A 93,828-nucleotide genomic window follows, 5' to 3' on the forward strand; every position below is an offset into this window, starting at 1 on the left:
CCGGTCCGAGCCGCGCCAGAGGTATTGGTCGAGGCTGATCCGGGCCGCCATGCCGCCGCGCAGGTAGTGGCGCAGCACGCTGGCACCGAACGGCGCATCGACGAACCAGGCGCTGCCGCGGCCGCCCTCGCCCACCGGGCGGGCCTTGCTGCCCCAGTGCTGGGGCGAGAACAGGCCAATATCGGCTTGCCGCAGCCGCTCGCGGTCGAACAGAATGGCCCCGATGCCGCGACCCTCGCGGCATGGCGTCAGCGCTTCATTGGCGTCGAATGCGACCATTTCATTGAGTCTAACAACACATGGCATCAGCGTCCTCCTCCTTGTGCCTCCTGCGCCTGTCCGCACTCGGCGACGTCACCCACGTGGTGCCCCTGGTGCGCACCCTGCAGGCTGCGCGCCCGGACACGCCGATCCACTGGATCATCGACAAGGTTGGCCACAAGCTGCTTGACGGCCTGCCCGGCGTCACCTTCCATGCCTACGACAAGAAGAGCGGCATGGCCGGGGTCAAGGAACTGCGCAGGCATCTGCCACCGGGGCGCTTTGAAGCGCTGTTGCAGATGCAGGTCGCGTTCCGCGCCAACCTGCTGTCGGCCTTCATTCCGGCCGAGCGCCGCATCGGATACGACCGCAGCCGCTCCAAGGACCTGCACGGGCTCTTCATCAACGAGCGTATTCCCGATCGCCCCGGCATCCACGTGCTGGATGCCATCGGCAGCTTCTGCGAGCCGCTGGGCCTGCGCCAGACCGAAGTCAGCTGGGATCTGGCCGTGCCGCCCTCCGCCTTCGAGTGGGCCGCCGCGCAGTGGCAGGACGATGGCCGCCCGGTGCTGATGATCTCGCCCTGCTCCAGCCACGTGCGCCGCAACTGGTACGCCGACCGCTACGCCGCGGTGGCCAACCATGCCGTCCAGCGCGGTTGGCGGGTGGTGCTGTGCGGTGGCCGCAGCGAACTGGAGCGCCACATGGCCGATGCGATCCAGGCGCAGCTGCAGACGCCGGCACTGGACCTGGTCGGCAAGGACACGCTCAAGCAGCTGCCCGCCCTGCTGGCCCGCGCCAACCTGGTGATGACCCCGGACTCGGGCCCGATGCACATCGCCAACGCAATGGGCACCAAGGTGCTGGGACTGCATGCGGCCAGCAACCCGAACCGCAGTGGCCCGTACTCGGACCGCCGCTACTGCGTGGACCGCTACGACGACGCAGCGCGCAAGTACCTGGCCAAGCAGGCCACCGATCTGAAGTGGGGCACCAAGATTGAATTCGACGATGTGATGGAACTGATCACCGTGGAAGACGGCATCGCCGCCTTCGAACGCTACGTCGCCGACCACCTGGGGTGAGCGGCGAGCGGCGAGCGGCGTGGGATTACGCGCGCTGCGCGTAATCCTGGTAGGACTTCTCTTCCACGTACGCCGAACCCAGCGCCAGGTTGATCGCCTTCTTGATGCGCGCGCGTTCGTCGTTGCGCAGGTAGACGCTGCGCGCCAGGTCGATGAAGCCCTGGTCGAACGCCTGCGCCTTCTCCTTCAGGCGGATGTCGTCCTCGATGTCCCACAGCTGTTCGTTGACGGCCTTCAACTCGGCACGCAGCTTGGCGATGTCCTTCACCGCCGCCGGGTGTGCCATCCAGGTCTTCTCCAGCGCCGACAGCTCCCTGCGCACATTGGCCAGCTTGCCCTCGTCGCTGATGCGCTCGGACTTGATCTGCAGGATCGAGATCTTGTCCAGCAGCTCGCCGAAGGAAACGGGGACGAGGATTTCAGCGGTCATCGGGAAAAGCTCCAGCAGGTGATGCGTACATGGTAACCCGCAGCGTCCGCACGGATATCCCGGGTAGATCCACGCCATGCGTGGATGAGCCTGCCAGCAGGAACAGCATCCACGCACCGCGCGGATCTCCCGTGATGCATCTGGAGGACCAAGCCCCTCTGTTGAGGGGCTGCCCCGACAGGGGCGGGGAGAGGCAGGCAAAGGGAGGGGCCCACGCGTTGCGCAGCAACGTGTGGGGCGATGCGCAGAGCGCGTCGCGTCCCGTGCCAGATAAAGAAAAAGGGCTGCCTTTCGGCAGCCCTTTTTCTTTATCTGGCGGAGAGGGGGGGATTCGAACCCCCGAGGCGCTATAAACGCCTGCCTGATTTCGAGTCAGGTACATTCAACCACTCTGCCACCTCTCCGGGTGGTCCCCGGCGAACCGGGGACGCGCATCATACGAGGAAGCGAGGCCGGCGACAAGTCATTCCGGTCAACGAAGTGAAAATTTCCTGAGTGCATGCCTTGCCGGATGCCTGCAGCCCCCCGATGATGCCTGTCTCCCCAGCAATACCCCGCCCCCGCACACCATGATCGAATTCGGACACCTCACCCACCCCGGCCTGCGCCGCGAGCTCAACGAAGACACCTACTACGGTGACAGCGAGCTGGCCCTGTGGCTGGTGGCCGATGGCATGGGCGGCCACGCCTGCGGCGAGGTGGCCAGCGCGCTGGCCCGCGAAACCATCGTGCGCGAGATCCGCCGTGGCGCGCCGCTGGTCCACGCCATCCGCACCGCCGACGAAGAGATCATCCGCGCCTCGCGCCGGCGCAACGACACCCTGCCGATGGGCACCACCGTGGTCGCAGCACGCGTGCAGGGCAATCGTTACGAAGTGGCATGGGTCGGCGACAGCCGTGCGTATCTGTGGCGCGATGGTCAGCTGGCGCAGCTCAGCCAGGACCACAGCGTGGTGCAGGAGCTGGTCGCGCAGGGCAACCTGACGGCCGAGCAGGCACGCGCGCATCCGCATCGCAACGTGGTCACCCAGGCGCTGGGCGTGACCGATCCTGCACATCTGAACGTGGCCACCACCAGCGGTGAGCTGCGCCCAGGCATGCAACTGCTGCTGTGCAGTGACGGCCTGACCGAGGAAGTGGACGACCGCAGCATCGCCCGCACCCTCGCCTTCGACGATGCCAGCGCGCAGGAATGCGTGGATACGCTGGTCGCGGCCGCGCTCGACGGCGGTGGCCGCGACAACATCAGCGTCATCCTGGTGCGCTGCCACTGAACCTGGTGCATGAGCCGAGCATGGGCTCGGCTCTACAGTAGATCTACGCCATGCGTGGATGTTTATGCGCTGGCGGGCTCTTCCACCTTCGGGCCATCCCACAGCGCGTGGCCAGCCTTCTTGCGCAGCCGCTCCAGTCGCGCGGCATGCGCTTCCAGCTCCGACGGCGTGGCCACCACGCGCGGGCGCGGCAGCAGCTTGCTGGTGTCGAAGGCCTGCAGCGCGGCACCGGCGCCACCGCCGTCATCGTCGCCCAGGCCGAAGCCGATCTCTTCCTGGCCCGAGGTCAGCGCGATATAGACGTCACCCAGGATCTGCGCGTCGAGCAGGCCACCATGCAGCGCACGGTGCGAATTGTCCACGCCCAGGCGCTTGCACAGCGCATCCAGCGAATTGCGCTGGCCCGGGAAGCGCTCGCGCGCCATCACCAGGGTATCGATCACCGTACAGCGATCGGTGATCTTTCCATACTGCGGGCCCAGCAACGACAGCTCGTTGTCGAGGAAGCCCAGGTCGAACGCCGCGTTGTGGATGATCAGCTCGGCGCCATCGATGAAGGCCAGGAATTCATCGGCGATCTGCGCGAAATCCGGCTTGTCAGCCAGGAACTCCAGGGTCAGGCCGGTGACTTCCTGCGCGCCCTGTTCGAACTCGCAGTCCGGCTTGATGTACTGGTGGTAGTTGTTGCCGGTCGGGCGGCGCTTGAACAGCTCCACGCAGCCGATTTCGACGATGCGGTTGCCCTTCTTCCACTCCAGGCCGGTGGTTTCGGTATCGAGGATGATCTGACGCATGGGCTCAGTTTACCGGGCTGGCGTCGCGGATCTGGATGGCCGCGTTGCGCGCCAGGGTATCCACCCGCTCATTGTCCGGATCGCCGGAGTGGCCCTTCACCCAGCGCCAGTCGATCTGGTGCCGCAGCGTCGCCGCATGTAGGCGCTCCCACAGCTCGCGGTTCTTCACCGGGTCACCGCCGGCGGTCTTCCAGTTCTTGCGGATCCAGCCGGGCATCCATTGGGTCAGGCCCTGCCGTACATACTGCGAATCGGTGTAGAGCACGATGTTGCACGGCTCGGTCAGCGTTTCCAGGCCGGAAATGGCCGCCATCAGCTCCATCCGGTTGTTGGTGGTGTGCGCTTCGCCGCCGCTCAGTTCACGCTCGTGGCCCTTGTAGCGCAGCAGTGCAGCCCAGCCGCCGGGGCCGGGATTGCCAAGGCAGGAACCGTCGGTGTGGATTTCAATGGTTTTCAATACAACTCCAGATCAGGTAGCAACGGTGCCGTGCCAACGCACCGGCAACGGTTTCGGCCCGGGCAGGGCCAGCGTTCGCTTTTCAGCATGGAACAGGCAGGCTGCGCGCAGTGGCGACCAACCGCCCACGCGACGGCTGCCGGCGCCGCGCCAGAGCGGGCCGAGGAAACGCATATCGTCGCACTCCAGCCCGTGGCGGCCGAGCAGCAGGCGGATCCGCTGCGGCGTGCGCACCACCAGCCCATGCTGGCGCCAGTGCGTGCGGTAAGGGCTGAACGGGTTGAGGCTGCTCAGCCACAGATGGCCGCCCGGCATCAGCACGCGCTCGCACTCATCGAGCAACCGATCAGCGTCGGCTGCGGTGACATGCTGCAGCACGACCGCATTGACGCTTTCATTGGCCAGCGGCAGCGGCAACGCACAGCGGGTGTCGCCGGCATAGCCGTGCCCCTGCCGGTACAGGCGCAGGCCGCGCCCGCCAAGCTGCGCATCGTCCAGCCATGCGGCACTCGGCGCGATCCACAGCCAGGGCTGCACCGGCAGCAACGACAGCTGCGGCAGCAGCAGTTGCCGCTCCAGAACGCGCAGGGCTTCCGCCGGTTCGCTGTCGAACCACGGGGTCTGGCTCGCTTGACGGGTGCTCTGCAGCGCGGGCATGGTCCAATTCTATGCGACTGACTGCCCTGCCCGCATTTGCGGACAACTACATCTGGACCTTGATCGACGACGACGGCGCCGCCGTGGTCGTCGATCCCGGCGATGCCGCGCCGGTGCTTGCGCTCGCCGATCAGGGCCTGCGCGTGGACACGATCCTGCTCACCCATCATCACGATGACCACATCGGTGGCGTGCCCGTGCTGCAGGCACGCTTTCCCGGAGTCCGGGTGATCGCACCCGTCGAGGAGCGCATCCCCACGGCAACCGAACGGGTCGGCGAAGGTGAACGCGTTCAGGCACTGGGCCGGGCGTTCCACGTACTATCCGTGCCCGGGCATACCCGCAGCCACATCGCGTTTCACACTGCTGAACATCTTTTCAGCGGAGATTCGTTGTTCAGCCTGGGCTGTGGACGCCTGTTCGAAGGTACGCCGTCCCAGCTGCTGGCATCGATGCGCAAGCTGGGTACCTTGCCCGCGCAACTGCTGCTTTGTTGCGCTCATGAGTACACCGTGTCAAATGCCGTCTTCGCGCGGCATGTCGACCCCGCCAACGCTGCCTTGCGGCAGCGCCAAGAGGAGGCTTTGGCCATGCGCCGCGATGACCGTTCCACCCTGCCGGTAACCCTGGCCAGCGAATTCGACTGCAATCCGTTCCTGCGTGTGCACACTGCGCCGATCCGCGCGTCGGTGTCGGCACACCTGGGCCGTGACGTCGTTGACGACGTCGACGTGATGGCCGGTCTCCGGCACTGGAAAGACGGCTTCCGCGCATGATGCGCCGAAGTCTGCCGCTGGCCCTGGGCCTGGTCCTGGGGCTGGCCGGAACCGCCGGCGCCCAGTCGCTGGGCGCTGGCATCGGCCAGAACCTGACCGCCGCCGCCGCCCTGCCGCTGGATCCGGCCACGTTGCCGGCCGCGTCGGTCCGCAACGGCCAGGAAATCTTCTCCAGCTTCCGCGATGGCCTGGCCGAGCCCACCTGCAATGCCGAGGCCACCAGCCCGCGCTGGCAGAAGCAGTTCGCCCACGCCCCGTCGCGCCTGGCCAACCAGGATGACGATGCACTGGTGCTGTTCGGCTATGTGGTCGAAGAGCTGCGCAAGGCCAACCTGCCCACCGAGTTCGCACTGATTCCCTTCGTGGAAAGCGGCTACCGGCCCAATGCCCGCAACGGCAGCGGCCCAACCGGCCTGTGGCAGTTCATCGCCACCACAGCGCGCAATCACCGCGTGCCCATGACCAACGGCTACGACGGCCGCCTGTCGGCGGTCGATTCCACCCAGGCCGCAGTGCGCTACCTGAAGACCCTGCACGGCATGTTCGGCGGTGACTGGCGCCTGGCCACCATGGCCTACAACGCCGGCGAGTACCGCGTGCTGCAATCCATGCGAAAGGCCGGCATGAACGCGCAGAACGCCAAGCCCTCGGCGCTGCCCGGCCTCTCGCCGGTCACCCATGCCTACGTCGAGAAGCTGCATGCCCTGGCCTGCGTGCTGGAAGACGTGGAAGACCAGCCAGGTGTCATGGCCTCGCTGGACCGCACCGTGCCGGTGCTGAAGGACCACACCCTGCCGGCCGGCACCAGCGTCCAGCAGTGGGCCGCACAGCGCGCCCTGGACCCGGCCCGGATCGCCCGCCTCAACCCCGCCCTGGCGGGCGGTGGACGCGTCTCGTCCGGCACCACCCGCGTGCTGGCGCCGGTCTCGGCCGCCAGCGCGACCGTGGCGGACACCGCCACCGCACTGGTGGCCAGTAGCATACCTGTTGCCGCCGCCTCGCCAGCGCCGCAGGTCGCCAAGACCGTGGCCGCGATCGCCGATCGTCCGCGCAGCCGTCGCCACACCGTGCGTGATGGTGAATCGGCCTGGACCATCGCCCGCCGCTATGGCATGCCGGTCAAGGCGCTTCTTTCGCTGAACGGCCTGAGCGGCAGCAGCGTGCTGAAGCCGGGCGCCGTGCTGCGCGTCGAAGACTGACGCGCAGGCCAGGCCCTCCTGTAGAGCCGAGCCCATGCTCGGCTTTTTTCTTGCCTGCGACTTGTCGGGGTTCATGACCAGCCGAGCACGGGCTCGGCTCTACAATTCAATTTCCAGCAGCGCCCGCACAAAAAAAGGCCCGGCAATGCCGGGCCTTCTTCGATCTGCTCGCCGCGAGGCTTACAGGTTCGCTTCGGTGGTCTGGATCATGAACTTCTTGCGCATCGCCTCGATGTAGGCCTTGGCCGCGGCCATGCCGTCGATCTGGCTCAGCTGTTCCTTCAGCTGCTTCTGCTGCTCTGCAGTAACTTCCTTGATGTCGCCCGGATTGACCTTGTTCACCGCGAACAGCAGCGCGTGGCCGTTGACGTCGACCTTGCCATAGCTCGGCTTGCCTTCGGCCGGCACCGGCGCGCTGAAGATCGCGCGGTTGATTTCCGGGGTCGGCACCGGCTGGCTGCGCGGCAGGCCCGGCATCGGGCTCAGCTGCAGCTTCTCGCTGGCAGCCAGCGACTGCAGGGTGGCGCCCGCCTTCAGCTTGGCCAGGATGGCCTCGGCCGCCTTGTCGCTGGCCTGGCGCTGGCGATCAGCACGGATCGCAGCGATCACCTGTTCGCGGGCCTTGTCCAGCGGCAGGGCCTGTTCCGGGGTGTGTGCAGCCACACGGATGACCACGCTGTGGTTGGTCGCGCCGCCCAGGGCGATCGGGTCACTGGCGGTACCGTCCTGCACCAGCACGTCGGAGAAGGCGGCACGCAGCACGGCCGGGTCAGCGGCGATGCCGCTGGCGGTCGCGCGGGTGATCGGGCCCAGGGTCTGCAGCGGCAGGTTCACTTCCTTGGCCGCAGCGGCCAGGTCGCTCGGGCTCTTGTTGATGGCATCGACCAGGCGACCGGCCAGTTCGTTGAAGCCGCGCTCGCCGTCGGCCTTCAGCTGCTCGGCAGCCAGCGTGTCACGCACTTCCTCGAACGACTTGCCCTGGCCACCGCGCACAGCGGCCACCTTGATGATGTGGTAACCGAACTCAGTCTTCACCGGGCCGATCACGTCACCGGCCTTGGCCGCAAACAGCGCGTCCTCGAACGGCTTGACCATCGCACCGCGCTCGACCCAACCCAGGTCACCGCCCTGGTCCTTGGAGCCCGGATCTTCCGAATTGGCCTTGGCCAGCGCAGCGAAGTCGGCACCGGCCGCCTTGGCTTCGGCAGCGATCTTGTTCGCCTTGGCTTCGGCGCCGTCACCGGTGATCAGGATGTGCGAGGCCTGACGCTGCTCCGGCGAGGTGAACTTTGCCTTTTCCTCTTCATAGCGCTTGCGCAGGGTCGCTTCATCGGCCGGGGTCGGTGCCGGCAGGTTCGCACCGTTGATCTCGACGTACTCCAGCGACACGCTCTCGGCCTGGCGGAAATCCTTGCCGTGGCTGTCGTACCACTTCTTGATCTGATCATCGGTGACCGGCGCGGTATCGGCCGGTACGGGCGGCAACGCGGCCAGCTCGACGTCGCGGGTTTCGCCCAGCAGCTTCAACAGGCGCTCGGTCTCGGCCTGGGTGACGAAGCCGGAGCTCTGCAGGCCCGATGGGATCACCGACTGCTGCAGGCTCTCACGCACCAGTTCCTGGAACTGGGTCGGGGTACGCGGCGGATTGCCACCGGCCAATGCCAGGCGGTAGTTGTTCTCGTTGAACTTGCCGTTCGAATCGAGGAACGCCGGCATGGTCGCGATGTACTCGCGCACCGCGCCGTCGCCGATCACCACGCCCGCCTGTTCACCGACCAGGCGCACGACCTGTTCGTCGATCAGCTGATCGAGCACGGCCATCTTGTTCTCGGTGCTCTCGAACGCGCGCGGGTCGAAGTTGTCGCCCTGCTGCTGGCGCTCACGCTTGCGCTCCTGCTCGAAACGCGTGCGGAAATCCTGCGAGCTGATCTCATGGTGCTGCCACAGCATGCGCACCGGCCACCACGACGGCGCCGAACGCCACCAGGTTGGCGGCGCGGAAACCTTGGCCACGTTCTGTGCGCCAACGCCACCGAGGTAGCTGTTGTCGATCACGAACAGGAACGGAATCATCAGCAGCCCCAGGATCACGGTGACGATCCAGCCTGAGGTCTTGTCGCGGAGTTTCTGCAGCATGGTGAGGAATCACAAGGCCTGATTGGCGAGCCCGGCAGTGTAACCCGCTTCGCCGCAGGGACCAAAAGCAGCACCGACGCGGCCTGCGCCCACTTGCGCAGGCAGGCACCATCAGTGCATCGGCCAACTCCACATCCTGGCGCAAAGAAAAAGCCCCCGGCTTGCGCCGAGGGCTTTTAGAGTTGGCGGAGCGGACGGGACTCGAACCCGCGACCTCCGGCGTGACAGGCCAGCATTCTAACCAGCTGAACTACCGCTCCGCGCTTGAACTTTGCAGGCGCCCAGTATATCCGAAGACTCTCTGGAAACCCAGCCCGATGAACACTTTTTTCAAAGTTTTTTCACAGGGACTTAAGAAGTCTGCAATGGCGGAGCGGACGGGACTCGAACCCGCGACCTCCGGCGTGACAGGCCAGCATTCTAACCAGCTGAACTACCGCTCCGTTCTTGCAAAGACTTTTTCGCCTTCCTCCCGTACCTCTCGGTGAGAAGACAAGGCCCCCAGCCTTGAACCGGGGGCCTGGATGTAATGGCGGAGCGGACGGGACTCGAACCCGCGACCTCCGGCGTGACAGGCCAGCATTCTAACCAGCTGAACTACCGCTCCGCGTTGTTACCTTTTTGCTTTCAGCCGGCCTGGACCGGGGAGAAAACAAAGCCTCCAGCTTTTGGCCGGAGGCCTCGTTGAATGGCGGAGCGGACGGGACTCGAACCCGCGACCTCCGGCGTGACAGGCCAGCATTCTAACCAGCTGAACTACCGCTCCACACTCAAACTTTTACCGCGGTGCTGTGGTGGGTGCTGAGGGTTTCGAACCCCCGACCCTCTCCGTGTAAAGGAGACGCTCTACCGCTGAGCTAAGCACCCCAGCGAGCCGCTTAGTTTACAGCATCCTTCAGGGCCTTGCCAGCCTTGAACGACGGATTCTTCGAAGCAGCGATCTTGATGGTGTCGCCGGTCTTCGGGTTGCGGCCGGTGCGGGCAGCACGGTCGCGGACCTGGAAGGTACCGAAGCCAACCAGGGTGACCGCATCGCCGTCCTTCAGCGCCTTGGTGATGGCAGCAACGACGGCATCGACAGCGCGGCTGGACTCTGCCTTGGTCAGGTCGGCAGCTTCAGCAACGGCATCGATCAATTCGGTCTTGTTCATTCTCTACAACTCCTTTGGCGGTGGGTTCCGCTTATTCGACAGGGAAGCAACCGCACGCCATCTGCACGCGGCCGCCATGTGGAAACGGTTCGCCGAATCCAGCGATCACCAGACTGCGACCACTCATTCGCGAGTGCTGCTTTTATACCAGTGGCCCTACCCCCACGCAAGCTGGAAAGCCAGCAACGACGCGGGTTTCGGGCCATTGGACAGCGCGCGTCAATGCTTGACGCGCGCGTTTCCACTCGGTTTGGCCTTGCTGCGCACCGTGACACGCTGCGCACTCTTGCGCGCCTTCTTCGGTGCCAACGGACGCTCCAGCGCCAGGTCCAGGACTTCTTCGATGTACTTCACCGGCACGATCTTCAGATCGCGGGTGACGTTGGCCGGGATGTCGGCCAGGTCCTTGCGGTTCTCTTCCGGGATGATGACCGTGCGGATGCCGCCACGCAGTGCGGCCAGCAGCTTCTCCTTCAGGCCACCGATGGCAGTGACGCGACCACGCAGGGTGATCTCGCCGGTCATCGCCACGTCGGCGCGCACCGGCACCCTGGTCAGCATCGACACCAGCGAGGTGACCATCGCCGCGCCGGCACTCGGGCCATCCTTCGGCGTGGCGCCATCGGGCACGTGCAGGTGCACGTCGTGCTTCTGCAGGAAGTCGCTGTCGATGCCAAAGCCCACGGCGCGCGAACGCACCACCGACAGCGCGGCCGACGCCGATTCCTTCATCACGTTGCCGAGCTGGCCGGTCAGGATCAGCTGGCCCTTGCCCGGCACCAGGGTCGATTCGATCTGCAGCAGGTCGCCACCGACTTCGGTCCAGGCCAGGCCGGTGACCAGGCCGATTTCATTCTCTTCCTCGGCACGGCCGAAGTCGAAGCGACGCACGCCCAGGTACTTGTCCAGGTTCTTGCTGGACACATTGACCAGCGCCTTGGGCTTCTTCGCACCCTTCTTCGCCTTCACCAGCTGCGGGCCGGCCAGCGCGATCTCCTTCACCACCTTGCGGCAGATCTTGGCGATCTCGCGTTCCAGGTTGCGCACGCCCGATTCGCGCGTGTAGTAGCGCACGATGTCCTGGATGGCGTCACTGCCGATTTCCAGTTCTTCCGGCTGCAGGCCGTTGGCCTTGACCTGCTTCGGCACCAGGTAGCGGGTCGCGATGTTGAGCTTCTCGTCCTCGGTGTAGCCGGGGATGCGGATCACTTCCATGCGGTCCAGCAGCGGGCCGGGAATGTTGAGCGAGTTCGAGGTGGCCACGAACATCACTTCGGACAGGTCCAGGTCCACTTCCAGGTAGTGGTCGTTGAATGCGTTGTTCTGCTCCGGATCCAGCACTTCCAGCAGCGCCGAAGACGGATCGCCACGGAAGTCCATCGACATCTTGTCGATCTCGTCGAGCACGAACAGCGGGTTCTTGCTACCAACCTTGTTGAGGTTCTGCACGATGCGGCCCGGCATGGAACCGACGTAGGTACGGCGGTGGCCACGGATTTCGGCCTCGTCGCGCACGCCGCCCAGCGACATGCGCACGAACTTGCGGTTGGTGGCCTTGGCAATCGACTGGCCCAGCGAGGTCTTGCCCACGCCCGGCGGCCCGACCAGGCACAGGATCGGGCCCTTCATCTGCTTCACGCGCGACTGCACCGCCAGGTATTCAAGAATGCGCTCCTTGACCTTCTCCAGGCCGTAGTGGTCGGCATCGAGCGTATCCTGCGCGACCTTCAGGTCCTTGCGCACCTTGCTGCGCTTCTTCCACGGCACGCCCAGCAGCCACTCCAGGTAGTTGCGCACGACCGCGGCTTCGGCCGACATCGGCGACATCTGCTTGAGCTTGTTCAGTTCGTTGCGTGCCTTGGCTTCAACGGCCTTCGGCATGCCGGCTTCGGCGATCTTGCGGGCCAGCTCTTCCAGCTCGCCCGGCGCGTCGTCCAGGTCACCCAGTTCCTTCTGGATGGCCTTCATCTGTTCGTTGAGGTAGTACTCGCGCTGGCTCTTCTCCATCTGCGACTTCACGCGGCCGCGGATGCGCTTTTCCATCTGCTGCACGTCGATCTCGCCATCGACCAGGCCGACCAGCATCTCCAGGCGATCGCCGACGGCCAGCGTTTCCAGCAGGCGCTGCTTGTCGGCCAGGCGCACGCTGATGTGCGCGGCGATGGTGTCGGCCAGGCGCGCCGGCTCATCGATGCCCGACAGCGTCTGCAGCAGTTCCGGCGGCAGCTTGCGGTTGGTCTTCACGTACTGCTCGAACAGCGACATCAGCGAGCGGGCAATCGCCTCGACCTCGCGCGCTTCGCGCTCGTCGGTGGCGTCGATTTCCACCGCCTGCCCATGCAGCGAGCCGTTGCGCTCGTCGACGTGGGTGACCTGCACGCGCGACAGGCCTTCGACCAGCACCTTGATGGTGCCGTCGGGCAGCTTCAGCAGTTGCAGCACCTGCGCCAGCGTACCGACCTGGTAGAGGTCGGCCGCATGCGGGTCGTCGGTTTCGGCCGACTTCTGCGCCAGCAGCAGGATGCGCTTGTCCGCCTCCATTGCCTGTTCGAGCGCGTGCATGGACTTGTCACGGCCGACGAACAGCGGGATGACCATGTGCGGGAACACCACTACGTCGCGCAGCGGCAGGACCGGCAGGTCGAGGGTTTCACTTGGGGAACGGGCCATGGGGGCTCCAGGGAAGGGGGAAAACCGCCTCCGGGAGGGCATCTTCCGGAGACAAAAAAAGCCGATGGCCCCGTTATGGGGCCATCGGCTTTCAGATGCAAGGCATTCCTTGAAAATCCTTTCCAATCAATAACCTGGAAGGATCACTCGGCGCCTGCGGCCTTCTGTTCAGGGGCCGCCGGGGTCTGGTAGATCAGGTACGGCTCGGACTTGTGCTCGATCACCGATTCGTCCACGACCACCTTGCTGACGTTCTCCTGCGACGGCAGGTCATACATGGTGTCCAGCAGGACCGATTCGACGATGGTGCGCAGGCCACGGGCGCCGGTCTTGCGCTTGAGCGCCTTCCTGGCGATGGCCGACAACGCGTCCGGACGGAACTCCAGTTCCACGTTTTCCATCTCGAACAGCTTCTTGAACTGCTTGGTGATGGCGTTCTTCGGCTCGGTCAGGATCTTGATCAGGGCCGGCTCGTCCAGCTCCTCCAGGGTCGCCACCACCGGCAGGCGGCCGACGAACTCGGGAATCAGGCCGAACTTGATCAGGTCTTCCGGCTCGACTTCCGCCAGCACCTTGCCCACTTCCTGCTTGCGCTCGCTGCTCTTCACCTTGGCACCGAAGCCGATGCTGCCGACGTCGGTGGAACGCGCCTGGATCACCTTGTCCAGCCCGGCGAACGCGCCGCCGCAGATGAACAGGATGTTCTTGGTGTCCACCTGCAGGAATTCCTGCTGCGGGTGCTTGCGGCCGCCCTGCGGCGGAACGCTGGCCACGGTACCTTCGATCAGCTTCAGCAGGGCCTGCTGCACGCCTTCGCCGGACACATCGCGGGTAATCGACGGGTTCTCGCTCTTGCGCGAGATCTTGTCGATTTCATCGATGTAGACGATGCCCTGCTGCGCCTTCTCGACGTCGTAGTCGCACTTCTGCAGCAGCTTCTGGATGATGTTCTCCACGTCCTCGCCCACGTAACCCGCTTCGGTCAGCGTGGTGGCGTCGGCCATGGTGAACGGCACGTTGAGCAGGCGGGCCAGGGTCTCGGCCAGCAGCGTCTTGCCCGAACCGGTCGGGCCGACCAGCAGGATGTTCGATTTCGCCAGTTCGACGTCGTCGTTCTTCTGCCGGCTCTCGATGCGCTTGTAGTGGTTGTACACGGCCACTGCCAGCGTGCGCTTGGCACGGTTCTGGCCGATCACGTACTGGTCGAGAACCTCGAGGATCTCGCGCGGCTTGGGCAGCGAACTGCGCGCCGACTGCGCCTTTTCCTCAAGTTCCTCACGGATGATGTCGTTGCACAGCTCCACGCACTCATCGCAGATGAACACGCTCGGACCCGCAATCAGCTTGCGCACTTCATGCTGGCTCTTGCCGCAGAAAGAGCAGTAGAGGATCTTGCCGGTGTCCGTGGAACGACCTTGGCGGTCTTCGCTCATGCTTCGCTTACCCAGTTACCCCACCCGCTGAACGGGGGTTCGATTCGAGAATAGCACAGGGCCGAGGGGACACCAGTCCCACCCGACCCTGCAGGAACGAGGCCTCCCTGGCCCCGTGAAGGCCGGTCAGCCGGCCTGGATCGACTCATCCGGACGACGCTCCAGGACCTGGTCGACCAGACCGTAGGCCTGCGCCTCGAAGGCGCTCTTGAAGTTGTCGCGCTCGGTGTCACGGGCGATCGTCTCCAGCGACTGGCCGGTGTGCTTGGCCAGCACCTCGTTCAGGCGCGAACGCAGGGTCAGGATCTCGCGCGCGTGGATGTCGATGTCGGTGGCCTGGCCCTGGTAGCCACCCAGCGGCTGATGGATCATCACGCGCGAGTTCGGCAGCGCATAGCGCTTGCCGGCTTCGCCCGCGGCCAGCAGCAGGGCGCCCATCGAGGCGGCCTGGCCGATACAGGTGGTGCTCACATTCGGCTTGATGTACTGCATGGTGTCGTAGATCGCCATGCCGGCGGTGACCACGCCACCCGGCGAGTTGATGTAGATGTTGATGTCCTTTTCCGGGTTTTCCGATTCCAGGAACAGCAACTGCGCCACCACCACGTTGGCCATGTGATCGTCGATCGGGCCCACGAGGAAGATCAGGCGCTCCTTCAACAGGCGCGAATAGATGTCGTAGGCACGCTCGCCGCGGCTGGTCTGCTCGACCACCATCGGAACCAGGTTCAGGGCTTTGGTTCGGTTGTCCATTACGTGAGGTACCTATCTTGGGGGGCAACAACCCCGCGCCGGCAAAGGCGCGGGGCATCCGGTGATCCGCCCGGGCTTACTGGCGGATCGCGTCCTGGAACGACAGCTTCTCTTCGGTGTGCTGGGCACGCTCGGCGATCCAGTCGATCACCTGCTCTTCCATCACACGGTTCTGCAGGCCAGACATCAACTGGGGGTCGTTGCGGTACATCTCAATGACCTGCTCCGGCTCTTCGTAGGTCGAAGCGATCAGACGCATCGTTTCATTCAGGCGCTTGGCTTCCAGGCGCAGGTCGTTGATGCGGGCCACTTCACCGACCAGCAGGCCGACCAGCACGCGCTTGGCGGCAGCGTCCTTGAAGCCTTCGTGGGCATCGGCCGGGATCTCGCCGACGTTCTGGCCGTTGCGGCGCAGCTGCTCGACCTGCTGGGCCAGCATGGCGCGGGCTTCGTTCTCGACCAGGCGCGGCGGCATTTCCACCGACGAGTAGGCCGCGATCAGCTGCTCGCCCACTTCGCGGCGCAGGCGGTTCATCAACGCACCCTTCAGCTCGCGCTCCAGGTTGGCGCGGATGTCGCTGCGGAACTGCTCCACGTCGCCGCCCTTCACGCCGAAGCTCTTGATGAAGGCTTCGTCGACCGCCGGCACGACCGGCTCGGAGACCTCGGTGACCTTGACGGTGACCTGCACGGTCTTGCCGGCCAGCACCGGCACGCGCCAGTCAGCCGGGAACTCGACGTCCAGGGTCTTCTCTTCGCCCTTGGCCAGGCCGACCAGGCCCTTCTCGATGGTCTCGAACATCATGCCCTGGCCGAGCACGATCGAACCCTTCTCGGTGCCCTCGGCCGGCAGGCGCTCTTCGCCGGCCTGCGACCAGGTTTCCACCGCGACCAGGTCACCGTCCTGCGCGCCACGGCTGACCGGGGCCCAGGTACGACGCTGGTTCTGCAGGTTCTCGATCATCTGGTCGATGTCGGCGTCGGTGATCTCGGCGGTATGGCGCACGACGGTCAGCTTGCTGACGTCGATGTCGCCGAAGTCCGGCACCACTTCCACGGTGGCCACGAAGGAGAACTCACCCTCGTCGCCCTTGTCGATGCGCGGGCTGCCGACGATGCGCAGGTCGTGCTCGCGCACGGCCGCATCGAAGGTTTCGCGCAGCAGGCCGTCCAGCGCCTCGCCACGGACCTGCGCGCCGAAGCGCTGCTCGATCACCTTGGCCGGCACCTTGCCCGGGCGGAAGCCCTTGATGCGGGTGGTACGGGCGATTTCGCCGAGGCGGCCGGCGATGTGGCTCTGCAGACGCTCTTCCGGCAGCGAGAAGCTCAGGCGGCGTTCCAGGTTGCCGGTGGATTCGATCGAAGCTTGCATGTTGACTCCTGCCACCGGTGGCCCAGGCCCCCGGCTCGATGATTGGGATGAAACGGTTGTAAGGACGCGACGTCTGGGACGCGCCTGCTTGCCGCAGCCCTTTAGTTTCGCCCAATTCGGCTTGCACTGCCAGCGCGCGCCGGTCAAGGGGGCGCAGATGGCCCGATCAGGGCGGGGACAGGCCGGCACTGGTGCGAAAGGGGGGACTCGAACCCCCACGCCTTGCGGCACTGGAACCTAAATCCAGGGCGTCTACCAATTCCGCCACTTTCGCGTGGCCGGCGCAGGTGTTCATTGTCGCAGGCGATGGCGGGAAGCGGAAGGCCTGCACAAAACTGAACATGACAGCCATGTGCTCATTGCCCGCACCAAAGGCCGTCCCGAAGGCGTGCGACCGTTCGGGACGGCAGCGACTCAGTGCTTCGCCTCGGCAGGGGACGCCGGTGCGTCAGCGCCCTGCCCGGCCGCCACATCCACCTTGCGGATGTCCACGCCACCCTTGTCGGTGCGACGCAACCCCATCGCCTCCGGCGCAGCCTCACCCTCCACCGGCTGCGCCGGCTGCATCTGCATGGCGTCACCGACCGGGCGCGCTGGAACCGCCTCCGTACCTGCATCGCGCTCCACGGTCTGCGCCGGATCACGTTCCGGCGCGCAGGCCGCCAGCGCCAGCAACGCAAATGAAACCCACAGCCTCCGGTGCAGTCGTTTCATATCGGCCATCTGGATCTTCCTTCGTACATGCATGCGCCCTCGGCGCGGAAGATCCATTGGGTGCGATGAAGGGCGCAGCGCGGTGAGAAGCAGCGCACAGCATTGAAAACACTGATGACGCGTATGCCCCTGATTTCAGCATCGCTTCAGTAGATCCACGCCATGCGTGCATGAAACGCCACCCGGCGAACAGGCAAGAAAAAAGCCACTTGGCGAACCAAGTGGCTTTCGTCTGGTGGGCTGTCAAGGATTCGAACCTTGGACCTATTGATTAAGAGTCAACTGCTCTACCAACTGAGCTAACAGCCCGAAATCGGGGCGCGAATTATGACCCGATCCGCTCGGTGGGTGCAAGCACTTTTTTCAACGTGGTTGAAACCAGCACTGCGGTCCCGCTGCTGCTGCAGATCCGCGCCGAACGGGTTTGCAACGCGTGCCCCATCGGGGCGATGGGAGTCACACCTATAAGAAAAAAGCCACCTGGCGTACCAGGTGGCTTCTGTCTTGGTGGGCCGTCAAGGATTCGAACCTTGGACCTATTGATTAAGAGTCAACTGCTCTACCAACTGAGCTAACGGCCCGTGAAACTCAGACGCACATTGTAGCGTGCTTTCTGTTTATTGCAATACCGTTTCGGCTGCGCCGATGCGGTTGAATCAGTGGGGTGGCTGAGGGGATTCGAACCCCCGACCACCGGAATCACAATCCGGTACTCTAACCAACTGAGCTACAGCCACCACTGAAACTTTCGCCCCATCGCCGATACCACTGACGCCGGACCCTTGAACATTGCCTGGGGACTGTCACCAAAGTTTCGGTCCGCCGAAGCGAGTCCGATATTCTGGTGGAGTCCTTGCGCTTTTGCAAGCACTTCTTCACATCCGCCGATGCGATCCCGGTGCTCGCCAATGGCGCGCCCGACAGGAATCGAACCTGTAACCGCCGGCTTAGAAGGCCGGTGCTCTATCCAGTTGAGCTACGGGCGCCCGAACCGGAACGGTGTCCAATCCGACGTGGCGTGGGATTGGTCGGGGTAGAGGGATTCGAACCCCCGACATCCTGCTCCCAAAGCAGGCGCGCTACCAGACTGCGCTATACCCCGGTCTTGCAATCCCCTCGGGTTGGCCCGGGGAGTTGGTCATTGTCGCCAAGCGCGTTGGGAACTGTCAACGAAGGATGCACAGATCCCGGGCCTGCCACAACGCCGAAAGCAGTCATCGGCTATGCTCACGCCCATCGGCCGGATGGCCGTCCCGACCTTCATCCGCACGGAGAACACGCATGCGCAGCGGCAACCCGGCTCTTTCCGAGTCGACTTTCCTCGACCTCGCCAGTGGCTCGGTAGTGACCAGCCCCGACCAGGTCATGACCCTCAATGGCACCGCCAACAAGACCGGCATCCTGCTGCTGTTGACCGTGCTGACCGCGGCGTTCGCCTGGAGCCAGGCGGTCGACGAGTACGGCCAGATTTCCGGCAGCGCGAGCCTGTACGCTATCGGTGGCGCGATTGGCGGCCTGGTGCTGGCATTGATCACCATCTTCAAGAAGGAATGGTCACCGGTCACCGCGCCGATGTACGCGCTGGTCGAAGGCCTGTTCCTGGGCGCCGTGTCGGCCCTGTTCAACATGAAGTATCCGGGCATCGTGTTCCAGGCGGTGCTGCTGACCTTCGGCACCCTGGCCGCCCTGCTGTTCGCATACCGCAGCGGCCTGATCAAGGCCACCGAGAACTTCAAGATGGGCGTGGTCGCCGCCACCGGCGGCATCGCCCTGCTCTACCTGGCCTCGTTCGTACTGGGCTTCTTCAACATCAATGTGCCGGTGATCCACGACTCCAGCTGGCTGGGCATTGCCTTCAGCCTGTTCGTGGTGGTCGTGGCCGCGCTGAACCTGGTGCTGGACTTCGATTTCATCGAGACCGGCGTGGCCCAGCGCGCGCCGAAGTACATGGAGTGGTATGGCGCATTCGGCCTGATGGTGACCCTGGTCTGGCTGTATGTGGAGTTCCTGCGCCTGCTGTCGAAGAACCAGCAGCGCTGAACCGGACAGAGCCATAAACGACAAAGGGCGCCTTCGGGGCGCCCTTTTCTCTTTGTAACGCGTGGCTGCTGCATTTCCCGGCTAGCCAGCCACGCCAGCCTGTGCAGCGTAGTGCGCCGCAAGGTGCTCGACCAGCGCGCGCACCTTGGGCGCGAGCGCACGTGCATGCGGGTACAACGCGAAGTAGCGCCGCTGGCCGGCATGCCAGGCCGGCAGCACGCGGATCAGACGACCGGCGCGCAGGTCCTCCTGCACCGTCAACGCGGTGAACAGGCTGATGCCCATTCCGGCCAGCGCGGCGGCGTACAGCGCAGGCGTGGCATCCACGCGCAGGCGCTGCCCGGCTTCAACGCTCACGCAGGCGCCGCGCGGCCCCTGTAACTGCCAGGGCGGCATTGACGGCGTGGGACTGAAACCCAGCAGCGTGTGCTGCTCCAGATCCGCAGCCTGCCGCGGCAGGCCATGCCGGGCCAGGTAGGCCGGTGCGGCGACCAGGATGCGCGGGCAGCTGGCCAGCTCGCGCGCGACCAGCTGGCTGTCCGGCAATGAAGCTGCAATGCGCAGCGCCAGGTCGAAACCACCGCCCACCACATCGACCAGCTGATCATCCGCCGACAGGTCCAGCGTGACCTGCGGGTAACGCTGCAGGAACGAGGGCAGCCAATGCGGCAGTTCCTGGCTGGCCACTACCTGCGGCACGCTGATCCGCACCCTGCCACTGGGTTGCGCCTGCCCGGCGCGGGCACGATCGTCCGCCTCCTGCAGGCGGTCCAGCAGCGTTGCCGCCTCGCGGTAGTAATCGCGCCCGGCCTCGGTCAACGACAGCCGACGGCTGTTGCGATCGAGCAGGCGTACCTGCAGGTGTTCTTCCAGCTGCCGCAGCTGCCGCGACATCGCCGAGTGGGTGGTCCCCAGGCGCTCGGCGGCCGCAGTGAAACTGCCCGCGTCAACGATGGCGCGCAGCGCACGCAGGGCGGCGAAGTGATCCATCGGCGGGCAGCTCCACGTGGCGGAGCCCGCGGCATGCGGGCCCCGCCAGCTTATCAAGCGCCGTCACCGGCCTTGCGTACCGGCAGCGCCAGGATCGCGCCAGTCGTCATGACATCGCCGAAGGTGTCCTCGATCTGGGCCAGAGAGGCTTCATGCAGCGCGCGATGGCCGATGCGCTGGCCGCCGGCCAGGTCCAGGTCGCGGCTGGCGGTGGCATCGCCGGCCACGATCACCCGGTAGCCGCGTGGCGCCGCGGCGGCATCGCGCGCAGCCCCCACTACACAGGCATGGGTCTGCAGGCCGGTGATGATCAGGGTGTCGATGCCGGCGCTCTTCAGTACCTGGTCGAGCACGGCTGCGGACGCGCCGGCGAACACGCTGACATTGTCCTTCTGCACCACGGTCTCGCCCTGGCGCGGCTGCAGGTCGCGATGGAAGGCGGCATTGACGCTGCCCTGCGCGAACAGGGGTGCGCCGGCCGGCAGCACGTGCTGGACATGGATCACGCGGATGCCGTGGGCATCGGCGAATTCGACTACCCGCTTGGCCTGGCGCAGTGCGGCCACGCCATCGGGAATGACCATGCGGCCACCCGCAAAGCCCGGTACGGCCTTGGCATCGAAGTACTCGTTCTGGAAGTCGATCACCAGCACGGCAGTCTTCGCCGCATCCAGCGAGGTCGCGACCGGCGCACCCGCCATATGGCGGATGGTGGGATGGGCCGGCTCGGCAGCAGCAACCGGGAGGGTGGCGGTCATTCCGATCAGGCTGGCCAGGCCGAAGGCGGTGAGGTTCATGTTCAAGCTCCGGTGCATTGGGAAGTGGGCACAGGATGCGGAGCGGATGGCGCACGAACCAGCCGTGTAACAGCACATGATCTGTGCGATATCAGCACAGAGCGCTTCTGTAGAGTCGAGCCATGCTCGACTCTACAGAGGCGGAAAAACGCAACGGGGCGCCCGAAGGCGCCCCGCTGTGGATCCGACCGAGGTCGGCCGGCCGCTTACAGGCGGCTGGCAATTGCCTTGGCAAAGCTCATGGTGGTGCCGGTGCCACCCAGGTCGCCGGTCAGCGAATCCTTGGCTTCCATGGTCGCCACGATGGCCTTGCGCAGGCGCTCGGCGTTTTCCGGCTGGCCGATGTGGTCCAGCATCTGCGCGGCCGCCAGCAGCAGCGCGCACGGATTGGCCTTGCCCTGGCCGGCGATGTCCGGCGCGGTGCCGTGCACGGCTTCGAAGATCGCCGCATCCTTGCCGATGTTGGCGCCCGGAGCCAGGCCCAGGCCGCCGACCAGGCCGGCGCACAGGTCGGAGATGATGTCGCCGAACAGGTTGGTGGTGACGATCACATCGAACTGTTCCGGGCGCATCACCAGCTGCATGCAGCAGTTGTCGACGATCATTTCCTGGAACTCGATGTCCGGGTACTGCGCGGCGACTTCACGGGCGACATTCAGGAACAGGCCCGAGGTCGACTTGATGATGTTGGCCTTGTGCACGGCGGTGACCTTCTTGCGGCCGGTGCTCTTGGCCAGCTCGAAGGCGTAGCGCACGATGCGCTCGGAGCCCTTGCGGGTGATGCGGGTGCCGGAGAAGGCGGTCTCGCCGTCGGCCGACACTTCCTGGCCTTCGGCCAGGTAGGCACCTTCGGTGTTCTCACGGACGGTGATCAGGTCGACGTTGTCGAAACGCGACTTGGTGTTCGGGAAGGTGTGGGCCGGACGCACGTTGGCGTACAGGTCGAAATGACGTCGCAGGCTGACGTTGATCGAGGTGAAGCCACCACCGACCGGGGTGGTCAGCGGGCTCTTCAGCGCGACCTTGTTGCGCGCGATCGATTCCAGGGTCACCGCCGGCATCAGGTCGCCGTGCTTTTCCAGGGCCACCAGGCCGGCGTCGGCGTCTTCGTACTCCAGGCCAGTCTTGAGCTGGTCGAGCACGAACAGGGTGGCGTCCATGATTTCCGGGCCAATGCCGTCGCCGCGGATGACCGTAATTTTCTGCGTCATTGATCGATGTTCCGAACAGGGGGAAAAACGCCGTCCGGACGTGCCCGGAAACGCCGGCGCAAAGGAAGTTTCACCGGCAATTATGCCTTAGCCGGGCCCGGCTACCCAAGTAGACCATGGTCCTGACCCCGGCAAAGGCATAATTGCCCGTGCATTCCTCCTCTTCCCCCGCCTGTCGGCGCGCCCCTTCAACAAGAAGGGGCTCTTGGGCGGTTGGATCGCGGGAAATGCCCCGGCGCGCGGCCGTGATCCGGTAGCGCCGGGCCATGCCCGGCGGCTTTTCGTTCACGTCTCCGCCGGGCATGGCCCGGTGCTACCTCAGTGCTCGTGCGCGGCTGGCGCGGCGGCGCCGCCTTCGAGCTGGTCGAGGAAGTCGACCGCGCGGCGCAGGTGCGGGATCACGATGGAGCCGCCCACCACCAGGCCGACCGAGAAGGTCTCGAAGAACTCCTCACGGGTCACCCCGGCGTCCTTGCACTGGGCCACGTGGTAGCTGATGCAGTCGTCGCAGCGCAGCACCATCGAGGCCACCAGGCCCAGCAGCTCCTTGGTCTTCACGTCCAGCGCGCCGGCCTGGTAGGTCTGCGTATCCAGCGCGAAGAAGCGGCGCACCACCTGGTTCGGTTCGCCCAGGATGCGCTCGTTCATGCGCTTGCGGAACTCGGTGAACTCGGCGATGCGGTCCTTGCTGCCGTCGTCGGCCGCGCTCATGCCTGGCCCTGCCCGGCCAGCAGCGGCTCGAGCTTGCCTTCACGGTGCAGGGCCATCATGTCGTCGTAGCCGCCGACATGGACGTCGCCGACGAAGATCTGCGGCACGCTGGTGCGGCGGGTCAGCGCCATCATCTTCTCGCGCTCGGCCGGGTCCAGGTCGATGCGGACCTCGGTCCACTGCTGGCCCTTGCTCTTCAGGAAGTTCTTGGCGGCCACGCAGTACGGGCAGACGGCAGTGGAATAGATGGTGATGGCGGGGGCACCGCCGGCGGTCTGGGCTGTCACGGGAAACTCCACGATGGATCGACGGTCTACATATGGTACCGGTGCGCTGGAATTTCCACGCCACGGCCGCAACACTGTGGATTAACGAATGGTTGCCCCCCGCCCTGCCACGCTTGGTGCGCCCCGCCCGAGGACCTTCTGCTTGCGAGCCCTGCTGCTGACTACCGCCGTCACCCTGGCCCTGGCCATGCCGCTGGCCCAGGCCCAGGAGAAGCTGCCCGACATCGGCTCTTCGGCCGGCGAGCTGCTGACCCCGGCCCGCCAGGCCGAGTACGGCGCGATGATGCTGCGCGAGCTGCGCAACTACGGCTACCTGCTGGAAGATCCGCTGGTCAACGACTGGCTGCAGACCATGGGTACCCGGCTCGGCTCCAACAGTGACCAGCCGCGGCAGCCGTACACCTTCTTCGTGATGAACGACCGCCAGATCAACGCGTTCGCCACGCTGGGCGGCTACATCGGGGTCAATGCCGGACTGGTGCTGACCGCCGAGCGCGAGGACGAGGTTGCTGCGGTGCTGTCCCACGAAATCGCCCACGTCACCCAGCAGCACGTGCTGCGCGGTGTCGAGCGCGCCCAGCGCGACCAGATCCCGATCCTGCTGGGCATGCTGGCGGCGGTAGTGGCCGCCCAGGCCAGCAACAGCACGTCGTCCGGCAACGCGACGATGGCGGCGATCAGCTCGGGCATGGGCCTGATGCAGCAGCGGCAGATCAACTACACCCGCTCCAACGAGTCCGAGGCCGACCGCCTCGGCATCCGCACACTGTCGCGCAGCGGCTACGACGTGGATGCCATGGCCGGCTTCTTCGAGCGGATGTCGGCAGCCATGCGCGGCAACGAAGGCGGCTACAGCGTGCCCGAGTTCCTGCGCACCCACCCGGTCAACATCACCCGCATCAGCGAGGCCAAGTCCCGCGCCCAGCAGATGAAGAAGGATACGGTGCTTCTCACCACCAGCACCCCCACCGGCGAGCGCAAGGAGCGGGTGGACCCGGCCGATCCCAGCCTGGGCGAGCCGCTGCTGCGCGGCAACAACCCGCTGCTGCCCGGCAGTGTGCTGCGCCTGCCGATCGGCCAGCTCAACCGTGGCGCCAGCGGTGACTTCGAGTGGGCGCGTGAGCGCCTGCGCGTGCTCAGCGCGGACTCCACCCCCGAGCTGGAGCGTGAGTACGCCGACCTGGCCAAGCGGCAGAAGGACGGCCTCAACGATGCGCAGCGCTACGGCCAGGCGCTGGCGGTGATGCGCGGTGGCCGTGCCGGTGCCGGCCAGGCCCGGCAGACCCTGGCCGGCCTGCTGCAGAGCCACCCCGGCAACCTGTGGCTGGCGCTGGGCCTGGGCGAGGCGGAGTCGCGCGCAGGCCAGGCGGCCCAGGCCAACAGCCGCTTCGAGCAATTGTTGCGCGAACACCCCAACAGCCGCCCGGTGGCACTGACCTATGCCGAGATCCTGAACGAACAAGGCAGCCGCGAAGCCGGCCAGCGTGCGCAGGCGATGCTGCGCCCGCTGCTGTCGCAAAGTGGTAACGATCCGGTCTTCCAGCAGCGTTTCGCCCGCGCCAGCGAGTTGGCTGGCGACAGCGTGCGCGCCAGCGAGGCCTATGCCGAGGCCGCCTTCCTCAGCGGGCGGCCAGAACAGGCGCTGATGCAGCTGCAGGCGCTCAAGCGCAACCCGGCGCTGGATTACATCGGCCGCGCGCGGGTTGACGCGCGCATCGAATCGATCACCCCGACGGTGCTGGAACTGCGCCGGCAGGGCGTGCAGGACCCGGATCTGGACCGTCGCTGAGCACCGCATGACCGGCCGATGGCAATCCAGGCCGGTTCCGGCCAGGTAGTCACAAACATGTCATCAAACCGTAGTCTACTGGCACCACTCCAGTAACCGAGCCCTACGGTGTCCTCGTGCAGAAACGCATCCTGATCGTCGATGACGAGCCCGCGATCCGTGAAATGGTCGCCTTCGCCCTTCGCAAGGGCGATTACGAACCGGTCCACGCCGGCGATGCCCGGGAGGCCCAGACCGCGATCGCCGATCGCGTTCCCGACCTGATCCTGCTGGACTGGATGCTGCCCGGCACCAGCGGCCTGGACCTGGCCCGTCGCTGGCGCAAGGAAACGCTGACCCGCGAAGTGCCGATCATCATGCTGACCGCCCGCGGCGAGGAGAACGATCGCGTCGGGGGCCTCGAGGCCGGTGTCGATGACTATGTGGTCAAGCCGTTCTCGGCACGCGAACTGCTGGCCCGCATCCGCGCAGTCATGCGCCGCGCCCGCGAAGATGACGAGGACGGCAGCGTAGCCGTCGGCCCGATCCGTATCGACGGCGCCGCCCATCGCGTGTTCGCCAACGACCAGCCGGTGCCGATCGGCCCGACCGAATACCGCCTGCTGCATTTCTTCATGACCCACCCGGAGCGCGTCTACACCCGCGCGCAGCTGCTGGACCATGTGTGGGGCGGCAGCGTTTACGTGGAGGAACGCACCATCGACGTGCATATCCGGCGCCTGCGCAAGACGCTGGAGCCGTTCAACGCCGAGAACATGGTGCAGACCGTGCGCGGCGCCGGATACCGCTTCTCCACTGCCACCTGAGTCTCGTCGTGCCGGCACCGCGCACTTACAGGTGCCGGTGCGGGCAACTCTGCTATAACCCTCGGTTCACCCCAGTGAACCGCCGCACCTCAACGACGAGATCGCAATGCCCCGCCACATCCGCTCTGCCTGGTTGAAGACCCTGGCCACCGTTGCCGCGGTGCTGCTGTTCGCCGGACTGGTGGGGTGGTTCACGGGCCATCTGTGGTTGTGCATCGCACTGGGCGCGCTGGCGACCCTGGCCTGGCATTACTGGCGCCTGCGCAGCGTTCTGCGCCGGCTGACCGCTCGCCAGCGCTGGGACACCGCCGAAGAAGGCACCGGCGTCTGGAACGAACTGGACCGCCTGCTGTACCGCAACCAGGTGGAAATGCGCGTGCGCAAGCGCCGCCTGCTGGACATGCTGCGCAGCTACCGCGCCGCCGCCGCCGCGCTGCCCGATGCTGTCGTCGTGCTGGATCGCAACAGCCAGCGCGTGCAGTGGTTCAACGAAGCGGCCACCGCCCTGCTCGGCCTGCACCATCCCGGCGACCTTGGCGAGGCCCTGGTCGAGCGCCTGCAGCCGATGCCGCTGGCGCACTGGCTGGCCGGTGGCCGCAATGCCGAGCCCATCCTGGACGTACCCTCGCCGGTCGATCCGGCGATCCGCCTGAACCTGCGCCTGATTCCCTATTCGTCGGACTACTGGCTGCTGATCGCGCGTGACGTCAGCAAGCTGCTGCGCCTGGAGCAGGTGCGGCGGGATTTCGTCGCCAACGTTTCACACGAGCTGCGCACGCCGCTCACCGTGGTCCACGGCTACCTGGACATGATGGACCCGGAGGATTTCCCGGGAACCGGACCGATGCTGGAAGAAATGCGCAAGCAGAGCCAGCGCATGGCCCAGCTGGTGGAAGACCTGCTGACCCTGTCGCGCCTCGAATCGCAGGAACACAGCGAGGACGAGACCGTGGCCATGCAGCCGATGCTGGCCACCCTGCGCCGCGAAGCCGAAGCGCACAGCCAGGGCCGCCACCAGATCAGCATCGACGACCTGGCCGGCGTTGACCTTCAGGGCTCGACCAAGGAGCTGCACAGCGCCTTCTCCAACCTGGTCACCAATGCGGTGCGCTATACGCCGGCCGGTGGCCGCATCGCGGTGGAGTTCCGCCGCGAGGGCGACGGTGCGGTGCTGGCGGTGCGTGACTCCGGCTACGGCATCCCGGCCACCCACCTGCCGCGCCTGACCGAACGCTTCTACCGTGTCTCCAGCAGCCGCTCGCGCGAAAGCGGTGGTACCGGCCTGGGCCTGTCCATCGTCAAGCACATCCTCGGCCTGCACCACGCACGGCTGGAAATTGAAAGCGAAGTCGGCAAGGGCTCGGTGTTCTCCTGCCATTTCGATGCCGACCACGTGCGCCCGCGCGAGTCCGCCCCCCTGACCTCCATCGAAGAATGACGCCATGAGCAGCCTCGGATCCCTCCCCCTCCCCGTGAGCCCGGACAGCGATCCGTTGCGCGACCCGGCGCTGTACATCAATCGCGAACTGTCACAGCTGGATTTCAACTTCCGCGTACTGGCCCAGGCGATGGACCCGCAGGTGCCGCTGCTGGAGCGCCTGCGCTTCATGTGCATCTCCTGCACCAACCTCGACGAGTTCTTCGAGATCCGTGCCGCCGCCGTGCGCCACGCGCAGGAGTACGGCCTGCCACCCGCACCGGACGGGATGAGCCCGCAGGCCATCCTGAGCGCCATCCATGACCGCGCCGCCGAACTGGTGGACCAGCAGTACCGTTGCTGGAACGAGACGCTGCGGCCGGCGCTGATGGAGGCCGGCATCGGCGTGCTCGGCCGCCACTCCTGGACCGACCGCCAGAAGCGCTGGCTGCGCGCCTACTTCCGCAACGAGATCATGCCGGTGCTGTCGCCACTGGGCCTGGACCCGGTGCACCCGTTCCCGAAGATCCTCAACAAGTCGCTGAACATCGTGGTGGTGCTCAAGGGCACCGATGCGTTCGGCCGCGCCGGCCACCTGGCCATCGTGCGTGCGCCGCGCTCGTTGCCGCGCATCATCCAGCTGCCGGAAAAGCTCGGCGGGCCCCAGAACTTCGTGTTCCTCTCGTCGGTGCTGTCGACCTTCGTCGATGAGCTGTTCCCGGGCATGGAAGTCCAGGGCGCCTACCAGTTCCGCGTCACCCGCAATTCCGAGCTGGTGGTGGACGAGGAGGAAGTGGAGAACCTGGCGCTGGCACTGCGCGACGAACTGGTCGACCGCGGCTACCGGCCAGCGGTGCGGCTGGAGATCGCGCACGACATGCCGCGCGAGATCGTGCGGACCCTGCTGCAGAATTTCGGCCTGACCGAGAACGCGGTGTACCGCATCGATGGCCCGGTCAACCTCAACCGCATCATCCAGCTGTACGACCTGATCGCGCAACCGGACCTGAAGTACCCGCCGATGACACCGCGCACGCTGCGCGACAGCGACGGCATCTTCGAGACCACGGCGCGCCAGGACCTGCTGCTGCACCACCCGTTCGATGCCTTCACCGCGGTGCTGGACCTGATCCGGCAGGCGGCGATAGATCCGAACGTACTGGCGATCAAGCAGACCCTGTACCGCACCGGCAAGGATTCGCTGATCGTCGACGCGCTGATCCAGGCCGCACGCAACGGCAAGGACGTGACCGTGGTGGTCGAACTGCGCGCCCGCTTCGACGAAGAAGCCAACCTCGGCCTGGCCGATCGCCTGCAGGAAGCCGGCGTGCAGGTGGTGTACGGCGTGGTCGGCTACAAGACCCACGCCAAGATGCTGCTGATCGTGCGCCGCGAGGGCCGCAAGCTGCGCCGCTACGTGCACCTGGGTACCGGCAACTACCACAGCGGCACCGCCCGCGCGTATACCGACATCAGCCTGATCACCGCCGATGCGGACATCGGCAATGACGTGCACCTGCTGTTCCAGCAGCTGTCCGGGCTGGCGTCGAAGATGAAGCTCAAGCGCCTGCTGCAGTCGCCCTTCACCCTGCACACCGGCATCCTCGGCCGCATCGAGCGCGAGACGCGCATCGCCGCCGCCGGCCGCCCGGCGCGGATCATCGCCAAGATGAACGCACTGAACGAACCGCAGGTGGTGCGCGCGCTGTACGCCGCGTCGCAGGCCGGCGTGCAGATCGACCTGATCATCCGCGGCGCCTGCACGCTGCGACCGGGCGTGCCGGGCATCTCGGACAACATCCGCGTGCGCTCGATCGTCGGCCGCTTCCTGGAACACAGCCGCGTCTACTGGTTCGGCAACGACGGCGCACCGGAAATGTACTGCGCCAGCGCGGATTGGCTGGAACGCAACCTGCTGCGCCGGGTCGAGACCTGCTTCCCGATCCTCGATCCGGAACTGGCCAAGCGGGTCTACCGCGAAGTCCTGCAGAACTACCTTGACGACAACCTCAACGCCTGGGAGCTGGATGCCGACGGCATCTACCACAAGCGTGCCCCGGCCCACGACGAAGCGCCGCATTCGGCACAGATGGCGTTGATGCAGGGGCTCTGACCCGGTGTGTCGACCAGGGTCGACACCTACCAGGAGCGGGAGGTGCCGCCCCCCTTGCAGTCCCGCCGCGCTCCCCTCTTCCAAAATGTGAAGGCCGCGCGGTGACGAGCACACCGCCCCTTCGGCTAACATTCGTCCATGCCGCACACCACCACGACTCCGCCCGCATTGCAGGATGGCGACCTGCTGGCCGCCATCGACCTTGGCTCCAACAGTTTCCACATGGTCATCGCGCGCTATACGCTCGGCCAGCTGCGGGTGATCGACCGCCTGCGCGAGACGGTGCGCATGGCCGATGGCCTGGATGGCAAGGGTGGTCTCTCTTCCGCTGCACGCCAACGTGCACTGGAATGCCTGGCCCGCTTCGGTCAGCGCATCCGCAATGTGCCGCCGCACCGGGTGCGCGCGCTGGCCACCAACACTGTGCGCCAGCTGCGCTCGCCGCAGTCGTTCCTGGTACCGGCCGAAACCGCACTGGGGCATGCCATCGAAGTGGTCAGCGGGCGCGAAGAAGCGCGCCTGATCTACCTGGGCGTGGCCCACGCGCAACCGCCCAAGCCCGGCCAGCGCCGGCTGGTGATCGACATCGGCGGTGGCTCCACCGAGTTCATCATCGGCATGGGCATGCAGACCCTGGAGCGCGAAAGCCTGCAGGCCGGCTGCATCGCCAGCACCCGGCGCTTTTTCCCCGGCGGCAAGCTGAGCAAGAAGCGCTGGAAGGACGCGCTGGCCGAGATTGGCCGCGAGTTCCAGCCTTTCGCCAGCAAGTACCGCGCGCTGGGCTGGCAGGAAGCGTTGGGCTCTTCGGGCACGCACAAGGCGATCAGCGAGATCTGCGCGACGATGAAGCTGAGCAAGGGCGCCATCACCGCCGAGGCCCTGCCGCAGCTGCGCGATGAACTGCTGAAGGCCAAGAAGATCGACGACATCCAGCTGCCGGGCCTGTCAAGCGACCGCCGCCCGATCATCGCCGGCGGCATCCTGGTGCTGGAAGCGGCCTTCCAGGCGCTGGGCCTGCAGAAGCTGCTGGTCAGCAAGGCGGCGATGCGCGAAGGCATCCTGTATGACATCGTCGGCCGCGCCGGCGAAAACGACCTGCGTGACGAATCGGTGGCTGCGCTCAGCCAGCGCTACGGTATCGATACCGTCCAGGCCGAGCGCGTGCAGGACACCGCACTGTCCCTGCTGGAACAGGTGCAGGAGCGCTGGAGGCTCGATGCCGACGATGCGCGCATGCTCGGCTGGGCCGCGCGCCTGCACGAGCTGGGCCTGATGATCGCGCACAGCGGCTACCACGTGCATGGCAGCTATGTGCTGGAACACTCGGATATCGCCGGCTTCTCGCGCCAGGAGCAGCAGATGCTGGCGGCTCTGGTGCGCAGCCACCGCCGCAGCGTGACCAAGACCGCCTTCGACGCCCTGCCCGAGCGACTGCTGCTGACCGCACGCCGGCTGGCGGCCCTGCTGCGGCTGGCGGTGCTGCTCAACCGCGCCCACGAAGACGATCCGCTGCCGGCACTGGAATTGACCGCCGACGACAACCGGCTGTCGCTGATCGTGCCGCAGGCCTTCATCGATGCCCGCCCGCTGCTGCGCGCGGACCTGATCGGCGAGACCGATGGCATCGCCGGGCTGGGCATCCAGTTCCGTCCGTTCGTGGCCTGAATACGCTGTCCGCTGTTGTCCACAGGACAATTGGGGTGACGCATTTCCCACTCCCACTTTGCGCAGTCTGGCGGTTTTTTGTGCTGCTCCGCAACACAACGGCGGGCTGTGGGCAATCGCTGCCATCACGTAAGCACCTGCTTTTGTTCACGTTTTGTGAAGACTGGCGCGGCCGCGTGACATAAATGGATACGAACTCTTTACAGAGCATTAACTAACGAGACTACTATCGGGTCACCGGCTCGGTCATCGACCCTGCTGGCTCCTTCGACGCCCCCTTTGGCGTCCTGTGCACGACCTGAGAGAGAGAGAGCTCGCCATGACTTCACGCACCACCGCACTGGGGCAGGCCATCCGCTACGCCCTGGCTACCACTGCAGCGCTGGCGGCGCTGCCCGCGTTTGCCCAGGAAGGCAGCAACGCCAACCCGACCAACCTCGACCGCATCGAGATCACCGGCTCGCGCATCCGCCAGGTGGACGTGGAAACCGCACAGCCGGTGTTCGCGATCAGCCGCAACGACATCGAAAAGCAGGGGTTCAGCTCGGTTGCCGACATCCTGCAGAACGTCACCGCGATGGGCAGCCCGACCATCAGCCGCGCCAATGCGCTGACCGCAGGCGAGAACGCGGGCGGCACCTACATCGACATGCGCAACCTGGGCACCCAGCGCACCCTGGTGCTGGTCAACGGCAAGCGCCTGGGCATCAGCACGTCCGGCTACCAGGACATCTCCACGCTGCCGGTGTCCGCCGTGGAACGCATCGAGGTGCTGAAGGACGGCGCCTCTGCGATCTATGGCTCCGACGCCATGGCCGGTGTGGTGAACATCATCACCCGTTCCAATGTCACCGGTGTGACTGCCAACGTCTACCACGGCCAGTACAGCCAGGGCGACGGCGCGCGTGACCGCTTCGACGTGGTCGCCGGCTGGAGCAACGATCGCGTGTCGTTGACCCTGTCCGCCGAGCATGCCGAAGAGAAGGGCGTGTGGGCGCGCGATCGCGGCTTCAGCAAGTACGGCATGACCGATCGCCATCCGTACGACAGCAGCAACTGGACCACGATCAGCCAGTACGGCCAGTTCACCGGTCTGCGAGGCCCGGGCTGTACCGCCACTGCGGGTTGCGGCTATTCCCTCAACCGCGGCGCGGATCCCACCAACCCGGCCAATTACCACCTCACCGATACCACGCCTTTCACCGGTGACGTGAGCAACGCCAACGACCAGATGCATGTGATGTATCCGGTCAAGCGCGACTCGGTCTATTTCGACGGCCGCTTCAAGATCACCGACAACGTCAACTTCCGCACCGAGCTGGGCTACAACAAGCGTGAGTCCACCCGCCAGATCGCGGGCTATCCGCTGCAGTCGAGCACCGCCGGTGTCGGCTCGATGTCGATCAACAGCTACTTCAACCCGTTCGGCCGCCAGCACGGTTACGCCAACCCGACCGCCGTGGCCTGGAACCGCCGCACCTGGGAAGTGCCGCGCGTGACCACCAGCGAGCTGAAGACCTACCGCGCGGTGGCGTCGTTCGACGGTTCGTTCGAGATCGGCAGCCGCTACTTCGACTGGGAAGTGGGCTACCAGTACAACCGCAATGAACTGGAATCGGTGGCCACCGGCAACCTGCACAAGGGTCGCGTCGCCGGCGGCGTCGGCCCGTCGTTCTACAACGCCGCTACCGGCAAGGTGCAGTGCGGTACCGCCGCTGCACCGATCTCCTATGACGTGTGCAAGCCGTGGAACCCGTTGGTTCCGTACGGCACGACGGCTGCCGATGGCCTGTACGGCAACGAAGAGCTGCAGGCGTGGCTGTTCCCGGAAGAGATCACCAAGGGCCGCACCACCTCCAAGAACTTCTTTGCCAACATCGCTGGCAGCATCGTGACCCTGCCGGCTGGCGATCTCGGCTTCGCCTTCGGCGTGGAAAGCCGCAAGGAAGAAGGCAAGTACACCCCGGATGCCCTGGCCCAGACCGGCGCTACCACCAACCTGGCCGCAGGCCCGACCGGCGGTGACTACACCGTCAACGAGGCCTACCTGGAAGTGAACGTTCCGGTGCTGGCCGACCTGCCGGGCGCGAAGGAACTGACCTTCAATGGCGCAACCCGCTTCTCGGACTACAACACCTTCGGCAACACGCTCAACAGCAAGTTCGGCTTCAAGTGGAAGCCGATCGACTCGCTGATGGTGCGTGGCACCTGGGCCGAGGGCTTCCGTGCACCGACCATCAGCGACCTGTTCGGTGGTGGCTCGGAGACCTTCGCGCAGTTCAGCGATCCGTGCGACACCCGTTTCGGTTCCTCGGCCTCCAGCGCCGAAGTCCGTGCACGTTGCGCACGCGACATCGCCAATGCGAATACCTTCCGCCAGCTGCGCCAGGGCGGCACCCCGGTGAACACGTCGACGGACGCGACGCCGGTGCCGTTCACCTCCGGGTCCAACCCGCTGCTGACGCCGGAAACCTCGACCAGCAAGACCCTGGGCCTGGTCTGGAGCCCGAGCTTCATCCAGGGCTTCAACGCCTCGCTGGACTGGTGGAAGATCCGCATCGACAACACGATCATCGCCGACACGCCGACCCAGATCCTGCAGGACTGCTACGAGTCGGGCATCGAAGCGCGCTGCTCGCGCTTCCAGCGTGACCCGGTGACCGGCATCGTGACCAACCTGAAGTTCGGCAACCGCAACGCGGGCTTCATGGAAACCGAAGGCTACGACCTGGACGTGAGCTACCGTCTGGACACCCGGTTCGGCAAGTTCAACGTGAACTCGGCCACCACCTACGTGTCCAGTGCGACCTACCGCACCTCCAACGACAACTCGATCGTTCCGATCGTCACCAACGGCATCGGCAGCGCCTTCCGCGTCCGTTCCAACCTGGTGCTGGGCTACGAGCGGGGCAACTTCGGCGCGAGCTGGACCGCGCGTTACTACTCGGGCGTGAAGGAAACCTGCTCGAACATCGCGCTGTACCCGGACGAATGCTCGGATCCGGGTGTGTATGCACCGTGGTACAAGGGCGCCCGCAACTACAACGAGCGTGGTGCGGTCACCTTCCACGACGTGCAGGTGCGTTACTCGCTGCCGTGGGATGCCACCGTGTCGGTCGGTGCCAACAACGTGTTCGAAAAGACCGGCCCGATCATGTACAGCAAGCCGAACTCGGCCTTCTCGTACTACGGTGGCTACGACATCGGCCGCTTCGTCTACATGAAGTACCAGCAGCGCTTCTGATCCATCGCGCTGTGACATGAAGCACCAGGACCACGGCCCTTCGGGGCCGTGGTTTTTTGTTGGCCGCAGCGCCCCTGCGGTGGCCGGCGCCCCCGTCATCTGACGGTCGCAAAGCGGTCATGTCGGCTACATCGCCAGGCCCGAGCATGCCGGAAACCGGGAGGCCCGCCATGCGCTATGCCATCGTCACCGAGACCTATCCGCCGGAAGTCAACGGCGTCGCCCTCACCGTACAGGGCCTGGAGCAGGGTCTGCGTGCAGCCGGACACGAGATCGACCTCGTCCGCCCCCGCCAGTCCACCGAAGCGCTGGATTCGGCACCCGGCACCTTGCTGGTTCCCGGCGCTGCCCTGCCCCGCTACCCCGGCCTGCGCTTCGGCCTGCCAGCCCCGATCCGGCTGGGCCGCCATTGGCAGAATCAGCGCCCTGATGCGGTCTACATCGCCACAGAAGGTCCACTCGGCTGGTCGGCACTGCGTACCGCACGCCGCCTCGGCATTCCGGTCGCCAGCGGCTTCCACACCCGCTTCGACGAGTACCTGCCCGACTATGGCGTGGCATGGCTGCAGGCCGCGGCCATGCGCTGGATGCGCCGCTTCCACAACCAGGCGGACGCTACCCTGGTGCCGACCCGCGAACTACAGCAGTTCCTCGGCGAACAGGGCTTCGAACGCGTGCGCCTGCTGGCCCGTGCGGTGGACAGCCAGCAGTTCGATCCGGGCCGGCGCGACCCTGCACTACGCGAGGAATGGGGCGTGGATGGCAACGGCCTGGTGGCGATCTATGTCGGCCGCATTGCTGCCGAGAAGAACCTCGGCCTGGCGGTGAAGGCATTCCGCCGCCTGCAGCAGATCCGGCCCAAGGCACGCTTTGTATGGGTGGGTGACGGCCCGGCCCGCGAGAAGCTGGCACATGAAAATCCCGATTTCATCTTCTGTGGCATCCAGCGCGGCGATGCGCTGGCCCGCCACTTCGCCAGCGGCGATCTGTTCCTGTTCCCCAGCCGCAGCGAGACATTCGGCAACGTGACTCTGGAAAGCATGGCCAGCGGTGTGGCCACCGTGGCCTTCGACTACGGCGCCGCGCGTGAGTACCTGCGCAACGGCGAGAACGGCGCAGCGGTGGACAGCGACGAGCAGTTCATCGAGGCCGCCGTGCAACTGGCCGCCGATGACGCGAAACGCCACGAACTGGGCGGCAATGCTGCACGCGCGATGAAGCGATTGCATCCACAGCAGGTGGTGGCCGAGTTCGATGCGTTGCTGGCCGAGCTTGCGCAGTCGCGGAGGAGCGGCCATGCGCACCACGCCGCTTGAACTGCTGGCAGGGCGCGAGGCGCGCTTGTGCCGGCGGGCGAACCATTACTGCCGGCGCCGCCGCGTGCGCCGCCTGTTCTCGGTCATCAGCCGTCTCGGCGATGGCGTGTTCTGGTATGTGCTGATGGCCGCGCTGGTGGTGCTGGATGGCTTCGATGGCCTGCGCGCCTCGGTGCACATGGCCGCCACCGGCCTGGCCGCATTGCTGCTGTACAAGGGCCTCAAGCGCTGGACGCGGCGCCCGCGGCCTTACGCGGCCGACCTGCGCATCCGCGCCTGGGTGGCGCCGCTGGACGAGTTCAGTTTCCCCTCCGGGCACACCCTGCACGCGGTGTCGTTCACCATCGTGGCACTGGCCTACTACCCGTGGCTGGCACCGCTGCTGGTGCCGTTCACCTGTGGCGTTGCGCTGTCGCGGGTGGTCCTGGGCCTGCACTATCCTTCCGATGTGCTCGCTGCCACGGGCATCGCCGTCCTGCTGGCTTCGGCCAGCCTGACCTGGCTGCCGCTGCCGGTGTAGCCCAGGGATCAGATCGCTTTTCCGCCGGAAAGGGATCCGACCCCGCCGCTCCCGCGGCGCTACCATCATCATTGATGGCCTAGAATGCAGGCATGACCACGTTGTTCATTTCCGACCTGCACCTGGACCCCAGCCGTCCGGAGATCACCGACCTGTTCCTGCGCTTCCTGCGCGAGCAGGCGCCCGGCGCCGATGCGCTGTACATTCTCGGCGACCTGTTCGAGGCCTGGATCGGCGACGACACGCCCTCTCCGGCCGCCGATGCGGTGGCCGATGCGTTGAAGGTGCTGTCCGACAGCGGCGTGCCCGTGTACTTCATCCGCGGCAACCGCGATTTCCTGCTTGGCGAGGATTACGCGCGCCGTGCCGGCCTGCGCATCCTGCCCGACCCGTGCGTGATCGAGCTGTACGGCCGCCCGGTGCTGCTGCAGCATGGTGACCTGCTGTGCACCGATGACATCCCCTACCAGCAGTTCCGTGCGCAGACCCGCGACCCGGTGTTCCAGGCGCAGTTCCTGTCGCAGCCGCTGGCCGCACGCATCGCCTTCGCGCAGAAGGCGCGCGAGGCCAGCCAGGCCCGCCAGTCGGAAATGAAGCAGGGCGATCGCGCGCAGTTCGAGACCGTCACCGACGTGGCCCCGTCCGAAGTCGATGCAACCTTCGTCCGCCACGGCGTGGACACCATGATCCACGGTCACACGCACCGCCCGGCGATCCACACGCTGCAGGCCGGCGGGCGCGCCTGCACCCGCATCGTGCTGGGCGACTGGTACGAACAGGGCTCGGTGCTGCGCGTGGATGCCAGTGGCTGGTCGCTGGATACCCTGCCCCGCGGGTAATTCCCGCCGGCAGGAAATCCGCGGCCGCACAAGGCGGCCGCGGACAGTACAGACTCAGCGGAAGGCCGCGATGGTGGCCTTGGTGTTGACCAGCACGCGCTGGTTGTCGGCGGTACTGGCGTTGCCCATCGGGATGCCGTTGTAGCTGATGTTCGGGTTGGACCAATAGTTCAGGCGCGGGCAGCTGCGGGTGCAGTTGTAGGCCATGATCGTGCGCCAGCCGGTGCCGCTGGACGGCTCATAGCGGTAGCCGTGGCCATAGGCGTAGGGCGATGTGCTCGGGTCGGTGGCGATGTCATGCCGCGCGCTCTGCAGGTGGCCGATCTCATGCGCGAATGAGTAGTAGCCGGTCGCGCAATCCCAGTACACCGCCGCGAACGCCGTCGACGCGGTCGAGCCGATCCCCGAGGCCAGGCCGCAGTAGGCACTGTTGTTGATCAGCAGCACGCCGACATCGGCCGCGGTGGTGTTGCGGCTGGTGTGGATGCTGTCCATGTAGCCGTCGCTGGTGCCACGGAAACGCGACAGGTCGGTGGTGAAGTTGCCGGACTCGCTGTAGTTGGTGGTCTCGTAACCGGCCAGTTGCAGCGTCAGGCCGACATTGCTGTTGCCGTAGCCCTGGTTGGACTCGGCTACCGCCAGCTGCACCAGCGACTGCATGTTGCCACCATAGGCGGCGACGGCGGCATTGGTCGCCACCACCAGCACACGGATGGTCGCCGGCGTACCGGACGAAGCCTGCGCGATGCCGATGCGATCGTTGTTGCCCATCGGGATCTTCGGCAGCTGGTTGTAGTCGGCCGGATGGTCGGCCGGCATCCGCGATTCATCCACTTCCACCAGCACGTGGCGGTTGCCCAACGGGCGCAGGCGATACAGCTTTCCCTCCTTGCGGATCGAGCCGGTGATGGTGTCGCCCGAGCGCACCAGGATCAGCGAATTGCCGGGGTCGTCCTGGCCGTTGGAGGTGGCCGCGGTCAGCTTGTCCGAGGGCGAACGGAACTGGCCGTACCAGATGCTGCCCCCATCGGGCAGTGCTTCGACCCTGCTGCGCACCGCCTGCACCCGCTGGCCGAGCAGTTCGAATTCCAGCTGCGGTTGTGCAGTGGCGGCTGCATCGACACGCACTTCCTGTACCGTCGCCGTGGACGGGGTGGCCAGCAGCTTGCCCAGTGCGGGCTCGCTGTTTGCCGATGCGCGGCTGATGACCGTCACCGGCTCGAACAACGGTGCCGCATGCGCGGCCGCTGCCACCGACAAACCCAACACCAGGCCACCTGCCGCTTTGCCAATCGATCTGGACAACATTGCGTCGCTCCTTGAATGATGTGAACAGCGTTGATGCAGCACGACCCGGTTTGCCGGGTCTGGCCATATGGCCTGCGCGGGGCGTGTGAATTCAATAGGCGAGAGAAGTGAAAATCAGGATTTGTGATCGACCGCATCTGGGTTAAGTAAGGTCAAAAGCGTCACTACACGTCGCCAATACACCGCTTTCGCGCTACCGTGACGCAGCCACGACGGGGAATGCACATGGCACCATCGCTGGACACGGACGAAGATGTCGGCTTGCTGCGGATCGGGCTGTTCTTCGATGGCACCCGCAACAACGCACACAACCTGGCCCGTGGCAGGCCCCAGCCGCCGCAGCCGCGCCCGGCGCAGCTGCGTGCGGATGACGATTCGACCTACCAGAGCCGGTTGACCAGCAGCTACGACAATGGCCTGACCAACATCGCCCGCCTGCAGCAGCTGTACCCGGACAGCCGCAGCGGGACATCGGCGCGCCCCTCCCTGTCGATCTACGTGGAAGGTGTCGGTACCCGCGATGACGCCGACGACGACCTGATCGGACTGGCGTTCGGCATTGGCGCCAGCGGTGTGCGCGCCAAAGTGCAGCGGGCGCTGCAGGTGCTGCTGCCGGCGGCACTGAGTGCACTCGCTACGCGCTGGCAGCGACCACTGCGTGGCGTGCAGCTGGATCTGTTCGGCTTTTCACGGGGTGCGGCCGCCGCGCGCGATGTGGCCAACCAGTTGCAGGCCTGGGATCGCACCCGCTGGCGGCAGCTGTTGCAGGCCGCTGGCCTGTCCTGCACAACGGACTTCGCCCCGGCCGATCCGCCGCTGCGCTTCATCGGCCTGTTCGACACGGTGGTTGCGGTCAGCGGTGGCCGTGCCGACGAACAACCTCATCTCGCGCTGCATGCAGGCGTTGCCAGGCAGGTGCTGCAACTGAGCGCGCGTGACGAGCATCGCCAGCACTATCCATTGACCAGCGTGGCGCCAGCGTTCACCGAGATCGCCCTGCCCGGCGTACACGCCAACATCGGCGGCGGCTACAACCAGCTCGAAGAAGGGCCCAAGCTGCTCAGTCGCCCGCGCCGGCAGCTGCTGCGCCGCGCGAGCGTGGCCGAGTACCAGACGCCACCGCTGGCGATCCTGCAGGCGACCACGGCCTACGCCGAGGCACAGGCCGACGCCGAGCGCTGGCGGCAGCAGTTGGGCCTGGACGAAAAGGAAGTCTGGGTGGATGTCTGGCACCAGTGGCAGCAACAGCGTCGCGCCGGCAGCCGCAGCGTACTGCTGTCACCGGTGCTGTACGTGACGGCCGCCGTGGTGTTGCGCCGGCGCATCGACTGGCGCTACCAGCTGATCGCGCTTCAGGTGATGCAGCAGCATGCCATCGATGCCGGCGTGCAATGGACGGCCAATGCCAACGCAGTCCCCGGCTGGGAGCTGCCGTCCGCCCTGCAGCCCATCGCACGACGACTGGTGGCCGGACAGCCACTGACGCAAACCCAGGAGGCGCTGTTGCGGCGGCGTTACCTGATGCAGTCGGCGCACTGGAACTTCGACGCGCTGGGCGACACCGCACTGACCTACGCTGCCGACGCCGGCGTCAGCGAGCTGCCGTATCGGCCCGGCCCCGGCCTGTTCTACATCAACCGGCCCACCGTGGATGGCAAGCGCGTGGTGCTGCCGAACGCATGAAAGAGGGGACGGAGGGATCAAGTCGTTTTGGCACAAACGACTTGATCCCTCCGTCCCCTTTTCTTCAACCGGCCTGTTCGACCAGGTTGGCCAGCTCATCGGCGTCGAAGCCGGCCAGCAGGCGCGCTTCCATGTTGAACGGCCCATGCAGGTAGCCGCCGGCGTACTCCACCAGCAGCTCCTTGAAACGCGCGCGCGGCTCGACACCGGCGCGGTCGCAGTACCAGCGATACCAGCGCGAACCGGCGGCAACATGCGCTACTTCCTCACGCAGGATCACCTCCAGCACATCGGCGGTTTCGCCATCGCCGACATTGCGCAGCTTCTCGATCATGCCCGGGGTGACGTCAAGGCCACGCGCTTCCAGCACGCGCGGCACCAGCGCCATGCGCGCCAGGCCGTCATGCGCGGTCTTTTCGCACATTTCCCACAGACCGTTGTGTGCGGGGAAATCCGCATAGTCGTGGCCATGCACCTGCAGGCGCTCGCGCAGCAGCATGAAATGCCGCGATTCGTCATCGGCACAGCTGACCCAATCAGCATGGAACGCCGACGGCAGGCCCCGGAACCGGTACACCGCGTCCCAGGCCAGGTCGATCGCGTTGAGCTCGATATGGGCAATCGCGTGGATGAAGGCAGCCCGCCCTTCCACGCCGCCCAGTCCACGCCGTGGCACCTCGCGCGGATGCACCAGCACCAGTCGTCCCGGACGACCCGGCATGCAGATCGGATCCGGCGGCGGCGCATCCGCGGCCACCTTCAGGCGACCGGCACGGAACGCGGCCGCATACGCCCGGGTCAATGCGACCTTGCGCAGCGGATCGGCTTCAGCCAGGCACTGCTGCGCAGCGCGCAGCAGGTCGCCACCAACGTCGGGCACATCCACCACGCCTGATCCTCAGGCGCGACGCTTGTGCTTGGCATCGTCCGAACGCAACTGCTGGATGCGCTCGAAGTAGCCCGGCTCGATACCGGTCGGGTAGTGGCCGTTGAAGCAGGACGAATCGAAGCTGCGCAGCGCCGGGTTGCCTTCGCTCACCGCCGCTTCCATGTCTTCCAGGTCCTGGTAGATCAGCCAGTCGCAGCCCAGGTGGGCCTCGATCTCTTCCACCGTGCGGTTGTGCGCGACCAGCTCTTCGGCCGCCGGCATGTCGATGCCGTAGATGTTCGGGTAACGCACCGGCGGCGCGGCGCTGGCCAGGTAGACCTTGCGCGCGCCGGCATCACGGGCCATCTGCACGATCTGCTGGCTGGTGGTGCCACGCACGATCGAATCGTCCACCAGCAGCACCACGCGGTTGCGGAACTCCAGGTGGATCGGGTTGAGCTTGCGGCGCACCGACTTCACGCGTTCACCCTGCCCCGGCATGATGAAGGTGCGGCCGATGTAGCGGTTCTTGATGAAGCCTTCGCGGTACTTCACCCCGAGCACATTGGAGATCTCCAGCGCGGCATCGCGCGAGGTATCCGGGATCGGGATGATGGTGTCGATGTCATGGTCCGGGCGCAGGCGCAGGATCTTCTCGCCCAGCTTGATGCCCATGCGCATGCGTGCCTTGTGCACCGAGACGTTGTCGATCATCGAATCCGGGCGTGCGAAGTACACGTATTCGAAGATGCATGGTGTGTGCTCGGCCGGCTCGGCGCAGATTTCCGAGAACAGCTCGCCGCGCGCGGTGATCACCAGCGCTTCGCCCGGCTGCACGTCACGCACGCGCTGGAAACCCAGCACGTCCAGTGCGGCCGATTCGGACGCCACGATGTACTCGTCGCCTTCTGCGTGGCTGCGCTTGCCCAGCACCAGCGGGCGGATGCCATGCGGGTCGCGGAAGGCCACCAGGCCCAGGCCCAGCACCACGCTGACCACTGCATAGCCGCCCTTGCAGCGGCGATGCACGCCGGCCACCGCGCGGATCGCGGCTTCCGGGCTGAGCTGGCGCTGCTGCTCCAGTTCGTAGGCGAACACGTTCAACAGCACTTCGCTGTCCGAATCGGTGTTGACGTTGCGCCGGTCCTGTTCGAACACCTGCTGGCGCAGCGCCTCGGTGTTGATCAGGTTGCCGTTGTGGGCCAGCGCGATGCCGTAAGGCGAATTCACGTAGAACGGCTGTGCCTCGTCCATGCCTTCCGAACCTGCCGTCGGATAGCGCACGTGCGCGATGCCGACGCTGCCTTCCAGCGTGGACATGGTACGGGCGTCGAACACATCGCGGACCAGGCCGGTGGCCTTCTGCACCCGCAGGCGGCTGCCATTGGCGGTGGCGATACCTGCCGCGTCCTGGCCGCGGTGCTGGAGAACGGTCAAGCCGTCATACAACTGCCCGGCGACGTTCTGGTTGCCGACGATTCCGACGATGCCACACATGGTGCGAGGTCTCCGCTGGGCTGTGCCCAGTTACAAGGAAGGTGGCCGTACCTGGCCGCGGTGGTCGCCGCGCCTGCGGTCGACATTGGCCGGATCGTCCGGCTCGATACTGTCCGGCAGTGCTGGGGCGTCCGGGCGCACTTCGGCCGGATCGTATGCATCGCCCTGTTCCGCTTTCGCAGGCCGCAGCCATCCGCTGCCTGCCACTACCTGGTTGAGGATGCCATTATCGCCTGCCGCGCCCGGCTTTCCCAACCCGGCGCCTGCGTTCTTCCCCAATTCCATCAATGCAGATGGGGACAGCATGTCGGTCGGCAAGGCCTTGGGCAGCATATCGGCGCCCGGTACCTGCCAGCGCGGCAGCTTCCCGTTCATCCAGGTCACGGCCGGATTCAGCACCGGGCGAACCGCCGAGCGCTTCCAGGAGGGCTCGGCGGTCAGCGGGGTGAAGCCGGCCAGCAGCACCAGGATCGCCGCGATCAGGCCACCTCGCACGGCCCCCAGTACACCGCCCAGCAACCGGTCCAGGCTGGTCAGCATGCTGCGGTGGATCATCGCCTTGATGACCATGCCGATCACCGCGACCACGATCATCACGCCGATGCCCACGCCCAGGTAGCCGCCGACGAAATGTTCGCCGCCAGGTGCGGCGGGCGCCGCCCACCAGCGCGCGGCATCGTTGCCGAAGGCGAAGGCCGCCCACGCGGCCAGCAGCCACGACAACGTGCCGATGACGATTCCCACGAAGCCACGCAGCATCCCGAGCAGGGTCGAGGCGGCGATCACGATCAGCAGCACCACGTCGATCATGGCGCCCCGCTCCTTCGGCGGCGCTGGCAACGGGCCTGCGCGTCGGTCATGGGTGCGGTCGGACCATGCCGGCGACGCCAACCTTGGCGGCGACCTGCGCCTTCAGCTGTTCGGCGTCAGCCCGGTTGGCCACCGGTCCGACACGGACGCGATGCAGGGTGCCCTTTTCGGTACGCACCTGCTCGACGAAGGCGCTGAAGCCGGCAGCACGGACCTTGTCACGCAGCGCATTGGCATCGCTGGCCTGACCGAACGCGCCCAGCTGCACGGCGAAGCCGACGCCGCTGGCCGCCGGTGCAGCCGGCGTGGTCGGTGCCGTCGCCGGCTTGCTGGCGGTGGCCTCCGGCTTAGGCTCGGGCTTCGGGGCTTCGGGCTTCGGCGCCGGCTTCGGCGGCTCGGGCTTGGCCGCCGGAGTGGCCGTCGCAGTCGGCGGCAGGCTTTCGCTGCGCACCGGGTTGCTGCTGGCGGACGGCGAGGTGGCTGCGGACGGGGTACTGGCACTTGGCGTAGCCGGTGCCGGTGCCGGTGCCGGGGTAGCTGCCACAGGGGCGCTGCTGCCCGTTGCGGCATCCAGGGTGATCACTTCGGCCTTCACATCGGCGCGGATCTTCACCGCCTGCAGCCGGGCCGCCTCGGCCTGTGCACGGTCGGCATACGGCCCCACGCGCACACGCCATGCCTGACGGCCGTTGATGGTAGTCGCTTCTGCGAAGCCCGGCAGCTGCGAGCGCTGCAGGTAGGCGATCACGGCATCGGCGTCGGCCTTGCTGCCGTATGCGCCGAAAGTGACGGCGTAGTTGCCGGCGGCAACCGCCGGGGACGTGTCCACGGTCGGTGGCGTGGCCGGCGTGGCGGCTTCCTGCAGCGGCTTGGCCTGCCCGGTCTGCAGGCCGGTAGCCCCACCGGCCGGGGCCACCAGCGGCAGTTCACGGGTTTCGAACTGGCCCTCGGCCGGTGCATCCGGCGCGGCGATCGGCACCGAGGCCACGCCGCTGTCCGGTGCAGGCCCCTTGACCAGCATCGGCAGGAAAATCACGGCCAGTGCAACCAGCACGATGGCACCAATCAGACGCTGTTTCAGAGGCGTATCCACGTGAGGCGGCAACTGTCCGGAGGTTGCGGTCGATTATACGGGTGCCGGACCGGACGGCGTCGGGATTGGCTGAACGTGGCTCAGGCGCTGCCCTGCAACCACTGCAATGCGGCGGCAGCGGTATGGAAGGAGCCAAACACCAGTACGCGGTCACCGCGCTCGGCCCGGGCCAGTACCTGCGCCAGCGCCTGTTCGACCGAAGCGGCCAGCTGCGCGCTGCCAGCAGCGGTCTCGGCCAGGCGCGCCTGCAACTGGTCGGCACTCTGGCCACGCGGGCCGTCCACGCCGGCAAGGGTCCACTCGGCAACCACGCCCTGCAATGCCTGCACCACACCCACCGCGTCCTTGTCCTGCAATGCGGCATACACCGCCAAGGTGCGCCCGGCCGACGCCTCGGCCTTCAGCGCGCGCGCCAGCTGGCCCGCCGCCTGCGGGTTATGCCCGACGTCGACGCGGATCTGCACACCGCCACGCTCGAACGCCTGCAGGCGGCCCGGAATGCGCGCCGCCGCGATACCGGCGGCCCACGCCGCGCGCGGCACCGGCTTGTCCAGCGCGCGCAGCGCGGCGATGGCCGCACCGGCATTGGCCAGCTGGATCGGGCCGGCCAGCGCCGGGGTCGGCAGTTCCATGCGCAGGCCGACATCGCGCCAGCGCCAGCGCTGGGCGTCGATCGGCTCGTAGAAGTAATCGCTGCCGCCGCGGATCGCGTTGGCACCGACCAGGTAGGCACGCGCGAGCACGCTCGAGGGCGGGTCGGTCTCGCCCAGGATCACCGGCTTCCAGCCGCGGATGATGCCGGCCTTCTCGGTGCCGATCGCCTCGCGGTCCTCGCCCAGCCATTCGGCGTGGTCGATGTCCACGGTGGTGATCACCGCCACGTCGGCGTCGACGATGTTGACCGCATCCAGGCGGCCGCCCAGGCCCACTTCCAGCACCGCCAGGTCCAGCCCGGCGTCGGCGAACAGCTGCAGCGCAGCCAGCGTGCCGTACTCGAAATAGGTCAGCGTGGTCTCGCCACGCGCGGCCTCGACCGCACTGAACGCAGCGACCAGCGCGGCATCGTCCACGTCCTGGCCGTCGATGCGCACGCGCTCGTTGTAGCGCAGCAGGTGCGGCGAGGTGTACGCGCCGACCTTCCAGCCGGCGGCACGTGCAATGGCTTCGATGAAGGCCACGGTGGAGCCCTTGCCGTTGGTGCCACCGACCACCATGGTGCGCTTGCCCGGCGCCCCCAGGCCCATCGCGGTGGCCACGGCGCGCACGCGCTCCAGGCCCATGTCGATGGTCGCCGGGTGCTGGCGTTCAATGTAGTCCAGCCAGTCGGCCAGGGTGGTCGGGGTGTTCGTCACGGCAGCGGTTCCAGCAGAAGCAGTTGGTGCGAGGGGATCGATCAGAGTGCGCGGTGCTTGGCTTCGCCGAAGAACGGCGTGTGGTGGGCGCAGTCGTTCAGGCGCACCACTTCCAGGCTGTCAAGGTCGGCGCCTTCGAGCAGGTTGAGCGTGGTCGGTGCCTGGCGGAAGGTCCACAGGCGGGAGATCGGCAGGCCCAGCACCTTGCACAGGATCACGCGGTTCACCGCGTCGTGGGCGACCACCAGCAGGGTGTCGTGCTCGCCGAGGCCGTCGGTGGCGCGGGCCAGGCCGCGCCAGCTGCGCTCCAGCACCAGGCGCAGCGATTCGCCGCCGGGCATCAGCACGGTATCCGGCTCCTCGCGCCAGGCCTGCAGGCGCGACGGATCCTTCTCGTGGATCTCGCTGGCCAGCAGCCCTTCCCATTCGCCGTGGGCGATTTCCTGCAGTTCCGGCTCGGTCAGCAGCATGTCGGCACGTGCGGCGCCAAGCGCCAGCTGCGCGGTGCGCTGCGCGCGCGACAGCGGCGAAGCGACGGCACGGGTAATGTCGACCGAGGCCAGGCGGGCACCCAGTGCCTGGGCCTGGGCTTCGCCGATCGGCGACAGCGGGATGTCGATCTGGCCCTGGTAGCGGCCTTCGGCGTTCCACGGCGTTTCGCCGTGGCGGGCAAGCAGGATGCGCATGCGTGCAAGGGGTCCTGGGGGGAGGAGGTTCCCGCGTTTCGTTCACATCCTGTGAAGTGCGCGGAACACGGATGATACCTGTTCGGCGCACCGGGTCGGGGCGGGCATGAAAAAACCCCGCGACGTGGGTCGCGGGGTTTCGAGAACTCCGGCTGTCTGGTCGAGGTTGCCGGCCAGCGGCCGGCACTACCGCAACCGGTTTATTTCGCCAGGTTCAGTTCCTTCAGCAGCTGCGGCGCCGGCGCCACTTCCTGCATGATCCACTGCATGTAGCGGCTGTCGACGGCGATCATGCGGGTCATCACCGGGTCGAACACCCAGTTGGAGCTGACCGATTCCCAGTTGCCGTCGAATGCCAGGCCGACCAGCCTGCCGTTGGCGTCCAGCACCGGCGAACCCGAGTTGCCACCGGTGATGTCCAGGTTGGACAGGAAGTTCACCGGCACCGAACCGATGCGCTTGTCTTCCAGGCCGCCATAACGCTTGGCCTTGACCGCGTCGAGCAGCGCCTTCGGCGAATCGAACGGATCTTCACCGGTTTCCTTCGCCGCCACGCCTTCCAGGGTGGTGAACGGGGTGTACTTCACGCCGTCCTTGCCGTAGCCCATGACGTTGCCGAAGGTGATGCGCAGCGACAGGTTGGCGTCCGGGTAGACGAACTCGCCCTGGCTCTTCTTGTAGTCGGCCACGGCCTGCAGGTACAGCGGACGCGCGGTCAGCGATTCGCCTTCGCGGATCTTCTTCTGCTCTTCCTGCTTCAGCAGTGCCGGCATGACAGCCACGGCGTACTGGATGGCCGGATCGCTGCTGGCTTCAAATGCGGCACGGTCGGCCTTGAACCATTTCAGGCGTGCGTCCAGGCTGCCGAGCTCGGTGCCCGACAGCTTGCCCACCAGCGCCTTGACTGCGTTGGCATCGCTGCCGGCCAGCCACTTGTTCAGCACTTCATTGTCGCGCTGCGCGGCCGGCAGGGCCACGTACTGCTCCAGCCAGTAGGCCTGCAGCTGCTGGTCCATCTTCGCCACGTAGCGGCGGTCCATCTGCTTCAGGCCACCTTCAATGGTGGTCAGGTCGCGCTCCTGGTAACCGGCTTCGCGCTCGGCATCCGGCTTGCTGCGCTCGATCGACAGGCGGTACAGGGTGATCGCCGCGCCAACGGCCGAGGTGTTGTTGAACTGGCCGACGAACAGGTCGCGTTCGCGGGTCGACTTGCTGGTATCCAGATGCTTGAGCAGCTGCGCATGTGCGGCCAGCGCGGGCTTGCCGGCAGCGCCCTGCTTCTTCAGCCACGCCAGCACGGCGGCCTCTTCCGCCTGTTTCTGGCCGGCGGCGTCGATGCGCTTGAAGCCTTCCAGCTGGCCCAGGTAGTTCTTGGCCACGTTGTTCATGCTGGCGGCGGTGGCGGCGTACTTCACCTTGACGTCGGCGTCGGCCTTGCCGGCGTCGGCGATCATCTTCAGCACGGCGTTGTAGTGCTTGGCGATGGTCGGGTAGGTGAAGCTGGCGGTTTCGTTGAACTCACCGGCCAGCGCGTAGCGGTTGGTGCGGCCCGGGTAGCCGGCCACCATCACGAAGTCGTCGGCGCCCAGCGGCTGGTCGGCGAACTTCAGGAAGTGCTTGGGCTGGTACGGCACGTTGTCGGCGGCGAAGGCGGCCGGCTTGCCGTCCTTGCCGACGTAGGCGCGGTAGAACGAGAAATCGCCGGTGTGGCGCGGCCACATCCAGTTGTCGACGTCGCCGCCGAACTTGCCGACGCTGCCCGGGGGCGCGTAGACCAGGCGCACGTCCTTGATTTCCATGTTGCGGAACAGGCGATAGGTGTTGCCGCCGGAGAAGCTGTACAGGCGGCAGCGGAACCCGGCATCGGCTTCACAGGCGGCAACCTGGGCCTTGTCGAAGGCGTCCAGCGCGCGACTGCGGGCCAGCGGGTCGTTGCCGGCGGCGGCGATGGCGGCCTTGGCCTGGGCGGTGACGTCGGTGATCTGGTCGAGCACGAACACGCGGGCGTTCGGGCCGGCGCTCAGTTCGTCCTTCAGGGTCGGCGCGTTGAAGCCGTCCTTGATCAGGTTCTTCTGCGCGGTCGAATTGAGCTGGATGGCGCCATACGCGCAGTGGTGGTTGGTGACCACCAGGCCCTGCGGCGAGACGAAGCTGGCGGTGCAGCCGCCCAGCGCAACCACCGCACCCATCGGGTCACCGGTCAGGTTGGCCAGCTGCTCCGGGGACAGCTTCAGGCCGGCCTTCTGCAGCGGCCCGGCGATTTCCGGCAGCTGCTGCGGCACCCACATGCCTTCTGCGGCGTGGGCGACCTGGACCAGCCCAAGGCTGGCGACGATGGAAAATGCAAGCAGGTTCGAGCGCATGGAGCGGCCCCTGGTAGTGGAACCCTCGATTGTAGCCCGCCGCCCTGCCCCGGCCCGAACCCCGGAAGTCATGCAATCGGATGCTTCCACCGTTCAGCGTCTCCACTGCGATCGGACGGAGGCGGGAGGCCAGGCCGATGCAGGACACGCCGTAAACCCCGCTCCGCGGCCCGGCCCAGCCGCTGGCGGCTGTGCGTTCTGGCGCTTGCGAAGCAGTGCTTCGCAAGCAAAGCGCCCTCACCCATGGGGGCTCGGTCGCGCCATCCATGGCGCTCACGGTCCTGCATCGGCCTGGCCTCTCGCCTCCCCACAGTCCCCTGGCCTCGGACGGTAGCGCCGAGCCATGCCCGGCGAGCGAAGCGGCGCTGCTGTTTGCAGCACGTTCGAAACGCCCGCCGGCGCACGTCTTTCGTTCCGCCACTGCACCCGCAGCGCAACATGGGAAATCCGCGCGGCACCCTATAATCCGCGCTTTCCCCCTGATGAGTTCCACCCCGATGGCGCAGCAAACGATGAAGGCCCTGGTCAAGCGCGAAGCAGCCAAGGGCATCTGGATGGAAGAGGTTCCGGTGCCGACTCCGGGCCCCAACCAGGTGTTGATCAAGCTCGAGAAGACCGCGATCTGCGGTACCGACCTGCACATCTACCTGTGGGACGAGTGGAGCCAGCGCACGATCAAGCCGGGCCTGACCATCGGCCATGAATTCGTCGGCCGCATTGCCGAAATCGGCCCGGGCGTGACCGGCTACGAGATCGGCCAGCGCGTCTCGGCCGAAGGCCACATCGTCTGCGGCCACTGCCGCAACTGCCGTGGCGGCCGCCCGCACCTGTGCCCGAACACCGTCGGCATCGGCGTCAACGTCAATGGTGCCTTTGCCGAATACATGGTGATGCCGGCCAGCAACCTGTGGCCGATCCCGGACCAGATCCCGTCGGAGCTGGCCGCGTTCTTCGACCCGTACGGCAACGCTGCGCACTGCGCACTGGAATTCGACGTGATCGGTGAGGACGTGCTGATCACCGGCGCGGGCCCGATCGGCATCATCGCCGCCGGCATCTGCAAGCACATCGGTGCGCGCAACGTGGTGGTGACCGACGTCAACGACTTCCGCCTGAAGCTGGCCGCCGACATGGGTGCCACCCGCGTGGTCAACGTCGCCAACCAGTCGCTGAAGGACGTGATGAAGGAACTGCACATGGAGGGCTTCGATGTGGGCCTGGAAATGAGCGGCAACCCGCGTGCGTTCAACGACATGCTCGACTGCATGTACCACGGTGGCAAGATCGCCATGCTGGGCATCATGCCCAAGGGTGCCGGCTGCGACTGGGACAAGATCATCTTCAAGGGCCTGACCGTGCAGGGCATCTACGGCCGCAAGATGTATGAGACCTGGTACAAGATGACCCAGCTGGTGCTGTCCGGCTTCCCGCTCGGCAAGGTGATGACCCACCAGCTGCCGATCGACGACTTCCAGAAGGGCTTCGACCTGATGGAAGAAGGCAAGGCCGGCAAGGTCGTGCTCAGCTGGAATTGACCCGAAGGGTCAATTCCCCCGCATGTTTCCTTATCCCCGCGCCTTTGGCGCGCCCCCTTGAACAACAAGGGGGCTCTTCCCCAGATGGGATCAAGAACACCGCGGAACTGAAAAAGGCGCCCGATGGGCGCCTTTTTCGCAATGCGTGCCAGGCAAGCCTGGCACCTGCCGTAACGCCTGCGGCGTTACTTGCCGACGGCCACGGTCAGCAGCACGCGGCTGTGTGCCAGCTTGCCGGAGTTGTCGCGACCGTTGCCGTCGGTGCCGTAGTAGCCGAGGCCGACGTTGAACAGGCCGAACTGGCGTTCGACGCCGACGTTCCAGTCGGTATAGTCCTTGGCGATGCCGTCCTCGAAGGTGCTGCGGCCGACGTTGGCATTCAGGGTGAAGTCCTTCGGCAGGCCCCAGCTGCCGCCCAGGCCGAAGTACCAGCCATCGGTGCTGCTGTTCCAGACATCGTTGGTGTAGGCCACCGTCAGCTTGTAGGTCTCGTCCAGCGTGGTGGTGGTGATCAGCTCGTTGTAGTTCAGCTCGCTGGCACCGAGGTAGGTGTAGCGGTTCAGCAGCGCGTCGAAATTGACGCGGGGCGTGACGTCAACGCCGTAGCCGATCTGGTAGTCCACCTCAGTGCTCGGGTCGCCCGGACCGAAGTCGACGCCCGAACCCCAGACACCGGCATACAGGCCGACCGGCGAGGTGTAGGTGAAACCGGCCTGCAGGGTCGGCTTTTCGTCGGTCTGCGAGACACCACGGAACAGGTAATCGGAAACGGCGGTGACGTTCCAGCTGTACGGCGATTCGTTTTCCTGCGCACTGGCGGTGAACGGGGCGGCCAGGGTCAAGGCAGCGGCAATGGCGAGGCAGGCACGGGCGTGCTTCATGAGCGTCTCCGGTGGGGGCGGTGGCGTGGCGCGGAAGGCGAGAGCGGCCGGAGCGGGACAGCGCCGGTTCACGAATTTTTAACCCGTTTGCTATTGCGATGCAACATGTGTCCGCCGTGGCGATGCCCCGCCCGGGTCGGTTGGCAAGCGGCGATGCCCGGTAGAATCGGCGGTTTCCCGTTCAGAGCCGTGCCCACGCCATGACCGACGCCTCCTCCGCCCTGACCCGCCACTACGCCGAGGAACTGGACGCCATCCGCGCCCAGGGCCTGTTCAAGTCCGAGCGGATCATCACCAGCCCGCAGTCGGCCGAGATCACCCTCGACGACGGCCGCAAGGTGCTGAATTTCTGTGCCAACAACTACCTGGGACTGGCCGACCATCCGGACCTGATCCAGGCCGCCAAGGACGCACTCGATACCCACGGCTTCGGCATGGCCTCGGTGCGCTTCATCTGCGGCACCCAGGACCTGCACAAGCAGCTGGAGAAGCAGATCGCCGACTTCTTCGGCAAGCAGGACACCATCCTGTACGCGGCCTGCTTCGATGCCAACGGCGGCCTGTTCGAGCCGCTGCTTGGCGAGAACGACGCGATCATTTCCGATGCACTGAACCATGCTTCGATCATCGACGGCGTGCGTCTGTGCAAGGCCAAGCGCTTCCGCTACGCCAACTGTGACATGGCCGATCTGGAAGCCCAGCTGCAGGCCGCCGATGCCGCCGGCTGCAAGACCAAGCTGATCACCACCGACGGCGTGTTCTCAATGGACGGCTTCATCGCGCCGTTGGACGAGATCACCGCGCTGGCAAAGAAGTACAACGCCCTGGTACACATCGACGAATGCCATGCCACCGGCTTCCTCGGTGCCACCGGCCGCGGCTCGGCCGAGGTCAAGGGCGTGCTGGAGAAGATCGACATCATCACCGGCACTCTGGGCAAGGCCATGGGTGGCGCACTGGGCGGCTTCACCTGCGCCAGCGCCGAGGTGATCGAACTGCTGCGCCAGCGCTCGCGCCCGTACCTGTTCTCCAACTCGCTGCCGCCGCACGTGGTAGCCGCCGGCATCAAGGCGTTCGAAATGCTGGCGGCCGCTGACGACCTGCGCAGCACCCTGGCCGAGAACACCGCCTACTTCCGCGAAAAGATGACCGCCGCCGGTTTCGACGTGAAGCCGGGCGTGCATCCGATCAGCCCGGTGATGCTGTATGACGCACCGTTGGCGCAGAAGTTCGCCGAGCGCCTGCTGGAAGAAGGCATCTACGCTATCGGTTTCTTCTTCCCGGTGGTGCCCAAGGGCCAGGCCCGCATCCGTACCCAGATCAGCGCTGCGCACAGCCGCGAGCACCTGGACCGGGCAATCGACGCCTTCACCCGCATCGGTGTCGAACTGGGCGTGGTCAAGGGCTGATCACGGCCGTGGTCGGATCCCCAGGGGTAGCGCCGGGCCATGCCCGGCGATTTCCCGAAAGCCGCGCCATGCGCTCGCCGGGCACGGCCCGGCGCTACCGAAATGACGCGCGACGCGCGTCACTTCTTTTTCTTCTTGCCCTTCGGCTCTTCCTTGCTGGCAACCACTACCGGCTTGGCGGCAGCGTCCTGGCCATTGCCCTTGGCAACGCGGATGCCGTTGGCCTTCATCCAGGCATCGAACTCATCGGCGGTCATCTTCTTGTCGCCGTTGCTCATCAGGAAGCGGTAACTGCCGCGACCATCCAGCTCCGGGGTTTTCACTTCCACCACCGGGGTCTCGGCAGGCGTTTCCGCCTTGGCCACCTTCTTGTGGCCGCCGCAGGCGGCCAGCAGCACCATCGGCAGCAGCAGGCCTGCACAGCGCAGGGTTTGATTGAGGGTCGGGTGGTACATGGCAGGCTCCGTTCGGGAAAGTCGACAGCCAGGCGCCCCCTACGCCTGGAACGGCGGCCGGCAACTGCCGGCCACGGGCGATGATCAGCCCGGTGCAGCGGCCCCCAGCCGCTGCTGGTCGCTGACCTGCAGAACCCGCCACTGGCCCTTGCCGAGATCGCCGAGCAGCAGCCCACCGATCGCGACCCGGACCAGGCGCAGCACCTGCAGGTCGAAGGCCGCCAACAGGCGGCGGATATGGCGGTTGCGGCCCTCGTCGAGGACCACCTCCAGCCATGCGGTCTTGTCGCCACTGCGCAGTACGCGCACGGCACGGGCGGCGAGGAAATCCCCCTCATCCTCCACCCCGGTCTGCAGTGCCGCCAGGGTGGCGTCATCGGGCAGACGATCCACCTGCACGTGATAGGTCTTCTGCGGGCCGGTCTCCGGATCGGTCAGGTGCGCCGCCCACTGCGGATCATTGCTGAACAACAGCAAGCCTTCGCTGGCCTTGTCCAGGCGCCCGACCGGCGCGATCCACGGCAGGCCGGCACCATCGAAGCAGCGATACACGGTGTCGCGACCACGCTCGTCCTGCGCCGTGGTGACCACCCCGCGCGGCTTGTTGAGCATCAGGTACAGGCGCTGCGGCGCCCCCATCGGCTGGCCGTCGACCTCGATCGGCGGCACCGGCTGGCCAATCGGAAATTCCGGGTCGCGCACGATGCGGCCGGACACCCGTACGCGGCCTTCGGCAATCCAGCGCGCGGCCTCGCTGCGCGAGCACACACCCGCCTTGGACAGCACGCGCGCCAGGCCATGGCGCACGCCACTGGATACATTCGGAGTCGCACGCCCACGCGGTGCGCGGGAGCGGGCGGCGGGGGCGGCAGGCGGGCGGCGCGTGCGCAAGCCTCTGCTCCCCGCGGCGCTTACTTCTTGTCGACCGGCTTGGTCTCAGCCGGTGCTTCGGCCGGGGCCGGAGTGGCGGCCGGAGCCGGACGCGCCTTGACCACGCGAACGCCGCGCGCCTTCATCCAGGCGTCGAACTCTTCGGCGGTCATGCGCTTGCCGTTCTGGCTCATGTCGAAGCGCCAGGGCGTGTTGTCGAATTCGGTCTGCGGCTTGTAGGCCGCCGGATCGTTCGGCTTCACCGCCGGTGCGCTCGGAATGGCCTTGGCGATGTTCTGGCAGCCGTCGATGCGCAGGCGCTGCAGCACCTGGTCCAGCGACTGCGACGGGTCGTAGTTGCTGCTCAGCACACCGGCCGGCATGCCCAGCTGGTTGCCACGGATGTACAGCTCGTCGGCCACTGGCGCGATGGTCGTGGCCGGCAACGGCAGCGGCGAGGCGCTGGTGTTGACCGAGCAATCGACCGCAGCGTGGGCGGCGGGAACCAGGGCCAGCGCCAGGACGGCGGCCGATGCAGAGCGCAGCATGAGGGGCATCCACGGAAGGAAGTGACGCGGCGAGTTTAGCAATGCCGCGTCAGCTTTCAAGCGCCACTTTCAATGAATACGACAACTTGTTGGTTTTACGGACAAAAGACCGACGAACGGTTGTGTTGCCGCGTCACAGGCGAGCTTCCTGGCCGCAGAAACAACAAGACCCGGCCGAAGCCGGGTCCTGCTGTGTCCTACGGGCAGAGCGTCAGAACTTAGTTCTGGACGTTCAGCTCGGTACGACGGTTCTTGGCGCGACCTTCCGGGTTGTCCGAACCATCCGGGTTGGTGTTCGGAGCAATCGGACGGCTCTCGCCGTAGCCGATCGGGCCGACCAGGCGACCGGCGTCAACGCCGTTCTTGGTCAGGTAGTTGTACACGGCGGTAGCACGACGCTCCGACAGCTTCTGGTTGTAAGCGTCGGTACCCTTCGAGTCGGTGTGACCGGCAACTTCAACGCGCAGATCCGGGTAACGCTTCAGGATCTCGGTGGCTTCGCTCAGGATCGCCACGGCGTCCGGACGCAGGTTCGACTTGTCGAAGTCGAAGTTGACGCCCTTCAGGTCGATGGAGACCGGAACCGGGCAACCGTCCGGACCGATGGTCTGACCCGGCTGCGAGTTCGGGCACTTGTCGTCGCAGTTGTTGACGCCGTCACCGTCGTCGTCCAGGTCGGCGCAGCTCGGGGCAACCGGAGCCGGAGCCGGAGCAGCCGCGACCGGAGCCGGGCCCAGCGGGATCACGACGCCGACCGAAGCCAGCACGTCGCCGAACCAGCTCTCGTCACGTGCGGCGATGCTCTGGTCGTCGAAGTCAGCGCGGTAGGCCACTTCGGCGCGGACAGCAACACGCTTCTCGAAGGTGGTCTGCAGGCCGACGCCCAGCTTGGCGGCCAGGTTGCCGTCCTTACGCTGGCGCGGGCCGTTGTTGTCGAGCGCAGCGTACTCTTCTTCCGACTTCTGGTAGCCCAGGCCACCGACGATGTACGGGTTCCAGCCGCGGCCTTCCTTGATGAAGTGGCGACGCAGGTCCAGCGAGACGCCGTACTGCGACCAGTTCAGGTCCTGGTTGCTGTCGAAGTTCGGGTTCTGGTAGTTCAGCTCACCGTCCAGCGACCAGTTCGGGCTGATGAACTTACCCAGGCCCAGGGTCACGAACGGAGCGTCATTGGTCAGACGGTCGCTGTCCTGGAAGTTGAAGCCGGCCGAACCGGTCAGGTACCAGCGGTCATCGAACTCCTGCGCCGAAGCTGCCTGGGCGAAAGCCAGGCCGCCCAGCAGCGCGGCAGTAAGGATCTTCTTGTTCATTGAGTACAGCTCCTATTTCGGGGGTATGAAACCGGTAGAGGCATGGGCCAGCACTAGTGCGTCGATGTTCGACAGCCGATTCAGCACGCCACCGCCGCGAACATTATGCTCAGGCGGGTGAAGGCCATGTTAACAGTCCCGTAACATGTGAAGTGTTGCGCCCGACCGTCCACCGGTCCGACGTTGAAACCCTATACAGGATGATGAAAATCCGCAAGACCCACACGCTGCAAGGGTTTGACGGGGTTTAGGCGCGAGAAGCGACATATTGCGCAACGTGCTGCATCACACGGTTCAGCGCGTCTGAGGAAACGTGAGGAACCTTATGATGGGATCACGAACCCAGCCGGAGCCGTGATGAAAGCCGTCGCCCTGAGTCGTGAATACGCACCCGCCCTGCGTGATGTCCTGCTGCCGCCGCCGCTGCCTCCTCGCGGCCGCGATCTGCTGGTGCGAATCGAAGCGGTTTCGGTCAACCCCGTCGATGGCAAGCAGCGGGCCGCCACCGATCCGGCCACCCTTGAGGTTCCCCGGGTGCTCGGCTGGGACGCAGCCGGCGTGGTCGAAGCCATCGGTGACGAGGCCAGCCTGTTCGCCTCCGGTGACGAGGTCTACTTCGCCGGTGACGTTACCCGGCCGGGCTGCAACGCCCAGTACCAGTGGGTTGATGAGCGCCTGGTCGCGCGCAAGCCGACCACGCTCGATTTCGCTGAAGCGGCCGCGCTGCCGTTGACCACTCTCACAGCCTGGGAACTGCTGTTCCAGCGCATGCCGCTGCAGCTCGATGGCCGCCGCCACGTGGGCCAGCACCTGCTGGTGATCGGCGGCGCCGGCGGCGTCGGCTCGATGGCGATCCAGCTGGCACGCCATGCCGGTTTCGAGGTGATCGCCACCGCCTCGCGCGAGGCCTCGATCGACTGGTGCCGGCAGATGGGGGCCACGCATGTGATCGACCATCGGCAGCCACTGCAGCCCCAGTTGCGGGCGCTGGGCATCGATGCGGTGCAGGTCGCGCTCAATCTGGCCGACACCGACCACTACTGGGATGAACTGGGCCAGCTGCTGGCACCGCAGGGCCACGTCGGCCTGATCGTCGAGCCGCGGGGTGCGCTGCGCATCGGCGATCCCTACAAGGCCAAATGCATCGGCATCCACTGGGAATTCATGTTCGCGCGTTCGCGCTTTGCCACCGCCGACTGTATCGAACAGCACCGCATCCTCAGCCGTGCGGCCAGCATGATCGATGCCGGCCAGCTGCGTGGCACGCTCAAGGAGACGCTGGGCACGATCAATGCGGCCAACCTGGACATCGCGCATCAGCGCCTGGCCAGCGGGCGCACGGTAGGCAAGCTGGCGCTGGTCGGCTGGGACGACTGACGCGGTGATGTAGAGCCGAGCCCACGTTCGGCTGCTGTGCCTGCCGCCACCCGCAGAGCACGGGCTCGGCCCTGCACAACCGCCCGCATGCAGGATCGACGCTACCTGTAGCAACGGATTGGCCGGCATCTGTATCTATGGATGATGCAGAAACAGCGATACGGTGGAAACAGATCCTCGCCCCCCCGGACCGCCATGCCCACCGCCCTGCCCTTGCGCCTGCTGCAATTGATCACCGGCCTGTTCCTGTACGGCTTCGGCGCCTCGCTGATGATCCGTGCCGCCATCGGCGTGGCACCCTGGGATGTGCTGTCGCAGGGCATCGCTGCGCAGACGCCGCTGTCATTCGGCCTGGCAACCAATGCCATCGGTGCATTGGTGCTGCTGCTGTGGTGGCCGCTGCGGCAGAAGCCGGGCGTCGGCACCGTGCTCAACGTGATGCTGATCGGCCCCTCCGCACAGTTCGGGCTGTGGCTGCTGCCGCCGGCCGTCGGCCTTGGCTGGCAGCTGGCGATGTTCTGTGGCGGCATGCTGCTGGTGGCGCTGGCCACCGGCCTGTACATCGGTGCCCGCCTTGGCCCGGGGCCACGCGATGGTCTGATGACCGGTCTGCATGCTCGTACCGGCTGGCCGATCTGGAAGGTGCGCAGCCTGATCGAAGGCAGCGTACTGCTGCTGGGCTGGTGCCTGGGCGGCAATGTCGGCCTCGGCACCCTCGCCTTCGCCCTGCTGATCGGGCCGCTGTGCGGAATGACGCTGGGCTGGTTCGGGATCGGTCGACCCGCGCCGGTAGTGCCGGCCGCTGGCCGGCAACCGCAATCGCCCTGAGTTGACCGGAATGCCGGCCAGCGGCCAGCACTACCAAACCGTCAGACAGCGGCCAGCCCTTCCAAAGAAGCGGCCCTTGCCCCGGCCGCCGTTTCGCGGCACGCTTCGCGCTTCCGTACGCAAGCGTATCGACCATGTCGCCAGCCAACGAAAGCGCCTATCCCCACCTGTTCGCCCCGCTGGACCTGGGCTTCACCCAGCTGCGCAACCGCGTATTGATGGGTTCGATGCACACCGGCCTGGAAGATCGCGCCCGCGACTTCCCGCGGCTGGCGGCCTACTTCGCCGAGCGCGCCGAGGGCGGCGTCGGCCTGATCGTCACCGGCGGCTTCGCGCCCAATGTGGTCGGTTGGTTGAAGCCATTCGGTGGCAAGCTGTCCTGGCCCTGGGAAGTGCGGCCGCACCGCCAGCTCACCGCCGCCGCGCACCAGCACGGCGCGAAGATCTGCCTGCAGCTGCTGCATGCCGGCCGCTATGCCTACCACCCGTTGTCGGTGGCACCGTCGAAGCTGAAGGCACCGATCAACCCGTTCACCCCGCGCGCATTGTCGGCCAGCGGCGTAGAGCGCCATATCGCCGACTACGCTCGCAGTGCCAAGCTGGCCCGCGAGGCCGGCTACGACGGCGTGGAAGTGATGGGCTCGGAGGGCTACCTCATCAACGAGTTCATCGCCCCGCGCACCAACAAGCGCGCCGATGCCTGGGGCGGCGACGCGCGCCAGCGCATGCGCTTCGCGGTCGAGATCGTGCGCCGCATCCGCGAGGCCTGCGGCCCGGACTTCATCATCATCTACCGCCTGTCACTGGTGGATCTGGTCGACGACGGCAGCGACTGGGACGAGATCGTTCAACAGGCGCAGGCGATCGAGGCGGCTGGCGCAACGATCATCAATTCCGGCATCGGCTGGCACGAAGCGCGCATTCCGACCATCGCCACCTCGGTGCCGCGCGCGGCCTTTGCCGGCGTCACCGCCAAGCTCAAGCCGCATGTGAAGGTACCGCTGGTGGCGACCAACCGCATCAACATGCCCGACGTTGCCGAACGCATCCTGGCCGGTGGCGGCGCCGACATGGTGTCGCTGGCACGCCCGCTGCTGGCCGACCCGCAGTGGCCGAACAAGGCCCGTGCCGGCCGCGCGGAGGCGATCAACACCTGCATCGCCTGCAACCAGGCCTGCCTGGACCACGTGTTCGAGAACAAGCTGGCCAGCTGCCTGGTCAATCCGCGCGCCGCCCACGAGACCGAGCTGGTCTATCGTCCCACGGCTACGCCGAAGAAGGTTGCGGTGGTCGGTGCCGGCCCCGCCGGCCTGGCCTGCGCCACTGTCGCTGCCCAGCGTGGCCACCAGGTCACCCTGTTCGATGCCAATGACGAGATCGGCGGCCAGTTCAACGTGGCCAAGCGCATCCCCGGCAAGGAAGAGTTCCACGAGACCCTGCGCTACTTCCGCCACGCGCTGCAGGAGACCGGCGTACAGCTGCGCCTGGGTACCCGCGTCGACGCTTCCCAACTGGCTGGCTTCGACGAGGTGGTGCTGGCCACCGGCATCACCCCGCGCAAGGTCGATTTCCCCGGTGCCGATCACGACAAGGTGGTGAGCTACCTGGACGTGCTGCTGGGACGGGTCGAAGTGGGCGCCAATGCGGCGATCATCGGCGCCGGCGGCATCGGCTTCGATGTCGGCGAATTCCTCAGCCACGCCGGTGAATCCCCCTCGCTGGATCCGCAGCGCTGGATGGCCGAATGGGGCGTGGATGCCAGCTTCGAGGCACGCGGCTCGCTGGGCCGGCCCCAGGTCGAGCCGTCACCGCGGCGCTTGTGGCTGCTGCAGCGCAGCCCGGGCAAGCCAGGCGCGCGGCTGGGCAAGACCACCGGCTGGATCCATCGCGCCACACTGAAGGCCAAGGGCGTGCGCATGCTCGGTGGCGTCGAGTACCTGGGGGTGGACGACGAGGGCCTGCGCATCCGCGTGGACGGCAGCGAACAGCTGCTGCCGGTCGACCATGTGGTGATCTGCGCCGGGCAGGAACCGAACCGCACGCTGCAGGCCGAACTGCAGGCGGCCGGCATCAACGCGCAGCTGATCGGTGGTGCCGACGTGGCCGCCGAACTCGATGCGAAACGCGCCATCGACCAGGGCAGCCGGGTCGCCGCCGCGCTCTGATGAGCGCCTGAATGGGGGACGGAATGTGATTTCCGTCACCCCGGTTGAACCTGAATGTCAAGCCGAGCGGTTCATGATGCGTTCGGCTATGCCCCCCTACCTTGCGCCATCTTTCCGCTCACCAGCCAGTTTCCGGTGAGCCGGCGCAGTCCCCACGATCGGTACTGATCGTTTCTTTTGGGGCTGCCCACGGGGCGGCCCCGATGGCCGCCTCCCCATGACGCCAAGTCGTCCCCCGCCTCCTGCCGCCCCGCGGCCGGAACCGGAGGGTGCGGCCCATACGGAGCAAGGAGTTAGTTATATGAAACTGGCCTGGATTCTCTGGCTGTCGCAGTTGCTGCCTCAGCCGGCCGCTGATTCACTGTGTTTGAGCACCACCGTCTACCTGGAAGCCCGCGACCAGACCCTGCGCGGCCAGCAGGCCGTTGCCGAGGTTGCCCTGCGCCGTCTCGACAGTGGCCTGTGGGGCGACTCGATGTGCCAAGTGGTCACCGCGCGCAAGCAGTTCGCACCGACCATCGTCTCCCCCGGCACCCAGCTGGGCAATGACGCGGCGTGGAGCGAAGCGATGAACGTGGCCTTCGACGCCGAGCGCAACTGGGCGCTGCCGGCCGGCGAACGCCGCGAGATCGTGCCCGGTGCCAGCCACTTCGCCGCGCTGTCCATCGCCAGCCCGAACTGGCGCAACGCCTACCAGGTGGCGACCATCGGCGATCACACCTTCTACAAGGTGCAGAACCTCAAGCCGCGGCAGTCGTAACGATCCGTGCTGGCGGCAGCGTTGCCGGCCGCCGCCGGGCTCTGGGATAGTGGGCGTTTCCCGCCCGCATCACCTGGAGTTCCCATGAAGCTGTACAGCAAGCCCGGTGCCTGTTCCACCGCCGACCACATCGCCCTGCAGTGGACCGGCCAGCCGTTCGAAGTTGAACTGCTGAACAAGGACACCCTGAAGGGTCCGGAATTCCTCAAGATCAACCCGGCCGGTGCCGTTCCCGCACTGGTCGACGGCGACTTCGTGCTGCTGCAGAACGCCGCGATCATGGGCTACATCGCCGACAGCTTCCCGCAGGCCGGCCTCGGCGGTGATGGCAGTCCGCGCCAGCGCGCCGAAGCCACCCGCTGGCTGGCCTTCGTCAATTCCGACGTGCACCCGGCCTTCTCGCCGCTGTTCGCGCCGGGCAAGTTCATCGCCGACGAGAGCCAGTTCGATGCGATCCGCGCCGCCGCGCACAAGCGCCTGCGTGGCCTGTTCGAGACCGCCGACAGGCAGCTGGCCGACAAGCCCTGGCTGGCCGGCTTCCGCAGCTTCGCCGACCCGTACTTCTACATCACCCTGCGCTGGGCCGCCGGTACCAAGGTTGATCTGTCCGGCCTGGACAACCTGGCCGCCTACAGGGCACGCATGGACGCCGATGCCGGCGTGCAGGCCGCGCTGAAGGCCGAAGGCCTGGCCTGAGGATGACCCGGGGGTCAGGGCCGTTTGCGTGTCGAACGGATCTGACCCCGCTGGTTGCCAAACGCGGGGTCGGATCCGCCTGTACCGCAGGCGGCTCTGACCCCATCCGTTGCATCCTCACACTCAGCCGATCTGGCGGATCACTTCGCCCTTGGCATCGCGCAGATAGGTCGGCACCACGTCGATGCGCAGCGCCTCCGTCAACGGGTAGATGCCACGTTCGGCACGCACGCCGGCCAGGGCCCGCAGCCCCGCCTCGCTCAGCGCCCAGCGCGCGCTGTCCGCCGACAGTTCGCCCACGTCGCCATGCCCGGCTGGAATGAACGCCCATTGCCGCTCGCGACTGACCAGTTCCAGCGACTTTCCGTGGCGCAGGCGCAGCGGCAGCAGTTCGCACACGCTGGCGACCTGGCCCGCGCCGAGCACCAGCGTGGTGACGCCCGCCTCCTGCCGCCAGTCCAACGTCTCGACGAACAGCATGCCGGTGCTGGAGCCCTCGCGCTCGCTGCCGGCCCTCACCCGTTCGGCCAATGCCGGATCTTCCAGCAGGTTGCCGCGATGCAGGTCGCTGATCCACAGCGGCATCGCCGGCTGCAGTGCCTGCAGCACGCCACGCGTCGACCAGCGCTTGACCGCCTCCATCTCCTCATCGGTCAGCCCGACCAGCTGCAGGAACTGCAGGTGGCCATTGGCGGTGTCGCGTGCCGGCAACTGCGGGTCGGCAATGAAGGCCAAGTGGCACAACCGCGTGTCGGTCTCCAGTGCGATCGGGCCGTTCGCATTCAGATGGTGGCCATCCTCGAACACGTTGCCGCTGCCGAACACATAGCGCGCCAGGTTCTGCAGCAGGTTCATCGGCCACACCGGCGGCGTGCTGTCGGCGTTCTCAGCGGCTTCGGCAGCAAGACGGAACGTCAGCTCGAAACCATAGCCGCTGGCGGCAGCATCACTGCTCTCCTTGGCATACAGCTCGGAGAAACCGTAGGTGATGTAGTGCCAATGCGGAACCGGCGCATCCGCCCAGTACACGCTGATGCCATCCAGCGGATCCTGGCCGCCGAGCGTGTAGGGAAGCGCGGTGCCGTAGTGTCGCGGCTCCTGCCCGGCATACAGCGGCGCCAGCGCCGCATTGATCGCGTCCCAGCCGGGGGTGTCGGTGTCATCGTGGTCGTCCTGCACGCGGGACTCCTTGTGGGAAAGTGAACCGATCACTTTACGCGGTGGCTCAGGCCTGCACGACCTCTTTGCCAGCGTTTACTACGGCGGACTGGGTTTCCTGCCACCAGCGCTGGGCCAGCGCCGGGCTGCGCGCCTTGCCCACCGCCGCCAGCAGTTCCGGGCAAAGGCGTTCCAGCGCCAGCGCATCGGTGCAGCGTTCGATCTTCAACTGCATGAAGTAGCCCTTCAGCCCCAGATGGCGCCGCACCGCCTCGCTCATCGCGTCGTACAACTGCTGGTACAGCGCCGGGTCCTGTTCGCGGCCGGTGCTGATGCCACGCGCCGGAGCGGCCTCTACGCTCCCGCCGATCACCTCGATCAGTCCCTGTGCGGCCAGCTGCTCCAGTGCATCCGGAGGTGCGCGCAGGCCATCGAACAGGCCACGCAGTTCGGTGTCATCGCGATGGCCATCAACCATCAGCAGGATTGAACGCAGTGCCGCCGGCAGGCGCCGGCCACGGTCTTCGATTTCCTGACGGCCAGCCGCCGTCTTGGCGTGCAGCAATGCCATTGCCTCCCCCTCCCTCGATGCGCAATGCCGGCGCGCCCTGGCGGGCACGCTCCCCTGCAACCGAGCTTAGCGCACCGGTTGCAGGGAGGAAGCTGCGGTGCAGCAACGGCCTCCCCTGTAGAGCCGAGCCCATGCTCGGCTGCTTTGGCAAGGCATGCGGAGCCGAGTATCGGCTCGGTTCTACAGAAGCAGGTCAGCGGCCCAGCGCGCGGCGGATTTCCTCCAGCGCGCTGGGATCATCCAGCGTCGACAGGTCGCCCGGGTCACGCTGCTCGGCCAACGCCTGCAACGAGCGCCGCAGCAGCTTGCCCGAACGGGTCTTGGGCAGCGCGTTGACCACGTGCACATGCGCCGGGCGCGCGACCGCACCAAGCGAAGTCGTCACTGTCGCCATCATCTCGGCCACCACCGGCGCCGGATCCTCGCCCTCAAGCCCCTGCTTGAGGGTGACGAACACCAGCGGCACCTGCCCCTTCAGCTCGTCCTTGACCCCGATCACGGCAGCCTCGGCCACGCGCGGGTGGCTGGAGATGGCCTCCTCGATCTCGCGCGTACCCAGACGATGCCCGGCCACGTTGATCACATCGTCGGTACGGCCGAGGATGAAGGTATAGCCATCGTCATCGCGGATCGCCCAGTCCAGCGAGCTGTACAGCAGTTCCTTGAAGTGGCTGAAGTAGCTCTGCAGGAAACGGCTGTCGTCGTTCCACACCGTGCTCATGCAACCCGGCGGCAAGGGCGGCGACACCACCAGCACGCCCTTCTGCCCCGGCGCCACTTCCTCGCCGGTGTTCTCGTCGATCACCTTCATCCGATAGCCGAGATTGGGGAAGCCCGGTGAACCGAAGCGGACCGGCTTCATCTCCAGGCCCGGCAGCAGGGTCAGTGCCGGCCAGCCGGTTTCGGTCTGCCAGTAGTTGTCGATGATCGGCTTGCCCAGCGCTTCGCTGATCCAGTGCGCGGTGGGTTCGTCCAGCGGCTCGCCGGCCAGGAACAGGTACTTCAGGGCGCGCAGGTCGTGGCGATGGATGAAGTCCGCGTCGTGCTTCTTCAGCACGCGGATGGCGGTGGGTGAGGAGAACATGGTGCGCACGTTGTACTGTTCGCACAGCGCCCACCAGATACCCGGGTCCGGATTCGTCGGCAGCCCCTCGTACAGCAACGAGGTGCAGCCACCGATCAGCGGGCCGTACACGTTGTACGAGTGGCCCACCGCCCAGCCGACGTCGGAAGTGGAGAACATCACCTGGCCCGGCTTGCAGTCGAACACGGTCTCCATCGACTGCGCCATCGCCACCGCATAACCACCGACATCGCGCTGCACGCCCTTCGGCTTGCCGGTGGTGCCGGAGGTGTACAGCAGGTAGCTCGGCTCGCTCGCTTCCAGCCACTGCACCGGCACGTCGACTTCACCGACCTGAGCACGCAGCGTGGCGTAGTCCACGTCGCGACCCGGCACGCGGGGTTCGGCGGCATCCAGCCCGCGCGAGACGATCAGCACGTGTGGCGGAGGCGACGCCGCTTCGGCGCAGGCCGCGTCAACCATCGGCTTGTATGGAATCAGCTTGCCACCGCGCATGCCGGCATCCGCTGCGATCAGCAACTTCGGCTTCGCATCGTCGATGCGCAGCGCCAGGTTGTGCGCGGCGAAGCCACCGAACACCACCGAGTGCACCGCACCGATGCGCGCGCAGGCCAGCATCGCGAACACGGCTTCGGCCATGTTCGGCATGTAGATCACCACGCGGTCACCGTGGCCGACGCCGAGATGCTTGAGCACGGCGGCGAAGTCGTTCACTTCGCGATACAGCTGGCGATAGGTGATCTCGCGGGTGCTGTTGGTTTCGGTGGAAATCGCAACCAGCGCGAGCTGGTCGGCGCGCGTTGCCAGGTGGCGGTCGACGGCGTTGTAGCAGAGATTGGTTTCACCACCGACGAACCAGCGCCGGAACGGCGGGTTGCTGTAATCGAGCACCTGCTGCGGCGGTTTGTGCCAATGGATGCGCTTGGCTTCCTCGCCCCAGAACGCCTCCGGCTCGTCGATCGAGCGACGGTAGGTTTCCTCGTAGTTCATGACGCAGCCCTCCCAGACAAAGTCATGGGTTCGAGGATAGTCCGGCGCTGGCGCGCGGGCCGCCCTACCTTGGTAGGGGGTGGGGTTTGTTGTGCAGGGCTTGCAGCCCTGCACCTCGGTACGCGCCATCGCATGCGCGCTGCCGCTCCCACGCTTCGCTGCGCGAACCGCGGGCCCCACTTACCAACACCCAAACCCCCGCCGCTTCGCGGCCGCTCCCTGACTCAGGGGGCTCTGCCCCAGACACGATCCGACGCCCGCCATGCCGGATCTGACCCCGGATGTATTTCGATATCTGACAGATTCCATCCACGCATAGCATGTTCCATCCACGCATAGCATGGATCCATCAGATCGCGGGAATCTATCAGAGGCGGGACGGTGTCGGAGTACGGGGTGTCAGCCGCATGGGCCCGAGGCATGCCTCGGGCGGGTTGGGCAGGACGCCCAACCCCGGTCTTGCCGTGTGCGCAGGAAAGCGCACACGAGCAAGCGGCTGCCAAGCCTACACGGACGTACTTGCGGCGTCCCCGCACTCCGACACCGTCCCGCCAACCCACGGATAGCCCGCTTTTGACGTTGACGTTGATTCTGCGGGTGCAGGGCTGCAAGCCCTGCCGGCCCCCTAGAACGGAGTCGCGGACTCGAACGCGAGTGTTTCGCCCGTCACCGGATGGGTGAACCGCAGGCTGCGCGCATGCAGGTGCACGCGTTGCGCCGGTGCCGCGCCATACAGGACATCACCGACGATGGGATGGCCGAGGCTGGCCGTGTGCAGGCGCAGCTGATGGCTGCGGCCGGTGATCGGTTCCAGCTCCACGCGGGTACGCTGCGCTTCCACCTCACGCGCCATTACGCGCCAGCGCGTCAGCGCCGGCTTGCCGCGTTCCTGATCGACCCTCTGCTTCGGCCGGTTCGGCCAGTCCACGATCAACGGCAGGTCCACTTCACCGGAATCACCCTCGAGCAGCCCCTGCACCACCGCTTCATACCGCTTGCCAACCCGGCGCTGCTCGAACTGCATCGACAACGCCGCCTGCATGTCCTTGCCACGCGCATGCAGCAGCAGCCCGGAAGTCACCTGGTCCAGGCGGTGCACGGTCAACGCATCCGGGTACAGCGCCTGCAGGCGCGCGACGACGCAGTCCTGGTTCTCGGCGCTGCGGCCGGGCACGGACAGCAGGCCGGCGGGCTTTTCAGCCACCAGCAGCGCGTCGTCGATGTAGTGCAGGTGGATCATGCGGTTCCAGGAATTCCAAATGAGAACGGGGAAGCCGAAGCCTCCCCGTCTTCTGCGGTGAGCGTACCGACCAACGGTCGGTACCCACCATCGCGGTGGAGGTACCGGCCGTGGCCGGTACCGCCTGCATCAGCCCAGCAGGTGGGCGACGCCGGCGCGCTCTTCTTCCAGCTCGGCCAGGGTCTTGTCGATGTACTTCTGGCTGAAGTCGTCGATCGGCAGATCCTTGACCAGGGTGTACTTGCCGTTCTCGGTGGTCACCGCGAAACCGAAGATCACGCCTTCCGGAATGCCGTAGGAACCGTCGGACGGCACGCCCATGGTGACCCACTTGCCGTTGCTGCCCAGCACCCAGTCACGCACGTGGTCGATGGCGGCATTGGCGGCCGAAGCGGCCGAGGACGAGCCACGGGCTTCGATGATCGCCGCGCCGCGCTTGCCGACGGTCGGGATGAACGTGTTGGCGTTCCACTCCTGGTCGTTGATCGCATCGGCGATCGAGGCGCCGTCGGCGGTGGCGAAACGGTAGTCCGGGTACATGGTCGGGCTGTGGTTGCCCCACACCACCAGCTTCTCCATGCCACCGACCGGCTTGCCCAGCTTGGCCGACAGCTGGCTCAGCGCGCGGTTGTGGTCCAGGCGCAGCATGGCGGTGAAGTTCTCCGGCTTCAGGTCCGGAGCCGACTTCATCGCGATGTAGGCATTGGTGTTGGCCGGGTTGCCGACCACCAGCACCTTCACGTCACGGCTGGCGACCTTGTTCAGCGCGGCGCCCTGGGCGGTGAAGATCTTGGCGTTCTCCAGCAGCAGGTCCTTGCGCTCCATGCCCGGGCCACGCGGACGTGCGCCGACCAGCAGGGCGATGTCGGCGTCCTTGAACGCGACTTCGGCGTCATCGGTGCCAACCATGCCGGCCAGCAGCGGGAACGCGCAGTCTTCCAGCTCCATCATCACGCCCTTCAGGGCGGCCTGGGCCTTGTCGACCGGCAGTTCCAGCAGCTGCAGGATGACCGGCTGGTCCTTGCCCAGCATTTCGCCGGAGGCGATGCGGAACAGCAGGGCATAACCGATCTGGCCGGCGGCGCCGGTCACGGCAACACGAACGGGTGCTTTCATGGGGGTTTCCTCTTGCTTGCAAGCGTTTGATGGGGCGCCGCGGGCATGGCCACGCAGGCCGGGCGGGCGGCGGGGAACAGGGAAACGGCCACCCGTGGGTGGCCGTTTCGAAAGGGGGTCAGGCGGCGAGGTGCTTGTTCCACTCCGCGACGCGGTCGGCCTGGGCGGCCAGCACGGCGTCGACGTCGCCTTCCAGGGTGATCGAATGGATCACGTCGCCCTGCTTGACCGAATCGACGATGGCCTGGCCTTCCAGGACCTTGCCGAAGACGGTGTGGCGGCCGTCCAGCCAATCGGTCTTGATGTGGGTGATGAAGAACTGGCTGCCGTTGGTGTTCGGGCCGGCGTTGGCCATCGACAGCGAGCCGACCTCGTGCTTCACGCCATTCTTCTCGTCTTCGAACTTGTAGCCCGGGCCGCCGGTGCCACGACCCTGCGGGCAGCCGCCCTGGATCATGAAGTCGGCGATCACGCGGTGGAAGATCAGGCCGTCATAGAAGCCGTGCTTGACCAGGTTCACGAAGTTGGCCACGGTCAGCGGCGCCTTGTCGGCGAACAGCTCGACCTTGATCGGGCCCTGGGTGGTGTCGAAAGTGGCGATGAGGGACATGAAGATCCTTGGTGCAAAGGGGAATGCGTCTAGCCACCTAGTTTACACCTGCCTCGTGGCGGCGGTGCCTTCGACCATCGGTGGAGCCCCCGCCTTCAGCCAGGGGAAGGTGAGCCGAGGGGCCGTCCTGGCGACCTCGGCCGAAGCGGTGGACAGCCAGCTGAATGGGCCGTTTGGCCGGCGTGAAATCCATCTTTTCGCGAATCGTCAAGTTCGACGTATAATGTTGGACTTCTTTTTCCAAATCCGGCGCCGACTGGCCCCCTTTCGTATGTCCATCGAAAATCTTCGCAACATCGCCATCGTCGCCCACGTCGACCATGGCAAGACCACCCTGGTCGACCAGCTGCTGAAGCAGTCCGGCACCCTGTCCGAGCGCACCGTCCTCGCCGAGCGCGTGATGGACAGCAACGACCAGGAAAAGGAACGCGGCATCACCATCCTGGCCAAGAACACCGCCATCACCTGGGAAGACAAGAAGACCGGCATCAAGAACCGGATCAACATCGTCGACACCCCCGGCCACGCCGACTTCGGCGGTGAGGTCGAGCGCGTGCTGTCGATGGTCGACACCGTGCTGATCCTGGTCGATGCGATGGACGGCCCGATGCCGCAGACCCGCTTCGTGACCCAGAAGGCCTTCGCGATGGGCTTCAAGCCGATCGTCGTGGTCAACAAGGTCGACCGTCCGGGCGCCCGTCCGGAGTGGGTGATCGACCAGGTCTTCGACCTGTTCGACAAGCTCGGTGCCACCAACGAGCAGCTGGACTTCCCGATCGTCTACGCCTCGGGCCTTAACGGCTACGCGGGCCTGGAAGACACCGTGCGCGACGGCGACATGACCCCGCTGTACGAAGCGATCATGCAGCACGCGCCGAAGCCGGAAGTGGACCCGGAAGGCCCGTTCCAGATGCGCATCAGCCAGCTGGACTACAACAACTTCGTGGGCGTGATCGGCATCGGCCGCATCCAGCGCGGCACCCTGAAGAAGAACATGCAGGTCGCGGTCATCGACCGTGAAGGCAAGAAGCGCAACGGCAAGGTGCTGCAGGTGCTGGGCTTCATGGGCCTGGAGCGCATCGAGCAGGATTCGGCCGAGGCCGGCGACATCGTGGCCATCTCCGGCATCCAGGAGCTGACCATCTCCGACACCATCTGCGCACCGGACTTCCCGGAAGCCCTGCCTGCGCTGACCGTCGACGAGCCGACCATCTCGATGACCTTCCAGGTGAACAATTCGCCGTTCGCCGGCAACAAGGACCTGTCCGGTGGCAAGTTCCTGACCAGCCGCCAGATCAAGGACCGCCTGGACCGTGAAAAGGTCCACAACGTGGCCCTGAAGGTCGAGCAGCTGGAAGACGCCGACAAGTTCCTGGTCTCCGGCCGTGGCGAACTGCACCTGTCGGTGCTGATCGAGAACATGCGCCGCGAAGGCTACGAGCTGGCCGTGTCGCGCCCGGAAGTGATCATCAAGGAAATCGACGGCCAGCTGATGGAGCCGATCGAGCAGCTGGTGGTGGACATCGAGGAAGTGCACCAGGGCGGCGTGATGGAAAAGCTGGGCACCCGCAAGGGCCAGTTGAAGAACATGGAATCGGACGGCAAGGGCCGCGTGCGCCTGGAGTACCAGATCCCGGCCCGTGGCCTGATCGGCTTCCAGAACGAGTTCAAGACCCTGACCCAGGGTTCGGGCCTGCTGTTCCATGTGTTCGACCACTACGGCCCGAAGGAACAGGGCGCCATCGCCAAGCGCATCAACGGCGTGATGATCGCCAATGCGCCGGGCGTCACCCCGGCCTACTCGCTGGGCCCGCTGCAGGAACGCGGCAAGCTCTTCGCTGCCGAAGGCGACAACGTGTATGAAGGTCAGCTGGTCGGCATCCACTCCAAGGACAACGACCTGACCGTCAACGCGATCAAGACCAAGCCGCTGACCAACATGCGCGCTTCCGGCAAGGACGACGCGATCCAGCTGACCCCGGCGATCAAGTACTCGCTGGAACAGGCCTTGGACTTCATCGAAGACGACGAGCTGGTCGAGATCACCCCGAAGGAGATCCGCCTGCGCAAGAAGTTCCTGACTGAGAGCGACCGCAAGAAGGCTTCGCGCGGCGGCTGAGCCAGCACCCCGTGAACCAGAGCGGCTACAACCCGGATCCACACCGGCATCCGGGTCTGCACGTCATCGCCCTGCTCGAAGCGAGCAAGGCGATGCTGGCGCTGTTGGCCGCCACCGGGCTGGAAGTGCTCGGACCGCAGCCGCTTCGGCACGGCATCATGGTCCTGATCCGGCGTTTCAGCCTGGATCCGGACCATGGCACCCTGCCCTCGCTGCTGCATATGATCAACCCCGACGCGGTCCACCTGGCCGCGGCAGGGATGATCGGCTACGGCCTGCTGCACCTGGTCGAAGCCTGGGGCCTGTGGCGGGCCAAGGCCTGGGCCTCCTGGCTGGGCTGCCTGACTGCCTCGCTGTACCTGCCCTTCGACATCTTCGCGATCATCCGCCACCCCGGCTGGCCGTCGTGGACGATCCTGGCGATCAACCTGATCGTGGTCTACGTTCTCGCCCGCGACCTGCGCAAGCGCCACCGCTGACCACCGGCTACACTGGGGATTGGAGCCGACCAAGCCGCCCCATGCGCCCGTCCTTGCCGCCTCTGCTGACCTGCCTGCTCGCCGCGCTGCCTGCGCTGCTTTCGGCTGGCTGCAGCCCGGCCACGCCCAGCGCGCATGCGGCCGAACCTGCGAGCCGCAACGTGCCGTTCCCGTACGCTGAAACCGATGTTGCCGACCTGCAGGCGCGGATGACCGCCGGTGAACTGGACAGCACCACCCTGACCCAGGCCTACCTGCAGCGCATCGCCGCCCTGGATCGGGCCGGGCCCCGCCTGCGCGCGGTGATCGAGCTCAACCCCGATGCCCTGAAGGAAGCCGCGGCGCGCGACCGCGAGCGCCGCGATGGACGCCTGCGGGGCCCGCTGCACGGCATCCCGGTACTGCTGAAGGACAACATCAACGCTGCGCCGATGGCCACCAGTGCCGGCTCTCTGGCCCTGCAGGGGTTCCGCCCTGACGATGCGTATCTGGTGCGGCGCCTGCGCGAGGCCGGGGCCGTGGTGCTGGGCAAGACCAATCTCAGCGAATGGGCCAATTTCCGCGGCAACGATTCGGTGTCCGGCTGGAGCGCGCGCGGTGGCCAGACCCGCAATCCCTATCGCCTCAGCCACTCGCCTTGCGGCTCCAGCAGCGGCAGCGCGGTAGCGGTCGCCGCCAACCTGGCCAGCGTGGCGATCGGCACCGAAACCGACGGCAGCATCGTCTGCCCTGCGGCGATCAATGGCATCGTCGGCCTCAAGCCGACCGTTGGCCTGGTCAGCCGCGATGGGATCATCCCGATTTCCTTCAGCCAGGACACTGCGGGGCCGATGACACGCAGCGTCGCCGACGCTGCCGCCGTACTGACCGCAATTGCCGGCCGCGATGATGCCGACCCGGCCACCGCAACCATGCCCGGCCGTGCGGTGTACGACTACACCGCGCGGCTGGATCCGCAGGGACTGCGTGGCAAGCGCATCGGCCTGCTGCAGACGCCGCTGCTGAAATACCGCGGCATGCCGCCACTGATCGAACACGCCGCCACCGAGCTGCGTCGGGCCGGTGCCGTCCTGGTGCCGGTGGAGCTGCCCAACCAGGGCGCCTGGGCCGACGCCGAACGCAAGGTGCTGCTGTACGAGTTCAAGGCCGGGCTGGAGCGTTACTTCAGCGCCCACCGCGCTCCCCTGCACAGCCTGGCCGAATTGATCGCCTTCAACCAGGCGCACAGCAAGCAGGAACTGGGCCTGTTCGGCCAGGAACTGCTGGTGGAAGCCGACGCTACCGCCGGCCTGGCTGACCCCGCCTATATCCGCGCACGCAGCGATGCGCGCAGGTTGGCGGGCCCGGAAGGCATCGATGCCGCCCTCGCCGCCCACCAGCTCGACGCCCTGGTCGCGCCGACCACCGGCGTTGCGTGGCCGATCCGCAGCGAAGGCGACGACTTCCCCGGCGAGAGCTACAGTGCCGCCGCCGTCGCCGGCTATCCCAGCCTCAGCGTGCCGATGGGCCAGATCGATGGCCTGCCGGTCGGCCTGCTGTTCATGGGCACCGCCTGGAGCGAGCCGAAGCTGATCGAGATGGCCTACGCCTACGAGCAGCGCACGCGCGCACGGCGCCCGCCGCACTTCGATACCGACACGCTGATCGACGCCGGCGAGCCGTGATCGTGTTTCTGTAGAGCCGAGCCCACGCTCGGCTTCAACGGAAAATCGAAAGCAGCCGAGCATGGCTCGGCTCTACAGCGGCTGGTCGGGCTCCGCTGGCACGATTGCCGCCTCACCGTCTTCAGCCCCCGGCGAACGCACATCTGCAGTACGTGCACGTGGACCACGCGGCATGTCCAGCTCGTCAGCATGCTGCAGCCGCGCACGCAGCTGCGGCAGCGACTGCGGATGCTCACGCGCGAGGAAATCGAGCATGCGCTCGCGTACCAGGCAACGCAGGTCGAACGCGTCGCCGGAGCTGCGCGCACTCACCAGCAGCCGCACCTGGATCGCACGCTCGCTGGTTTCGGTCACCTGGGTCACGCAGACCCGGCCATCCCACAATGCCTCGCCCTGGCAGATGCGCTCCAGCTCGGCGCGGATCGCCGCGATCGGGGCACGATAGTCCAGCCACAGAAACGCCGTACCGAGCAGATCGGCGCTGCGCCGGGTCCAGTTCTGGAAGGGGTTCTCGATGAACCAGGTCAGCGGCACCACCATCCTCCGCTCGTCCCAGATACGTACCACCACGTAGCTGCTGCCGATCTCCTCGATGCGTCCCCACTCGCCCTCGACGATCACTACATCGTCCAGTCGGATCGGCTGGGTCACTGCAATCTGCAGGCCGGCGATCAGGTTGCCGAACACCGGCTTTGCGGCGATACCGGCCACCAGGCCGATGAGGCCCGCCGAGGCCAGCAGCGCGGTGCCGATCTTCTGCACCATGGGAAAGGTCAACAGCACCAGCGAAGCACCCAGCACGATGATGCCGCCCATCAGCACACGGCTGAGCACCCGCGTCTGGGTCTGGATGCGGCGCGCTTCCAGATTATCGGAGACATCGATGGGATGGCTGCGCAGGATGGCCCGCTCACCCGCTGCCACTGCGCGTACCAGCAGCCAGATGAAGCAGGCGGTCAGTGCGATATGCAGCACCCGTTGCAGGTTGCCCAGAAGGGGATCCTGCAGCGGCGTGGCCTGCAGTGCAGGGATCAACAGCAGCAGCGGCCATGCGGTGGCCATTGGCAGCCCGAGCACACGCCCGATGCGCGCGCGCCGCCGATCACGCCCTTTCAGCCGGTGGTAGATCCACAGGATCAGCCACGCGCCGATGCCACCCACTACTGCTGCCAATCCCAACGGCCATGCGTAGGCCTGTGCGCTTTGCCAGTGCACCGTTGCCACCTCCACTCGAACAGCCAAGCAGACAGCCTCGCGCATGGGGCATGAGCGTCACGTCAGCCGTTCGTAAGCAGGGTGTTGGTGGGCAGGGCTTGCAGCCCTGCACCTGCCCAGAAGCCGAAGCGACAGCAACGGCAACAGCAACAGCCGAAGCAGAAGCGGGTTTCCTGTGGGATGGCGGGGTGGGTCCGGTTGCGGGGGGCGCTGCAAGTACCCCTCCGGGGCCCGGCCCAGCCGTTGGCGGCTGCGCGTTCGGGCGCTTGCGAAGCAGTGCTTCGCAAGCGAAGCGCCCTCACCCATGTAAGCTCGGTCGCCGCATCCATGCGGCTCACGCCCCCGCAACCGGACCCACCCCGCCTTCGACAGTTCCCGCGGCTGTTGGTGGGTGCCGACCGTTGGTCGGCACGGGGTCAGATCCCGTTGCTGCGCAACGGGCTCCTACCCCATTTTCAATATTGATATCTGACAGAAAAATCGTGTCGACCCAAGTCGACACCTACCAACAGCCGCCATTACCAGTGGATCCACGCCATGCGTGGATGATTCATTCGATATCTGACAGATGTGCCGACCAACGGTCGGCACCCACCAACAGCGCACGACATCTGTCAGAGGCGGGGCGGTGTGGGTGGGCAGGACCGTTGGCGCCATGGATGGGTTTACGGCGTGTCCTGACCACCCACGCCACCCCGCCACCCCACGGAATGCCGCTTCGGCTTTTGCCGTTGCCGTTGCCGTTGATTGCAGCAGGTGCAGGGCTGCAAGCCCTGCCGAAAACCCCTTACCGCACTTGCTCCTGCTTGCGCACGATCGCCATCGCGATCTCCAGCGACTGCTCGTAGTTCAACCGCGGGTCCACCGTTGAACGATACGCGCGCTCCAGGTCGCGCTCGGTCAGTTCGCGCGCGCCGCCGATGCACTCGGTCACGTCCTCGCCGGTCAGTTCCAGATGCACACCGCCCAGGCGCGTACCGGCGGCCGCATGCAGATCGAATGACATCTCCACCTCGCCACGCACGTTGTCGAAGCGGCGTGTCTTGAAACCGTTGGCGGTGCTTTCGGTATTGCCATGCATCGCATCGCACACCCACAGCACGCGGCGACCATCACGCTTGACCGCGTCCAGCAGCGGCGGCAGTTTCTCTGCGATCTGCGTTGCGCCCATCCGGTGGATGAAGCTCAGGCGGCCCGGCTCGTCATGTGGGTTGAGCACATCGATCAGGCGCAGCAGCTGGTCCGGCGTCACCGACGGGCCCACCTTGATCGCAATCGGATTGCGCACGCCACGCAGGTACTCCACGTGCGCGCCATCGAGCGCGGCCGTGCGCATGCCGATCCACGGGTAATGCGTGCTCAGGTTCAACCAGCCCTGCTGGCGCGGCACCTGGCGGGTCAACGCCTGCTCGTAGGGCAGCAGCAGCGCTTCGTGCGACGTGTAGAAGTCGATGCGGTTGAGGTTGTGCACGCGGGCCCCGGCCAGGGTCTCCATGAAGTGCACCGCATCGCCGATCGAGGCCACCATCTTCTGGTACTCGGCCGCCAGCGGCGAGTGGCTTACCCACTCCAGGTTCCAGTATTCGGGGTGGTGCAGGTCGGCGAAACCGCCGTCGATCAGCGCACGCACGAAGTTCATCGTCATCGCCGAATGCGCGTGGGCCTGCAGCATCCGCTTCGGGTCCGGCAGGCGCGCCGCTTCGGTGAACGCCGGTGCGTTGATCACATCACCGCGGTAGCTGGGCAGGGTCACGCCGTCGCGGGTCTCGGTGTCGGCCGAGCGCGGCTTGGCGTACTGGCCAGCGAAGCGGCCCACGCGGATCACCGGCTGGCGCAGGCCGTGCACCAGCACCAGGCTCATCTGCAGCAGTACCTTCAGGCGGTTGGAGATGGTGCCCGATTCGCAGTCGCTGAAGTTCTCGGCGCAGTCGCCGCCCTGCAGCAGGAAGCGCTTGCCTTCCTGGGCCTCGGCCAGCTGCTGCTTCAACGCCAGGATCTCCCACGAGGTGACCAGCGGCGGCAGCCGCTTCAGCTCGTGCAGAGCGGCGTCCAATGCCACCGGGTCCGGATAGGTCGGCATCTGCAGCGCGGTCTTGCCACGCCAGCTCTCCGGCGACCAGGCAGCGCCAGCGGTGGTCGCGGCGGGATCGGAGACGGGCGGAACGGCGGACAGGCTCATTGCAGACTTCCGGGGTGGGGGGCGGTCATGGTCGCAGAGCCAGCCGCCGACGCAAAGGCCCATCCCCGCCGCCCCGGCCACCTGAACGGCAGGGAAAGGCCAACGCCAGCAGCCAGATCCAGCATGGCCAGCCGCACGGGACAGGCGCATGATCTGTTACGGAGTAACACTTCCACGTCATGGACCGGCCCCTTCCACACCCAGCCGCCCCCTCTCTCACCATGAAGCCCTCACCCCTCGCTACCGGCATTGCCTTCGCCCTGGCCTTGGCCAGCCTGCCCGCCTTCGCCGCAACGACCGACGACACCTCTTCCTCCGTCAAGGATCTGGACGCAGTCACCGTCCACGCCCAGCTCGACCAGGCCCGCAACGCGCTGTCGCCGGACATCGGCAGCAGCCAGTACCAGATCACCGCCGAGGACATCCAGAAGCAGCCGCTGGGTGCCTCCGCGCCGCTCAGCCAGGTACTGCTGCAGGCCCCGGGCGTGGTCCAGGATTCCTATGGCGGCGTGCACGTGCGCGGCGACCACGCCAATCTGCAGTACCGCATCAATGGCGTGCTGCTGCCCGAATCGATCTCCGGCTTCGGCCAGACACTGGATGCACGCACCATCAAGAGCATCCGCCTGATGGATGGCGCGCTGCCGGCGCAGTTCGGCGAGCGCACCGCTGCAGTGGTCGACATCAGCACCCGCAATGGCGCCGAGCTCGGCAATGGCGGCAGCGCCGGTCTGACCGCAGGCTCGTTCGGCAAGATCAATCCGAATGCCTCGTGGTGGGGCAACCAGGGGCGATGGAGCTGGTTCCTGACCGGCAACTACGACCAGAACGAGGTTGGCCTGGAGAACCCGACCCGCTCGCGCAAGCCGCTGCACGACGACACCCACCAGGGCAAAGCGTTCGCTGACCTCACCTACCTGGTCAACGAGAACACGCGCCTGAGCGTGTTCGCCGGCTTCGCCAACAATCGCTTCCAGATCCCGGTCAACCCCGGGCAGACCCCGCAGTTCGGTTACCTGGACACCACCACCTTCGACTCCAGCCAGCTGGATGAAACCCAGCGCGAGACCACCCGCTTCGGCATGCTGGTGCTGCAGGGCGCGCTGGGCAGCACCGCCTACCAACTGTCTGCCGGGCAGCGCTACAGCGATGTGGCGTTCAACCCGGATGTCATCGGCGACCTGGTATTCAGTGGCGTCGCCTCGCAGGTGCAGCGCAGCAACCGCGCCAACACGCTGCAGGCCGATTTCTCCACCCCACTGGGCAGCGACCACACGCTGCGCTATGGCCTGTATGGCAACTACGAGAACGCGCGGGCCAGCAACAGCAGCTGGGTGTTCCCGGTCGATGACGCCGGCCAGCAGTCCAGCACCACGCCGCTGCTGATACCTGACCACAGTGCCTTCCATGCCAGCACGCAGGCGTTGTACGTGCAGGATGAATGGAAGATCGGCGACGACTGGACCGTCAACTACGGCCTGCGCGGAGATCGCTACAAGGCCATTGGCCACACCGAGGGCCAGCTCAGCCCCCGCGTGGGCGTGGCCTGGAATGCCAGCGACAGCACCACCGTGCATGCCGGCTATTCGCGCTACTTCACGCCACCGGCCAGTGAGCTGATCGCCAGCAGCGATATCGCGCTGTACGACGGCACCACCAACCAGCAGCCGAGCGGCGGCAACAACACGCCACTGGCCGAGCGCAGCGACTACTACGACATCGGCGTGTCGCAGCAGGTGGGCGAACACCTGACCCTGGGCCTGGATGCCTATGACCGACGCGTCGCACGCCTGCAGGACGAAGGCCAGTTCGGTGCCGCCTACATCTATTCGACGTTCAACTACCGCCGCGGCCATATCCATGGCCTGGAGTTCAGTGCCGACTACAGCGACGGTCCGTTCAGCGCCTACGTCAACGCGGCGTTCAACAAGGCCATCGGTACCCAGGTCATCACCGGCCAGTACAACCTCGATCCGGACGCGCTGGCCTATGTGGCCAACCATTGGATCCACCTCGACCACGACCAGAAGCTGACCTCATCGGGCGGCTTCAGCTACGCCTTCGCCGGCCACAACCGGGTCGGCGCCAACTACGTGTTCGGTAGCGGCCTGCGTTCGGACATCGAGGGCGTGCCCAACGGCGGCGAGCTGCCGTCCTACCTGCAGGTGAACCTCAGCGCCGGGCATGACTTCAATGCCGACAGCGGCCATCCGCTGCATGTGCAGCTGGCGGTCATCAATGCATTGGACCGCAGCTACCAACTGCGCGATGGCGGTGGCGTCGGCGTGTTCGCCCCGCAGTGGGGACCGCGCCGTGGCGCCTACCTGAGCCTGCAGCAGGATTTCTGAGGACGCCAGGGTGCCTGGGGTCGGACCCCCTTTCCGCAGGAGAGGGCTCCGACCCCGCCTTAGTTCAGCGCTTGACCTTGCGCAGCGACACCACCAGCGCCCACAGCGCCAGCAGCACGAACCACACGCCCGACCACATCGGCATGGTCAGGCCCAGGAACGTCCAGTCGATATTGCCGCAGTTGCCGGTACCGGTCAGCACCGTGCGGAACACTTCCAGCGGCCCCATGGTCTCGCGCAGGAAGCTCAGCGGCGGGCCGCAGGTCGCCCCCATCTCCGGTGGCAGCATCTGCACGTAGACGTGGCGCGCAGCGATGCCTACGCCGACCGCGGCGGCAATGAAGGCGAGCACGCCGTAGGTTGCCCGGCCAGGACGGTTGCAGGGCCCGTGCAGTGCACCGATCAGGAACAGCAGGCCCAGCGCGGCGAACGCCAGCCGCTGGAAGATGCACAGCGGACACGGCTCCAGGCCCATCTTCAGCTGCAGGAAGATCGCGTAGCCCAGCAGGCCCGCGCAGATCAGGAAGCCCAGAAGGAACTGGGCGCGGAAGGGCCAGCGCAGTGGATTCATCGTCAACGCTCGAATGGATCAAGGCGCCAAGCGTAACCGAGAGTGCGCGCCATTCGAACCGCCACAGGTGACGCCTGTCGGAACGGTGCGGGTCAGATCCCGCAGAAACGCAAAAGCCCGGCAGAGGCCGGGCTTTCGCTGTGTCGCGTTGGAGCGGTCCGATTACTCGGCCACTTCCTCGGCCACGACCGGACGGTCAACCAGCTCGACGTAGGCCATCGGCGCGTTGTCGCCAGCGCGGAAGCCGCACTTCAGCAGGCGCAGGTAGCCGCCCGGACGGTTCGCGTAGCGCGGGCCCAGGATGGTGAACAGGTTGCCCACGGCTTCGTTGTCGCGCAGGCGGGCGAAGGCCAGACGGCGGTTGGCGACGGAGTCGACCTTGGCCAGGGTGATCAGCGGCTCGGCAACGCGGCGCAGTTCCTTGGCCTTCGGCAGGGTGGTCTTGATCAGCTCGTGCTTGAACAGCGAGGCGGCCATGTTCTTGAACATCGCTTCGCGGTGGGCGCTGGTGCGGCTGAACTTACGGCCAGACTTCTGGTGACGCATGGTGATATTCCTTGGTTAATGATGAGGCTGTGCGGATCGTTGTCGCCATCCTGGCGTTGCTGCGCGGACTGCGGATGGTCCTGGCCGCCCGTCCTGGACGACCTGCCCGCGAACCTGGGGTTCGTCGTGGCATGTTGTGTTGCGTTGAAGGCCCCACCGCGAACGGTGGAGCCTTCAGGCATTGCCGATATCAGCCCAGCATGCCGTGGCTGGCGACGCCGGCCGGCGGCCAGTTCTCCAGCTTCATGCCGAGCGACAGGCCGCGCTGAGCCAGCACTTCCTTGATCTCGGTGAGCGACTTCTTGCCCAGGTTCGGGGTCTTCAGCAGCTCCACTTCGGTCTTCTGGATCAGATCGCCGATGTAGTAGATGCTTTCAGCCTTCAGGCAGTTGGCCGAACGCACGGTCAGCTCCAGATCGTCGATCGGGCGCAGCAGCACCGGATCCACGCCGTTGTTGGCCGGCTTGGCCGCACCGCGGTCGCGGTGGGTGAAGTCACCGAACACCGACAGCTGGTCGCTGAGGATGTCGGCGGCGGTGCGCACGGCTTCCTCGGCGTCGATGGTGCCGTTGGTCTCGATATCGATGACCAGCTTGTCCAGGTCGGTGCGCTGTTCGACACGCGCCGCTTCCACGGCATAGGCGACACGGCGGACCGGCGAGAACGAGGCATCCAGGACCAGGCGGCCGATGGCACGGGTTTCTTCGTCCGGACGACGACGCGCGGCAGCCGGCTGGTAGCCGAAACCACGTTCGATCTTCAGACGCATGTTGATTGCCGTGTCCTTGGTCAGGTGGCAGATCACATGGTCGCCGTTCAGGATCTCCACATTGTGGTCGACCTTGATGTCGGCAGCGGTGACAACGCCCGGGCCCTGCTTGGACAGGGACAGGGTGGCGCTGTCGCCGGAGTGCATACGGATGGCCACGTCCTTCAGGTTGAGCAGGACTTCGAGCACGTCCTCCTGCAGACCTTCGACCGTGGTGTACTCATGCAACACGCCGTCGATTTCGACTTCCGTGATGGCGAAGCCCGGGATGGACGACAGCAGCACGCGACGCAGGGCGTTGCCCAGCGTATGCCCGTAACCCCGCTCCAAAGGTTCGATAACGACCTTTGCACGGGTGTCGGTAAGGCGTTCGATCTGCGGACCGCGAGGACGCAGAACCTGGTTGGCGGTAACCGTCATGTTGCGGGTTCTCCTAGTGAACCCCCGGCCGTCGCCGGGGGCTCTCCAATGTGAATTACTTCGAATACAGCTCGACGATCAGCGCTTCGTTGATGTCCGCAGGCAGATCCGAACGATCCGGAACAGCCTTGAAGATGCCGGTGAACTTGCCGGAATCCACTTCAACCCACGACGGGCTCAGGTCATGCTGGGCGGCGACGGTCAGGGCTTCCTGGACGCGCAGCTGCTTGGCAGCCTTTTCGGACAGAGCGATGGCGTCGCCAGCCTTGACCTGGTACGAAGCCAGGTTGACCGACTTGCCATTCACGGTGACGCCGCGGTGCGACACCAGCTGACGGGCAGCCGGACGGGTCACGGCGAAGCCCATGCGGTAGACGACGTTGTCCAGGCGGGTTTCCAGCAGCTGCAGCAGGTTCTCGCCGGTGTTGCCCTTCTTGGTCGAGGCCTTCTTGTAGTAGTTGCGGAACTGACGCTCCAGCAGGCCGTAGATACGCTTGACCTTCTGCTTTTCACGCAGCTGGGTGGCGTAGTCGGACAGCTTGCCCTTGCGGGCAGTGGCGCCGTGCTGGCCGGGCTTCTGCTCCAGCTTGCACTTGGAGTCCAGCGCACGCGCCGGGCTCTTCAGGGACAGGTCGGCGCCTTCGCGGCGGGCGAGCTTACAGGTAGGACCGATATAACGAGCCATTTCTTATCGCTCCCTTTAGACGCGACGCTTCTTCGGCGGACGGCACCCGTTGTGCGGGATGGGCGTCACGTCGATGATGTTGGTGATCTTGTAGCCGACGTTGTTCAGCGAACGCACGGCCGACTCACGGCCCGGACCCGGGCCCTTGATGCGGACTTCCAGCGACTTCACGCCGTAGTCCAGCGCAGCACGACCGGCCTTTTCAGCAGCCACCTGGGCAGCGAACGGGGTCGACTTGCGCGAACCGCGGAAGCCAGCGCCACCGGAGGTCGCCCACGACAGAGCATTGCCCTGGCGATCGGTGATGGTGACGATGGTGTTGTTGAACGAAGCGTGGACGTGGGCAACGCCGTCGGTGACGACGCGCTTGATCTTCTTCTTGGTCTTAGCAGCGGGCTTAGCCATTTCTCAGTCCCTTACTTCTTGATCGCCTTGCGCGGACCCTTGCGGGTGCGGGCGTTGGTACGGGTGCGCTGGCCACGCAGCGGGAGGCCACGACGGTGACGCAGGCCGCGGTAGCAGCCCAGGTCCATCAGGCGCTTGATCGCGATGCCGATCTCACGGCGCAGATCGCCTTCCACGATGTACTTGCCGACTTCGGCGCGCAGGCGCTCGATTTCCGGCTCCGACAGATCGCGGATCTTGGTGGTCGAAGCAACGCCTGCGACTTCGCAGACCTTCTTCGAACGGGTACGGCCGATGCCGTAAATGCTTTGCAACCCGACCCAGACGTGCTTCTGGGCTGGCAGGTTGACGCCTGCAATACGCGCCATGACGCGGTTCTCCAGCTGAGTGATGGCCGACAGCGCGCCTCGGGCACGCCAATCCGGCAGGATGGATCAAAAAAGTGAACTAGCGATACTAACAAGGTTCCGGTTTACATGGAAGCCCGTGAAACCATTGGTTTCATGAACCCGGCCTGGGGAGTGTGCCCAGGCTCCGGCGCCGGATGGGGTTGGACCTGGGGTTTCCCCCGGGGCCGCCCGCGCTACTCCAGCGCGGGACCACCTCATCACACCCCCACCCGGAACCGCTGCGGGGGCCGCCCTTCGTTTGTGTGGCCGGAGTCCGCGAAGCGGAGGGACCATCACGTCAGGAAGACGAAAGTATAACAGGCCTGTCAGCCGCGGGCAAAACCGCCGCGGTTGCCGCCCTTCAGGTTGGCCTTCTTCAGCAGGCTCTCGTACTGGTGGGACATCAGGTGTGCCTGCACCTGGGCGATGAAGTCCATCACCACCACCACCACGATCAGCAGCGACGTGCCACCGAAGTAGAACGAGGCATTCAGCTGCGTGCGCATCAGTTCGGGCAGCAGGCAGACGATCACCAGGTAGGCCGAGCCGGCCGCGGTCAGGCGGGTCAGCACGCCGTCGATGTAGTCGGCGGTGGCCTTGCCCGGACGGATGCCCGGAATCAAAGCGCCCGACTTCTTCAGGTTGTCGGCGGTTTCCTGCGAATTGAACACCAGCGCGGTATAGAAGAACGCGAAACCGGTGATCAGCGCAGCGAACACGATCATGTGCAGCGGTTCGCCCGGGCCCAGGGCATTGGCGACCTTCTGCAGGACCTGGCCGAAGCTGCTCTGGTTGGCAGCTTGGCCGGACCACATGGCCAGGGTGGCCGGGAAGGCCAGCAGGCTCGAGGCGAAGATCGCCGGGATGACGCCGGCCATGTTGAGCTTCAGCGGCAGGAACGAGGTCTGGTTCATGTACGCGTTGCGACCGCCCTGGCGGCGCGCGTAATTGACCGTGATCCGGCGCTGGCCGCGCTCCACGAACACCACGAAGAAGGTGAAGGCGAGCACGACGACGGCGATCAGCAGGAGCTGGATGAACTGGATGTTACCGTCGCGGTAGGCGTCGAAGGTGTGGATGACCGCACCCGGCAGGCCGGCGACGATACCGGCGAAGATGATCAGCGACACGCCGTTGCCGATACCGCGTTCGGTGACCTGCTCACCGACCCACATCAGGAACATGGTGCCGGCAGTCAGTGCGACCACCGCGGTGAGCACGAAGCCCATGCCGGGGGCGTACACGACCGGAGCGCCCGACGGCGAAACCTGCCCCTGCAGGGCCAGCGCGATCGAACCGCCCTGAACCACTGCCAGCAGCACGGCGCCGATGCGCGAATACTGGGTGATCTTGCGGCGGCCGGACTCGCCCTCCTTCTGCATCGCCTTCAGGGCGGGGAAGATGTGCACGGCCAGCTGCATCACGATCGATGCCGAGATGTACGGCATCACGTTCAGCGCAAAGATGCTGAAACGGTGCAGGGCGCCGCCCGAGAACATGTTGAACATGTCCACGATGCCGCCGCCCTGCTGTTGCATCATGGCAAGCATGGCATCGGGATTGACGCCCGGCACCGGCACGTAGCAGCCGATGCGATAGACGATCAAAGCCCCGACGACGAACAGCAAACGTTGGCGAAGTTCAGTGAACTTGCCCATTCCGCCCGCGAGGTTACCGATGCCAGCTTGCGCCATGATTTTCTTACTCCGTTACGCTGCCGCCGGCAGCTTCGATCGCAGCCTTGGCACCAGCCGTGGCAGCAATACCCTTCAGGGTGAACGCCTTGGTCACTTCGCCCTTGACGACGACCTTGGCCTTCTTGGCAGTGCTCGGGACCAGCTTGGCAGCACGCAGGGCGGCGAAGTCGATCTCACCGGCCGGCAGCTTGTCCAGCGCGTACAGCAGCACTTCAGCGGTGTCCTTGGCGATCGGCGAACGGAAGCCGATCTTCGGCAGACGACGCTGCATGGGGGTCTGGCCGCCTTCGAAGCCAGCCTTGATCTTGCCGCCACCCTTGCGGGCGAACGAACCCTTGTGGCCGCGGCCGGCAGTCTTGCCCAGGCCCGAGCCGATACCGCGGCCGACGCGGGTGCGCTCGGTGCGGGCGCCCGGTGCCGGGCTCAGTTCATTGAGACGCAGAGTCATGGTCGATTACTCCTCAACCTGGACGAGGTACTGAACCTTGTTGATCAGGCCGCGCACCTGCGGGCTGTCCTTCAGTTCACGCACATCGTTGAGCTTGTTCAGGCCCAGGGCACGCACCGACAGGCGGTGACGCGACTGGGTGCCACGCAGGCCACGCACCAGGCGGACCTTCACAGTCTTGTTGGACTCATTAGCCATGGTTGAGTTCCTCCACCTTCTTGCCGCGCTTGGCCGCGATGCGGGCCGGCGACTGCGCAGCAGTCAGGCCCTTCACGGTGGCGCGCACCAGATTGATCGGGTTGCGCGAACCGGTGGCCTTGGCCAGCACGTTCTTCACGCCAACGGCTTCCAGCACGGCGCGCATGGCACCACCGGCGATGACGCCAGTACCTTCCGAAGCCGGCTGCATGAACACGCGGGCTGCGCCGTGACCATCCTTGATGGTGTGCCACAGGGTGCCGTTGTTCAGGTCAACGCTGACCAGGTTCTTGCGGGCCTGTTCCATCGACTTCTGGATGGCGACCGGCACTTCGCGGGCCTTGCCATAACCGAAACCGACCTTGCCTTCGCCGTCGCCGACAACGGTCAGGGCGGTGAAGGTGAACTGGCGGCCACCCTTGACGGTCTTGCTGACGCGGTTGACCGCGACCAGCTTTTCGATCATGCCGTCGTCGATCTTTTCTTCGCGGTTACGGTCGCGATCGCGACCCCGCTGCTGACGCTCTTCTGCCATGTTGATTCCTTGGTTGTTTGGGTATGTACGGCTCGGGGCCGCTTATGGTTGTGGAGTGACGCATTGTTCCGGTGGGCCGCTGCAGAAGAGCGGCGCCGTCCAGCCTCGCTCAGGCTGGCGAGCAGGTGGGCAGGAGGCCATCGGCCCCCTGCCCTGATCCCTTAGAACTGCAGGCCGGCTTCGCGGGCGGCTTCTGCCAGGGCCTTGATGCGGCCGTGGTAGCGGTAGCCCGAACGATCGAAGGCAACCTTCTCGATGCCGGCGGCCTTGGCGCGCTCGGCAACGATGCGGCCGACCTTGGCAGCGGCATCGGCGTTCTTGCCGTTCTTCAGGCCTTCCTTGACGTCGGTCTGGGTGGTGTTGGCGGCAGCCAGCACCTTCGAACCGTCAGCGGTGAAGACCTGGGCGTACAGGTGCTGGCCGGTGCGCAGCACCGACAGGCGGGCGACGCCGAGCTCACGGATGTGGGCGCGGGTCGACTTGGCGCGACGCAGGCGGGCGATGTTCTTGTTCATGATGTTTTTTCCTTGAAAGCGGAAGCGCCTAATTAGGCCTTCTTGGCTTCCTTACGGATGATGACTTCGTCGGAGTACTTCACGCCCTTGCCCTTGTACGGCTCCGGCTTGCGGAACGCACGGATCTTGGCGGCGACTTCACCGACGACCTGCTTGTCAGCGCCCTGGACCAGGATCTCGGTCTGGGTCGGGGTGGAAATGGTGATGCCTTCCGGCGCGACGAACACGACCGGATGCGAGAAACCGAGCGACAGGCTCAGATCCTTGCCCTGCATGGCAGCACGGTAACCCACGCCGACCAGCTCCAGCTTGCGCTCGAAGCCTTCGGACACGCCCTTGACCATGTTGGCCAGGATCGCGCGCACGGTACCGGTCAGCGCGACCAGGTCGGCGCTCTCGGTGCTCAGGGTGGCAACGCCGCTGTCGACGTTGATGGCAATACCGGCCGGCTTGACCAGCGACAGGGTGCCCTTCGGGCCCTTGACGGTGATGCTTTCCGACTGGACGTTCAGTTCGACCTTACCCAGGGTGACGGGCTTCTTGGCTACGCGGGACATAGTTCTACTCCTTTCGCCTTAGGCCACGAAGCACAGGACTTCGCCGCCGACGCCCAGCTGGCGCGCCTGCGCATCAGTCATGATGCCCTTGGAGGTGGAAATGATGGAGATGCCCAGGCCATTCATGACCTTCGGCAGCTCACTCTTGCCGCGGTACTGACGCAGGCCCGAACGCGAGAAGCGCTTCAGGGTCGCGATGACCGGCTTGCCTTCGAAATACTTCAGCACGATTTCCAGCTCGGACTTGTTGTTTTCCAGCTGGGTCACGCGCAGGTCGGTGATGTAACCCTCGTCCTTCAGGACCTGGGCGATCGCAACCTTGATCTTGGACGACGGGGCTTTCACCGTCTGCTTGCCAACCGCAGCCGCATTCTTGATGCGGACCAGCAGGTCGGCGATGGGATCAGTCATGCTCATATGAGTACCTTTGAGTGCACCGATATCCGCTTTCGCGAAAATCTGTTGTCTCCTGGAAACGGGCCAGGTCCCTTGATGCAGCGGGCCGGGGCCCACTCCTACAACCCCGTTTGCGCAGGGCAAGACGCGGGAGTATACGCCAAAAGAGCCCGACTTGCGCCGGGCTCTTCGGGTTTTTTCGCAGAAAGGAAGCTGAACGCCTCCCTCCCCCGGTTCAGAAGCCCCCGAGGGGGCTCCTGATCGCAGGGCCGGCTGGGATTACCAGCTGGCCTTGCGCAGGCCCGGGACGTCGCCACGCATGGTGGCTTCGCGCAGCTTGTTGCGGCCGAGGCCGAACTTGCTGTACACGCCACGCGGACGACCCGACAGCTCGCAACGGTTGCGCTGGCGGCTCGGCGACGAATCGCGCGGCAGCTTGGCCAGCTTGGTTGCGGCGTCGATCTTCTCTTCGTAGGTCGCGTCCACGGAGGACACGATCTTCTTCAGAGCCGCACGCTTCTCAGCGTACTTCTTGGCCAGCTTTTCCCGCTTGATGTCGCGGTTGACCATGGAGGTCTTTGCCATTTCGGTTTCCTCGACAGATCAGTTACGGAACGGGAACTTGAACGCTGCCAGCAGCGCCTTCGCTTCCGCGTCGGTCTTCGCAGTGGTGGTGATGGCGATATCCATACCGCGGATCGCGTCGACGGCGTCGAAGTCGATTTCCGGGAAGATGATCTGTTCCTTCACACCCATGTTGAAGTTGCCGCGGCCGTCGAAGGAACGACCGGAAACACCACGGAAGTCGCGCACGCGCGGCAGCGAGATGTTGATCAGGCGGTCCAGGAACTCGTACATCTTGTGGCGACGCAGCGTGGTCTTGCAGCCGATCGGCCAACCATCACGGATCTTGAACGACGCAACCGAGATACGCGACTTGGTGACAACCGGCTTCTGGCCGGAAATCTTGGTCATGTCCGCGACGGCGTTTTCCAGGATCTTCTTGTTGGTGGCAGCCTCGCCGACACCCATGTTCAGGGTGACCTTGACGAGCTTCGGTACTTCCATCGGATTGGTGTAGCCGAACTGCTTCATCAGCGCCGGCACCACTTCTTCCTTGTAGATCTTTTCGAGACGGGAAGTCATCTTCACATTCCTCAGGCGTCGAGCGCCTCACCGCTGGAGCGGAACACACGCAGTTTGCGTCCATCCTCCAGCACCTTGAAGCCAACGCGTTCGCCCTTGCCCGAAGCCGGGTTCAGCACGTTCACGTTGGAGATATGGATCGAAGCTTCGCGCTCGACCACGCCGCCGGCAACACCTGCCTGCGGGTTCGGCTTGGTGTGGCGCTTGACGATGTTCACGTTGGCGACGACCACGCGGTCGCCGTCGACGCGGACGACTTCGCCCTGCTTGCCCTTGTCCTTGCCAGCGTTGACGACAACCTGGTCGCCCTTCTTGATACGGTTAGCCATGATTATCTCCTGTCGCTCACAGCACTTCGGGAGCGAGCGAGACGATCTTCATGAACTTCTCCGAACGAAGTTCACGGGTCACCGGCCCGAAGATACGGGTACCGATCGGCTCCTGCTTGTTGTTCAGCAGGACGGCAGCGTTGCCGTCGAAGCGGATCAGCGAACCGTCGGCGCGACGCACACCCTTGCGGGTACGCACCACGACGGCGTCATACACTTCACCCTTCTTGACCTTGCCGCGCGGAATCGCATCCTTCACGGTGACCTTGATGATGTCGCCGATACCGGCGTAACGGCGCTTGGAACCACCCAGCACCTTGAAGCACATCACCTGCTTGGCACCCGAATTGTCCGCGACGTCAAGGTAGCTCTGCATCTGGATCATGATTCAGACTCCTTATTCAGCCGCACGCGTGATGACTTCCACCACGCGCCAGTTCTTGGTCTTGGACATCGGAGCAATCTCGGTCACGCGGACGACGTCGCCTTCCTTGCAGGCGTTGTCGGCATCGTGGGCGTGCAGCTTGGTCGAGCGCTTGATGTACTTGCCGTACAGCGCGTGCTTGACCTGACGCTCAACCAGGACGGTAACCGTCTTGTCCATCTTGTTGCTGACGACACGGCCTTCGACCGTGCGCAGCGTCTTCTTTTCAGTATTGTCGCTCATAGCGGCCATCCTTACTTCGTGCTGCCGAGCAGGGTCTTGACGCGAGCAATCTCGCGACGGACCCGGCGAATGTCGTGGGTCTTCGGCAGCTGCCCGGTGACCTGCTGCATACGGACAGAGAACTGTTCCTTACGCAGGTCGATCAGGTGGGCCTTGAGTTCGTCAGCCGACTTTTCACGGAGAGTTTTGATATCCATCAGCGCACCGTACGGGTCACGAAAGTGGTGGTGACCGAGAGCTTGGCGGCGGCCAGGCGGAACGCCTCGCGAGCCACTTCCTCGGAAACACCCTCGATTTCATAGATCATGCGGCCGGGCTGGATCTGGGCCACCCAGTATTCCACGTTACCCTTACCCGAACCCATTCGGACTTCGATGGGCTTCTTGGTGATGGGCTTGTCGGGGAACACGCGGATCCACATCTTGCCGCCGCGCTTGACGTAGCGGCTGATCGAGCGGCGGGCCGCTTCGATCTGACGCGCGGTCAGCTGACCGTGTGCGGTTGCCTTCAGGCCGTATTCGCCGAAGCTGACAGCGTTGGCGCTCCAGCTCAGGCCATCGTTACGGCCCTTGTGTACCTTGCGGTACTTGGTTCGCTTGGGTTGCAACATTGTCGTTACCTCGCTTCACGGGCCGGGCGCTGACGGTCACCACGGTCGCCGCGATCGTGACGATCGTTGCGCGACGGGGTGTCGTCCTGCTTTTCCTGGCCAACCTGGGAGAAATCGAAGACCTCGCCCTTGTAGATCCAGACCTTGATGCCGATGATGCCGTAGGTCGTCTTGGCTTCAGCGAAGCCATAGTCGATGTCGGCACGCAGGGTGTGCAGCGGCACGCGGCCTTCGCGGTACCACTCCGAACGGGCGATTTCTGCACCGTTGAGGCGGCCACCAACGTTGACCTTGATGCCCAGGGCACCCAGGCGCATCGCGTTGCCGACCGAGCGCTTCATTGCACGGCGGAACATGATGCGACGCTCCAGCTGCTGGGCGATCGACTCGGCAACGAGCTGCGCGTCCAGTTCCGGCTTGCGCACTTCGGTGACGTTGATGTGCGCCGGGACGCCCATCATCTCGCTCACTTCCTTGCGCAGCTTCTCGATGTCCTCACCGCGCTTGCCGATCACCACGCCCGGACGGGCGGTGTGGATCGTCACGCGAGCGGTCTTGGCCGGACGCTCGATCAGGATCTTGCTGATGCCGGCCTGAGCCAGCTTCTTGCGCAGCATGTCGCGCACTTTCAGGTCGGCTGCCAGGTAACCAGCGAACTCGGCCTTGTTGGCGTACCACTTGGAGTTCCAGTCCTTGGAAATGCCGAGGCGGATACCAATCGGATGAACTTTATGACCCATGGTCTTTTCCTTATCCGCTTACTTGGCGGCGCCCACAACCACAGTGATGTGGCTGGTGCGCTTGAGGATGCGGGTACCGCGGCCTTTCGCCCGCGCCATGAAACGCTTCAGGGTCGGACCTTCATCAACCATGATGGTCTGAACCTTCAGCTCGTCGACGTCGGCGCCCTGGTTGTTCTCGGCGTTGGCAATTGCCGACTCCACCACCTTCTTGATCAGGTGGGCAGCCTTCTTGTCCGAGAACTTCAGCAGGTTGACCGCACGTTCGGCCGGCAGACCGCGCACCTGGTCAGCGACCAGACGAGCCTTCTGCGGGGAGATGCGCGCAGTGCGCAGGATGGCTTTCGCTTCCATTGTCATCTCTCCTTACTTGCCCGACTTCTTGTCACCACCGTGACCCTTGAAGGTCCGGGTGATGGCAAATTCGCCGAGCTTGTGGCCGACCATGTTCTCGTTGACGAGAACCGGGATGTGGTTCTTGCCGTTATGCACGGCAATGGTGATGCCTACCATGTCAGGCAGGATCATCGAACGGCGCGACCAGGTCTTGATCGGCTTCTTGCTGCCCGCAGCGGCCTCCACCTTCTTGACGAGGTGGTGATCGACGAACGGGCCCTTCTTGAGTGAACGTGCCATGGTCGATTAGCCCCTACGATCGCGGACGATGAACTGCTGAGTGCGCTTGTTATGGCGCGTCTTGTAACCCTTGGTCGGGACACCCCACGGGGTGACCGGATGCGGGTTACCCTGGCCGGCCTTGGCCTCACCACCACCGTGCGGGTGGTCAACCGGGTTCATGGCAGCACCACGAACGGTCGGGCGGACGCCGCGCCAACGCTTGGCACCGGCCTTGCCCAGCTTTTCCAGGCTGTGCTCGTCGTTGCCGACTTCGCCGATGGTGGCGCAGCACTCGACCGGAACCTTGCGCATTTCACCCGAGCGCAGGCGCAGGGTGGCGTAGATGCCTTCACGAGCCACCAGCTGCACGGCCGCACCAGCGGCGCGAGCGATCTGAGCGCCCTTGCCCGGCTTCAGTTCGATGCAGTGGATGGTGGTGCCGACCGGGATGTTGCGCAGCGGCAGGGTGTTGCCGGCCTTGATCGGGGCGTCCGAACCAGCGATCACCTGATCACCAGCCTTCAGGCCCTTCGGGGCGATGATGTAGCGACGCTCACCGTCGACGTAGCACAGCAGAGCGATGTGGGCGGTGCGGTTCGGATCGTATTCGATGCGTTCCACGCGCGCCGGGATGCCCAGCTTGTTGCGCTTGAAGTCGATGATGCGGTAGTGCTGCTTGGCACCACCACCGACGTGACGCACGGTGATGCGACCGTGGTGGTTACGACCACCCGAGCGGCTCTGCGACTCGACCAGCGCGGCGTGCGGAGCACCCTTGTGCAGGTCGGGGGTGACCACGCGCACGGCCGAACGGCGGCCGGGGGAGGTGGGCTTGAATTTCATCAATGGCATGGGATGTACCTCAGGCCTTGGCCGTTACATCGATCGACTGGCCGTCGGCCAGGCGAACGTACGCCTTGCGCCAATCGCCGCGGCGGCCAGCACGGTTACGGAAGGACTTGTTCTTGCCCTTGACGTTGACCACGTTGACGGCTTCGACCTTGACGTCGAACAGCTGCTCAACCGCGGCCTTTACATCGGCCTTGGTGGCTTCGTTCGAAACTTCGAAGACATACTGATTGGAGAGTTCCTGCAGGCGCGCGGTCTTTTCCGAGACACGCGGGGCACGCAGCACGCTGAAGATTTTTTCGTTGCTGTTCATGCCAGCCACTCCTCGACCTTCTTGACCGCGTCAGCGGTGATGACGACCGTGTCGGCACCCACCAGCGAGACCGGGTCCAGACCCTGCACGTCACGCACCTGCACGTACGGCAGATTGCGGGCGGACAGGTACAGGTGCTCGGACGCTTCCTCGGTGACGATCAGCGGGCGCTTGCCCACTTCCAGGCCGGCCAGCTTGGCGATCAGACCCTTCGTGCTGGTGGCTTCGACGTCGAAGGCCTCCACGATGGTCAGACGGCCCTGACGGTTCAGCTCGGACAGGATCGCGCACATGGCGGCACGGTACTGCTTGCGATTGACCTTCTGCTCGAAGCTGCGCGGCTTGGCCGCGAAGGTGACACCGCCGCCGACGAAGATCGGAGCCGTCAGTGCGCCATGACGCGCGCCGCCGCCCTTCTGCTTCTTCGACTTCTTGGTGGTACCAGCCACTTCGGAGCGAGTCTTCTGTGCCTTGGTGCCGGCGCGACCGGCGTTGCGGTAAGCAACGACGACCTGGTGGACCAGATCTTCGCTGAAATCGCGACCGAACACGGCTTCGGAGACCGAGACCTTGTTGTTGCTACCCGTGATAACGAGTTCCATCGTCATCTCTCCTTATGCCTTGCTCGCCGGACGGACGATCACATCGCCACCCGCCGCGCCCGGAACGGCGCCGCGAACCGCGATCAGACCGCGCTCGACGTCGACCTTGACCACTTCCAGGTTCTGGGTGCTCTGCTGCACCGCGCCCATGTGGCCCGACATCTTCTTGCCCGGGAAAACGCGACCCGGGGTCTGGCGCTGACCCAGCGAACCCGGCGCGCGATGCGACAGCGAGTTACCGTGGGTTGCATCGCCCATACGGAAGTTGTGGCGCTTGATGGTGCCCTGGAAGCCCTTACCCTTGGTGACACCCTGGACGTCGACGATCTGGCCGACTTCGAAGATGTCCGCCTTGACTTCGCCGCCAACGGCGAAATCGCCGAGCTGCGCGTCTTCAACGCGGAATTCCCACAGGCCACGACCCGCTTCCACCTTCGCCTTGGCGAAGTGGCCGGCTTCCGGCTTGTTGACCAGGGCAGCGCGACGCGCGCCGACGGTCACCTGCACGGCGCTGTAGCCGTCGGTTTCGACGGTCTTGATCTGCGCGATGCGGTTCGGGGTTGCTTCGATCAGGGTCACCGGGATGGAGCGGCCATCTTCAGTGAACACGCGGCTCATGCCGGCCTTGCGGCCCACGAAGCCCAACGAATACTTCTTCGTCATGGTCGTAGTCCTCAGGTCAGCTTGATCTGAACGTCGACGCCGGCAGCCAGTTCGAGCTTCATCAGCGCGTCCACGGTCTTGTCATTCGGGTCAACGATATCGAGCACGCGCTTGTGCGTGCGGGTCTCGTACTGGTCACGCGCGTCCTTGTCGACGTGCGGGGAAACGAGAACGGTGTAACGCTCGATCTTGGTCGGCAGCGGGATCGGGCCACGCACTTGCGCGCCGGTCCGCTTTGCCGTTTCAACGATCTCGCTGGCCGAACGGTCGATCAGACGATGATCGAACGCTTTCAGCCGGATCCGGATCTTTTGGTCCGCCATGGCGGTAGGTTCCTTCGTTAAAAGAGCGACAGACAAAGCCTCTGGGTTGCTTTGCCCCATGAAATTCCTGAATACGGACGGCCCGCAGTCCTGCATGCCGCCAAGGTCAATCCATGGACCTCAAAAACGTAGGCAGACCAGTTACCCGGCCTGCCCAGACGTAGAAGCATAATGGCACGCAAGGCAGCTGTCAACAGTCGCCTGTTGACGCCGCCTGAATGGCATTGACCCTTCCTGGTCCGGGGAACACAAGGCACATCCTGTGCCTGCTTTCCCATTTGATACGCCCCGATGCCCTACCCAGGCAACATCGGGGCGCAGATACTACCAGATTACTCGATGATCTTCGAGACCACGCCGGCGCCGACGGTACGACCGCCTTCGCGGATGGCGAAGCGCAGGCCTTCGTCCATGGCCACCGGGTTGATCAGGGTGACTTCCATCTTGACGTTGTCACCCGGCATCACCATTTCGACGCCTTCCGGCAGCTTGGCGGCGCCGGTGATGTCGGTGGTGCGGAAGTAGAACTGCGGACGGTAGCCGTTGAAGAACGGGGTGTGGCGGCCGCCCTCATCCTTCGACAGGACGTACACTTCGCCTTCGAACTTGGTGTGCGGCTTGATCGTGCCCGGCTTGGCCAGCACCTGGCCACGCTCGACGTCG

Annotated in this window: 93 protein-coding genes and 12 tRNA genes (1 of these 105 only partly in view); 26 read left to right on the forward strand and 79 right to left on the reverse strand. The window is 65.7% G+C overall.

All coding sequences use genetic code 11. From position 1 onward, the window contains the following. Window positions 1-279, reverse strand: the 5' end (the start) of a protein-coding gene (locus AC2A1N_RS17485; protein WP_061479959.1) for a 3-deoxy-D-manno-octulosonic acid kinase. 471 nt of this gene lie to the left of the window's left edge; the window shows 279 of its 750 coding nt (coding positions 1-279); it begins with the start codon at window positions 277-279; its stop codon lies off the left edge, out of view. 20 nt (window positions 280-299) lie between these two features. On the opposite strand from AC2A1N_RS17485, the gene AC2A1N_RS17490 reads away from it, so the two are divergent. Then, entirely contained in the window at window positions 300-1,346 is a 1,047-nt protein-coding gene (locus tag AC2A1N_RS17490; RefSeq protein WP_484373018.1) for a glycosyltransferase family 9 protein, read from the forward strand. A gap of 25 nt (window positions 1,347-1,371) precedes the next feature. Here the strand turns inward: AC2A1N_RS17490 and AC2A1N_RS17495 are convergent, their stop codons facing one another. Together AC2A1N_RS17495 and AC2A1N_RS17500 are read right to left on the reverse strand one after the other, a co-directional pair. Continuing rightward, window positions 1,372-1,776, reverse strand: a complete 405-nt coding sequence (locus tag AC2A1N_RS17495) for a DUF6165 family protein (protein ID WP_049466382.1) — start codon at window positions 1,774-1,776, stop codon at window positions 1,372-1,374. Window positions 1,777-2,089: 313 nt separating this feature from the next. Then, window positions 2,090-2,180 (reverse strand) — tRNA-Ser (locus AC2A1N_RS17500). A gap of 165 nt (window positions 2,181-2,345) precedes the next feature. On the opposite strand from AC2A1N_RS17500, the gene AC2A1N_RS17505 reads away from it, so the two are divergent. After that, on the forward strand, window positions 2,346-3,050 hold the full coding sequence (locus AC2A1N_RS17505; protein ID WP_061479956.1) for a PP2C family protein-serine/threonine phosphatase: 705 nt from the start codon (window positions 2,346-2,348) through the stop codon (window positions 3,048-3,050). A gap of 62 nt (window positions 3,051-3,112) precedes the next feature. Here the strand turns inward: AC2A1N_RS17505 and dnaQ are convergent, their stop codons facing one another. Genes dnaQ through AC2A1N_RS17520 form a run of 3 tightly spaced genes read right to left on the reverse strand, consistent with a single transcriptional unit; the run spans window position 3,113 to window position 4,958 of the window. Next, window positions 3,113-3,844 carry a DNA polymerase III subunit epsilon gene (dnaQ, locus tag AC2A1N_RS17510; protein WP_014036152.1) on the reverse strand — a complete coding sequence of 244 codons (732 nt, stop codon included), beginning with the start codon at window positions 3,842-3,844 and terminating at the stop codon, window positions 3,113-3,115. 4 nt (window positions 3,845-3,848) lie between these two features. Next, on the reverse strand, window positions 3,849-4,301 hold the full coding sequence (gene rnhA, locus AC2A1N_RS17515; RefSeq protein ID WP_005408275.1) for a ribonuclease HI: 453 nt from the start codon (window positions 4,299-4,301) through the stop codon (window positions 3,849-3,851). A 12-nt stretch (window positions 4,302-4,313) separates the two neighbouring features. Beyond that, window positions 4,314-4,958, reverse strand: a complete 645-nt coding sequence (locus AC2A1N_RS17520) for a methyltransferase domain-containing protein (RefSeq protein WP_484373021.1) — start codon at window positions 4,956-4,958, stop codon at window positions 4,314-4,316. A gap of 11 nt (window positions 4,959-4,969) precedes the next feature. On the opposite strand from AC2A1N_RS17520, the gene gloB reads away from it, so the two are divergent. Together gloB and AC2A1N_RS17530 are read left to right on the forward strand one after the other, a co-directional pair. After that, window positions 4,970-5,734 (forward strand): hydroxyacylglutathione hydrolase, encoded by a 765-nt coding sequence (gene gloB, locus AC2A1N_RS17525; RefSeq protein ID WP_134969285.1) that lies wholly within the window; start codon window positions 4,970-4,972, stop codon window positions 5,732-5,734. Next, window positions 5,731-6,933 carry a lytic transglycosylase domain-containing protein gene (locus tag AC2A1N_RS17530; RefSeq protein ID WP_484373023.1) on the forward strand — a complete coding sequence of 401 codons (1,203 nt, stop codon included), beginning with the start codon at window positions 5,731-5,733 and terminating at the stop codon, window positions 6,931-6,933. The genes gloB and AC2A1N_RS17530 overlap by 4 nt, the downstream gene beginning before the upstream one ends. 180 nt (window positions 6,934-7,113) lie before the next feature. On the opposite strand, the gene AC2A1N_RS17535 is transcribed toward AC2A1N_RS17530, so the two are convergent. From AC2A1N_RS17535 to AC2A1N_RS17620, 18 genes are all read right to left on the reverse strand, one after another. Further along, window positions 7,114-9,069, reverse strand: coding sequence for a peptidyl-prolyl cis-trans isomerase (locus tag AC2A1N_RS17535; RefSeq protein ID WP_484373025.1), 1,956 nt, complete (start codon window positions 9,067-9,069; stop codon window positions 7,114-7,116). A 183-nt stretch (window positions 9,070-9,252) separates the two neighbouring features. Continuing rightward, a tRNA-Asp gene (locus tag AC2A1N_RS17540) sits at window positions 9,253-9,329 on the reverse strand. A 106-nt stretch (window positions 9,330-9,435) separates the two neighbouring features. Continuing rightward, a tRNA-Asp gene (locus AC2A1N_RS17545) sits at window positions 9,436-9,512 on the reverse strand. Between the two features lie 87 nt (window positions 9,513-9,599). After that, window positions 9,600-9,676: transfer RNA gene (locus AC2A1N_RS17550), tRNA-Asp, on the reverse strand. A gap of 82 nt (window positions 9,677-9,758) precedes the next feature. Continuing rightward, window positions 9,759-9,835 (reverse strand) — tRNA-Asp (locus tag AC2A1N_RS17555). Between the two features lie 26 nt (window positions 9,836-9,861). Continuing rightward, window positions 9,862-9,936 (reverse strand) — tRNA-Val (locus AC2A1N_RS17560). Window positions 9,937-9,947: 11 nt separating this feature from the next. Then, window positions 9,948-10,220: an HU family DNA-binding protein gene (locus AC2A1N_RS17565; RefSeq protein WP_005408270.1), complete on the reverse strand. Its 273-nt coding sequence runs from the start codon at window positions 10,218-10,220 to the stop codon at window positions 9,948-9,950. A 219-nt stretch (window positions 10,221-10,439) separates the two neighbouring features. After that, window positions 10,440-12,890 (reverse strand): endopeptidase La, encoded by a 2,451-nt coding sequence (gene lon / locus AC2A1N_RS17570; RefSeq protein ID WP_484373027.1) that lies wholly within the window; start codon window positions 12,888-12,890, stop codon window positions 10,440-10,442. Window positions 12,891-13,033: 143 nt separating this feature from the next. After that, a complete protein-coding gene (gene clpX, locus AC2A1N_RS17575) occupies window positions 13,034-14,323 on the reverse strand; it encodes an ATP-dependent Clp protease ATP-binding subunit ClpX (RefSeq protein WP_004154600.1) in 1,290 nt (429 codons plus the stop codon). A gap of 126 nt (window positions 14,324-14,449) precedes the next feature. Continuing rightward, window positions 14,450-15,076: an ATP-dependent Clp endopeptidase proteolytic subunit ClpP gene (clpP, locus tag AC2A1N_RS17580; RefSeq protein ID WP_004146318.1), complete on the reverse strand. Its 627-nt coding sequence runs from the start codon at window positions 15,074-15,076 to the stop codon at window positions 14,450-14,452. A gap of 76 nt (window positions 15,077-15,152) precedes the next feature. Next, entirely contained in the window at window positions 15,153-16,448 is a 1,296-nt protein-coding gene (gene tig / locus AC2A1N_RS17585) for a trigger factor (RefSeq protein ID WP_134968738.1), read from the reverse strand. 189 nt (window positions 16,449-16,637) lie between these two features. Further along, a tRNA-Leu gene (locus tag AC2A1N_RS17590) sits at window positions 16,638-16,722 on the reverse strand. A 140-nt stretch (window positions 16,723-16,862) separates the two neighbouring features. Next, window positions 16,863-17,171, reverse strand: coding sequence for a hypothetical protein (locus AC2A1N_RS17595; protein WP_061479949.1), 309 nt, complete (start codon window positions 17,169-17,171; stop codon window positions 16,863-16,865). 224 nt (window positions 17,172-17,395) lie between these two features. After that, window positions 17,396-17,471: transfer RNA gene (locus tag AC2A1N_RS17600), tRNA-Lys, on the reverse strand. A 196-nt stretch (window positions 17,472-17,667) separates the two neighbouring features. After that, window positions 17,668-17,743: transfer RNA gene (locus AC2A1N_RS17605), tRNA-Lys, on the reverse strand. Window positions 17,744-17,822: 79 nt separating this feature from the next. Continuing rightward, a tRNA-His gene (locus tag AC2A1N_RS17610) sits at window positions 17,823-17,899 on the reverse strand. A 172-nt stretch (window positions 17,900-18,071) separates the two neighbouring features. Continuing rightward, window positions 18,072-18,148, reverse strand: a tRNA-Arg gene (locus AC2A1N_RS17615). A gap of 39 nt (window positions 18,149-18,187) precedes the next feature. Continuing rightward, a tRNA-Pro gene (locus tag AC2A1N_RS17620) sits at window positions 18,188-18,264 on the reverse strand. Between the two features lie 179 nt (window positions 18,265-18,443). Between AC2A1N_RS17620 and AC2A1N_RS17625 the strand changes: the two genes are divergently transcribed. Continuing rightward, on the forward strand, window positions 18,444-19,202 hold the full coding sequence (locus tag AC2A1N_RS17625; protein WP_484373030.1) for a Bax inhibitor-1/YccA family protein: 759 nt from the start codon (window positions 18,444-18,446) through the stop codon (window positions 19,200-19,202). An 81-nt stretch (window positions 19,203-19,283) separates the two neighbouring features. On the opposite strand, the gene AC2A1N_RS17630 is transcribed toward AC2A1N_RS17625, so the two are convergent. The 5 genes from AC2A1N_RS17630 to grxC form a co-directional block, all read right to left on the reverse strand. Next, the gene (locus AC2A1N_RS17630) at window positions 19,284-20,192 is read right to left on the reverse strand and encodes a LysR family transcriptional regulator (RefSeq protein ID WP_061479947.1); all 909 of its coding nucleotides are present in this window, start codon (window positions 20,190-20,192) and stop codon (window positions 19,284-19,286) included. 53 nt (window positions 20,193-20,245) lie between these two features. Then, on the reverse strand, window positions 20,246-20,989 hold the full coding sequence (locus AC2A1N_RS17635) for a cysteine hydrolase family protein (protein ID WP_134968740.1): 744 nt from the start codon (window positions 20,987-20,989) through the stop codon (window positions 20,246-20,248). Window positions 20,990-21,195: 206 nt separating this feature from the next. Next, window positions 21,196-22,200 carry an isocitrate dehydrogenase gene (locus tag AC2A1N_RS17640; protein WP_012479261.1) on the reverse strand — a complete coding sequence of 335 codons (1,005 nt, stop codon included), beginning with the start codon at window positions 22,198-22,200 and terminating at the stop codon, window positions 21,196-21,198. A 318-nt stretch (window positions 22,201-22,518) separates the two neighbouring features. Further along, window positions 22,519-22,911: a carboxymuconolactone decarboxylase family protein gene (locus tag AC2A1N_RS17645; protein WP_004154542.1), complete on the reverse strand. Its 393-nt coding sequence runs from the start codon at window positions 22,909-22,911 to the stop codon at window positions 22,519-22,521. Beyond that, entirely contained in the window at window positions 22,908-23,198 is a 291-nt protein-coding gene (gene grxC / locus AC2A1N_RS17650; protein ID WP_004154541.1) for a glutaredoxin 3, read from the reverse strand. The genes AC2A1N_RS17645 and grxC overlap by 4 nt, the downstream gene beginning before the upstream one ends. Before the next feature lie 142 nt (window positions 23,199-23,340). On the opposite strand from grxC, the gene AC2A1N_RS17655 reads away from it, so the two are divergent. From AC2A1N_RS17655 to lpxH, 9 genes are all read left to right on the forward strand, one after another. Then, window positions 23,341-24,987 (forward strand): M48 family metalloprotease, encoded by a 1,647-nt coding sequence (locus AC2A1N_RS17655; RefSeq protein WP_456043960.1) that lies wholly within the window; start codon window positions 23,341-23,343, stop codon window positions 24,985-24,987. A 116-nt stretch (window positions 24,988-25,103) separates the two neighbouring features. Further along, the gene (gene phoB, locus AC2A1N_RS17660; RefSeq protein ID WP_005408258.1) at window positions 25,104-25,793 is read left to right on the forward strand and encodes a phosphate regulon transcriptional regulator PhoB; all 690 of its coding nucleotides are present in this window, start codon (window positions 25,104-25,106) and stop codon (window positions 25,791-25,793) included. Window positions 25,794-25,899: 106 nt separating this feature from the next. Next, window positions 25,900-27,231, forward strand: a complete 1,332-nt coding sequence (gene phoR / locus AC2A1N_RS17665) for a phosphate regulon sensor histidine kinase PhoR (protein WP_061479944.1) — start codon at window positions 25,900-25,902, stop codon at window positions 27,229-27,231. A gap of 4 nt (window positions 27,232-27,235) precedes the next feature. Beyond that, on the forward strand, window positions 27,236-29,323 hold the full coding sequence (gene ppk1, locus AC2A1N_RS17670; protein WP_484373033.1) for a polyphosphate kinase 1: 2,088 nt from the start codon (window positions 27,236-27,238) through the stop codon (window positions 29,321-29,323). Between the two features lie 138 nt (window positions 29,324-29,461). After that, window positions 29,462-30,988, forward strand: coding sequence for an exopolyphosphatase (ppx, locus tag AC2A1N_RS17675; RefSeq protein ID WP_005415458.1), 1,527 nt, complete (start codon window positions 29,462-29,464; stop codon window positions 30,986-30,988). Window positions 30,989-31,307: 319 nt separating this feature from the next. Continuing rightward, complete coding sequence (locus AC2A1N_RS17680) at window positions 31,308-34,232, forward strand: TonB-dependent receptor domain-containing protein (RefSeq protein WP_061479942.1); 2,925 nt, start codon at window positions 31,308-31,310, stop codon at window positions 34,230-34,232. Window positions 34,233-34,402: 170 nt separating this feature from the next. Beyond that, complete coding sequence (locus tag AC2A1N_RS17685) at window positions 34,403-35,548, forward strand: glycosyltransferase family 4 protein (protein WP_053500127.1); 1,146 nt, start codon at window positions 34,403-34,405, stop codon at window positions 35,546-35,548. Next, a complete protein-coding gene (locus AC2A1N_RS17690) occupies window positions 35,529-36,068 on the forward strand; it encodes a phosphatase PAP2 family protein (RefSeq protein WP_061479941.1) in 540 nt (179 codons plus the stop codon). Before AC2A1N_RS17685 ends, AC2A1N_RS17690 begins: the two co-directional genes overlap by 20 nt. Before the next feature lie 92 nt (window positions 36,069-36,160). Beyond that, window positions 36,161-36,907, forward strand: coding sequence for a UDP-2,3-diacylglucosamine diphosphatase (gene lpxH, locus AC2A1N_RS17695; protein ID WP_061479940.1), 747 nt, complete (start codon window positions 36,161-36,163; stop codon window positions 36,905-36,907). 54 nt (window positions 36,908-36,961) lie between these two features. On the opposite strand, the gene AC2A1N_RS17700 is transcribed toward lpxH, so the two are convergent. Then, entirely contained in the window at window positions 36,962-38,215 is a 1,254-nt protein-coding gene (locus AC2A1N_RS17700) for a M12 family metallo-peptidase (protein ID WP_061479939.1), read from the reverse strand. Between the two features lie 225 nt (window positions 38,216-38,440). On the opposite strand from AC2A1N_RS17700, the gene AC2A1N_RS17705 reads away from it, so the two are divergent. Beyond that, window positions 38,441-39,898: a DUF2235 domain-containing protein gene (locus AC2A1N_RS17705; protein ID WP_061479938.1), complete on the forward strand. Its 1,458-nt coding sequence runs from the start codon at window positions 38,441-38,443 to the stop codon at window positions 39,896-39,898. A 64-nt stretch (window positions 39,899-39,962) separates the two neighbouring features. Here AC2A1N_RS17705 and AC2A1N_RS17710 read toward each other — a convergent pair whose 3' ends face one another. The 7 genes from AC2A1N_RS17710 to AC2A1N_RS17740 all read right to left on the reverse strand — a co-directional run bounded on the left by AC2A1N_RS17710 (window position 39,963) and on the right by AC2A1N_RS17740 (window position 48,567). After that, entirely contained in the window at window positions 39,963-40,787 is an 825-nt protein-coding gene (locus AC2A1N_RS17710) for a ferritin-like domain-containing protein (RefSeq protein WP_061479937.1), read from the reverse strand. Window positions 40,788-40,796: 9 nt separating this feature from the next. After that, entirely contained in the window at window positions 40,797-42,263 is a 1,467-nt protein-coding gene (gene purF / locus AC2A1N_RS17715; RefSeq protein WP_049414284.1) for an amidophosphoribosyltransferase, read from the reverse strand. 30 nt (window positions 42,264-42,293) lie between these two features. Next, the gene (locus AC2A1N_RS17720) at window positions 42,294-43,073 is read right to left on the reverse strand and encodes a CvpA family protein (protein WP_061479936.1); all 780 of its coding nucleotides are present in this window, start codon (window positions 43,071-43,073) and stop codon (window positions 42,294-42,296) included. Between the two features lie 46 nt (window positions 43,074-43,119). After that, window positions 43,120-44,166, reverse strand: a complete 1,047-nt coding sequence (locus tag AC2A1N_RS17725; protein WP_061479935.1) for an SPOR domain-containing protein — start codon at window positions 44,164-44,166, stop codon at window positions 43,120-43,122. A gap of 80 nt (window positions 44,167-44,246) precedes the next feature. Then, window positions 44,247-45,518, reverse strand: coding sequence for a bifunctional tetrahydrofolate synthase/dihydrofolate synthase (gene folC / locus AC2A1N_RS17730; protein ID WP_484373038.1), 1,272 nt, complete (start codon window positions 45,516-45,518; stop codon window positions 44,247-44,249). A gap of 41 nt (window positions 45,519-45,559) precedes the next feature. Continuing rightward, on the reverse strand, window positions 45,560-46,204 hold the full coding sequence (locus tag AC2A1N_RS17735) for a histidine phosphatase family protein (RefSeq protein ID WP_005415444.1): 645 nt from the start codon (window positions 46,202-46,204) through the stop codon (window positions 45,560-45,562). A 200-nt stretch (window positions 46,205-46,404) separates the two neighbouring features. After that, window positions 46,405-48,567, reverse strand: coding sequence for a S46 family peptidase (locus AC2A1N_RS17740; protein ID WP_061480604.1), 2,163 nt, complete (start codon window positions 48,565-48,567; stop codon window positions 46,405-46,407). A 512-nt stretch (window positions 48,568-49,079) separates the two neighbouring features. On the opposite strand from AC2A1N_RS17740, the gene tdh reads away from it, so the two are divergent. Further along, window positions 49,080-50,102 carry an L-threonine 3-dehydrogenase gene (gene tdh, locus AC2A1N_RS17745; protein WP_005415442.1) on the forward strand — a complete coding sequence of 341 codons (1,023 nt, stop codon included), beginning with the start codon at window positions 49,080-49,082 and terminating at the stop codon, window positions 50,100-50,102. 185 nt (window positions 50,103-50,287) lie between these two features. Here tdh and AC2A1N_RS17750 read toward each other — a convergent pair whose 3' ends face one another. Next, complete coding sequence (locus AC2A1N_RS17750; protein ID WP_061480603.1) at window positions 50,288-50,983, reverse strand: TorF family putative porin; 696 nt, start codon at window positions 50,981-50,983, stop codon at window positions 50,288-50,290. Window positions 50,984-51,183: 200 nt separating this feature from the next. Here AC2A1N_RS17750 and kbl point away from each other — a divergent pair, with 200 nt between their 5' ends. After that, window positions 51,184-52,392: a glycine C-acetyltransferase gene (kbl, locus tag AC2A1N_RS17755; RefSeq protein ID WP_005415440.1), complete on the forward strand. Its 1,209-nt coding sequence runs from the start codon at window positions 51,184-51,186 to the stop codon at window positions 52,390-52,392. Between the two features lie 119 nt (window positions 52,393-52,511). Here kbl and AC2A1N_RS17760 read toward each other — a convergent pair whose 3' ends face one another. The 4 genes from AC2A1N_RS17760 to AC2A1N_RS17775 all read right to left on the reverse strand — a co-directional run bounded on the left by AC2A1N_RS17760 (window position 52,512) and on the right by AC2A1N_RS17775 (window position 55,575). Further along, window positions 52,512-52,847, reverse strand: coding sequence for a hypothetical protein (locus AC2A1N_RS17760; protein ID WP_005415439.1), 336 nt, complete (start codon window positions 52,845-52,847; stop codon window positions 52,512-52,514). Between the two features lie 84 nt (window positions 52,848-52,931). After that, entirely contained in the window at window positions 52,932-53,738 is an 807-nt protein-coding gene (locus AC2A1N_RS17765; RefSeq protein WP_061480602.1) for a pseudouridine synthase, read from the reverse strand. A gap of 20 nt (window positions 53,739-53,758) precedes the next feature. Further along, window positions 53,759-54,265: a hypothetical protein gene (locus AC2A1N_RS17770; RefSeq protein WP_005408235.1), complete on the reverse strand. Its 507-nt coding sequence runs from the start codon at window positions 54,263-54,265 to the stop codon at window positions 53,759-53,761. Window positions 54,266-54,483: 218 nt separating this feature from the next. Next, window positions 54,484-55,575: an OmpA family protein gene (locus AC2A1N_RS17775; protein WP_061480601.1), complete on the reverse strand. Its 1,092-nt coding sequence runs from the start codon at window positions 55,573-55,575 to the stop codon at window positions 54,484-54,486. Window positions 55,576-55,932: 357 nt separating this feature from the next. Here AC2A1N_RS17775 and AC2A1N_RS17780 point away from each other — a divergent pair, with 357 nt between their 5' ends. From AC2A1N_RS17780 to AC2A1N_RS17800, 5 genes are all read left to right on the forward strand, one after another. Beyond that, entirely contained in the window at window positions 55,933-56,952 is a 1,020-nt protein-coding gene (locus AC2A1N_RS17780) for a zinc-binding alcohol dehydrogenase family protein (protein WP_061480600.1), read from the forward strand. Window positions 56,953-57,147: 195 nt separating this feature from the next. Beyond that, entirely contained in the window at window positions 57,148-57,780 is a 633-nt protein-coding gene (gene yczE, locus AC2A1N_RS17785; RefSeq protein WP_061480599.1) for a membrane protein YczE, read from the forward strand. Window positions 57,781-57,914: 134 nt separating this feature from the next. Continuing rightward, window positions 57,915-59,945 carry an NADPH-dependent 2,4-dienoyl-CoA reductase gene (locus AC2A1N_RS17790; RefSeq protein ID WP_061480598.1) on the forward strand — a complete coding sequence of 677 codons (2,031 nt, stop codon included), beginning with the start codon at window positions 57,915-57,917 and terminating at the stop codon, window positions 59,943-59,945. A gap of 301 nt (window positions 59,946-60,246) precedes the next feature. Then, complete coding sequence (locus AC2A1N_RS17795) at window positions 60,247-60,705, forward strand: cell wall hydrolase (RefSeq protein WP_004154513.1); 459 nt, start codon at window positions 60,247-60,249, stop codon at window positions 60,703-60,705. A gap of 84 nt (window positions 60,706-60,789) precedes the next feature. Next, the gene (locus AC2A1N_RS17800; RefSeq protein ID WP_061480597.1) at window positions 60,790-61,401 is read left to right on the forward strand and encodes a glutathione S-transferase N-terminal domain-containing protein; all 612 of its coding nucleotides are present in this window, start codon (window positions 60,790-60,792) and stop codon (window positions 61,399-61,401) included. 123 nt (window positions 61,402-61,524) lie between these two features. Here the strand turns inward: AC2A1N_RS17800 and AC2A1N_RS17805 are convergent, their stop codons facing one another. The 6 genes from AC2A1N_RS17805 to AC2A1N_RS17830 form a co-directional block, all read right to left on the reverse strand. Beyond that, window positions 61,525-62,580, reverse strand: coding sequence for a suppressor of fused domain protein (locus AC2A1N_RS17805; RefSeq protein WP_061480596.1), 1,056 nt, complete (start codon window positions 62,578-62,580; stop codon window positions 61,525-61,527). Window positions 62,581-62,626: 46 nt separating this feature from the next. Continuing rightward, on the reverse strand, window positions 62,627-63,130 hold the full coding sequence (locus tag AC2A1N_RS17810) for a hypothetical protein (RefSeq protein ID WP_005415431.1): 504 nt from the start codon (window positions 63,128-63,130) through the stop codon (window positions 62,627-62,629). A gap of 193 nt (window positions 63,131-63,323) precedes the next feature. Next, on the reverse strand, window positions 63,324-65,204 hold the full coding sequence (gene prpE / locus AC2A1N_RS17815; RefSeq protein WP_061480595.1) for a propionate--CoA ligase: 1,881 nt from the start codon (window positions 65,202-65,204) through the stop codon (window positions 63,324-63,326). Window positions 65,205-65,829: 625 nt separating this feature from the next. Beyond that, a complete protein-coding gene (locus AC2A1N_RS17820) occupies window positions 65,830-66,444 on the reverse strand; it encodes an RluA family pseudouridine synthase (protein ID WP_061480551.1) in 615 nt (204 codons plus the stop codon). Window positions 66,445-66,573: 129 nt separating this feature from the next. Further along, window positions 66,574-67,560: a malate dehydrogenase gene (locus tag AC2A1N_RS17825; protein WP_005415428.1), complete on the reverse strand. Its 987-nt coding sequence runs from the start codon at window positions 67,558-67,560 to the stop codon at window positions 66,574-66,576. Window positions 67,561-67,678: 118 nt separating this feature from the next. Further along, on the reverse strand, window positions 67,679-68,170 hold the full coding sequence (locus AC2A1N_RS17830) for a peptidylprolyl isomerase (protein WP_005408225.1): 492 nt from the start codon (window positions 68,168-68,170) through the stop codon (window positions 67,679-67,681). Between the two features lie 271 nt (window positions 68,171-68,441). Between AC2A1N_RS17830 and typA the strand changes: the two genes are divergently transcribed. From typA to AC2A1N_RS17845, 3 genes are read left to right on the forward strand one after another with little or no spacing between them, the layout of a single operon-like run. Next, on the forward strand, window positions 68,442-70,289 hold the full coding sequence (gene typA, locus AC2A1N_RS17835) for a translational GTPase TypA (RefSeq protein ID WP_061480552.1): 1,848 nt from the start codon (window positions 68,442-68,444) through the stop codon (window positions 70,287-70,289). Between the two features lie 11 nt (window positions 70,290-70,300). Beyond that, entirely contained in the window at window positions 70,301-70,768 is a 468-nt protein-coding gene (locus tag AC2A1N_RS17840; protein WP_061480553.1) for a DUF2127 domain-containing protein, read from the forward strand. A gap of 41 nt (window positions 70,769-70,809) precedes the next feature. Beyond that, complete coding sequence (locus tag AC2A1N_RS17845) at window positions 70,810-72,432, forward strand: amidase (protein WP_061480554.1); 1,623 nt, start codon at window positions 70,810-70,812, stop codon at window positions 72,430-72,432. A gap of 72 nt (window positions 72,433-72,504) precedes the next feature. Here the strand turns inward: AC2A1N_RS17845 and AC2A1N_RS17850 are convergent, their stop codons facing one another. Together AC2A1N_RS17850 and AC2A1N_RS17855 are read right to left on the reverse strand one after the other, a co-directional pair. Next, window positions 72,505-73,692 carry a mechanosensitive ion channel family protein gene (locus AC2A1N_RS17850; RefSeq protein ID WP_342668052.1) on the reverse strand — a complete coding sequence of 396 codons (1,188 nt, stop codon included), beginning with the start codon at window positions 73,690-73,692 and terminating at the stop codon, window positions 72,505-72,507. 742 nt (window positions 73,693-74,434) lie between these two features. Beyond that, on the reverse strand, window positions 74,435-75,826 hold the full coding sequence (locus AC2A1N_RS17855; protein ID WP_061480555.1) for a class II 3-deoxy-7-phosphoheptulonate synthase: 1,392 nt from the start codon (window positions 75,824-75,826) through the stop codon (window positions 74,435-74,437). A 221-nt stretch (window positions 75,827-76,047) separates the two neighbouring features. Here AC2A1N_RS17855 and AC2A1N_RS17860 point away from each other — a divergent pair, with 221 nt between their 5' ends. After that, the gene (locus AC2A1N_RS17860; RefSeq protein ID WP_484373046.1) at window positions 76,048-78,174 is read left to right on the forward strand and encodes a TonB-dependent receptor; all 2,127 of its coding nucleotides are present in this window, start codon (window positions 76,048-76,050) and stop codon (window positions 78,172-78,174) included. A gap of 64 nt (window positions 78,175-78,238) precedes the next feature. On the opposite strand, the gene AC2A1N_RS17865 is transcribed toward AC2A1N_RS17860, so the two are convergent. The 29 genes from AC2A1N_RS17865 to AC2A1N_RS18005 all read right to left on the reverse strand — a co-directional run. Then, window positions 78,239-78,745, reverse strand: coding sequence for a disulfide bond formation protein B (locus tag AC2A1N_RS17865; RefSeq protein WP_061480557.1), 507 nt, complete (start codon window positions 78,743-78,745; stop codon window positions 78,239-78,241). A gap of 162 nt (window positions 78,746-78,907) precedes the next feature. Then, window positions 78,908-79,291, reverse strand: a complete 384-nt coding sequence (gene rplQ / locus AC2A1N_RS17870) for a 50S ribosomal protein L17 (protein WP_005408217.1) — start codon at window positions 79,289-79,291, stop codon at window positions 78,908-78,910. 190 nt (window positions 79,292-79,481) lie between these two features. After that, window positions 79,482-80,480, reverse strand: coding sequence for a DNA-directed RNA polymerase subunit alpha (locus tag AC2A1N_RS17875; RefSeq protein ID WP_005408216.1), 999 nt, complete (start codon window positions 80,478-80,480; stop codon window positions 79,482-79,484). A 55-nt stretch (window positions 80,481-80,535) separates the two neighbouring features. Beyond that, entirely contained in the window at window positions 80,536-81,165 is a 630-nt protein-coding gene (gene rpsD / locus AC2A1N_RS17880) for a 30S ribosomal protein S4 (RefSeq protein WP_004145446.1), read from the reverse strand. A 15-nt stretch (window positions 81,166-81,180) separates the two neighbouring features. Then, complete coding sequence (rpsK, locus tag AC2A1N_RS17885) at window positions 81,181-81,570, reverse strand: 30S ribosomal protein S11 (protein WP_004145443.1); 390 nt, start codon at window positions 81,568-81,570, stop codon at window positions 81,181-81,183. Window positions 81,571-81,581: 11 nt separating this feature from the next. Next, a complete protein-coding gene (rpsM, locus tag AC2A1N_RS17890; RefSeq protein WP_004154500.1) occupies window positions 81,582-81,938 on the reverse strand; it encodes a 30S ribosomal protein S13 in 357 nt (118 codons plus the stop codon). A 347-nt stretch (window positions 81,939-82,285) separates the two neighbouring features. After that, entirely contained in the window at window positions 82,286-83,653 is a 1,368-nt protein-coding gene (gene secY / locus AC2A1N_RS17895; RefSeq protein WP_061480558.1) for a preprotein translocase subunit SecY, read from the reverse strand. 7 nt (window positions 83,654-83,660) lie between these two features. Beyond that, a complete protein-coding gene (gene rplO / locus AC2A1N_RS17900; protein ID WP_004154498.1) occupies window positions 83,661-84,104 on the reverse strand; it encodes a 50S ribosomal protein L15 in 444 nt (147 codons plus the stop codon). Between the two features lie 6 nt (window positions 84,105-84,110). After that, the gene (gene rpmD, locus AC2A1N_RS17905) at window positions 84,111-84,302 is read right to left on the reverse strand and encodes a 50S ribosomal protein L30 (RefSeq protein ID WP_005408214.1); all 192 of its coding nucleotides are present in this window, start codon (window positions 84,300-84,302) and stop codon (window positions 84,111-84,113) included. Next, complete coding sequence (gene rpsE / locus AC2A1N_RS17910) at window positions 84,295-84,837, reverse strand: 30S ribosomal protein S5 (RefSeq protein ID WP_005415419.1); 543 nt, start codon at window positions 84,835-84,837, stop codon at window positions 84,295-84,297. Before rpsE ends, rpmD begins: the two co-directional genes overlap by 8 nt. A gap of 161 nt (window positions 84,838-84,998) precedes the next feature. Beyond that, window positions 84,999-85,352 (reverse strand): 50S ribosomal protein L18, encoded by a 354-nt coding sequence (rplR, locus tag AC2A1N_RS17915; RefSeq protein ID WP_004154495.1) that lies wholly within the window; start codon window positions 85,350-85,352, stop codon window positions 84,999-85,001. Between the two features lie 32 nt (window positions 85,353-85,384). Then, entirely contained in the window at window positions 85,385-85,909 is a 525-nt protein-coding gene (gene rplF, locus AC2A1N_RS17920; RefSeq protein ID WP_049416175.1) for a 50S ribosomal protein L6, read from the reverse strand. Between the two features lie 18 nt (window positions 85,910-85,927). Continuing rightward, the gene (gene rpsH, locus AC2A1N_RS17925) at window positions 85,928-86,326 is read right to left on the reverse strand and encodes a 30S ribosomal protein S8 (protein WP_005408210.1); all 399 of its coding nucleotides are present in this window, start codon (window positions 86,324-86,326) and stop codon (window positions 85,928-85,930) included. A 258-nt stretch (window positions 86,327-86,584) separates the two neighbouring features. Beyond that, the gene (gene rpsN, locus AC2A1N_RS17930) at window positions 86,585-86,890 is read right to left on the reverse strand and encodes a 30S ribosomal protein S14 (protein WP_005408209.1); all 306 of its coding nucleotides are present in this window, start codon (window positions 86,888-86,890) and stop codon (window positions 86,585-86,587) included. 18 nt (window positions 86,891-86,908) lie between these two features. After that, entirely contained in the window at window positions 86,909-87,451 is a 543-nt protein-coding gene (gene rplE / locus AC2A1N_RS17935; RefSeq protein WP_005415416.1) for a 50S ribosomal protein L5, read from the reverse strand. A gap of 11 nt (window positions 87,452-87,462) precedes the next feature. Then, window positions 87,463-87,780: a 50S ribosomal protein L24 gene (rplX, locus tag AC2A1N_RS17940; protein WP_004154490.1), complete on the reverse strand. Its 318-nt coding sequence runs from the start codon at window positions 87,778-87,780 to the stop codon at window positions 87,463-87,465. A 16-nt stretch (window positions 87,781-87,796) separates the two neighbouring features. Beyond that, window positions 87,797-88,165 carry a 50S ribosomal protein L14 gene (gene rplN / locus AC2A1N_RS17945; RefSeq protein WP_010483978.1) on the reverse strand — a complete coding sequence of 123 codons (369 nt, stop codon included), beginning with the start codon at window positions 88,163-88,165 and terminating at the stop codon, window positions 87,797-87,799. Window positions 88,166-88,177: 12 nt separating this feature from the next. Further along, complete coding sequence (gene rpsQ, locus AC2A1N_RS17950; RefSeq protein WP_004154489.1) at window positions 88,178-88,447, reverse strand: 30S ribosomal protein S17; 270 nt, start codon at window positions 88,445-88,447, stop codon at window positions 88,178-88,180. Between the two features lie 11 nt (window positions 88,448-88,458). Continuing rightward, window positions 88,459-88,644, reverse strand: a complete 186-nt coding sequence (rpmC, locus tag AC2A1N_RS17955; protein WP_004154487.1) for a 50S ribosomal protein L29 — start codon at window positions 88,642-88,644, stop codon at window positions 88,459-88,461. Next, entirely contained in the window at window positions 88,644-89,057 is a 414-nt protein-coding gene (gene rplP, locus AC2A1N_RS17960; RefSeq protein WP_004154486.1) for a 50S ribosomal protein L16, read from the reverse strand. Before rplP ends, rpmC begins: the two co-directional genes overlap by 1 nt. 5 nt (window positions 89,058-89,062) lie before the next feature. Next, entirely contained in the window at window positions 89,063-89,797 is a 735-nt protein-coding gene (gene rpsC, locus AC2A1N_RS17965) for a 30S ribosomal protein S3 (protein ID WP_005415414.1), read from the reverse strand. 18 nt (window positions 89,798-89,815) lie between these two features. Next, window positions 89,816-90,151: a 50S ribosomal protein L22 gene (rplV, locus tag AC2A1N_RS17970; protein WP_004145348.1), complete on the reverse strand. Its 336-nt coding sequence runs from the start codon at window positions 90,149-90,151 to the stop codon at window positions 89,816-89,818. A gap of 12 nt (window positions 90,152-90,163) precedes the next feature. Beyond that, window positions 90,164-90,433 carry a 30S ribosomal protein S19 gene (gene rpsS / locus AC2A1N_RS17975; protein ID WP_005415413.1) on the reverse strand — a complete coding sequence of 90 codons (270 nt, stop codon included), beginning with the start codon at window positions 90,431-90,433 and terminating at the stop codon, window positions 90,164-90,166. Window positions 90,434-90,439: 6 nt separating this feature from the next. Next, the gene (rplB, locus tag AC2A1N_RS17980; protein WP_004145339.1) at window positions 90,440-91,267 is read right to left on the reverse strand and encodes a 50S ribosomal protein L2; all 828 of its coding nucleotides are present in this window, start codon (window positions 91,265-91,267) and stop codon (window positions 90,440-90,442) included. A gap of 10 nt (window positions 91,268-91,277) precedes the next feature. After that, window positions 91,278-91,577, reverse strand: coding sequence for a 50S ribosomal protein L23 (gene rplW, locus AC2A1N_RS17985; RefSeq protein WP_004145338.1), 300 nt, complete (start codon window positions 91,575-91,577; stop codon window positions 91,278-91,280). Further along, complete coding sequence (gene rplD / locus AC2A1N_RS17990; RefSeq protein WP_005415412.1) at window positions 91,574-92,179, reverse strand: 50S ribosomal protein L4; 606 nt, start codon at window positions 92,177-92,179, stop codon at window positions 91,574-91,576. The genes rplW and rplD overlap by 4 nt, the downstream gene beginning before the upstream one ends. Window positions 92,180-92,191: 12 nt before the next feature. Further along, entirely contained in the window at window positions 92,192-92,842 is a 651-nt protein-coding gene (gene rplC, locus AC2A1N_RS17995) for a 50S ribosomal protein L3 (protein ID WP_004145336.1), read from the reverse strand. 11 nt (window positions 92,843-92,853) lie between these two features. Beyond that, window positions 92,854-93,165 (reverse strand): 30S ribosomal protein S10, encoded by a 312-nt coding sequence (gene rpsJ / locus AC2A1N_RS18000; RefSeq protein WP_005408208.1) that lies wholly within the window; start codon window positions 93,163-93,165, stop codon window positions 92,854-92,856. Window positions 93,166-93,497: 332 nt separating this feature from the next. Continuing rightward, window positions 93,498-93,828, reverse strand: a 331-nt coding sequence (locus AC2A1N_RS18005) for an EF-Tu C-terminal domain-related protein (RefSeq protein WP_484372598.1), incomplete at its 5' end; no start/stop codon positions are given.

This window comes from Stenotrophomonas maltophilia group sp. SKK55 (assembly GCF_057179845.1).

Coding starts and splice junctions, on each gene's coding strand:
- AC2A1N_RS17490 (WP_484373018.1), top strand. CDS start 300: ATGGCATCAGCGTCCTCCTCCTTGTGCCTCCTGCGCCTGTCCGCACTC.
- AC2A1N_RS17495 (WP_049466382.1), bottom strand. CDS start 1,776: ATGACCGCTGAAATCCTCGTCCCCGTTTCCTTCGGCGAGCTGCTGGAC.
- AC2A1N_RS17505 (WP_061479956.1), top strand. CDS start 2,346: ATGATCGAATTCGGACACCTCACCCACCCCGGCCTGCGCCGCGAGCTC.
- dnaQ (WP_014036152.1), bottom strand. CDS start 3,844: ATGCGTCAGATCATCCTCGATACCGAAACCACCGGCCTGGAGTGGAAG.
- AC2A1N_RS17520 (WP_484373021.1), bottom strand. CDS start 4,958: ATGCCCGCGCTGCAGAGCACCCGTCAAGCGAGCCAGACCCCGTGGTTC.
- gloB (WP_134969285.1), top strand. CDS start 4,970: ATGCGACTGACTGCCCTGCCCGCATTTGCGGACAACTACATCTGGACC.
- AC2A1N_RS17530 (WP_484373023.1), top strand. CDS start 5,731: ATGATGCGCCGAAGTCTGCCGCTGGCCCTGGGCCTGGTCCTGGGGCTG.
- AC2A1N_RS17535 (WP_484373025.1), bottom strand. CDS start 9,069: ATGCTGCAGAAACTCCGCGACAAGACCTCAGGCTGGATCGTCACCGTG.
- AC2A1N_RS17565 (WP_005408270.1), bottom strand. CDS start 10,220: ATGAACAAGACCGAATTGATCGATGCCGTTGCTGAAGCTGCCGACCTG.
- lon (WP_484373027.1), bottom strand. CDS start 12,890: ATGGCCCGTTCCCCAAGTGAAACCCTCGACCTGCCGGTCCTGCCGCTG.
- clpX (WP_004154600.1), bottom strand. CDS start 14,323: ATGAGCGAAGACCGCCAAGGTCGTTCCACGGACACCGGCAAGATCCTC.
- clpP (WP_004146318.1), bottom strand. CDS start 15,076: ATGGACAACCGAACCAAAGCCCTGAACCTGGTTCCGATGGTGGTCGAG.
- tig (WP_134968738.1), bottom strand. CDS start 16,448: ATGCAAGCTTCGATCGAATCCACCGGCAACCTGGAACGCCGCCTGAGC.
- AC2A1N_RS17595 (WP_061479949.1), bottom strand. CDS start 17,171: ATGGCCGATATGAAACGACTGCACCGGAGGCTGTGGGTTTCATTTGCG.
- AC2A1N_RS17625 (WP_484373030.1), top strand. CDS start 18,444: ATGCGCAGCGGCAACCCGGCTCTTTCCGAGTCGACTTTCCTCGACCTC.
- AC2A1N_RS17630 (WP_061479947.1), bottom strand. CDS start 20,192: ATGGATCACTTCGCCGCCCTGCGTGCGCTGCGCGCCATCGTTGACGCG.
- AC2A1N_RS17635 (WP_134968740.1), bottom strand. CDS start 20,989: ATGAACCTCACCGCCTTCGGCCTGGCCAGCCTGATCGGAATGACCGCC.
- AC2A1N_RS17640 (WP_012479261.1), bottom strand. CDS start 22,200: ATGACGCAGAAAATTACGGTCATCCGCGGCGACGGCATTGGCCCGGAA.
- AC2A1N_RS17645 (WP_004154542.1), bottom strand. CDS start 22,911: ATGAGCGCGGCCGACGACGGCAGCAAGGACCGCATCGCCGAGTTCACC.
- phoR (WP_061479944.1), top strand. CDS start 25,900: ATGCCCCGCCACATCCGCTCTGCCTGGTTGAAGACCCTGGCCACCGTT.
- ppk1 (WP_484373033.1), top strand. CDS start 27,236: ATGAGCAGCCTCGGATCCCTCCCCCTCCCCGTGAGCCCGGACAGCGAT.
- ppx (WP_005415458.1), top strand. CDS start 29,462: ATGCCGCACACCACCACGACTCCGCCCGCATTGCAGGATGGCGACCTG.
- AC2A1N_RS17680 (WP_061479942.1), top strand. CDS start 31,308: ATGACTTCACGCACCACCGCACTGGGGCAGGCCATCCGCTACGCCCTG.
- AC2A1N_RS17685 (WP_053500127.1), top strand. CDS start 34,403: ATGCGCTATGCCATCGTCACCGAGACCTATCCGCCGGAAGTCAACGGC.
- AC2A1N_RS17690 (WP_061479941.1), top strand. CDS start 35,529: ATGCGCACCACGCCGCTTGAACTGCTGGCAGGGCGCGAGGCGCGCTTG.
- lpxH (WP_061479940.1), top strand. CDS start 36,161: ATGACCACGTTGTTCATTTCCGACCTGCACCTGGACCCCAGCCGTCCG.
- AC2A1N_RS17700 (WP_061479939.1), bottom strand. CDS start 38,215: ATGTTGTCCAGATCGATTGGCAAAGCGGCAGGTGGCCTGGTGTTGGGT.
- AC2A1N_RS17705 (WP_061479938.1), top strand. CDS start 38,441: ATGGCACCATCGCTGGACACGGACGAAGATGTCGGCTTGCTGCGGATC.
- purF (WP_049414284.1), bottom strand. CDS start 42,263: ATGTGTGGCATCGTCGGAATCGTCGGCAACCAGAACGTCGCCGGGCAG.
- AC2A1N_RS17720 (WP_061479936.1), bottom strand. CDS start 43,073: ATGATCGACGTGGTGCTGCTGATCGTGATCGCCGCCTCGACCCTGCTC.
- AC2A1N_RS17735 (WP_005415444.1), bottom strand. CDS start 46,204: ATGCGCATCCTGCTTGCCCGCCACGGCGAAACGCCGTGGAACGCCGAA.
- AC2A1N_RS17740 (WP_061480604.1), bottom strand. CDS start 48,567: ATGCGCTCGAACCTGCTTGCATTTTCCATCGTCGCCAGCCTTGGGCTG.
- tdh (WP_005415442.1), top strand. CDS start 49,080: ATGAAGGCCCTGGTCAAGCGCGAAGCAGCCAAGGGCATCTGGATGGAA.
- AC2A1N_RS17750 (WP_061480603.1), bottom strand. CDS start 50,983: ATGAAGCACGCCCGTGCCTGCCTCGCCATTGCCGCTGCCTTGACCCTG.
- kbl (WP_005415440.1), top strand. CDS start 51,184: ATGACCGACGCCTCCTCCGCCCTGACCCGCCACTACGCCGAGGAACTG.
- AC2A1N_RS17760 (WP_005415439.1), bottom strand. CDS start 52,847: ATGTACCACCCGACCCTCAATCAAACCCTGCGCTGTGCAGGCCTGCTG.
- AC2A1N_RS17770 (WP_005408235.1), bottom strand. CDS start 54,265: ATGCTGCGCTCTGCATCGGCCGCCGTCCTGGCGCTGGCCCTGGTTCCC.
- AC2A1N_RS17775 (WP_061480601.1), bottom strand. CDS start 55,575: ATGAACAAGAAGATCCTTACTGCCGCGCTGCTGGGCGGCCTGGCTTTC.
- AC2A1N_RS17780 (WP_061480600.1), top strand. CDS start 55,933: ATGAAAGCCGTCGCCCTGAGTCGTGAATACGCACCCGCCCTGCGTGAT.
- yczE (WP_061480599.1), top strand. CDS start 57,148: ATGCCCACCGCCCTGCCCTTGCGCCTGCTGCAATTGATCACCGGCCTG.
- AC2A1N_RS17790 (WP_061480598.1), top strand. CDS start 57,915: ATGTCGCCAGCCAACGAAAGCGCCTATCCCCACCTGTTCGCCCCGCTG.
- AC2A1N_RS17795 (WP_004154513.1), top strand. CDS start 60,247: ATGAAACTGGCCTGGATTCTCTGGCTGTCGCAGTTGCTGCCTCAGCCG.
- AC2A1N_RS17800 (WP_061480597.1), top strand. CDS start 60,790: ATGAAGCTGTACAGCAAGCCCGGTGCCTGTTCCACCGCCGACCACATC.
- AC2A1N_RS17810 (WP_005415431.1), bottom strand. CDS start 63,130: ATGGCATTGCTGCACGCCAAGACGGCGGCTGGCCGTCAGGAAATCGAA.
- prpE (WP_061480595.1), bottom strand. CDS start 65,204: ATGAACTACGAGGAAACCTACCGTCGCTCGATCGACGAGCCGGAGGCG.
- AC2A1N_RS17820 (WP_061480551.1), bottom strand. CDS start 66,444: ATGATCCACCTGCACTACATCGACGACGCGCTGCTGGTGGCTGAAAAG.
- AC2A1N_RS17825 (WP_005415428.1), bottom strand. CDS start 67,560: ATGAAAGCACCCGTTCGTGTTGCCGTGACCGGCGCCGCCGGCCAGATC.
- AC2A1N_RS17830 (WP_005408225.1), bottom strand. CDS start 68,170: ATGTCCCTCATCGCCACTTTCGACACCACCCAGGGCCCGATCAAGGTC.
- typA (WP_061480552.1), top strand. CDS start 68,442: ATGTCCATCGAAAATCTTCGCAACATCGCCATCGTCGCCCACGTCGAC.
- AC2A1N_RS17845 (WP_061480554.1), top strand. CDS start 70,810: ATGCGCCCGTCCTTGCCGCCTCTGCTGACCTGCCTGCTCGCCGCGCTG.
- AC2A1N_RS17850 (WP_342668052.1), bottom strand. CDS start 73,692: ATGCGCGAGGCTGTCTGCTTGGCTGTTCGAGTGGAGGTGGCAACGGTG.
- AC2A1N_RS17855 (WP_061480555.1), bottom strand. CDS start 75,826: ATGAGCCTGTCCGCCGTTCCGCCCGTCTCCGATCCCGCCGCGACCACC.
- AC2A1N_RS17860 (WP_484373046.1), top strand. CDS start 76,048: ATGAAGCCCTCACCCCTCGCTACCGGCATTGCCTTCGCCCTGGCCTTG.
- AC2A1N_RS17865 (WP_061480557.1), bottom strand. CDS start 78,745: ATGAATCCACTGCGCTGGCCCTTCCGCGCCCAGTTCCTTCTGGGCTTC.
- rplQ (WP_005408217.1), bottom strand. CDS start 79,291: ATGCGTCACCAGAAGTCTGGCCGTAAGTTCAGCCGCACCAGCGCCCAC.
- AC2A1N_RS17875 (WP_005408216.1), bottom strand. CDS start 80,480: ATGACGGTTACCGCCAACCAGGTTCTGCGTCCTCGCGGTCCGCAGATC.
- rpsD (WP_004145446.1), bottom strand. CDS start 81,165: ATGGCTCGTTATATCGGTCCTACCTGTAAGCTCGCCCGCCGCGAAGGC.
- rpsK (WP_004145443.1), bottom strand. CDS start 81,570: ATGGCTAAGCCCGCTGCTAAGACCAAGAAGAAGATCAAGCGCGTCGTC.
- rpsM (WP_004154500.1), bottom strand. CDS start 81,938: ATGGCGCGTATTGCAGGCGTCAACCTGCCAGCCCAGAAGCACGTCTGG.
- secY (WP_061480558.1), bottom strand. CDS start 83,653: ATGGCGCAAGCTGGCATCGGTAACCTCGCGGGCGGAATGGGCAAGTTC.
- rplO (WP_004154498.1), bottom strand. CDS start 84,104: ATGACTCTGCGTCTCAATGAACTGAGCCCGGCACCGGGCGCCCGCACC.
- rpmD (WP_005408214.1), bottom strand. CDS start 84,302: ATGGCTAATGAGTCCAACAAGACTGTGAAGGTCCGCCTGGTGCGTGGC.
- rpsE (WP_005415419.1), bottom strand. CDS start 84,837: ATGGCAGAAGAGCGTCAGCAGCGGGGTCGCGATCGCGACCGTAACCGC.
- rplR (WP_004154495.1), bottom strand. CDS start 85,352: ATGAACAAGAACATCGCCCGCCTGCGTCGCGCCAAGTCGACCCGCGCC.
- rplF (WP_049416175.1), bottom strand. CDS start 85,909: ATGTCCCGCGTAGCCAAGAAGCCCGTCACCCTGGGTAAGGTCGAACTG.
- rpsH (WP_005408210.1), bottom strand. CDS start 86,326: ATGAGCATGACTGATCCCATCGCCGACCTGCTGGTCCGCATCAAGAAT.
- rpsN (WP_005408209.1), bottom strand. CDS start 86,890: ATGGCAAAGACCTCCATGGTCAACCGCGACATCAAGCGGGAAAAGCTG.
- rplE (WP_005415416.1), bottom strand. CDS start 87,451: ATGACTTCCCGTCTCGAAAAGATCTACAAGGAAGAAGTGGTGCCGGCG.
- rplX (WP_004154490.1), bottom strand. CDS start 87,780: ATGGCTAACCGTATCAAGAAGGGCGACCAGGTTGTCGTCAACGCTGGC.
- rplN (WP_010483978.1), bottom strand. CDS start 88,165: ATGATCCAGATGCAGAGCTACCTTGACGTCGCGGACAATTCGGGTGCC.
- rpsQ (WP_004154489.1), bottom strand. CDS start 88,447: ATGAGCGACAATACTGAAAAGAAGACGCTGCGCACGGTCGAAGGCCGT.
- rpmC (WP_004154487.1), bottom strand. CDS start 88,644: ATGGATATCAAAACTCTCCGTGAAAAGTCGGCTGACGAACTCAAGGCC.
- rplP (WP_004154486.1), bottom strand. CDS start 89,057: ATGTTGCAACCCAAGCGAACCAAGTACCGCAAGGTACACAAGGGCCGT.
- rpsC (WP_005415414.1), bottom strand. CDS start 89,797: ATGGGTCATAAAGTTCATCCGATTGGTATCCGCCTCGGCATTTCCAAG.
- rplV (WP_004145348.1), bottom strand. CDS start 90,151: ATGGAAGCGAAAGCCATCCTGCGCACTGCGCGCATCTCCCCGCAGAAG.
- rpsS (WP_005415413.1), bottom strand. CDS start 90,433: ATGGCACGTTCACTCAAGAAGGGCCCGTTCGTCGATCACCACCTCGTC.
- rplB (WP_004145339.1), bottom strand. CDS start 91,267: ATGCCATTGATGAAATTCAAGCCCACCTCCCCCGGCCGCCGTTCGGCC.
- rplW (WP_004145338.1), bottom strand. CDS start 91,577: ATGAACAGCAACGAAAAAATCTTCAGCGTGCTGCGTGCCCCGCGTGTC.
- rplD (WP_005415412.1), bottom strand. CDS start 92,179: ATGGAACTCGTTATCACGGGTAGCAACAACAAGGTCTCGGTCTCCGAA.
- rplC (WP_004145336.1), bottom strand. CDS start 92,842: ATGACGAAGAAGTATTCGTTGGGCTTCGTGGGCCGCAAGGCCGGCATG.
- rpsJ (WP_005408208.1), bottom strand. CDS start 93,165: ATGGCGGACCAAAAGATCCGGATCCGGCTGAAAGCGTTCGATCATCGT.